General features: G+C 68.0%; 122 protein-coding genes and 1 pseudogene (2 of these 123 only partly in view). 43 read left to right on the top strand and 80 right to left on the bottom strand.

Annotation, left to right across the window (positions count from 1 at the left end):
- The 4 genes from AB0M15_RS19755 to AB0M15_RS19770 form a co-directional block, all read left to right on the top strand.
- Nucleotides 1-289, top strand: partial view of an OAM dimerization domain-containing protein gene (locus AB0M15_RS19755; RefSeq protein WP_363820582.1) — the final stretch only. Its footprint begins 470 nt before the window's first position; 289 of the gene's 759 nt are visible here — the last part of the coding sequence; its start codon lies off the left edge, out of view; its stop codon occupies nucleotides 287-289.
- Nucleotides 286-675, top strand: a complete 390-nt coding sequence (locus AB0M15_RS19760) for a hotdog domain-containing protein (RefSeq protein WP_363820586.1) — start codon at nucleotides 286-288, stop codon at nucleotides 673-675. The genes AB0M15_RS19755 and AB0M15_RS19760 overlap by 4 nt, the downstream gene beginning before the upstream one ends.
- A gap of 524 nt (nucleotides 676-1,199) precedes the next feature.
- Nucleotides 1,200-2,726: an apolipoprotein N-acyltransferase gene (gene lnt, locus AB0M15_RS19765; RefSeq protein ID WP_363820589.1), complete on the top strand. Its 1,527-nt coding sequence runs from the start codon at nucleotides 1,200-1,202 to the stop codon at nucleotides 2,724-2,726.
- 5 nt (nucleotides 2,727-2,731) lie between these two features.
- Nucleotides 2,732-3,268 carry an FxsA family protein gene (locus tag AB0M15_RS19770; protein ID WP_363820591.1) on the top strand — a complete coding sequence of 179 codons (537 nt, stop codon included), beginning with the start codon at nucleotides 2,732-2,734 and terminating at the stop codon, nucleotides 3,266-3,268.
- A gap of 1 nt (nucleotide 3,269) precedes the next feature.
- Here AB0M15_RS19770 and AB0M15_RS19775 read toward each other — a convergent pair whose 3' ends face one another.
- Complete coding sequence (locus AB0M15_RS19775) at nucleotides 3,270-4,577, bottom strand: MFS transporter (protein ID WP_363820594.1); 1,308 nt, start codon at nucleotides 4,575-4,577, stop codon at nucleotides 3,270-3,272.
- A gap of 329 nt (nucleotides 4,578-4,906) precedes the next feature.
- On the opposite strand from AB0M15_RS19775, the gene AB0M15_RS19780 reads away from it, so the two are divergent.
- Nucleotides 4,907-6,079: a cytochrome P450 gene (locus tag AB0M15_RS19780; RefSeq protein ID WP_363820597.1), complete on the top strand. Its 1,173-nt coding sequence runs from the start codon at nucleotides 4,907-4,909 to the stop codon at nucleotides 6,077-6,079.
- 89 nt (nucleotides 6,080-6,168) lie between these two features.
- On the opposite strand, the gene AB0M15_RS19785 is transcribed toward AB0M15_RS19780, so the two are convergent.
- Nucleotides 6,169-6,555, bottom strand: a complete 387-nt coding sequence (locus tag AB0M15_RS19785; RefSeq protein WP_328323489.1) for an RNA polymerase-binding protein RbpA — start codon at nucleotides 6,553-6,555, stop codon at nucleotides 6,169-6,171.
- A gap of 236 nt (nucleotides 6,556-6,791) precedes the next feature.
- Between AB0M15_RS19785 and AB0M15_RS19790 the strand changes: the two genes are divergently transcribed.
- Genes AB0M15_RS19790 through AB0M15_RS19805 form a run of 4 tightly spaced genes read left to right on the top strand, consistent with a single transcriptional unit; the run spans nucleotide 6,792 to nucleotide 10,653 of the window.
- Nucleotides 6,792-8,177, top strand: coding sequence for an HlyD family efflux transporter periplasmic adaptor subunit (locus AB0M15_RS19790; protein ID WP_363820602.1), 1,386 nt, complete (start codon nucleotides 6,792-6,794; stop codon nucleotides 8,175-8,177).
- A complete protein-coding gene (locus AB0M15_RS19795; RefSeq protein ID WP_363820605.1) occupies nucleotides 8,167-8,859 on the top strand; it encodes an ABC transporter ATP-binding protein in 693 nt (230 codons plus the stop codon). Before AB0M15_RS19790 ends, AB0M15_RS19795 begins: the two co-directional genes overlap by 11 nt.
- Entirely contained in the window at nucleotides 8,859-10,091 is a 1,233-nt protein-coding gene (locus tag AB0M15_RS19800) for an ABC transporter permease (protein WP_363820608.1), read from the top strand. The genes AB0M15_RS19795 and AB0M15_RS19800 overlap by 1 nt, the downstream gene beginning before the upstream one ends.
- Before the next feature lie 13 nt (nucleotides 10,092-10,104).
- Nucleotides 10,105-10,653 carry a hypothetical protein gene (locus AB0M15_RS19805; RefSeq protein ID WP_363820610.1) on the top strand — a complete coding sequence of 183 codons (549 nt, stop codon included), beginning with the start codon at nucleotides 10,105-10,107 and terminating at the stop codon, nucleotides 10,651-10,653.
- Here the strand turns inward: AB0M15_RS19805 and AB0M15_RS19810 are convergent.
- Complete coding sequence (locus AB0M15_RS19810; RefSeq protein WP_363820614.1) at nucleotides 10,650-11,618, bottom strand: LysR family transcriptional regulator; 969 nt, start codon at nucleotides 11,616-11,618, stop codon at nucleotides 10,650-10,652. The two genes, AB0M15_RS19805 and AB0M15_RS19810, sit on opposite strands and share 4 nt — an antisense overlap.
- A gap of 66 nt (nucleotides 11,619-11,684) precedes the next feature.
- On the opposite strand from AB0M15_RS19810, the gene AB0M15_RS19815 reads away from it, so the two are divergent.
- The 9 genes from AB0M15_RS19815 (at nucleotide 11,685) to AB0M15_RS19855 (ending at nucleotide 22,192) form a co-directional block, all read left to right on the top strand.
- The gene (locus AB0M15_RS19815; protein WP_363820616.1) at nucleotides 11,685-12,479 is read left to right on the top strand and encodes an inositol monophosphatase family protein; all 795 of its coding nucleotides are present in this window, start codon (nucleotides 11,685-11,687) and stop codon (nucleotides 12,477-12,479) included.
- Entirely contained in the window at nucleotides 12,479-13,075 is a 597-nt protein-coding gene (locus AB0M15_RS19820) for an NAD(P)-binding domain-containing protein (protein WP_363820619.1), read from the top strand. Before AB0M15_RS19815 ends, AB0M15_RS19820 begins: the two co-directional genes overlap by 1 nt.
- 914 nt (nucleotides 13,076-13,989) lie before the next feature.
- Nucleotides 13,990-15,315 (top strand): sugar ABC transporter substrate-binding protein, encoded by a 1,326-nt coding sequence (locus AB0M15_RS19825; protein WP_363820622.1) that lies wholly within the window; start codon nucleotides 13,990-13,992, stop codon nucleotides 15,313-15,315.
- Nucleotides 15,312-16,247, top strand: a complete 936-nt coding sequence (locus tag AB0M15_RS19830) for a sugar ABC transporter permease (RefSeq protein ID WP_363820624.1) — start codon at nucleotides 15,312-15,314, stop codon at nucleotides 16,245-16,247. Before AB0M15_RS19825 ends, AB0M15_RS19830 begins: the two co-directional genes overlap by 4 nt.
- On the top strand, nucleotides 16,244-17,110 hold the full coding sequence (locus tag AB0M15_RS19835) for a carbohydrate ABC transporter permease (protein ID WP_363820627.1): 867 nt from the start codon (nucleotides 16,244-16,246) through the stop codon (nucleotides 17,108-17,110). Before AB0M15_RS19830 ends, AB0M15_RS19835 begins: the two co-directional genes overlap by 4 nt.
- Before the next feature lie 6 nt (nucleotides 17,111-17,116).
- Nucleotides 17,117-18,400 carry an alpha-L-fucosidase gene (locus AB0M15_RS19840; protein ID WP_363820630.1) on the top strand — a complete coding sequence of 428 codons (1,284 nt, stop codon included), beginning with the start codon at nucleotides 17,117-17,119 and terminating at the stop codon, nucleotides 18,398-18,400.
- A complete protein-coding gene (locus tag AB0M15_RS19845; RefSeq protein ID WP_363820632.1) occupies nucleotides 18,397-19,827 on the top strand; it encodes a polysaccharide lyase 6 family protein in 1,431 nt (476 codons plus the stop codon). The genes AB0M15_RS19840 and AB0M15_RS19845 overlap by 4 nt, the downstream gene beginning before the upstream one ends.
- Before the next feature lie 20 nt (nucleotides 19,828-19,847).
- The gene (locus tag AB0M15_RS19850; RefSeq protein WP_363820634.1) at nucleotides 19,848-20,684 is read left to right on the top strand and encodes an AraC family transcriptional regulator; all 837 of its coding nucleotides are present in this window, start codon (nucleotides 19,848-19,850) and stop codon (nucleotides 20,682-20,684) included.
- A gap of 11 nt (nucleotides 20,685-20,695) precedes the next feature.
- A complete protein-coding gene (locus tag AB0M15_RS19855) occupies nucleotides 20,696-22,192 on the top strand; it encodes a polysaccharide lyase 6 family protein (RefSeq protein WP_363820636.1) in 1,497 nt (498 codons plus the stop codon).
- A 1,384-nt stretch (nucleotides 22,193-23,576) separates the two neighbouring features.
- Here AB0M15_RS19855 and AB0M15_RS19860 read toward each other — a convergent pair.
- Nucleotides 23,577-24,182, bottom strand: a complete 606-nt coding sequence (locus tag AB0M15_RS19860) for a LysE family translocator (protein WP_363820638.1) — start codon at nucleotides 24,180-24,182, stop codon at nucleotides 23,577-23,579.
- Between the two features lie 82 nt (nucleotides 24,183-24,264).
- On the opposite strand from AB0M15_RS19860, the gene AB0M15_RS19865 reads away from it, so the two are divergent.
- Nucleotides 24,265-24,717: an Lrp/AsnC family transcriptional regulator gene (locus AB0M15_RS19865; RefSeq protein ID WP_363820641.1), complete on the top strand. Its 453-nt coding sequence runs from the start codon at nucleotides 24,265-24,267 to the stop codon at nucleotides 24,715-24,717.
- Here the strand turns inward: AB0M15_RS19865 and AB0M15_RS19870 are convergent.
- Nucleotides 24,714-26,090, bottom strand: coding sequence for an MFS transporter (locus tag AB0M15_RS19870; protein ID WP_363820645.1), 1,377 nt, complete (start codon nucleotides 26,088-26,090; stop codon nucleotides 24,714-24,716). The genes AB0M15_RS19865 and AB0M15_RS19870 overlap by 4 nt on opposite strands.
- A gap of 33 nt (nucleotides 26,091-26,123) precedes the next feature.
- Between AB0M15_RS19870 and AB0M15_RS19875 the strand changes: the two genes are divergently transcribed.
- Nucleotides 26,124-26,618 (top strand): GNAT family N-acetyltransferase, encoded by a 495-nt coding sequence (locus tag AB0M15_RS19875; protein WP_363820648.1) that lies wholly within the window; start codon nucleotides 26,124-26,126, stop codon nucleotides 26,616-26,618.
- On the opposite strand, the gene AB0M15_RS19880 is transcribed toward AB0M15_RS19875, so the two are convergent.
- Complete coding sequence (locus tag AB0M15_RS19880) at nucleotides 26,608-27,366, bottom strand: glycerophosphodiester phosphodiesterase (protein WP_363820651.1); 759 nt, start codon at nucleotides 27,364-27,366, stop codon at nucleotides 26,608-26,610. The genes AB0M15_RS19875 and AB0M15_RS19880 overlap by 11 nt on opposite strands.
- 26 nt (nucleotides 27,367-27,392) lie before the next feature.
- Between AB0M15_RS19880 and AB0M15_RS19885 the strand changes: the two genes are divergently transcribed.
- Complete coding sequence (locus tag AB0M15_RS19885; RefSeq protein ID WP_363820654.1) at nucleotides 27,393-28,532, top strand: aminotransferase class V-fold PLP-dependent enzyme; 1,140 nt, start codon at nucleotides 27,393-27,395, stop codon at nucleotides 28,530-28,532.
- Between the two features lie 34 nt (nucleotides 28,533-28,566).
- Nucleotides 28,567-29,181, top strand: coding sequence for a class I SAM-dependent methyltransferase (locus tag AB0M15_RS19890; protein WP_363820656.1), 615 nt, complete (start codon nucleotides 28,567-28,569; stop codon nucleotides 29,179-29,181).
- A gap of 589 nt (nucleotides 29,182-29,770) precedes the next feature.
- On the opposite strand, the gene AB0M15_RS19895 is transcribed toward AB0M15_RS19890, so the two are convergent.
- Genes AB0M15_RS19895 through AB0M15_RS19910 form a run of 4 tightly spaced genes read right to left on the bottom strand, consistent with a single transcriptional unit; the run spans nucleotide 29,771 to nucleotide 35,662 of the window.
- Nucleotides 29,771-30,622, bottom strand: coding sequence for a carbohydrate ABC transporter permease (locus tag AB0M15_RS19895; protein ID WP_363820659.1), 852 nt, complete (start codon nucleotides 30,620-30,622; stop codon nucleotides 29,771-29,773).
- Nucleotides 30,619-31,542 (bottom strand): sugar ABC transporter permease, encoded by a 924-nt coding sequence (locus tag AB0M15_RS19900; protein WP_363820662.1) that lies wholly within the window; start codon nucleotides 31,540-31,542, stop codon nucleotides 30,619-30,621. Before AB0M15_RS19900 ends, AB0M15_RS19895 begins: the two co-directional genes overlap by 4 nt.
- 3 nt (nucleotides 31,543-31,545) lie before the next feature.
- Nucleotides 31,546-32,868: an extracellular solute-binding protein gene (locus tag AB0M15_RS19905; protein ID WP_363820665.1), complete on the bottom strand. Its 1,323-nt coding sequence runs from the start codon at nucleotides 32,866-32,868 to the stop codon at nucleotides 31,546-31,548.
- A 16-nt stretch (nucleotides 32,869-32,884) separates the two neighbouring features.
- A complete protein-coding gene (locus AB0M15_RS19910; RefSeq protein ID WP_363820668.1) occupies nucleotides 32,885-35,662 on the bottom strand; it encodes a family 78 glycoside hydrolase catalytic domain in 2,778 nt (925 codons plus the stop codon).
- 125 nt (nucleotides 35,663-35,787) lie between these two features.
- On the opposite strand from AB0M15_RS19910, the gene AB0M15_RS19915 reads away from it, so the two are divergent.
- Nucleotides 35,788-36,666: an AraC family transcriptional regulator gene (locus AB0M15_RS19915; protein WP_363820671.1), complete on the top strand. Its 879-nt coding sequence runs from the start codon at nucleotides 35,788-35,790 to the stop codon at nucleotides 36,664-36,666.
- On the opposite strand, the gene AB0M15_RS19920 is transcribed toward AB0M15_RS19915, so the two are convergent.
- Nucleotides 36,653-37,336, bottom strand: a complete 684-nt coding sequence (locus AB0M15_RS19920) for a TetR/AcrR family transcriptional regulator (protein ID WP_363820673.1) — start codon at nucleotides 37,334-37,336, stop codon at nucleotides 36,653-36,655. The genes AB0M15_RS19915 and AB0M15_RS19920 overlap by 14 nt on opposite strands.
- Nucleotides 37,337-37,434: 98 nt before the next feature.
- Between AB0M15_RS19920 and AB0M15_RS19925 the strand changes: the two genes are divergently transcribed.
- Nucleotides 37,435-38,610 (top strand): FAD-dependent monooxygenase, encoded by a 1,176-nt coding sequence (locus tag AB0M15_RS19925; RefSeq protein ID WP_363820675.1) that lies wholly within the window; start codon nucleotides 37,435-37,437, stop codon nucleotides 38,608-38,610.
- On the opposite strand, the gene AB0M15_RS19930 is transcribed toward AB0M15_RS19925, so the two are convergent.
- From AB0M15_RS19930 to AB0M15_RS19945, 4 genes are all read right to left on the bottom strand, one after another.
- Nucleotides 38,506-39,906, bottom strand: coding sequence for an MFS transporter (locus AB0M15_RS19930; protein ID WP_363820678.1), 1,401 nt, complete (start codon nucleotides 39,904-39,906; stop codon nucleotides 38,506-38,508). The two genes, AB0M15_RS19925 and AB0M15_RS19930, sit on opposite strands and share 105 nt — an antisense overlap.
- A gap of 43 nt (nucleotides 39,907-39,949) precedes the next feature.
- The gene (locus tag AB0M15_RS19935) at nucleotides 39,950-40,408 is read right to left on the bottom strand and encodes a PGPGW domain-containing protein (RefSeq protein ID WP_344836719.1); all 459 of its coding nucleotides are present in this window, start codon (nucleotides 40,406-40,408) and stop codon (nucleotides 39,950-39,952) included.
- 17 nt (nucleotides 40,409-40,425) lie between these two features.
- Nucleotides 40,426-40,893 (bottom strand): M15 family metallopeptidase, encoded by a 468-nt coding sequence (locus AB0M15_RS19940; protein ID WP_363820682.1) that lies wholly within the window; start codon nucleotides 40,891-40,893, stop codon nucleotides 40,426-40,428.
- 61 nt (nucleotides 40,894-40,954) lie between these two features.
- Nucleotides 40,955-43,081: a peptidoglycan DD-metalloendopeptidase family protein gene (locus AB0M15_RS19945; protein WP_363820684.1), complete on the bottom strand. Its 2,127-nt coding sequence runs from the start codon at nucleotides 43,079-43,081 to the stop codon at nucleotides 40,955-40,957.
- A 227-nt stretch (nucleotides 43,082-43,308) separates the two neighbouring features.
- Between AB0M15_RS19945 and lpdA the strand changes: the two genes are divergently transcribed.
- Nucleotides 43,309-44,706, top strand: coding sequence for a dihydrolipoyl dehydrogenase (gene lpdA / locus AB0M15_RS19950; protein WP_363820687.1), 1,398 nt, complete (start codon nucleotides 43,309-43,311; stop codon nucleotides 44,704-44,706).
- Between the two features lie 110 nt (nucleotides 44,707-44,816).
- Nucleotides 44,817-45,260 (top strand): group II truncated hemoglobin, encoded by a 444-nt coding sequence (locus tag AB0M15_RS19955; RefSeq protein ID WP_363820689.1) that lies wholly within the window; start codon nucleotides 44,817-44,819, stop codon nucleotides 45,258-45,260.
- On the opposite strand, the gene AB0M15_RS19960 is transcribed toward AB0M15_RS19955, so the two are convergent.
- On the bottom strand, nucleotides 45,226-45,996 hold the full coding sequence (locus AB0M15_RS19960; protein ID WP_363820692.1) for a metallophosphoesterase: 771 nt from the start codon (nucleotides 45,994-45,996) through the stop codon (nucleotides 45,226-45,228). The genes AB0M15_RS19955 and AB0M15_RS19960 overlap by 35 nt on opposite strands.
- 41 nt (nucleotides 45,997-46,037) lie before the next feature.
- Entirely contained in the window at nucleotides 46,038-46,769 is a 732-nt protein-coding gene (locus AB0M15_RS19965) for an SDR family NAD(P)-dependent oxidoreductase (RefSeq protein WP_363820695.1), read from the bottom strand.
- 92 nt (nucleotides 46,770-46,861) lie between these two features.
- On the opposite strand from AB0M15_RS19965, the gene AB0M15_RS19970 reads away from it, so the two are divergent.
- Entirely contained in the window at nucleotides 46,862-47,488 is a 627-nt protein-coding gene (locus AB0M15_RS19970; RefSeq protein ID WP_363820698.1) for a helix-turn-helix domain-containing protein, read from the top strand.
- Here the strand turns inward: AB0M15_RS19970 and AB0M15_RS19975 are convergent.
- Nucleotides 47,471-48,964, bottom strand: a complete 1,494-nt coding sequence (locus AB0M15_RS19975) for a substrate-binding domain-containing protein (protein WP_363820701.1) — start codon at nucleotides 48,962-48,964, stop codon at nucleotides 47,471-47,473. The two genes, AB0M15_RS19970 and AB0M15_RS19975, sit on opposite strands and share 18 nt — an antisense overlap.
- 124 nt (nucleotides 48,965-49,088) lie before the next feature.
- Here AB0M15_RS19975 and AB0M15_RS19980 point away from each other — a divergent pair, with 124 nt between their 5' ends.
- The 5 genes from AB0M15_RS19980 to AB0M15_RS20000 all read left to right on the top strand — a co-directional run bounded on the left by AB0M15_RS19980 (nucleotide 49,089) and on the right by AB0M15_RS20000 (nucleotide 53,898).
- A complete protein-coding gene (locus AB0M15_RS19980) occupies nucleotides 49,089-50,447 on the top strand; it encodes an NAD(P)/FAD-dependent oxidoreductase (protein ID WP_363820703.1) in 1,359 nt (452 codons plus the stop codon).
- Between the two features lie 44 nt (nucleotides 50,448-50,491).
- Entirely contained in the window at nucleotides 50,492-51,523 is a 1,032-nt protein-coding gene (locus AB0M15_RS19985) for an energy-coupling factor ABC transporter permease (RefSeq protein ID WP_363820705.1), read from the top strand.
- Nucleotides 51,524-51,652: 129 nt separating this feature from the next.
- Nucleotides 51,653-52,420 (top strand): cobalt ECF transporter T component CbiQ, encoded by a 768-nt coding sequence (gene cbiQ / locus AB0M15_RS19990; RefSeq protein ID WP_363820707.1) that lies wholly within the window; start codon nucleotides 51,653-51,655, stop codon nucleotides 52,418-52,420.
- Entirely contained in the window at nucleotides 52,417-53,187 is a 771-nt protein-coding gene (locus AB0M15_RS19995; RefSeq protein ID WP_363820709.1) for an ABC transporter ATP-binding protein, read from the top strand. Before cbiQ ends, AB0M15_RS19995 begins: the two co-directional genes overlap by 4 nt.
- A 60-nt stretch (nucleotides 53,188-53,247) precedes the next feature.
- Entirely contained in the window at nucleotides 53,248-53,898 is a 651-nt protein-coding gene (locus AB0M15_RS20000; protein ID WP_363820711.1) for a DUF998 domain-containing protein, read from the top strand.
- Here AB0M15_RS20000 and AB0M15_RS20005 read toward each other — a convergent pair.
- A complete protein-coding gene (locus AB0M15_RS20005) occupies nucleotides 53,888-55,030 on the bottom strand; it encodes an alpha/beta hydrolase (protein ID WP_363820713.1) in 1,143 nt (380 codons plus the stop codon). The genes AB0M15_RS20000 and AB0M15_RS20005 overlap by 11 nt on opposite strands.
- A 227-nt stretch (nucleotides 55,031-55,257) precedes the next feature.
- Between AB0M15_RS20005 and AB0M15_RS20010 the strand changes: the two genes are divergently transcribed.
- Both AB0M15_RS20010 and AB0M15_RS20015 read left to right on the top strand, forming a co-directional pair.
- Nucleotides 55,258-56,043, top strand: a complete 786-nt coding sequence (locus tag AB0M15_RS20010) for an SGNH/GDSL hydrolase family protein (protein WP_363820716.1) — start codon at nucleotides 55,258-55,260, stop codon at nucleotides 56,041-56,043.
- A gap of 298 nt (nucleotides 56,044-56,341) precedes the next feature.
- Nucleotides 56,342-58,654: a M4 family metallopeptidase gene (locus AB0M15_RS20015; RefSeq protein ID WP_363820718.1), complete on the top strand. Its 2,313-nt coding sequence runs from the start codon at nucleotides 56,342-56,344 to the stop codon at nucleotides 58,652-58,654.
- A gap of 51 nt (nucleotides 58,655-58,705) precedes the next feature.
- Here AB0M15_RS20015 and AB0M15_RS20020 read toward each other — a convergent pair whose 3' ends face one another.
- Entirely contained in the window at nucleotides 58,706-60,991 is a 2,286-nt protein-coding gene (locus tag AB0M15_RS20020) for an excinuclease ABC subunit UvrA (protein WP_363820720.1), read from the bottom strand.
- A 114-nt stretch (nucleotides 60,992-61,105) separates the two neighbouring features.
- Complete coding sequence (locus tag AB0M15_RS20025) at nucleotides 61,106-61,756, bottom strand: TetR/AcrR family transcriptional regulator (RefSeq protein WP_363820722.1); 651 nt, start codon at nucleotides 61,754-61,756, stop codon at nucleotides 61,106-61,108.
- Nucleotides 61,757-61,872: 116 nt separating this feature from the next.
- Here AB0M15_RS20025 and AB0M15_RS20030 point away from each other — a divergent pair, with 116 nt between their 5' ends.
- On the top strand, nucleotides 61,873-63,306 hold the full coding sequence (locus AB0M15_RS20030; protein WP_363820724.1) for an MFS transporter: 1,434 nt from the start codon (nucleotides 61,873-61,875) through the stop codon (nucleotides 63,304-63,306).
- Nucleotides 63,307-63,338: 32 nt separating this feature from the next.
- Here the strand turns inward: AB0M15_RS20030 and AB0M15_RS20035 are convergent, their stop codons facing one another.
- Entirely contained in the window at nucleotides 63,339-63,893 is a 555-nt protein-coding gene (locus AB0M15_RS20035) for a MarR family transcriptional regulator (RefSeq protein ID WP_363820726.1), read from the bottom strand.
- A gap of 171 nt (nucleotides 63,894-64,064) precedes the next feature.
- Between AB0M15_RS20035 and AB0M15_RS20040 the strand changes: the two are divergent.
- From AB0M15_RS20040 to AB0M15_RS20055, 4 genes and pseudogenes are all read left to right on the top strand, one after another.
- Nucleotides 64,065-64,175: pseudogene (locus AB0M15_RS20040) on the top strand (3-oxoacyl-ACP reductase); the annotation flags it as partial.
- A 98-nt stretch (nucleotides 64,176-64,273) separates the two neighbouring features.
- Nucleotides 64,274-64,594 (top strand): SDR family oxidoreductase, encoded by a 321-nt coding sequence (locus tag AB0M15_RS20045; protein ID WP_363822282.1) that lies wholly within the window; start codon nucleotides 64,274-64,276, stop codon nucleotides 64,592-64,594.
- A gap of 71 nt (nucleotides 64,595-64,665) precedes the next feature.
- The gene (locus AB0M15_RS20050; protein ID WP_363820728.1) at nucleotides 64,666-65,715 is read left to right on the top strand and encodes a LacI family DNA-binding transcriptional regulator; all 1,050 of its coding nucleotides are present in this window, start codon (nucleotides 64,666-64,668) and stop codon (nucleotides 65,713-65,715) included.
- Nucleotides 65,716-65,992: 277 nt separating this feature from the next.
- Nucleotides 65,993-66,304 carry a hypothetical protein gene (locus AB0M15_RS20055; protein ID WP_363820731.1) on the top strand — a complete coding sequence of 104 codons (312 nt, stop codon included), beginning with the start codon at nucleotides 65,993-65,995 and terminating at the stop codon, nucleotides 66,302-66,304.
- A gap of 128 nt (nucleotides 66,305-66,432) precedes the next feature.
- Here the strand turns inward: AB0M15_RS20055 and AB0M15_RS20060 are convergent, their stop codons facing one another.
- Together AB0M15_RS20060 and AB0M15_RS20065 are read right to left on the bottom strand one after the other, a co-directional pair.
- Nucleotides 66,433-66,783: a YciI family protein gene (locus AB0M15_RS20060; protein WP_363820733.1), complete on the bottom strand. Its 351-nt coding sequence runs from the start codon at nucleotides 66,781-66,783 to the stop codon at nucleotides 66,433-66,435.
- Nucleotides 66,780-67,472, bottom strand: a complete 693-nt coding sequence (locus AB0M15_RS20065; protein ID WP_363820736.1) for an NAD(P)H-binding protein — start codon at nucleotides 67,470-67,472, stop codon at nucleotides 66,780-66,782. The genes AB0M15_RS20060 and AB0M15_RS20065 overlap by 4 nt, the downstream gene beginning before the upstream one ends.
- A 77-nt stretch (nucleotides 67,473-67,549) precedes the next feature.
- On the opposite strand from AB0M15_RS20065, the gene AB0M15_RS20070 reads away from it, so the two are divergent.
- Complete coding sequence (locus tag AB0M15_RS20070) at nucleotides 67,550-68,146, top strand: TetR family transcriptional regulator (protein ID WP_363820739.1); 597 nt, start codon at nucleotides 67,550-67,552, stop codon at nucleotides 68,144-68,146.
- Nucleotides 68,147-68,153: 7 nt separating this feature from the next.
- Here AB0M15_RS20070 and AB0M15_RS20075 read toward each other — a convergent pair whose 3' ends face one another.
- The 3 genes from AB0M15_RS20075 to AB0M15_RS20085 are packed head-to-tail and all read right to left on the bottom strand — an operon-like array spanning nucleotide 68,154 to nucleotide 69,613.
- Nucleotides 68,154-68,612, bottom strand: a complete 459-nt coding sequence (locus tag AB0M15_RS20075; RefSeq protein WP_363820743.1) for a carboxymuconolactone decarboxylase family protein — start codon at nucleotides 68,610-68,612, stop codon at nucleotides 68,154-68,156.
- Entirely contained in the window at nucleotides 68,605-69,387 is a 783-nt protein-coding gene (locus AB0M15_RS20080) for a TIM barrel protein (protein WP_363820745.1), read from the bottom strand. The genes AB0M15_RS20075 and AB0M15_RS20080 overlap by 8 nt, the downstream gene beginning before the upstream one ends.
- 4 nt (nucleotides 69,388-69,391) lie before the next feature.
- Nucleotides 69,392-69,613, bottom strand: coding sequence for a hypothetical protein (locus AB0M15_RS20085; protein WP_363820748.1), 222 nt, complete (start codon nucleotides 69,611-69,613; stop codon nucleotides 69,392-69,394).
- A gap of 348 nt (nucleotides 69,614-69,961) precedes the next feature.
- Between AB0M15_RS20085 and AB0M15_RS20090 the strand changes: the two genes are divergently transcribed.
- Nucleotides 69,962-70,423, top strand: a complete 462-nt coding sequence (locus AB0M15_RS20090; protein WP_363820750.1) for a hypothetical protein — start codon at nucleotides 69,962-69,964, stop codon at nucleotides 70,421-70,423.
- Here the strand turns inward: AB0M15_RS20090 and AB0M15_RS20095 are convergent.
- Genes AB0M15_RS20095 through AB0M15_RS20110 form a run of 4 tightly spaced genes read right to left on the bottom strand, consistent with a single transcriptional unit; the run spans nucleotide 70,416 to nucleotide 72,401 of the window.
- Nucleotides 70,416-70,694 (bottom strand): hypothetical protein, encoded by a 279-nt coding sequence (locus AB0M15_RS20095; protein WP_363820752.1) that lies wholly within the window; start codon nucleotides 70,692-70,694, stop codon nucleotides 70,416-70,418. The two genes, AB0M15_RS20090 and AB0M15_RS20095, sit on opposite strands and share 8 nt — an antisense overlap.
- Before the next feature lie 32 nt (nucleotides 70,695-70,726).
- Entirely contained in the window at nucleotides 70,727-71,584 is an 858-nt protein-coding gene (locus AB0M15_RS20100; RefSeq protein ID WP_363820755.1) for a helix-turn-helix transcriptional regulator, read from the bottom strand.
- A gap of 11 nt (nucleotides 71,585-71,595) precedes the next feature.
- Nucleotides 71,596-72,168: a DUF6879 family protein gene (locus AB0M15_RS20105; RefSeq protein ID WP_363820758.1), complete on the bottom strand. Its 573-nt coding sequence runs from the start codon at nucleotides 72,166-72,168 to the stop codon at nucleotides 71,596-71,598.
- Complete coding sequence (locus AB0M15_RS20110; protein WP_363820761.1) at nucleotides 72,165-72,401, bottom strand: hypothetical protein; 237 nt, start codon at nucleotides 72,399-72,401, stop codon at nucleotides 72,165-72,167. The genes AB0M15_RS20105 and AB0M15_RS20110 overlap by 4 nt, the downstream gene beginning before the upstream one ends.
- Before the next feature lie 253 nt (nucleotides 72,402-72,654).
- Here AB0M15_RS20110 and AB0M15_RS20115 point away from each other — a divergent pair, with 253 nt between their 5' ends.
- Both AB0M15_RS20115 and AB0M15_RS20120 read left to right on the top strand, forming a co-directional pair.
- Nucleotides 72,655-72,843, top strand: coding sequence for a hypothetical protein (locus tag AB0M15_RS20115; RefSeq protein ID WP_363820763.1), 189 nt, complete (start codon nucleotides 72,655-72,657; stop codon nucleotides 72,841-72,843).
- Complete coding sequence (locus tag AB0M15_RS20120; protein ID WP_363820766.1) at nucleotides 72,825-73,061, top strand: hypothetical protein; 237 nt, start codon at nucleotides 72,825-72,827, stop codon at nucleotides 73,059-73,061. The genes AB0M15_RS20115 and AB0M15_RS20120 overlap by 19 nt, the downstream gene beginning before the upstream one ends.
- A gap of 66 nt (nucleotides 73,062-73,127) precedes the next feature.
- Here the strand turns inward: AB0M15_RS20120 and AB0M15_RS20125 are convergent, their stop codons facing one another.
- The 49 genes from AB0M15_RS20125 to AB0M15_RS20365 form a co-directional block, all read right to left on the bottom strand.
- Nucleotides 73,128-73,448: a hypothetical protein gene (locus tag AB0M15_RS20125; RefSeq protein WP_363820769.1), complete on the bottom strand. Its 321-nt coding sequence runs from the start codon at nucleotides 73,446-73,448 to the stop codon at nucleotides 73,128-73,130.
- Nucleotides 73,445-75,178 (bottom strand): hypothetical protein, encoded by a 1,734-nt coding sequence (locus AB0M15_RS20130; protein ID WP_363820772.1) that lies wholly within the window; start codon nucleotides 75,176-75,178, stop codon nucleotides 73,445-73,447. Before AB0M15_RS20130 ends, AB0M15_RS20125 begins: the two co-directional genes overlap by 4 nt.
- Nucleotides 75,179-75,220: 42 nt before the next feature.
- Nucleotides 75,221-75,676, bottom strand: coding sequence for a hypothetical protein (locus AB0M15_RS20135; protein ID WP_363820774.1), 456 nt, complete (start codon nucleotides 75,674-75,676; stop codon nucleotides 75,221-75,223).
- Nucleotides 75,677-75,679: 3 nt separating this feature from the next.
- The gene (locus tag AB0M15_RS20140) at nucleotides 75,680-75,934 is read right to left on the bottom strand and encodes a hypothetical protein (RefSeq protein WP_363820777.1); all 255 of its coding nucleotides are present in this window, start codon (nucleotides 75,932-75,934) and stop codon (nucleotides 75,680-75,682) included.
- Nucleotides 75,918-76,139 (bottom strand): hypothetical protein, encoded by a 222-nt coding sequence (locus tag AB0M15_RS20145; protein ID WP_363820780.1) that lies wholly within the window; start codon nucleotides 76,137-76,139, stop codon nucleotides 75,918-75,920. Before AB0M15_RS20145 ends, AB0M15_RS20140 begins: the two co-directional genes overlap by 17 nt.
- 3 nt (nucleotides 76,140-76,142) lie before the next feature.
- Nucleotides 76,143-76,571, bottom strand: coding sequence for a hypothetical protein (locus tag AB0M15_RS20150; RefSeq protein ID WP_363820783.1), 429 nt, complete (start codon nucleotides 76,569-76,571; stop codon nucleotides 76,143-76,145).
- Between the two features lie 13 nt (nucleotides 76,572-76,584).
- Entirely contained in the window at nucleotides 76,585-77,211 is a 627-nt protein-coding gene (locus AB0M15_RS20155; protein WP_363820786.1) for a hypothetical protein, read from the bottom strand.
- 17 nt (nucleotides 77,212-77,228) lie between these two features.
- A complete protein-coding gene (locus AB0M15_RS20160; RefSeq protein ID WP_363820789.1) occupies nucleotides 77,229-78,047 on the bottom strand; it encodes a peptidoglycan recognition family protein in 819 nt (272 codons plus the stop codon).
- A gap of 2 nt (nucleotides 78,048-78,049) precedes the next feature.
- Entirely contained in the window at nucleotides 78,050-78,367 is a 318-nt protein-coding gene (locus AB0M15_RS20165) for a hypothetical protein (RefSeq protein WP_363820792.1), read from the bottom strand.
- A gap of 13 nt (nucleotides 78,368-78,380) precedes the next feature.
- The gene (locus AB0M15_RS20170; RefSeq protein ID WP_363820795.1) at nucleotides 78,381-79,055 is read right to left on the bottom strand and encodes a hypothetical protein; all 675 of its coding nucleotides are present in this window, start codon (nucleotides 79,053-79,055) and stop codon (nucleotides 78,381-78,383) included.
- Between the two features lie 10 nt (nucleotides 79,056-79,065).
- Nucleotides 79,066-81,840, bottom strand: coding sequence for a hypothetical protein (locus tag AB0M15_RS20175; protein ID WP_363820798.1), 2,775 nt, complete (start codon nucleotides 81,838-81,840; stop codon nucleotides 79,066-79,068).
- Entirely contained in the window at nucleotides 81,840-84,266 is a 2,427-nt protein-coding gene (locus AB0M15_RS20180) for a phage tail tape measure protein (RefSeq protein ID WP_363820801.1), read from the bottom strand. The genes AB0M15_RS20175 and AB0M15_RS20180 overlap by 1 nt, the downstream gene beginning before the upstream one ends.
- Before the next feature lie 156 nt (nucleotides 84,267-84,422).
- Complete coding sequence (locus AB0M15_RS20185) at nucleotides 84,423-84,944, bottom strand: hypothetical protein (RefSeq protein ID WP_363820804.1); 522 nt, start codon at nucleotides 84,942-84,944, stop codon at nucleotides 84,423-84,425.
- Nucleotides 84,945-84,947: 3 nt separating this feature from the next.
- Nucleotides 84,948-85,445 (bottom strand): hypothetical protein, encoded by a 498-nt coding sequence (locus AB0M15_RS20190; RefSeq protein WP_363820806.1) that lies wholly within the window; start codon nucleotides 85,443-85,445, stop codon nucleotides 84,948-84,950.
- A gap of 9 nt (nucleotides 85,446-85,454) precedes the next feature.
- Entirely contained in the window at nucleotides 85,455-85,889 is a 435-nt protein-coding gene (locus AB0M15_RS20195; RefSeq protein WP_363820809.1) for a minor capsid protein, read from the bottom strand.
- Between the two features lies 1 nt (nucleotide 85,890).
- Complete coding sequence (locus tag AB0M15_RS20200; RefSeq protein WP_363820811.1) at nucleotides 85,891-86,229, bottom strand: hypothetical protein; 339 nt, start codon at nucleotides 86,227-86,229, stop codon at nucleotides 85,891-85,893.
- 9 nt (nucleotides 86,230-86,238) lie between these two features.
- On the bottom strand, nucleotides 86,239-86,580 hold the full coding sequence (locus tag AB0M15_RS20205; RefSeq protein ID WP_363820814.1) for a hypothetical protein: 342 nt from the start codon (nucleotides 86,578-86,580) through the stop codon (nucleotides 86,239-86,241).
- Nucleotides 86,577-86,888 carry a hypothetical protein gene (locus AB0M15_RS20210; protein ID WP_363820816.1) on the bottom strand — a complete coding sequence of 104 codons (312 nt, stop codon included), beginning with the start codon at nucleotides 86,886-86,888 and terminating at the stop codon, nucleotides 86,577-86,579. Before AB0M15_RS20210 ends, AB0M15_RS20205 begins: the two co-directional genes overlap by 4 nt.
- Entirely contained in the window at nucleotides 86,885-87,397 is a 513-nt protein-coding gene (locus tag AB0M15_RS20215; protein WP_363820818.1) for a hypothetical protein, read from the bottom strand. The genes AB0M15_RS20210 and AB0M15_RS20215 overlap by 4 nt, the downstream gene beginning before the upstream one ends.
- Nucleotides 87,398-87,409: 12 nt before the next feature.
- Nucleotides 87,410-87,973 (bottom strand): class I SAM-dependent methyltransferase, encoded by a 564-nt coding sequence (locus AB0M15_RS20220; RefSeq protein ID WP_363820821.1) that lies wholly within the window; start codon nucleotides 87,971-87,973, stop codon nucleotides 87,410-87,412.
- On the bottom strand, nucleotides 87,970-88,950 hold the full coding sequence (locus AB0M15_RS20225; protein WP_363820824.1) for a hypothetical protein: 981 nt from the start codon (nucleotides 88,948-88,950) through the stop codon (nucleotides 87,970-87,972). The genes AB0M15_RS20220 and AB0M15_RS20225 overlap by 4 nt, the downstream gene beginning before the upstream one ends.
- Complete coding sequence (locus AB0M15_RS20230) at nucleotides 88,943-89,374, bottom strand: hypothetical protein (RefSeq protein WP_363820832.1); 432 nt, start codon at nucleotides 89,372-89,374, stop codon at nucleotides 88,943-88,945. Before AB0M15_RS20230 ends, AB0M15_RS20225 begins: the two co-directional genes overlap by 8 nt.
- A gap of 92 nt (nucleotides 89,375-89,466) precedes the next feature.
- A complete protein-coding gene (locus AB0M15_RS20235; RefSeq protein WP_363820835.1) occupies nucleotides 89,467-90,987 on the bottom strand; it encodes a phage major capsid protein in 1,521 nt (506 codons plus the stop codon).
- Nucleotides 90,980-91,777: an HK97 family phage prohead protease gene (locus AB0M15_RS20240; protein WP_363820838.1), complete on the bottom strand. Its 798-nt coding sequence runs from the start codon at nucleotides 91,775-91,777 to the stop codon at nucleotides 90,980-90,982. Before AB0M15_RS20240 ends, AB0M15_RS20235 begins: the two co-directional genes overlap by 8 nt.
- 27 nt (nucleotides 91,778-91,804) lie before the next feature.
- On the bottom strand, nucleotides 91,805-93,160 hold the full coding sequence (locus tag AB0M15_RS20245) for a phage portal protein (protein ID WP_363820841.1): 1,356 nt from the start codon (nucleotides 93,158-93,160) through the stop codon (nucleotides 91,805-91,807).
- A 3-nt stretch (nucleotides 93,161-93,163) separates the two neighbouring features.
- Complete coding sequence (locus AB0M15_RS20250) at nucleotides 93,164-93,388, bottom strand: hypothetical protein (RefSeq protein WP_363820844.1); 225 nt, start codon at nucleotides 93,386-93,388, stop codon at nucleotides 93,164-93,166.
- A gap of 15 nt (nucleotides 93,389-93,403) precedes the next feature.
- Nucleotides 93,404-94,993 carry a hypothetical protein gene (locus AB0M15_RS20255; RefSeq protein WP_363820846.1) on the bottom strand — a complete coding sequence of 530 codons (1,590 nt, stop codon included), beginning with the start codon at nucleotides 94,991-94,993 and terminating at the stop codon, nucleotides 93,404-93,406.
- Nucleotides 94,990-95,412: a hypothetical protein gene (locus AB0M15_RS20260; RefSeq protein ID WP_363820849.1), complete on the bottom strand. Its 423-nt coding sequence runs from the start codon at nucleotides 95,410-95,412 to the stop codon at nucleotides 94,990-94,992. Before AB0M15_RS20260 ends, AB0M15_RS20255 begins: the two co-directional genes overlap by 4 nt.
- A gap of 603 nt (nucleotides 95,413-96,015) precedes the next feature.
- Complete coding sequence (locus AB0M15_RS20265; protein ID WP_363820852.1) at nucleotides 96,016-96,675, bottom strand: hypothetical protein; 660 nt, start codon at nucleotides 96,673-96,675, stop codon at nucleotides 96,016-96,018.
- Nucleotides 96,672-101,420: a DNA polymerase gene (locus AB0M15_RS20270; protein ID WP_363820855.1), complete on the bottom strand. Its 4,749-nt coding sequence runs from the start codon at nucleotides 101,418-101,420 to the stop codon at nucleotides 96,672-96,674. Before AB0M15_RS20270 ends, AB0M15_RS20265 begins: the two co-directional genes overlap by 4 nt.
- A complete protein-coding gene (locus tag AB0M15_RS20275) occupies nucleotides 101,420-101,590 on the bottom strand; it encodes a hypothetical protein (protein ID WP_363820857.1) in 171 nt (56 codons plus the stop codon). Before AB0M15_RS20275 ends, AB0M15_RS20270 begins: the two co-directional genes overlap by 1 nt.
- Entirely contained in the window at nucleotides 101,587-101,850 is a 264-nt protein-coding gene (locus tag AB0M15_RS20280; RefSeq protein ID WP_363820859.1) for a hypothetical protein, read from the bottom strand. The genes AB0M15_RS20275 and AB0M15_RS20280 overlap by 4 nt, the downstream gene beginning before the upstream one ends.
- Nucleotides 101,851-101,899: 49 nt before the next feature.
- Nucleotides 101,900-102,037, bottom strand: coding sequence for a hypothetical protein (locus AB0M15_RS20285; protein ID WP_363820861.1), 138 nt, complete (start codon nucleotides 102,035-102,037; stop codon nucleotides 101,900-101,902).
- The gene (locus tag AB0M15_RS20290; protein ID WP_363820864.1) at nucleotides 102,030-102,194 is read right to left on the bottom strand and encodes a hypothetical protein; all 165 of its coding nucleotides are present in this window, start codon (nucleotides 102,192-102,194) and stop codon (nucleotides 102,030-102,032) included. Before AB0M15_RS20290 ends, AB0M15_RS20285 begins: the two co-directional genes overlap by 8 nt.
- Nucleotides 102,191-102,493, bottom strand: coding sequence for a hypothetical protein (locus AB0M15_RS20295; protein ID WP_363820867.1), 303 nt, complete (start codon nucleotides 102,491-102,493; stop codon nucleotides 102,191-102,193). Before AB0M15_RS20295 ends, AB0M15_RS20290 begins: the two co-directional genes overlap by 4 nt.
- The gene (locus AB0M15_RS20300) at nucleotides 102,493-102,630 is read right to left on the bottom strand and encodes a hypothetical protein (protein ID WP_363820870.1); all 138 of its coding nucleotides are present in this window, start codon (nucleotides 102,628-102,630) and stop codon (nucleotides 102,493-102,495) included. The genes AB0M15_RS20295 and AB0M15_RS20300 overlap by 1 nt, the downstream gene beginning before the upstream one ends.
- Nucleotides 102,630-103,124 carry a hypothetical protein gene (locus AB0M15_RS20305; protein ID WP_363820873.1) on the bottom strand — a complete coding sequence of 165 codons (495 nt, stop codon included), beginning with the start codon at nucleotides 103,122-103,124 and terminating at the stop codon, nucleotides 102,630-102,632. Before AB0M15_RS20305 ends, AB0M15_RS20300 begins: the two co-directional genes overlap by 1 nt.
- The gene (locus AB0M15_RS20310) at nucleotides 103,121-103,456 is read right to left on the bottom strand and encodes a DUF3310 domain-containing protein (RefSeq protein WP_363820876.1); all 336 of its coding nucleotides are present in this window, start codon (nucleotides 103,454-103,456) and stop codon (nucleotides 103,121-103,123) included. Before AB0M15_RS20310 ends, AB0M15_RS20305 begins: the two co-directional genes overlap by 4 nt.
- Nucleotides 103,453-103,755, bottom strand: coding sequence for a hypothetical protein (locus AB0M15_RS20315; RefSeq protein WP_363820878.1), 303 nt, complete (start codon nucleotides 103,753-103,755; stop codon nucleotides 103,453-103,455). Before AB0M15_RS20315 ends, AB0M15_RS20310 begins: the two co-directional genes overlap by 4 nt.
- On the bottom strand, nucleotides 103,752-104,366 hold the full coding sequence (locus AB0M15_RS20320) for a hypothetical protein (RefSeq protein WP_363820880.1): 615 nt from the start codon (nucleotides 104,364-104,366) through the stop codon (nucleotides 103,752-103,754). The genes AB0M15_RS20315 and AB0M15_RS20320 overlap by 4 nt, the downstream gene beginning before the upstream one ends.
- Nucleotides 104,366-104,743, bottom strand: a complete 378-nt coding sequence (locus AB0M15_RS20325; RefSeq protein WP_363820883.1) for a hypothetical protein — start codon at nucleotides 104,741-104,743, stop codon at nucleotides 104,366-104,368. The genes AB0M15_RS20320 and AB0M15_RS20325 overlap by 1 nt, the downstream gene beginning before the upstream one ends.
- Nucleotides 104,740-105,333, bottom strand: coding sequence for a hypothetical protein (locus AB0M15_RS20330; protein ID WP_363820885.1), 594 nt, complete (start codon nucleotides 105,331-105,333; stop codon nucleotides 104,740-104,742). The genes AB0M15_RS20325 and AB0M15_RS20330 overlap by 4 nt, the downstream gene beginning before the upstream one ends.
- 3 nt (nucleotides 105,334-105,336) lie before the next feature.
- Entirely contained in the window at nucleotides 105,337-107,157 is a 1,821-nt protein-coding gene (locus tag AB0M15_RS20335) for a DEAD/DEAH box helicase (RefSeq protein WP_363820888.1), read from the bottom strand.
- Nucleotides 107,157-107,417 (bottom strand): hypothetical protein, encoded by a 261-nt coding sequence (locus AB0M15_RS20340; protein ID WP_363820891.1) that lies wholly within the window; start codon nucleotides 107,415-107,417, stop codon nucleotides 107,157-107,159. Before AB0M15_RS20340 ends, AB0M15_RS20335 begins: the two co-directional genes overlap by 1 nt.
- Before the next feature lie 88 nt (nucleotides 107,418-107,505).
- The gene (locus AB0M15_RS20345) at nucleotides 107,506-108,549 is read right to left on the bottom strand and encodes a hypothetical protein (RefSeq protein ID WP_363820894.1); all 1,044 of its coding nucleotides are present in this window, start codon (nucleotides 108,547-108,549) and stop codon (nucleotides 107,506-107,508) included.
- 14 nt (nucleotides 108,550-108,563) lie between these two features.
- A complete protein-coding gene (locus AB0M15_RS20350; RefSeq protein ID WP_363820897.1) occupies nucleotides 108,564-109,403 on the bottom strand; it encodes a hypothetical protein in 840 nt (279 codons plus the stop codon).
- Nucleotides 109,400-109,840 carry an NADAR family protein gene (locus AB0M15_RS20355; RefSeq protein WP_363822284.1) on the bottom strand — a complete coding sequence of 147 codons (441 nt, stop codon included), beginning with the start codon at nucleotides 109,838-109,840 and terminating at the stop codon, nucleotides 109,400-109,402. Before AB0M15_RS20355 ends, AB0M15_RS20350 begins: the two co-directional genes overlap by 4 nt.
- Nucleotides 109,840-110,085 (bottom strand): hypothetical protein, encoded by a 246-nt coding sequence (locus AB0M15_RS20360; RefSeq protein ID WP_363820900.1) that lies wholly within the window; start codon nucleotides 110,083-110,085, stop codon nucleotides 109,840-109,842. Before AB0M15_RS20360 ends, AB0M15_RS20355 begins: the two co-directional genes overlap by 1 nt.
- Nucleotides 110,082-110,171, bottom strand: the 3' end of a protein-coding gene (locus tag AB0M15_RS20365; RefSeq protein WP_363820902.1) for an HNH endonuclease signature motif containing protein. It continues 255 nt past the right edge of the window; the window shows 90 of its 345 coding nt (coding positions 256-345); its start codon lies beyond the right edge, outside the window; the stop codon is at nucleotides 110,082-110,084. Before AB0M15_RS20365 ends, AB0M15_RS20360 begins: the two co-directional genes overlap by 4 nt.

Here is a 110,171-nt window from a genome sequence, read left to right on the forward strand (position 1 = left end):
GGCCAAGGCCGAGAAGGCGGACGCGATCCTGGTGTCGCAGGTCGTCACCCAGCGGGAGGCGCACGTGCTCAACACCAAGGAGATGTCGGCCGCCTTCCGCGAGGCGTACGCCGAGGACGCCCGTCCCGTATTGGTTGCCGGTGGCCCCCGTTTCACCGAGGCGATGGCGCCGGAGCTCGGCGTCGACCGGGTGTTCGGCCGCGGTACCACTCCTGGCGAAGTGGCCAGCTATCTCGTCGATGCCCTCGTCACCCGTCGCAAGCACGCAGCCGTTCGGAGAAGTGCATGACCAAGGCAACTATCGGCCTGACCGCAACCCACCGTCGCTACGTCCCGTACAGCCACGCGCACTACGCGGGCAACCTGGTCGACGGCGCGTATGTCCTCGGCCTGTTCGGCGACGTCGCGACAGAGGTGTGCATCCAGGCCGACGGAGATGAAGGACTTTTCGCTTCCTACTCGGACGTGCAGTTCCTGCAGCCGTTGCGGGCCGGTGACATCGTGGAGGTGAAGGCAACGATCTCGCGGGTCGGCAACCGCAGTCGCGAGCTCGAGTTCGTCGCCACGGTGGTCTGCCGTGGCCGCACGGATCTGTCGGAGTCGGCGGCCGAGGTACTGGCCGAACCGCTTGTGATCACGCGCGCAACCGGCACCGTCGTCGTACCGGTCGCGTGACGATTAGTTGCCCTGGGTAACGATTACGTGGAGTGCCGAGACGGCTCTGTAACGTGACATCGGTGGCGGCTGCTCGTTTGTCCTGTCAGGGCAGCCAAATGTGTTACAACGACTTCAAGTCAGCGCCGGAAAGGTTGACAGGGCGGCGGCGAACGAGCATCGTTTTGGGAGTCGTCACCACCCGTTTCATCAACGGTTCAAAGAAGTTCGGCCACCGGATGATCCCGCGACGCTGACCAGGCCAGTGCCAGGCTTGAGTCGACGGGGGCTGAGATCGCCGGTGGTTAGCCCCCCGCGGGGCAGAGGTGGAAGAGGCTCGGCGCCCAGTAGACAACAACCGGGTGGCTCGCATCCAGCGGGTCGACGGTTGGTCCGAAGGAGCGCCGAGCCTCTTTCCTTTTGCCCTGCCACTCCGGCCGGATATATCTGCGCCTACCAGACGTTGTACGGTCGTCCGACCGGTGGTGAGGCGAAGGGGCGTGGTTGTGGAGCGGCTTAAGGCATTGGTGCGCATCTTGCCGAGGGTGGCCGTCGCGGTTGGCGCGGGCGCGCTGCTCGGGCTGGCCTATCAACCGCACGACCATCCGTGGCTGGCGATCGCCGCCGTACCGCTGCTGCTCGCGATGCTGAACGGCGTCTCGATGAAGGGCGGCTTCCTGGTCGGCGCCGGCTTCGGGATCACGTACTACGCCGTACTGGTTCCGTGGCTGACCGTGATCGGGGGCGACGCAGCGATCGCGCTGGCCATCCTCGAAGGGCTCTTCTACGGAGTCTTCGGGGCGCTGGCGAGCCAGACCCTGAAGCACAAACTCTGGATTCTCTGGGTGCCGTGCCTGTGGGTGGCCACCGAGTATGCGACCGGCTCCGTCCCGTTCGGCGGCTTCCCGTGGGGCCGGCTGGCCTGGGCTTTCGCCGACTCCCCACTGGGCAAGCTCGCCTCCCTGGTCGGGATCGCCGGCCTGAGCTTCGTCATCGCCTTGCTGGGCGTTCTCGTGTACGCCGTCCTGCGTCGCCGCAGCGCCATCGGCCTGCGCGCGGTCAGCCTGGTCGCCGGGATCGCGATCGTCGGCCTCAGCTCGCTCGTCACGCTCTCCACCGACGGCAACGGCAAGACCGTCACCGCGGCGATGATCCAGGGCAACGTGCCCGGCAAGGGGCTGGAGTTCCTCGGCCGGGCCCGGACCGTCACCAAGAACCACATGAACGCGACCCTCGACCTGGAGAAGCAGGTGGAGGCCGGCTCGCAGGTCAAGCCCGACCTGGTCATCTGGCCGGAGAACTCGACCGACATCGATCCGTACAAGGACTTCGAGACCAAGCAGGACATCGAGACGGCGGTCCAGGCGGTCAAGGTGCCGATCCTGGTCGGCGCGGTGACCGAGGGGCCCGGCCCGAACGAGCGCCAGACCACCGGCATCGTCTGGGATCCGGCGACCGGTCCCGGCCAGCGGTACGCGAAGCGCCACCCGGTGCCGTTCGGTGAGTACATCCCGTTCCGCGACCAACTGCTGCCCTACATCAAGCGGCTCGAGATGATCGGCCGGCAGACCATCCCCGGCGTCGGTCCCGGGCTGATGCCGATCAAGGGCGTCATGTACGGCGATCTGATCTGCTTCGAGCTCGCCTACGACAACGTGGTGTCGGACGTGGCCAAGGGTGGCGCGCAGATCCTGATCGTGCAGACCAACAACGCGACCTACGGCGACACCGGGCAGCCGGAGCAGCAGTTCGCGATCACCCGGATGCGCGCGATCGAGACCGGCCGGACCGTGCTGATCGCCTCGACCAGCGGCATCTCGGGCGTGATCAACCCCGACGGCAAGGTCGAGCACAAGTCGGGTCAGTTCGTCCCGGACGTGTACGTCGCCAAGGTTCCGGTCCGCGATCAGAAGACGCCGGCCACCACGCTGGGCGGCTGGCCGCAGGGGATCTTGACCGGCCTGGGCATCCTTGGAGCAGTACTGGCGTTGCTGGCCCGGCGCAAGCCACGCACCGAGGACCCTGGCAACCCGCCCGCAGCGACCCCGGATCGTGAAAAGGTTCCCGTCTAGGAATCATGAAGAAGGTGTGGAAGATGCCCTGGTTCGTCGCAGTCGCGTTGCTGGTCGTCCCGGTGGCCGAGATCTACGTCATCATCCAGGTGGGTCAGGCGATCGGTGGCTGGCCTACTGTCGCTCTGTTGCTGGTCGAGAGCGCGCTCGGCGCCTGGCTGATCAAGCGGGAGGGCCGGCGGGCCTGGAAGGCGCTGCAGCAGGCCACCGAGACCGCCCGGATGCCCACCCGGGAGCTCGCCGACGCGGCGCTCGTCCTGGTCGGTGGCACGCTGCTGCTGACGCCGGGCTTCATCACCGACATCTTCGGGTTCTTCTTCGTACTGCCGTTCACCCGGCCGCTCGCGCGCAAGGCGCTGGCCGCGTTCCTGAGCCGCCGGGTTGCCGCCCAACTGGGCGGCAACCCGATCACTGGCTTCATGCCGGGCACCTTCCGGCCGCCGACTGCCGAGGACGCCGACCGCGCGCAGCGTGAACGCGCGGCCCGCGACGACGTAGTACAGGGCGAAGTCATCGATCCGGAAAAGCCACAAGACAAGTAGGTCAGTCGGCTGGGTCGACCGCCACGCCGGTCGGCGACTCGACCACCGAGTCGGGCGTCGGGGTGTCGTCGGTTCCCGGCGCGGTCGCCCGGCGGATGCCGATCGCGCCGATCACCGTGGCGACCACCTCGATCAGCGTCATCCAGATCCAGACCCGCTGACCGATGTGCTCGAACAGCAGCACGCCGAGCACGGGGCCGACTGTCGCGCCGAGGCCGAACATGGTCTGCATCGCCCCGATGTACCGGCCGCGCAGATGCGGCGGCGCGATCATGCCCGGGTAGGCGAACATCGTCGGCACTCCGACGATCTCCGACAGCGTCCAGAACAGCGTGCCCAGGATCAGGAACACCGGCAGCATGTCGATCGCGTACATCGCATAGCCCAGCGCCACCAGTGTGAAGCCGGTCAGTTGCACCACCCGGATCGGCCAGCCCTGGACGAACTTGGTCGCGATCATCTGGCAGGTCGCGCAGATGATCGCGTTCATCGTGATCAGCGCGCCGTACCACCAGATGCTCTGCCCGGCCGCCTTGATCGCGAGGGGGAGGGCAGCCGTGTACTGGACGTAGACGACGGCCTGGAGGAAGAACGCGACCATGAACAGCGAGTACCGGTAGTCGCGGAGGACGTCCACGTACCGCCCGCGGATCGGCGGATCGGCAGCCTCAGCCTTCTCCTTGGCAGCCGCAGCGCTGCGATCCGGTTTGGGCAGCGCGACGAGTGCGATCACACCGAAGGCGAGAACGGCCAGCGCCTCGGCCCAGAACAGCAGGTTGTACGAGATCTCGGCCAGCGCGACGCCGATCAGCGGCGCGACGGTGGTGCCGAGGTTCACGCAGAGCATGTACATCGCGGTGACCATTACCAGCTTGTCCGGCGGGGTCAGCTGGGTGATCATCGACTGCGCCGCCGGCCGATAGAACTGACCGACCGCGCTGACCAGCAGGACGGCCAGCAGGATCAGCGGGTAGTACTTGATGTAGATCAGCGACGCGATCAGGACCGCGGATCCCATCATCGAGATCACCGTCGCCGACCGCGGGCTGAGCCGGTCGCTGAGCCAGCCGCCGATCGCAGTGCCGAGCACCGCGCCCGCGCCGTAGACGCCGAGCGCCCAGCCGGCCTGGCTGCCCGAGAACCCGCGATGGGTCAGGAACAGGACCAGGAAAATCTGCAAGAACGAGGCGAGCTTGCTGACGAACACACCGGCCAGCAGCGCCTTGGCCTCGCGTGGAGTCTGTCGCCAGGTCTCGAACACCCCCGGTCGAGCCTTCGTCCCCGCGTCGTCCGCTACCTCACCGCTCATCGGCGATTCACCTTTCTGTTCCCCCACACCCAGCGACTGGCGCTGCTCTGGTTACTGAGGGCGCGACGGGGCCCAGCTGATACAGATCCGGCGTACTGCCCGTTGAGGCACGGCCGAGCGGCACGCGCCCGCGTGTATCAGAACTGGCCGGTCTCGCGCCTCTTCAAGTCTGAAGGCGTTGCGGAGCGGGGGTGCCTGGAGCCCGCGCGTCCACCTAGGAGGGGAACCCGGATATGCCAGATGAGGTAACTCAAACGATTGAAGAGCTGGGCGAGGATTTTGTCCAGAGGCAAGCGCACTATCTTCGCCGGTTCCGCGGCGAGGGCCCGGTGCACGAGGTGATCTTCCCGCACGGCGCGAAGGTCTGGCTGGTGACGCGGTACGCCGACTGCAAGATGCTGGCGCTCGACCCGCGCGTCGGCAAGGACGGCCGCCGGCTGAACGAGATGTATGCCAAGCACTCCACGCTGAGCTCGCCGATGCACTCGACCAGGGACGAGGACGAAGAGGCCGAGCCCGGCTTCGACGACGAGCTGGCCGCGCACGTCCTGAACAGCGACCCGCCCAACCACACCCGGCTGCGCAAGCTGGCCATCAAGGCGGTGACGCCGGCCCGCCAGGAGGCGTTGCGCCCGAAGGTCGAGCTGGCCGTCGAGCGGTTGCTGGACAAGCTCGAGGCGGCGCCGGTCGTCGACCTGCTGGCCGAGTTCGCCTGGCCGTTGCCGCTGGGCACGATCTGCGACCTGTTCGCCATGCCGGAAGAGGACCGGGAGAACTTCCGCAAGTGGTCGGGCACGCTGACCGGTGCCGGCCAGGACCCCGAAGAGGTCGCGTCGGCGTCGAAGAACATGACCGAGTACGCGAACGCGCTGATCGACGCCCGCCGGGAGAACCCGGGCGACGACATGATCAGCGAGATGCTGAAGATGGACATCGACGGCGATCAGCTCACCCAGAGCGAGATGGTCGGGATGATCTTCATCGTCGTGACCGCGGGCCACGTCACCACGGTCCACTCGATCGGCAACGGCGTCTTCAACCTGCTCACCCACCCCGAGGAGCTGGACAAGCTGCGGGCGGATCCGTCGCTGATCCCGGCGGCGGTGGACGAGCTGATGCGCTACGACCCGGCCGCGTCGGTCGGGACCTTCCGGTTCACCAAGGCCGAGATCGAGGTCGGCGGCGTGGTCATCCCCAAGGACCAGATCCTGGCCCTGTCCTGGGGATCGGCGAACCGCGACGAGACCAAGTTCGAGGACCCGGACCGGCTCGACGTCACCCGCTGCCCGCAGGGCACCTTCTCCTTCGGGCACGGCGTGCACTACTGCATCGGGATCCCGATGGCCAAGATGCAGATCGAGATCGCGCTGGACCGGCTGCTCGCCCGCTACCCGCACCTGCGGCTGGCAGTACCGGCCGATGACGTGCGGTGGACGAGCAGTGCCCTGTTGCACGGCTTGGCGGGGCTACCGGTGTCGGTCTCGCCGCCGGATCAGGCTTGAGGTAGTTCTTGGCGGGGCCACCAACCCGCCCGGAACAGACTGAACGGGCCCGTCACCACCTTCGTGGTGACGGGCCCGTTCGGGTTTTGTCAGGCGCTGCGCTTGCCGGTCGCCCGAGGGGCGCGGTGCAGGTGCGCCGGGCCGATCTCGCCGGACCTCAGCAACGCCACGCGCTCGGCGAGCAGCTCCTCCAGCTCGGAGATGCTGCGACGCTCGCGCAGCATGTCCCAGTGCGTCCGGGCCGGCTTCTCCTGCTTCGGCTCCGGCTTCTCACCGGTCGAGCGGGCGGCCTCGCTGCCGCAGTGCGGGCACTCCCAGATCGCGGGCACCTCGGCGTCGTGCGCCATCGTGACCTCGACCACGTGCCCCCGCGGGCAGTCGTAAGTGATCATCTGGCGCGGCGCGAACTCGACGCCGCGGTCATCCTCGAAGCTGACCCCACCCAGCCCCGAACCACGCAGAACGCGATTAGACATGTCAAACCTCCGAGATTCGTCATCCGAGACAACGGTCGGCCGACCCGGATCATTCCCATTTTGGCATGCCCGAGCTCCAGGTACGCACCTGACAGCACCGTCATCACGCCCTGTCATCAGGTGTTCACGAATCACTGTGTGTCGCAGACCACAGCCATCGCGCCGCCCGATCTTCACAGCCAGTTGCCAGGAAGGCCCGATCCATTCCTCAGTTACGGGCCCTAGCGTCTGCGTCCGTGACCAAAGCCAGTCTCCTCCCACGGCACAAACTCCGTGGCCTCAGCATGCTGAACGTCGCCCTGGTGGCGATCGTTCTGGCCATTGCAACAGCCGCCTACCTGCTTTTCTTCCGCGGCGAGTCGGAAGCGGCCGGTACCACCCGCCCGACGGTGACCGTCGCGCGCGGCGACGTGACCGCGGGGGTGAGTTCGAGCGGCACCCTGCAGAGTTCGCAGACGGCATCCCCGCAGTTCGCGACGTCGGGCACGGTGACCGCGGTCCTGGTGAAGGTGGGCCAGGTGGTGGCCAAGGGCGCGGCGATCGCGCGGATCGATCCGGCGGCCGCGGAGCGCGAAGTACGGATCGCCGAGCAGAACCAGATCGCCGCGGCGAACTCGGTCACCGCCGCCCAGGAAAGCCTGGACGACGCCGAGGACGCGAAGGAAGCCGCTGACGAGGCAGCGGCCGAGCCGACGCCCACGCCGACCCCGGGGGAGCAGACCCAAACCCAGACACAGAGCCAGGGTCAGAGTCCCGAGGTCGCGGTCTCGAACGCCGAGGCGAGCCTGGCGCGTGCGAAGGCGGACAAGGAGCAGGCCGACCAGAACCTCGAGGCCGCCCAGTCCGACGTCACCAACACCACGTTGAAGGCGCCGATCGCGGGAACGATCACCGCGATCAACGGCTCGGTCGGCTCTGTCGCGGGTGGCTCGAGCGGGTCGGGTTCGACGGGCTCGACAGGTACCGGCACGACCGGGCAGGGCTCGACCGGCGGCAGCGCCACGACGAGCAGCGCGGCCGGTACCGGCTTCGTCGACATCTCCGATCTCAAGACGCTGCAGGTGGTCGCGTCCTTCCCCGAGGCGGACGCGGTCAAGATCAAGGCCAAGCAGGCCGCCACGGTCACCCTCAACGCCGAGCCGGGCAGCACGCTCACGGCGACGCTGACCTCGGTCTCGCCGACTCCCACGACGACGAACGGTGTGGTCTCGTACTCGGCGACCTTCACGCTGGCCAAGGTGCCGGCGTCGGCGCGGATCGGGCAGACCGCGAACGTGACCGTGCAGACGGCCAAGGCGACGAACGTCCTCTACGTGCCCACGACCTCGATCGTGACCAGCGGGACTGCGCACACGGTGACGATGGCCAATGGAGCCGGTAGCCGCGAGGTGCAGATCGGTGTCCAGGGCGGAAGCTTCACGCAGATCACGTCGGGGCTCGACGAGGGCGACCAGATCGAGCTGATCCAGGGTGTGATCGGTACAGGGGGCACCGGGCAGGGCGCTGGTCAGGGGCGGACCGGAGCGGGCGGCACGGGGCAGTTCCCGGGCGGCGGTACCGGGCAGTTCCCGGGTGCCGGTACCGGCGCAGGTACTGGTGCGGGGGCGAACCGTGGCCGCTGATGGCCTGATCGAGATCCGGGGCGTCACCAAGACCTACGGCATGGGCGAGACCGCTGTGCACGCGTTGCGCGGGGTGTCGCTGCGGGTGGATGCCGGCGAGTACGTCGCGGTGATGGGCTCGTCCGGATCCGGCAAATCGACCTTGATGAACATCCTCGGCTGCCTCGACGTACCGAGCCGCGGCGAGTACTGGCTGGACGGTACCGATGTGGCCCGGCTGTCGGAGGACCAGCAGGCGCTCGTGCGCGGGCGCAAGATCGGGTTCATCTTCCAGTCGTTCAACCTGATCCCGCGGACCTCGGCGCTGGCGAATGTGGAGCTGCCGCTGACTTATGCGCACCTGAAGAAGGCTGAGCGGCGCCGGCGTGCGCGTCGGGCGCTGGAGCTGGTCGGGCTCTCGGATCGCGAGGACCATCGGCCGAATCAGCTGTCCGGTGGGCAGCAGCAGCGGGTGGCGATCGCGCGGGCGCTGGCGACCGGGCCGCGGATCCTGCTCGCCGACGAGCCGACCGGCAACCTGGATGCTCATTCGACGGACGAAGTACTGGGCATGTTCGACGAGCTGAATGCCGAGGGCCGGACCGTCGTCGTGATCACCCACGAGGACGAGGTGGCCAGGCGGGCGCGGCGGCTGATCCGGGTCGCGGACGGGCGGATCGTCGCCGACGAGGTGACCGGCTGATGTCTCCTCGCGACTTGCTCGGGGCCGCTCTGCGCGGTCTCGGCGCGAACAAGCTGCGCTCGCTGCTCACTGTGCTCGGTGTCGCCATCGGCGTCGGTGCCGTCATCGTGCTGGTTGCCGTCGGCAATGGTTCTGGGAAGGCGGTGCAGGACCGGCTGGAAGCGCTCGGTACCAACCTGCTGACCGTCTCGACGACCGGGGGAGGTGGCGGCTTCGCGCGCGGCCAGGCCGGTCCGTCGGCGCAGCAGTACAGCCTGACGATGGCCGATGCCGACGCGCTCGGCGACGACCGGCTCGCTCCCGACGTCGCGGCCGTGGCGCCGGTGATGACGGCCACCGGTGGGACGGCGACCAACGGCGACGTCAGCTATTCCGTCAGCCAGTTGATCGGGACGACGCCGGAGTACCTGCCGGCGACGAACACGCCGGTCGGGGTCGGCCGGGCGTTCACCAAGCAGGACGTCGACAGCTCGCAGCGGGTCGTGCTGCTCGGGCAGACGGCGGCTACCGAGCTGTTCGGCCGGGCCAACTCGGCGGTCGGGCAGACGATCAAACTGGGCGCGGTCGAGTTCGACGTTTTGGGTGTGCTGGCGGCCAAGGACGCGGCCGGGTTCACCGATCCGAACGCGACTGTGATCGTGCCGATCACGACCCTGCGGGAGACGCAGGCCGGCTATGGCGCGCTCTCGCAGATCGTCGTCCAGGCGACCAGCAAGGAACGGGTCGACACCGCGCAGGCCGAGGTCACGCAGCTGCTGACGGCGCGGCATCAGGTGCCTGCCACGACGACGTCGCCGTTCCGGATCCAGAACTCCGCGCAGATCCTGCAGACCAGCCAGGACACGGCCGCGACGTTCACCGCGCTGCTGGCGACGGTGGCGGCGATCAGCCTGATCGTCGGCGGGATCGGCGTCACCAACATCATGCTCGTCACCGTCACCGAGCGGACCCGCGAGATCGGGATCCGCAAGGCGCTCGGTGCCCGGCGGCGGACCATCCTCGGTCAGTTCCTGATCGAGGCGACGCTGCTCAGCCTGATCGGCGGGGCCGTCGGCGTGGTCGCGGCGCTGATCGTCAGCCGGTTCCAGCTGGCCGGAGTACAGCCGGTGCTGGTGCCTTCCTCGATCGCTCTGGCCTTCGGCGTGTCCGCCGCCGTCGGCCTGTTCTTCGGCAGTATGCCCGCCCATCGGGCTGCCGGTCTCCGTCCCATCGATGCACTCCGCCACGAGTAAGAAGGACCCAGCCATGAGCACGCAACACCCCGATGACGAGTTCGCGCAGATCGGTACCGACGAAGAGGTCGGCGAAGCGCTGAAACCGAAGAAGACGCTGAACTTGCCGGCGGCAACCGCCGTACTGGCCGGTGTGGTCGTCCTGGCGATCGGCCTGGCCGGTGGCGCCGGGCTGCACGCCGCCTTCGCCAAGGACTCCACGCCGGCCGCCGCGGCTGGTACTGGTGCCGGCCGTGCGGCCGGTGGTGGCTACGGCGGCTTCCGTGGTGGTGGCCAAGGGCAACTACCTGGCGGCGGTCAGGGGAGTGCTGCGATCGGTACGGTCGTGTCCGCGAGCAGTTCGCAGCTGGTGGTGAAGACGCAGAACGGCGACGTCACGATCAAGCTCACCGGCGACACCGCGATCACGACGACCGCGCAGGGAACCGCCGCCGACCTCAAGGCCGGTCAGCAGGTCATCGTCAGCGGCGAAACCACGGACGGCACCCTGACGGCCCGCACAGTCCGCGAAGGCGAAACCGGCTTCGGCCGCAACCCAACAGCCACCCCCTCAACCCGCTAGCCGAACGGCGACTGCCCGCCGCTCGCCGCCCAGCCGACCCGTACCGGCGCCTGCGCCGCCCTCTTCTTGCTAGCTGATTGGAGGGCGGTGCGGGCTAGGTTGCGGAGCCAGGTGTGGGCTCGGTCGGTGTCGTAGCGCTGGTGCCAGGAGAGGTAGACCGCTGCCGGTGGGGTTTCGAGCGGTAGGGGGAGTAGGGCTAGGTCGAGGTCTTTGGCTGCCGTGGTTGCGGTCAGCTCGGGGACGGTGACCAGTAGGTCGGTAGTGCGGATGAAGGCGAACGCGGCGGCTTCGGTCGCTGCGGACGCCACTACTCGACGGGTGAGGCCGCGTTGCGCCAGTACGTCGTCGATGGAGTTGGCGAGGTGGCCGCGGCGGGAGACGGTGAGGTGTTCGGCTGCGGCGTACTGGGCGGCGGTGAGCGCCTTGTGCTTAGTGAGCGGGTGATCCTGGCGTACGGCGACGACGTGGTGGATGTCGCTGACGACCAGTTCGGTGTGGATGTCGGCGGCGGGGGTGTGGTTGGCGTTGGCCTCCAGGTCGACCTCGCCGCGGCGGAGTCCGGGGGTGTCGCCACTCGACTCTGCGATGAAGCGCAGCCGTACGCCGGGCGCTTGCCCGACTGCGGCGAGGAGCTTCGGCCCGGCAACGGCGACCAATGAGTCGTGCCAGCGCAGGGTGAAGGTGCGATCGAGGGTGGCGAGGTCGAGCTCGCGGCTCGGCGCCAGCACTCCCTGGACCTGCTGGAGCAGTTCGTGGACCTGCTCGCGGACGGCGATCGCGTACGGCGTCGGGGTCATCGTGCGGCCGGTGCGGACCAGGATCTGGTCCCCGGTCGTCCGCCGGATCCGGCCGAGGCTCCGGCTCATCGCGGGTGCCGTGACATGGGTGCGGTCGGCAGCGGCCTGCACGCTGCCTTCTTCGAGGAGCGCGTCGAGAGCGGCGAGCAGGTTCAAATCCAGTTGCATGGGAGTAATGCTAGCCGTGCCTAGCATGCATTTGCTGTTAATCCACGACGTACCTACCGTCGAGCTATGACCACTGATGAACTCCTGGAACACACCGTGCAGGCCGTCCGAACGGCCGGCAACGCGTTGCTCGACCGCTTCGGTCCCGTCGTCCGGTACGAGACGTTCGATCAGCTGATGAGCGCGCTCGCCACCAACGACGACGCGGCCATGTCGACCCTGCGCCCTCGCCTGACAGAGCTGCGGCCCGACGCCCGCTGGGTCGAGGAGGAGCTCGACGGCGGAGCGTTGCCGACCGGCGAATGGTGGGTCGTGGATCCGGCGGAAGGAAACATCAACCACCTGCGCGGCATCCCCGAGTGGGCCGTCACCGCGACCCTCGTCCGCGACAACCAGCCTGTGCTGACCGTCGTCCACGTCCCACTGACCGGGGACACCTACACGGCCGTCGCTGGGGCCGGCGCCCACCTCAACGGCCAGCCGCTCCAGGTATCGCAGACCTCAAACCTCGCGCTGAGCGTTGTCGCGACGAGCCAGGCGCGACCGGACGAAACCGAAGCGGTCACCCGGCGCGTCGGGGGCTCGATCACCGCGATGCTCCGCGATGCACTTGTTGTGCGTACGTCCGTACCGGCGACTCTGCATCTGGTGAACGTGGCGGCGGGGCGCGTCGACGCGTTCTGGCAGTACGCCGGTGCGCGTGCTGACTTGCTCCCCGGTGCGTTGCTCGTCACCGAAGCCGGCGGCCGGATCTCCGATGCCGAAGGCAACGACTGGACTCCCGCCAGCGGGAGCTTCCTGGCCGCCGCACCCGGCGTACAGGCCGAAGCTGTCGCGACTCTCTCAAAGGACCAACTCTGATGACCAAGATCGCGGTGCTCGGCAATGGACGCGTCGGCGGCAATCTGGCGGCCGCCCTCACCAAAGCCGGCCACGAAGTAACCACCGCCGACCGCACACCCGGCGCCGCCGCCAAGGCCGCTTCCGCTGCCGAGGTCGTCATCAACGCGACTCCAGGCTCCGGGTCGCTCGAACGCCTGACCGCCCTACGCGAGCCATTGCACGGCAAGATCCTCATCGACGTCTCGAACGCGACCATCGACGGCCCGGACGGCCTACCCGCAGATCTCCTCTACCCCGGCTCCAGCCTCGCCGAACAACTGCAGCAAGCGCTCCCCGACACCCTCATCGTGAAAACCCTCAACACCATGCTCTACCCGGTGATGACCGCGCCGACCATGCTCGCCGCAGCACCCACGGTCTTCCTGTCGGGCGACGATGCCCAAGCCAAACAATCCGTCCGCGAGCTACTCACGGACCTCGGCTGGCAGCCCGACTGGATCACCGACCTCGGCGGCATCCAGACCGCCAGAGCCACCGAAGCCGCAATCCTCTTCGTCCCCCACGTAATCCGTTCCACCGGCTTCAAACCGTTCGCAATCTCAGTCACCCACTAGCCGGCTATTCCCACGCCAGCGCCACGCTCGCTCCTGCGTCGCTCACACGGCACTGAGCTCCCACCCACCCCGCGCTACGCGACCAACCGGGCTGCGCCCCGGGGTATGCGCTCCGCGCGATCGGGCGGGGCTGCGCCTGGTGTATTCGCTTACGCGCGAGAACCGGCTGCGCCGCGGTCCGCTATGCGCGAGACGTGGGCTGCGCCCGGGGCACGCGCAACGCGCGATCGAGCGGGCTGCGCCCGAAGTGTGCGCTGCGCGCGAGCGGTGCGCTTGCGCGCGCCCACGTCGCCCGAGGCGCATCGCAGCGCAGCCGTTGGTCGAGCGGAGCGGCTACTCCCGGGCGAAGCCCGCGACCTGGGCGCAGCCCACACCTCGCGTAGCGCATACCCCGGGCGAAGCACGCGTTGCCGCCGATTCGCACGCCCAGCGCGGAGTCCCCATACCCCAGGGCGAAGCCCGCAGCATGGGCGCAGCCACGCCTCGCGCGTAGCGCACTGCGGCGCAGCCGGCTCTCGCGCGTAGCGCACGTTCCGGGCGAAGCACGCAGGTCGGCGGAGCCATCGGTCGGGCGTAGCGCACACTCGGGGCGAAGCCCGCAGGCGGGCGCAGCCGGTGCTCGAGCGGAGCGCACATCGCGGGGCGAAGCCCGCAACATCGGCGCAGCCCACACCTCGCGCGTAGCGCATCGCGGCGCAGTCGATGGTCGCGCGTAGCGCGGGGTGGGTGGGAGCTTCGCGCCGTGTGAGCGACGCAGGAGCGAGCGTGGCGCCGGCGTGGGGGAGTTGGGTGGTCGCGCTCTCACCAGCATCGCGGCGTCCGATCATTGACGTGCCAGCGTGGAAAGCGCTATCTTCCGACGAAATGAGGCGCAAAAAGTACAAATCGCCTCTTCGTCGACAGGAGAAGACGGCATGGGTAAGGCGTTGACGTGGGTTGCTCTGGGGCTGGGGGCGGTGCTGGCCGTGGGTGGTTGCGGCACCGGCGGGGCAGCTGAAGTGAAGCAGGATCCGAACGCGGCGCTGGAGTTGTGGACGCGGACTACGCCGGGTGGGGACGGTGAGAAGGGGATGAAGAAGCTCGCGGCCGCGTTCGAGGCGAAGACCGGGCGGAAGGTGACGGTGACCGCGATCTTCGACGACTTCGAGACGAAGTTGTCGCAGCGGGCCGCGCAGAAGGATCTGCCGGACATCGTGATGAACGACTCGTCGCAGCTCGGCACGATGGTCAGTCAGGGGATCGTCCGCGAGGTCGATCTGAGCAAGGTGCCGGGGACCGACCAGCTGCTCGCCTCCGCGGTGGCATCCGCGACGGCTGGTGACGGCAAGGTTTACGGCGTTCCGTACTCCGCGCAGGCGAGCGCCCTGCTGATCCGCAAGGACTGGCGGGCCAAGACCGGCCTGCCTGTCCCCAAGACCTGGGACCAGTTCACCAAGCTGGCGAAGGCGTTCACCACGCAGGACCCGGATGGCAACGGCAAGAACGACACCTACGGGCTGGCCGTTCCCGGGTCGACCAAGCGTGGGTACGCGTCCTGGTACTTCTCCAACTTCCTCTGGGCCGCCGGCGGCGACTTCATCACCAAGGAGGCCGATGGCCACTACAAGGCGACGATGTCGACGCCGGAGTCGACCGCCGCGGTGAAGTGGTTCCGCGACCTGGCGTGCACCGACCGGGTCATCCAGCCGGGTGCCGCGACGATGGACACGCCGCCGACCAACGAGACGTTCGAGGCGGGCAAGACCGGCATGTACGTCGTCGGCCCGTACCTGATGCCCCGCTTCGACAAGTCGCTCGGCAAGGACAAGTACGAGGTCGTACCGGTGCCGGCCGGCGCGAAGGACTCGACCGTGCTCGCCGAGGGCGGCAGCGTCTACCTGATGGCCGGCTCGGCCAACCAGGCGGCGCAGGACGCGTTCGCCTCCTACGTGATCTCGGCCGACGGGCAGAAGCTCGGCATGGAAGGTGAGAAAGCCTTCAGTGTGCAGCTGCCGGTCAACAAGAGCGTCGACGTCACCACGATCCGCAACGACCCGCGCTGGAAGGTGTACGCCGACGTCTACCGCGACCACGCCCGGTACGCCCCGTCGATCCCGAACTGGACGCCGATCCGGCAGGACTCGGCCGACACCATCAACGCGCTGATCGCCGACTGCGGCCTGAACCTCGAGACCGAGATGTCCACGCTCGACGGCAAGCTCGCCGCGGCCCTCAGCAAGCAAGGCATCGGCGCATCGTGAGCGTGAAGGAAGCCGCTCCACCGAGAGCAGCGCCCAGGCAGCAACAAGAAAAAGCGCGTCCGAAAGGCAGAAGAGGCCAGTGGTGGATCCCATGGCTCTTCCTAGCCCCCGCGCTGATCCTCTTCCTGTACTTCAAGTTCATCCCGATGGCCCAGGCCGTCTCGATGTCCGTGCAGGAGGTCCGGCCGTACCTGGGCAACACCTGGGTCGGCTCGGCCAACTACAACGAGATCCTGTCGTCGGACAGCTTCCGTTCGGCGCTGGGCAACACGGTGGTGCTGGCGATCGGCCAGACGTTCGGCTCGATGGTGCTCGGTTTCGGGCTGGCCCTGCTGGTGGAGGGCCAGACCCGCAAGCTCACCTTCATCCGGTCGGCAGCGTTCCTGCCGGTCGTCGTACCGATCGCCGTGGTCGCCGAGCTCTGGCGGATCATGTACCACCCAACGAGCGACGGCCTGCTCAACCAGTTGCTCGGTCTGATCGGGCTCGGTCCGTCCGGGTTCATCAATGACCCGGACACCTCGCTCGCGTCGATCGCCGTCACGGGGATCTGGCGCGGCGCACCGTACGACATGATGATCTTCCTCGCCGGGCTGGCAGGCATCGACCGCGGCCTGTACGAAGCCGCGACGGTCGACGGCGCGTCGACGAGGCAACGGATCCTGCATGTCACGCTGCCCGGTCTGCGGCCCGTGTTCGCGATCCTGTTCGTGCTCGCCGCGGTACGAGGGTTCCGCAGTTTCACCGAGGTCTTCCTGCTGACCAACGGCGGCCCGAACGGCTCGACCGAGGTCGTGATGACTCTGATCTACAAGCTGGGGCTGGAACAGAACCGGCTCGGCGTGGGCTCGGCCGGCGCCGTCCTGTTGTTCGTCGCCACGCTCGTACTGACCGTGTGCGTGCAGCTGCTCCGGAGAAGGAGAACCGCATGAGCGCCGCCACCGAGACCGCCCTCGGCCTCACCGAGAGAACCGGGCTGGTCGCCAAGGCCGTCAAGTTCGTCGTGTACGCCGGACTGTTCGTGATCTTCGCCGGCCCGCTGCTCGCGTTGCTGGTCAGCTCCTTCAACCACGTGTCGGACCCGACCCAGCTGAGCATCCTCCCGAAGAGTCCGACGCTGGACAACTTCCGGGTCGCGTTCGACCACGGCGTACTGCGCTATCTCGCGAACTCGTTCTTCGTCGTCGGCTTCGGGTTGCTGCTGCAGGTCGCGGTCTCCGTTCTTGCCGGCTACGCCCTGGCCCGCAAGAAGTTCCGTTTCATGACGCTGGTGATGGTCGCGATCCTGGCCACCATGATGCTGCCCGAGGAGATCCTCGCGCTGCCGTTGACGCTCGTGCTGGCCGATCTCCCGCTGGTGCATCTCAACCTGATGGGCACGCTCGCCGGGATGATCGTGCCGCTCGGCGCCTGGGCGTTCTCGATCCTGGTGATGACCGAGTTCATGAAGGACGTGCCGCCCGAGCTGGAGGAGGCGGCCCGGATCGACGGCGCCGGCGAGTTCCGGATCTTCGGCCAGATCATCCTGCCGCTGTGCAAGCCGGCGCTCGGCGTCATCGGCGTGTTCGGCTTCACGATGATCTGGGACCAGTACCTGCTGCCGTTGCTGGTGGCAACCAACTCGGACGCCTACACCCTGCCGCTCGCGCTCCGGACGCTGCGGATCGACCCGGTCGTCACGCCCGGCGTGGTGATGGCCGCGTCCTTGCTCGCCCTGCTTCCATCGGTGATGGTGTTCCTCTTCTTCCAGCGTTCCTTCGCTCGCGGCCTGACCGCGGGCGCCCTGAAAGGCTGATTCACGATGTCCAAGGCGTGGTTCCGGCACGACCGGTTCGGCATGTTCATCCACTGGGGCCTGTACGCGCTGCCGGCCCGGCACGAGTGGGTCAAGAACCGCGAGCGGATGACGGATGCGCAGTACGACCGGTACTTCGAACGCTTCGACCCCGACCTGTACGACCCGCGCGAGTGGGCGAGGTCGGCGAAGCGCACGGGGATGCGGTACGTCGTACTGACCACCAAGCACCACGACGGGTTCTGCCTCTGGGACAGCGCCCTGACCGAGTACAAGGTCACGAACACCCCGTACGGCCGGGATCTGCTGCAGCCGTTCGTCGAGGCGTGCCGGGCCGAGGGGCTCAAGGTCGGCTTCTACCACTCGCTGATCGACTGGCATCACCCGTCGTTCCCGATCGACGGGGTGCACCCGCAGCGCGATGACGAGGAGGCGAAGAAGCAGCCGCGCGACATCGCGGAGTACCGGACGTATCTGCACGGTCAGGTCCGGGAACTGCTCACCGGCTTCGGGCAGATCGACTACCTCTTCTTCGACTTCTCATACGCCGGCCGCTCGGACCAGTGGTGGGGTGGCAAGGGCGCCGAGGACTGGGGCTCCGAGGAGCTGCTCGCGATGGTCCGCGAGTTGCAGCCGGACATCCTGGTCAACGACCGGACCGGACTGCCCGGCGATTTCGTGACGCCCGAGCAGTACCAGCCGGCCGGCCCGATGGAGGGTCCGGACGGGCCGATCGCGTGGGAGGCGTGCCAGACCCTCAACGGGAGCTGGGGCTACGACCGGGACAACTTCGACTACAAGAGTCCCGACCTGCTCGTCCGGATGTTGATCGACGGTGTCTCGAAGGACGGCAACCTGCTGCTCAACGTCGGCCCGACCGGCCGAGGGCTGATCGATCCGATCGCCGAGAGCACCCTCCAGGCGATCGGCGACTGGATGCGGCTGCACGAGCGCTCGATCCGGGGCGCGGGCGCTTCGCAGTACGTCGCTCCGCCCGACGCCCGCTACACCCAGAATGGCGACCGGCTCTACCTGCACCTGTTCAGCTGGCCCTTCAAGCACGTCCACCTGCCTGACCTGGCCGGCCAAGTCAGCTACGCCCAGCTGCTCTCGGACGCGTCGGAGATCCACCTGATCGAACCTGACCCGAGTCGGGTCGCGGAGAACACCCAGCCTGGCGCCCAGCCGCCCGGGACGCTGACTCTCCAACTCCCGGTACGCCGCCCCGAGGTCGCCGTACCGGTGATCGAACTGTTCCTCTCACCAACCGCCTCTGGAGAGAACCCATGAACCGCCGTACCTTTCTCGCCGCCGGCACAGCCGCCGGATTGGCAGGTGTCACCATGACCGCCACGTTGCCCGCCGTCGCCCACCGCCGCGATCGCCGGTACGTCCGTACGCTCGACGAACTGCGCCGCGCGCTCGCCACCGCAGTACCGGGCACCGTCATCACCGTTGCTGACGGCCACTATCCCGTACCGGCCGGGGCGCCGATCGCGATCACCGGCAAGCGCGGTGCGCCCGGCGTGCCGATCACGATCCGGGCCGAGTCGCCGGGTGGAGTGGTGCTGACCGGCGAGCAGAGCTTCGTGCTGACCGGGTCGTCGGACATCACACTCAGCGGCTTCGGGTTCCGGCAGAGCACCACCCTGGACCTCCCGCCGGACTGCCGTCGGATCCGGCTCACCCGCAACGACTTCCAGCTGGCCGACATCGAGGGCCTGCACTGGGTGATGGTCCGCGCCGACCACTCGACGATCGATCACAACGCGTTCCACGGCAAGACGACGCTGGGCATCTTCCTCGGCATCGAGGGCGCCGGGACCGACGAGATGGCGACCGGCGTCCACATCTACCGCAACCACTTCAGCGACCACAGCTTCCCCGGCGACAACGGCGGTGAGCCGATCCGGCTCGGGGTCAGCCCACGGGCGTTGTCGAAGGCCGGCGCGGTGGTCGAGTTCAACCTGTTCGAGCGCGCCAACGGCGATCCGGAAGCGATCTCGGTGAAGTCGACCGGCAACATCATCCGGCACAACACGATCCGCGACAGCCTCGGCGGGATCGTGCTGCGGCACGGCAACGCGAACTGGGTCGAGGGCAACTACCTGCTCTCGGGCAAGAACGGGATCCGGATCTACGGCAACGACCACTACATCGTGAACAACTATCTCGAGCGGATCGCGGGCTCGGGCATCGTGCTCGGCAGTGGGAGCGTGCGCGACCACCTACCGGGAGAGACGCCGGCGTCGCGGCGCGGGAACGATGCGCCGGACGGCGTGCTGATCGCGTTGAACACCGTGCTGGACAGCACGACCGCGATCAGTGGGGAGAGCCACCGGACCTTGCCGCCGCTCGGTTGCATCATCACCGACAATCTCTTGGTGGCTGACAACGGGCAACACGTGAACATGCCGTTCCAGGAGGGCATCTCCTGGGCCGGGAACCTCCATTGGGGCGCGGCGACGGACGGGAACGCTCCGGCGGGCAGCTTCTTCCGGGCGGACCCGAAGCTTGCGGCGGGAGTGGACGGGATCCGCCGGCTCACGGCGGGCAGCCCGGCGATCAACGCTGCGAGCCGGTCGTACCGCGATGTCGACTTCGATCTGGACGGCGATCGGCGTACCGGCCGGGTCGATGTCGGGGCCGACGAGTACTCGCGGCGGCGTCCGGTACTGCGCCCGCTCACCGCCGCCGAGGTCGGGCCGAACGCGTGATGAAGACCCAGGAGCTTGGCGTGAGCACCCGGCGGGAGGACGAGTTGATCCGGACGCATCTGGACCGGCTGCGGCTGGATCTCGTCGTCGCCGCCAGGATCACCAAGGTGCACCGCGAGTGGTCGCGTCCGTTGCAGCCCGATCCGTTCTCGCGGCTGTACCTAATCCTCGAAGGTGAGGGCCGGCTGGTCGTGGGGGAGCAGGAGCTCTACCCGAAGCCGGGGGAGCTCTGCTATCTGCCGGCCGACGTACCGGTGTCGTACGAGACGATCAGCGACAACGTCTTCCGCAAGCACTGGCTGCACTTCTCCGCGCTGATCGGTGATCGGGACATCGGCGAGCTGCTGTCCTTGCCGTACATCGTGCCGAGCAAGGCGCCGGAAGAAGCGGCGACGCTGTTCGAGCAGGTCGGCGCGGCTGACCGTGATCCGCCGAGTCTGGCGACGCCGTTGCGGCTGCGGTCCGCGTTGACCGCGCTGTTTGCGCACTACCTGGACAGTGCGCCGGCCGGGTCGGTGCGGCTGGCGCAGCAGCAGACGGAGGAGACCAGCGTCGTCCAGTACATCCAGCAGAACCTTGGCACCGCGTTGTCGGTCGAGGAGCTGGCAGCGCACTTCGGGCAGGACCTGGCGACGTTCGTCCGGCGCTTCCGCACGGAGTTCGGGCTGTCGCCGAAGCAGTACATCAAACGCGTCCGGATCGAGTGGGCGCAGCGCGAGCTCGCCTCGACGACCCGGCCGATGGAGGAGATCGCGGCCGAGGTCGGGATGGACCAGTCGTACTTCTCCAAGGTGTTCCGTCAAGTCAGCTCGGTGACGCCGAGCGAATACCGCAAGCTGTACCGCCCCAACGGTTGAGGAGACTTGCCATGGATCGTCGTGCCTTCCTGCTCGGCGGCGTAGGTGTTGCCGCCGTCGCCGCTCTGCAGTTACCCAGACCCGGATCGGTCGCCGCTCAGACGACCGCTCTGGTCACCTCGCTGTCCCAGCTCCAGTCCGCTATCAACTCCGCGACCGCCGGTACGACGATCACGCTGGCCAACGGCTCGTACGCGGTGAACTCGGCGATCACGATCAGCGGGCGGAACGGGACCAGCGCCGCGCCGATCGTCATCCAGGCCGAGACGCGGGGTGGGGTGACGCTGACCGGGTCGCAGACCTTCGTGTTCTCGAACTCGTCCTACGTCACGATCAGCGGCCTCAACTTCCGGCAGAGCGTCACGCTGGACCTGGCGGCCAACTCGTCGCGGCTGCGGCTGACGCGTAACGACTTCCAGCTGGCCTCGTCGGTCGGCCACTCGGTTGTTGTCCGGGGCAATGATGTGAAGGTCGACCGGAACGTGTTCCACGACAAGTCGACGGCCGGCTGCTACCTGGTGGTCGACGGCCCGTCGGGTGACGATGTGATCGCGCAGCGGACGTACATCCTGCGCAACCACTTCCGGGACCACTCGTTCACCGGCGACAACGGCGGTGAGCCGATCCGGCTCGGGGTCAGCAGCCGGGCGCTGGCCGACGCCGACGCGACGGTCGAGTACAACCTGTTCGAGCGGGTGAACGGCGACCCCGAGGCGATCTCGGTGAAGTCGTCGGGCAGCAAGATCCGGTACAACACGGTGCGCTCGTCCAAGGGCGGCATCGTCCTGCGGCACGGGAACGCGAACCGGGTGGAGAGCAACTATCTGCTCTCCGGCGAGAACGGGATCCGGATCTACGGCAACGACCACCTGATCGTCAACAACTACGTCGGCGATGTCGGGAGTGCCGGCATCGTCTTGGGCAGCGGCTCGGAACGCGACCACACCCCCGGTGAGTCGGACACCTCTCGCAAGGGCAACGACGCTCCGGACCGGGTGACCATCACTCTCAACACGCTGCGCAACAACAACGGCGCGATCGCCGGCGAAAGCCAACGCACCGTGCCGCCGCTGTCCTGCAAGATCACCGACAACCTCCTGGTCGGCTCGTCCGGCTCTCTCACCGACATGCCGTACCAGCAAGGCATCACCTGGTCCGGCAACATCCTCTGGGGCGCAGCCTCCAACGGCAACATCCCCACCTCCGGCTACACCCGAGCCGACCCAAAGCTGACCCCCGGCACCGACGGCATCCACCGCCTCAGCTCTACCAGCCCCGCCATCAACGCGGCGACCATCAACCACGCCAGCGAGGTAACCGACGACCTCGACGGCCAGCCCCGCACCGCCCCGTACGACGTAGGCGCCGACGAATACTCCACCGCCCAACCAGTACGCCGCCCCCTAACCCCAGCCGACGTAGGCCCCAACGCCACCCAACCTCCACCCGCGGCACGGCCTAACCTCCACCCGCGGCACGGCCTAACATCAGCCCGCGGCACGGCCTAACGTCAACCCGAGCACGGCCTAACCTCAGCCCGGGCGCAACCCGACGTCGGCCAGGCACCACCCGACGTCAGCGCCAACGCCGCCTCCCGCCGGCCCACGACGACCGGCGGGACGGCCTGCCCCGCGTACGCTGCCCACCCGCCGCCACCCGCTGCCCGCTGCCGTCCGGGGTGCTCGCGGTAAGGGTGCTGCGGTTGCGTGGGGCTGGGCACCGGGGACTGTTGTGTGCGGGCTCCCGCTGCGGGAGTGTCCTAGTCGGGGCAGTGCGCGTCAAGAGCGCTTCGCGTCCCTTCGGGATCGAACAAGTTCGACTCTTGACCCACACTGCCTCGACCAGGGAAGGACGCAGCTGTCGGGATCCCGCGGAGGGGTCTGAGCCCAGAGGGTCCGCTGACCAGGCGGCTCGTGCCGCGGAGTACCGATCGCAAGGTGGGTCGGGTTGCGGGGGTGCCGACGGCAAGGCGGGTCCGATGGCCGGGCTGGCCGGTTTTGGCGTCTTTGTGCTTGACGTGAGCAGATCCGTCGGCGGGGAATGCTCAGGTGGGGCACAAGGTGCCTCAGGCAACTGATTTGCGGGGGCGGCAGGCGGGTCCGGCCGGTGGGACAGGCGCTTGGGGCGGGTTGGTGCTGTTGCGCGGAGTCGGTGGGCTGATCTGGGCCACGTCGGGTCGTCGGTGCATGCACAACTCGCTGGGAAGGCGGTTACCTGCGGCGTGGCGTGGCGTGGCGGGGTGGTTGGTGGGGGTTGTGCGTGCGTGGCGGTCCGGGTGGTGCGATCGGTCGCGGCGTGACAGGTCTGTGGGTGGGTTTGGTGCTGTCGTGTGGCGACGGGTCGGCGAGATCGGCCCCGACGGGGGGTTGGGCGGGGCGGGTGGCGGGTTGTTCGGCTGCTGGCGGCTTGCAGGGTGGTGGTGGGAGAAGGAACGGGGTTCGGTGGCGGGTTTTGTTGCCGGTGGGGTGATGCTTCACGGCAGCGGTACGAGAACCTGCCATTGGCCGACTCGGCGGGAGGGCGCGCTGGCTCAGTCGCACTCCGTGGAGCCGGCTGTGCTCGTCGCGGGCCGCAACGCGGTCGGCCGGGCCTTGGTGGTGGCCCACTCAACGGGGCCGGCCATGCTCGTCCCGGGCCGCAAGACGGGTCCGCCGGGCGTTGGTGGTGGACCTGTCGATTGTTGCCGGTCTTGTCAGCGGCTCCGGGATAGCTGCGTCTTTCCCTGGTCGTGGTGGTGGGTGTCAAGGGTCGAACTTGTTCGATCCTGAAGGGACGCGAAGCGCCCTTGATACCCACCGCCTCGACTAGGACACTCGAGCAGCCCGGCGACGCGATCCAGAGTCCCTTGCCGACAGCAACCACCCATCCACAGCCCCCGACCGTTGAGGCGGGTTAGTGGAGGCGTTCGAGCAGTAGGCCCGCGGCTATCAGGATCATGGTGATGCCGGAGCCGCGGGCTACTTGGTGGGCGATGGTGGGGCGGGTTCGGAGGAGTGCTCGGGCGGTTGTTGCGACGCCTGAGTAGACGACGCCGCAGATGATGATGTGGATCAGGCCCAGGGCGCCGATCTGGGCGGCGATCGGCCAGTTGCCGCGGAGGAATTGAGGCATCAGGGCCAGGAAGAGCAGCATGCCCTTGGGGTTGAGGCCGCTGATGCCGGCGCCCTTGAAGAACACCCGGCCGGACGAGCGCTCCACGCTGTCGGCTGAGGCGGGCTGGGTGGGGTGCAGCGCAGTACCGACGCCCAGCCAGAGCAGGTAGGCGGCGCCGGCGACTGTCAACGCGGTCAGCAGTTCGGGGCGCGCAGCGATCAACGCGGCCAGGCCGGCGGCCACGACGCAGGTCAGCGCGACATAGCCGAGCATCAGCCCGCTGACGGCTGGGACAACGGATCGCTGTCGCAGGCCGGCTGCGATCGCGTAGGCCCAGTCGGCGCCGGGGACTAGTACGAGAAGTACCGAGACGGTCGCGAAGGCGGCCAGTGAGCTGATCTCCATGGCTGGAAGATTAGGAAAGATCCGCCCAAAAGTGCTCCCTACTTCTACCCCTCAGCAGTCGATGTGAGGGAGAATCTTCTCCATGGATGCGATCGACCGGCAGATCCTTGCGGAGCTTCAGCTCGACGGCCGGCTGACGGTTACCGATCTGGCGGCGAAGGTGCGGCTCAGCCTGTCACCGTGTCATCGGCGGCTGCGGGATCTGGAGAAGGCGGGGGCCATTCGCGGATACCGCGCGGTGGTGGATCCGGTGGCGCTCGGCTTGAGGTTCGAGGCGTTGGTCTTCATCACCATGCGCCAGGAGGACCGCGAGACCGTGGCCGACTTCGAGGCGGCGGTGGCTAGGTTGCCGCAGGTTGTTCAGGCGCAGCGGCTGTTCGGCGACCCGGACTACCTGCTCCGGGTGGTGACGGCGGATCTCGAGGCCTATCAGCAGTTGTACGACGAACACCTGGCGGCGCTGCCCGGGGTGCAGCGGGTGAGCTCGACGCTGGTGATGAAGCAGGTCGTCGACGCCCGGCCGCTGCCCACCTAGACCAAGACGGTCGGCTGGGTGTTGCCGGCCTCGTCGATGCCGCGGCGCATGTCGACGCGCGAGAGCAGCACCAGACCGACCACGAAGAAGAGCCCGAGGGCGACGATGGCCGGCCGGTAGGAGCCGGTGATCTGGTGCACCAGACCGAAGACCAGCGTGCCCAGCCACGACGTACCGCGCTCGCCGGCTTGGTACAGGCTGAAGTACTCGGCTTCCCGCCCGCGCGGGATCAGCTGGCTGAACGCCGACCGTGACAGCGCCTGCGTACCGCCGAGCACGATCCCGATCGCCGCGCCCATCGCCAGGAATGGCGCGATCTGGTGGGCCGGCAGCAGGAAGCCCGCGATCACGATCACCATCCAGACCACCAGCCCGCCCATGATCGTGTTCTTGGTCCCGTACTTGCGCGCGAACCGCCCGAACGCCAGTGCCCCGAAGAACGCGATGAACTGGACCAGCAGAATCGTCATGATCAGGATCTGCGTCTCGAACCCGAGCTGCTTCTCGCCGTACGTCGAGGAGACCGAGATGACGGTCTGGATCCCGTCGTTGAAGAACAGGTACGCGACCAGGAACAGCAACGTCATCGGATAGGTCCGCACGTGCTTCAGCGTCGCGAACAGCTGCCCGAAGCTCTGCCGGATCAGGTTTCCGCCACCGACCGGTACGACGTTCGCCGGCGGCCGGTTCTTCAGCTTCCGGTACGGGATGAACGTGAACAGCCCCCACCAGAGCCCGGCGCTGAGCAGGCTCAGCCGGACCGCGGTCGCCTTGTCCATCCCGAGCGCGTCATGCGCGGTGACGACGCCGAGGTTGAGCGCCAGCAGGATGAACCCGCCGAGATACCCGAAGGCCCAGGCGCGCGACGACACATCGTCGCGGTCGTCAGGCCCGGCGATGTCGATCAGGATCGAGTCGTAGACCACCAGCGACGACCCGAGACACAGGTTGCCGAGGAACAGCAGCAACGCGCCGAGCGCCCACCGCCCGTCGGTGACGAACACCATGCAGCAGGCCGCGAGCGCGCCGGCCCAGGCGAAGCCGCACATCAGCAGCTTCTTGCGCGGCGACCGGTCCGCGATCGCGCCGACGATCGGCAGGATGAGCGCCGAGAGCAACGTCGCGACCGTGACGACGTAGAACGCGAGCGAGCCGGGCGAGATACCTAGCCCGAGCACGTGCAGGTTCGTGGTGCAGGGGTCCTCGGTGGTGCCGACCCGGCCGCAGGCGGCGGTTTCGGCGACCGAGGTCAGGTACGGCGCGAAGAGCACCGTGCCGACCGTCGTGACGTAGCCGGAGTTGGCCCAGTCGTACAGGCTGAAGCCCCAGTACTCACGTTTGTCGACACTCGCCGGGGCCGAGAGAATTCCCATGCGGAGGAGTGTGGCAGGTGTGAGGATGACGCGGTGCCTTCTTCGATAACACTTCAGCCGATAACCGCTGAACATCACCCGCTGATCGAGCGGCTGTGGCAGTTGTACCGGCACGACCTGTCGGAGTACCGGTACAACTACCCGGGCGCGGACGGGCTCTACCCGACCGAACGGCTGCGGACCTTCTTCACCGACGCGGACCGGTGTGGCTACCTCGTCAAGCAAGGCGACCAGGTGGCCGGGTTCGTCCTGGTCCGCGGGCTGGTGAGCGGGCTGCGGGTGATGGGGGAGTTCTTCGTACTCCGGGCCGCCCGGCGCCAGCAGGTCGGCTGGCAGGCCGCTCTCGCCGTACTACGCCGACACCCCGGCGACTGGGAGATCGCGTTCCAGGAGAACAACCCTGGGGCGGCCAGGTTCTGGCGCCGGATCGCGGGCGAGCTGGCCGTCGACGGCTACAAGGACGAGCAGCGGCCGGTGCCCGGCAAGCCCAACATCGAGCCGGATACCTGGCTGTCCTTCACGGTGTGACCCACTCACCCCGCTCGATCAGCACGTCGCGCAGTAGATCGGTCCGGTCGGTGATCAGTCCGTCGACACCGGCGTCGAGCAGCCGGTGCATCGCGGCGGGGTCGTCCACGGTCCATACGTGCACCTGCTTGCCGAGGGCATGTGCTCGCCGGAGCAGGCCGGGGGTGAGTACGCGGAGGCGTCCGTAGTACTCGGGGATCTGCAGGCAGGCTCCCCGCGACACCATCCGGTACGGCGCAAAGCGGAGCCTGGCGATCTCGCGCTGACCGAAACCGGTGGCCAGGCGTTCGCCGAGCTCGCGGCGGATCAGGTCGACGCGCGCCTGGGAGAAGGAGGAGACGCAGACCCGGTCGATCGCGTCGTGCTCGCGTAGCACCCGGGCCGCGGGCTGGACGCCGTTGTCGGCCTTGATGTCCAGGTTGAAGCGGATCTTGGGGAAGCGCTCGAGAACGTCAGACAGCAGCGGGATCGGCTCATGCCCGTTGATCTTCGCCTTTCGCACCTCTGACCAAGGCAGCTCGGCGATCACGCCGGTACGGTCGGTGACGCGGTCGAGCCGGTGGTCGTGGAAGGCGACCACGACGCCGTCGCTGGTCGCGTGCAGATCCGTCTCGACGTAGGAGTAGCCGAGCCCGACCGCCTGCTCGAAGGCGTGCATCGAGTTCTCGTAGCCGACGTTGTCCGGGTGCAATGCGCCGCCGCGGTGGGCCATCGCGATCGGCCCCTCGTGGTCGAGGTAGGGATACACGCCGAGAAGTATGTACCGTTGAGCCGGTGACGGTACTCAGCCCCCGCCCCGACCTGTGGACCCTCGACCCCGACGTCCTGCACCTGAATCACGGCTCGTTCGGCGCCGTCCCGCGGCGTACGCAGGAACTGCTCGCCTTGCTGCGCGCCGAGACCGAGGCGAACCCGATGCGCTGGTTCCGCTCGGTCCCGGAGCGCCTGACGGCGAGCCGGCTGGAGCTGGCGGCCTTCCTGCAGACGGACCCGGCGGGCTTCGCGCTGGTCGCCAACGCCAGCGCCGGCGTGACGGCCGCGCTCAGCACGATCCCGATCCCTGCGGGCAGCAAGCTGGTGCTGACCAATCATGCGTACGGCGCGGTCCGGTACGCCGCCGAGCGCTTCGCCAAGGCCAACCAGGCTGAGGTCGTCATCGTCGACGTGCCCCTGGAGGCCGACGACGAGGCCGTGGTCGCGGCCATCGAGGCGGTGCTGGACGAGCGGACCGCGGCGCTGATCGTCGACCAGATCAGCTCGGCGACCGCGATGGTGTTCCCGATCCGTCGTCTGGCTGCGCTGTGCCGATCCCTCGGCATCCCGTCGATCGTCGACGGGGCGCACGCGCCGGCCCTGCTCGACGCACCCGCCGAGGACGGTGCCGACTTCTGGACCGGCAACTTCCACAAGTGGCCGGCCGCCCCGCGCGCGACGGCCGGGCTCGTGGTGGCAGAGCAATGGCGGACGGCGACCCGCCCGCTGATCGTGAGCTGGTCGGAGTACGACGAACGCCTCCCCGAGCGCTTCGACCAGCAAGGCACCGCCGACTACGCCGCGTGGATCGCCGCCCCCGAGTCCTTGCGAGTCCTGGAAGACCTCGAATGGCCCCGCCGCCGCAGCAAGTTGTCGACCCTGGTCGACGAAGGCGCCCGAATCCTCGCCAAGTCGCTCGGCACCTCGGTGGCCGACGTCGCCCACCCCGCCGCGACCATGCGCCTCGTCGAGCTGCCGTTCCCCGGTGAGCGCTCGCCGGACGCAGGGGAGGCGTTCAAGGAGAAGGCCTCGCGCGAGCTGAAGGCCGAGATCACCCTGACCGGCTTCGACACCCGCGTCTTCATCCGGTTGTCGGCCCACGCCTACAACAGCCTCCACGACTACCACCGCCTGGCCGAGTGGCTGCCCGCGCTGCTCTGAATTCTGTCGGCGGCCTTCGCTAACGTCCTCGACCATGACCTCTGACATCCGGGCGTCCTACGACGTCGCCGCCGCCGACTACGCGAAACAGCTGGACCACTTCCTCGCGGAGAACCCGTACGACCGGGCGATGCTCGACCTGTTCGCCGAGCTCGTCACCGGCCGGGTCGGCGACCTCGGCTGCGGTCCCGGCCGGATCACGCCGTACCTGGCCTCGCGCGGGCTGGACGCCTTCGGCCTCGACCTCTCACCGGGGATGGTCGAGGTCGCCCGCAAGGCCTACCCGGAGCTGCGGTTCGACGTCGGCGACCTGCTCGACTTGGACCTGCCCGATGGCGAGCTCGGCGGTGCGCTCGCGTGGTACTCGCTCGTTCACACCCCGCCGGAGGAGTTGCCGAAGGTCTTCGCCGAGATCCATCGCGTGCTGGCGCCCGGTGGCCTACTGCTGCACGCCTGGAAGATCGGCACCGAGGGCTACCACCTCGACCAGGCCTACGGTCATCCGCTGTCGCTGGACGTCTTCCAGTACCAGGTCGCCGACGTGCAGCAAGCACTCACCGCCGCCGGCTTCACCGAACTGGCCACCTTCACGCACCCACCGCTGGACTTCGAGAAGCAGCCCCAGGGGTACCTCCTTTACCGCAGCTGAGAAGCGGAGAGCTCCGGTAGGTCGGGCAGCGAGCGTCTGCCCAGTTCAAGGGACTGTGGTTCGCGTCGCCGGGCTGCTTGAGTGTCCTGGTCGGAAGGACGCAGCTGTTCCGGAGCCGCTGGGAAGACCGGCAACAATCGGCAGGGTCACTACCAGGCCCGGCCGACCCGTGTTGCGGCCCGGGATGGGTAGGGCGGGGCCTGTGGGGTGGGCGACCGGCTGCCGGGCGCCGGGCGGGGTCGGAACACCTTATTTGCTCGACCGCTGGCAGGTTTTGGGGCCGATGACGTCAAGTTTCACGCCAGCGGTAACAAAACCCGCCAGCCGACCCGCCAGCGGCCGATCAACTCGCCAGCCGAGCCCGGATCGGGCCCTTCGGCGGCGCGCGACAGGAGCATGCCCGCCAAGGCACCTGTCGCGCCGCGATGGCGGGCCTCGGGCGGGCCGCCGCGCATGCACAACCCTCGCGGACCGGCCCGACACGCCGGGGTAAGCGTTTGTCTGATGAGTTGTGCGTGCGGGGCGATCCGGTCATTGCTGCTGGCAACCAAGGCCGGCCGTTATGGCGAGGGTTGGTGGTTGGCGAGGGTCAGCCTTTGATGGCGCCGGCCGTCATACCGGCGACGATCTGACGGTTGAAGAACAGGAACATCACCAGCGGTGGGATGGTGATCAGCAGGATGTTCATGAACAGCAGGTTGTACTGGGTGGTGAACTGACTGGAGAAGTTGTAGAGGGTGAGCTGGACGGTCGCGTTCTTGTCGCCGGGCAGGAAGTACAGCGGGTTGACGAAGTCGTTGAAGACGACCACCGACTGGACCACCACGACCGTCACGATGACGGAGCGCAGCAGCGGGAAGATCACCTGGAAGAACAACCGGAGCGGTCCGGCGCCGTCGATGATCGCCGCTTCGTCCAGCTCACGCGGGATGGTCGCCACGAAGGCGCGGAACAGCAGTACGCAGAACGACAGGCCAAAGGCGATCTCGACCAGAATCAGGCCGGGCATCGTGCGGAAGAGGCCGATCCGCTGCAGTACCCAGATCGTCGGGACCACCGCCGGCGGGATGATCAGCCCGGCCAGTACCAGGAAGTTGATCAGGCCGTTCCAGCGGCTCGCCTTGCGTTGCAGGACGAACGCGGCCATCGCGGCCAGGACGACCATCCCGGCCACGCTGGCGACGGTCAGGATCGAGCTGTTGATGAACGCGATGATCAGCATGTAGTCGCGGGCCTTGACCACGTCGACGAAGTTCTGGACGAAGTGGAACTGGTGCGGCCAGGAGAAGTCCAGCAGGGAGGCCTGCTGGCGGTCCTTGACCGCGGTCAGCACGATGAACGCGAACGGCACCAGGAAGACGACGATCGAGACCACGATCGCCACCACGCTGAGCAGATAGTTCCGGTGCGGGCGGGAGCCACTGACGACGGCTGTGCTCACAGCTCCACCTCCTTACGGTTGAGGAACCGCGACAACGGCAGCACGATCGCTGTCACCACGACGAACAGGACCACGTTGCCCGCGGTCGACAAGCCGTAGAACCCGGCCTGGTACTGCTTGTAGATCACCGACGCGATCACATCTGACGTGAAGCCCGGACCGCCACGCGTCATCGCCCAGATCAGGTCGAACGATCGCAACCCGCCGATCAGCGACAAGATGATCACCGTCACGGTGGCCGGCCGGGCGAGCGGCAGGATGATCCGCCGGAAGCTCTGCCACGCGGTCGCGCCGTCGACCTTCGCCGCTTCCAGGTACTCCGCCGGAATCGAGACGATCCCCGCGATGTAGATCAGCGTCGCCAACCCGACGCCCTTCCACACGTCGACCAGTGCCACCGACAACAGCGCGTACTTCGGATCGGTGAGCCACCCCGGCCCGTCGATCCCGAGCACCGACAGCCCGCTGTTGATCAGCCCGCGCTCGGGGTTCATCAAGACGGTGAAGGTCAGGCCGACGCCGATCGTGGAGACCAGCACGGGGAAGAACACCACCGACCGGAGGTAGCCGCGGGCGACGATCTGCGAGGTGAGCAGGACCGCCAGCAACAACCCGAGGACGACCTTCGTACCGGACGTGACGACCGCGTAGATCAGCGTGTTGGTGAAGCCCTTCACCAGGGCGGGCTCCTGGAAGAACGTGGTGAAGTTTCCGAACCCGATGAACCTGGACTCGAAGATGCTCCAGCGGGTCAGGCTGAAGTAGAACGACGCGAAGGTCGGGATCGCGAACAGCACCCCGTAGACGACGGCCGCCGGGAGGTAGAACCAGGTCGAGTACGGGCTGCGCAGCCGGCCATGGTCACGTCCGGCGACGGCCGTGCGGGTCTTGGCGGACGTGTGGATCGACGTCGTGGCCACGGCTCACCAGCCCGCCAGGCCGAGCTGCTGGGCCTGCTTCTTGACGTCCTCGTCGTAGAGCGAGGCACCGGCGGCGGCCTTGCGGATGCCGGAGCCGACCTCGACGGTGATCTGCTCGAGCGAGGGGCCCTTCACCGGCGACAGGAACTCCAGCGCGAGGCTCGACGAGCCCTCCTTGTCGATGTAGGGCTGCATGTCCTGGACGACCTGCGGTACGTCGGCGGGCAGCTTGCAGTCCTTCACCGCGAACGGTCCGGTCACGGCACCGGCCTTGGCCTGCGAGTCGCAGCCCTCCTTGCTGGCGATGAAGCCGAGGAACTTCTTGGCGGCGTCGAGTTTGGCGCCCGTCGTACTGGTCGGGACGTAGACGCCGGCCGGTGCCCAGACAGTCAGGCCGTTCTTCGCGGCGTCGTCACCGGGGATGGCGAACAGGCCGACATCCTTCGTCGACGCCGGGTAGGTGGCCGCCAGGTCGCTGACCACCGCCGACAGGATCGGGTAGTGCGCACCCTTGCCCTGGGCAAGCAACTTCAGGCCGTCCGGCAGCTTGGCCGAGGCGAAGTCCTTGTTCTCGTAGCCGAGGTCGTGCACCTGCTGGAGGTGCTCGAATCCCTTCCGGGCAGTCGCCGAGGTGCCGTACTTCGCTTGGTTCTTCGTGTACTTGTCGGCGAAGTCCGGTTCGGCCGCCGCGACGTTGTGGAAGTCGCCGAGCACGAACAGCTGTGACGTCCAGGTCTCGCCGTAGGTCTGGATCACCGGGGTGATGCCGGCCGCCTTGATCTTGGCGTTGTTGGCCATGAACTCGGCCCATGTCTTCGGGACCTGCAGTCCGAGTCGCGCGTAGACCGGCTTGTTGTAGAGGATCGCGCCACCCATGAAGCCGCCGTACGGCGCGCCGTAGATCTGGCCGTCGGCGGTGACGGTGCTCTTGAAGTTGTCGTCCAGCCCGGCACCCCACGGCTGGTCGCCCATCGGGACGAGGTTCTTCTGCGGCGCGATCGCCTGGAACAGCGAGCCCGAGTTGTACATGAAGACATCGGTCATGTCGCCGGTCGAGAGCCGGGTCTTGACGATGTTGTCGCCCTCGCTGCCGGCCGGGCGGGTCTCGACCTTGACCGTGACGCCGGGAGTCTTGGCGGCGAAGTCCTTGCCGAGCTGCTCCGCCGTCTTCACCGTCTGCTCGCCGTTGTCGACGAGGAAGTTGAGCGTGACGGCGTCGCCGCCACCACCTGAGTCGCTGGAGCCGAGGCTGCCCGCGCTGCAGGCGGTCAGCGCGAGCGCGGCGACAGCCAGGGTGGCCAGTGCGGTCGTACGTGAGCGGATCATGTCGATGACCTCCGGTTCACTGCGGGTTGAGCAAGGAGTCGAGACGTTCCCGGACGGCCTCGGCCGCGGGCGAGAAGTTGCCGCCGGCAAGATCGACGAGCTTGGTCGCCGGGGCGTCGAGATAGCGCTCCAGCCGGCCGGCGAGCTGGGCCTCGTCGCTGGCGACACCAGCGTCCACCGTGGTGCTCACGATCGACCGCCAGCTCGGCTCGTGGTCGATGAGCTGCCGGATGGTCGCATCGGACCCGAGCGGCGGTACGTCGGAGTACGGGTCGGCGACAGTCCATTCGTGCTTGCCGTGCCGTACTTCGACAGCGCTGCTGCCGTCGGGCAGGTGAACGGTCGCGGTCGCGCCGACCGGGATGACGGCCGTGAGGTGGAAGTGGCCGTCGCTGCGGGTCCACTCGACGCTTGCCTCGCCGTACGGCGTCAGGTGGCGGGCGGCGGCTCGGGTGAGCTGTGCGGCAGGCAATGGGTGGACGACGATCTCGCGGAAGCCGGGTGAGCCGGCAGCGAGGCCGGCCACTCGTCGGTGCATCCAGTCGGCGACCGCTCCGAGGGCGTAGTGGTTGAACGACGTCATCTCGCCGGGGTTGATGCTCCCGTCGGGAAGCATGCTGTCGTACCGCTCCCAGACGGTGGTGGCCCCCATGGTCACCGCATAGAGCCAGGACGGGCAATCGGTCTGCAGCAGCAGTCTGTACGCCAGGTCGGACTCGCCCGCGTCGGACAGCGCGTCCGTCATCAACGGCGTACCGACGAAGCCAGTACTGATCCTGAACCCGGCAATGCGGACCAGGTCGGCCAGTCGCTGACCAGCGCGCTTCCGCTGGTCGTCCGTAGGCAGCAGCGCCCACTGCAGAGCCATCGCGTACGCCGTGGTCGAGTCGCTGAGCACCCGGCCGCCCTCGGTCGTGTACTCCGCTGCGAACGCCGTGCGCACCTTCGCCGCGAGGTCGGTGTACTGGCGGGCCAGGTCGGCGTCACCTGCCAGCTCGGCCGCCCAGCCGACGATCTCCGCCGAGCGGGCGAGGTGCGCGGTGGCAAGGACATCCGGGTCGACCTTGGCTCGGAACGGGTTCTCCGGGGGAGCGGTCGGGTCCAGCCAGTCGCCGAACTGGAAGCCACCCGACCAGAGCAGGTCCTCACCGGCCAGGTCGGTCATCCGGTCGACCCAGGCCCGCATGCTCGGCAGTTGCCGAACCAGGAGGTCCCGGTCGCCGGTGCGCTGGTAGAGCACCCAGGGGACGACCGTTGCCGCGTCACCCCAGGCAGCGGTCGATGGGCCGGCGTCGCGGAGTACGTCGGGGATGACGAAGGGGACCGAGCCGTCCTTGTGCTGCTCGGCGGCCAGGTCGGCCAGCCAACTGGTGAGGAAGCCGGCACTGTCGTAGAGGAAGGAAGCGGTGGGGGAGAAGACCTGGATGTCGCCGGTCCAGCCGAGTCGCTCGTCGCGCTGCGGGCAGTCGGTGGGGACGTCGAGGAAGTTGCCGCGCATCCCCCAGACGACGTTCTCGTGGAAGCGGTTGAGCAACTCGTTCGACGACTCGAACCAGCCTGTCCGCTGGAGGTCGGAGCCGAGGACGACTGCTTCGAGATCCTCCTCGGCGAGGTGGTCGACGCCGGTGATCTCGGCGTAGCGGAAGCCGTGGAAGGTGAGGGGCGACTCGAGGGTTCGCTCCTCGGGGCCGGCGAGTACGTACGTGTCGGTGGCCTTGGCGGTGCGGAGTGGGCGGACGCCGAGTTCGTCGTTCTCGAGTACTTCGGCGTGGCGTAGTACGACCTCGTCGCCACTGTTTCCGCCGCGGACCCGGAGGCGGACCCGGCCGACCAGGTTCTGGCCGAAGTCGACGAGCGTCTTGCCAGTGGGTGAGGTGGTGATCTCGACGACAGGCAATACGTCGGTGATCCGAACCGGTGGGCCGTCCGGGGCGACCAGCAGGCCGAGGTCCGCGTCCAATACGTCTACCGGCGTTGGGTCAGCCGCTGTGTAGGTGAAGTCGGAGCGCTGGCCGTCATAGAGGTCGTCGGCGAGGATCTGGCTTTCACGGGCGGTCCAGCAGTCGTCGCTGGCGAACACGTGGGTCTCGCCGTCGGCGGTGGTGACCTCCAGTTGCGCCAGGACGGCCAGGCGATCGCCGTACAGGGCCTGCTGGTTCTGGAAGCCGAGACGGCCGCGGTACCAGCCGTTGCCCAGCAGGAAGTCCAGGGTGTTCTCGCCGGGTCGTACCAGGTCGGTGACGTCGTAGGACTGGTAGCGCAGTCGGTATTGGTACGCCGTCCAGCCAGGCGCCAGTTCCTCGTCGCCGACCCGGTTGCCGTTGAGCGAGGGCAGATAGACGCCGTGGGCGGTCGCGTAGAGGCGGGCGCTGACTATGCCGTCGGGCAGCGTGGTGGAGCCGCTGACGATCGGTGCGGGCCGGCCATGCGCGCCGATGTCGCGTGGGCTGACGAAGCGTGCTGTCCAGTCGTCAGGACTGAGCAGGCCGGCCTCGACGACTGCTGGTTCGCTCCAGTCGCTCCAGTCGACCCCGTCGCTGACTCTGACTCGGACGGCGGTTCGCTGGCGGGAAGTCAACGGCGTACCGGGCCAGGGGACCAGTACCTGTTCTGCTGACTGGACGGTGTGGACCTCGCCTGAAGCCAGTTCTATCTCGTAGGCGGCCTGGTGGTAGTCGTCGGCCGCGGCCGGTACCTGCCAGGAGAGCCGGGGCGATGCAACACCGAGGCCTAGGGCCGGGCTGGCGCGGTGTTCGAAGCGGATGGACACGGGTGCGGCAGCAGGACGGGTCATTGTGCTCCCAACGCGTGAAACGATTCATTCGATGTTTCATCGATCCTGCGACGCGCACTGGGCAGCCGATAGTCCGGAGTGCACCGGAGGTAGCACGAAATGCACCTCGGCTCGTATGTTGGACTATGACCGAGCCGCCGATCGAGAACGCCGGAACGCTGCTGTACTTCATCGACGGCGCCTACGCCTACTCGGGCCACTTCGTGCACGAGGGCACCCATCCCGTGCACACCCACAGCTTCTTCGAGGTGGCCGTCGTGACGGGTGGCACCGGAGTGCACCACAGCCCGGCCGGGTATCAGGAGCTGAGTGTCGGCGACGTGTTGCTGCTGCGTCCGGGCGTGTGGCACGGGTACGACGGCTGCGACGGCCTGGACATGTTCAACTGCTGCTTCTCCGCCGACCTGCTGCAGCACGAGCTGGCCTGGACCCGCGAGGACGCATTGCTCGGCTACCTGCTCTGGACCGGTCCGAACTCGGCCCGCCGGCGCGGAGTGCTGACGGGACACCTCGACGAGATTCCGATGGAGGAGTGCATCAGCCAGCTGGAGCATCTGGAGGATCTGCGCGCCCGGCCGCTCGACCTGCATCGCGGTGACGTCGTAGGTCGGCTGTCGCTGTTCCTGAGCTGCCTGGCTCGTGCGCTGGCCGGTGAACTCGTCGGCTCGACCAGGCCAGCGCATCCGGCCGTACTGACGGCGATGAGGTTGATGGAGGCCGATCCGGCCCACCACTGGACGCTGACCGAACTGGCCGCTGAGTTACATCTGGTGCCCGGCTATCTGGTCCGTCTGTTCAAGTCATCGACAGGGCTCCCACCGATGGCCTACCTGTCCCGGCATCGCGTCGAGTTGGCGGCGGACCGGCTGCTGCACACGGACGAGCCCATCAACCGGATCGGCGAGGCTGTCGGCTGGCCCGACCAGAACTACTTCGCCCGCCGTTTCAAGTCCCACTACGGATTGAGCGCAACCATGTACCGCGCCCGCTTCACCCGCGCTTGATCAGTACTTCGAGTCCGTCCAGGATCCGATTGAGGCCGAAGTCGAGGCCCTGGTTCTCACTGCCCGCCACCGACTGCATAGCGGCTGCCAGGCCCGGGAAGCGGTCGGGCTGAGTCGCCAGGATCTCGGCTAGCGCCGAGGTGATGTTTTCTTCCGAGATACCGATCGTGCCGCCCGGCAGGGTGAGGCTCTGATGGGCGATCGTCCGGACCTGCCCGGCAATGGTCAGCAGCGCGTCCATCTGCTCACCGCCGGTCAGCCCGGTCTCCATCAGGGCCCGTACGCCGAAGTCCATCCAGGTGAGTTCGTTCGGCCCGAGGGCGCGCCGGCCGACCGTGGAGAGCAGCAGCCAAGGGTGCCGCTCGAAGGTGGCGTACAGGTCCATCGCCCAGTCCATCAGCGCCTGGCGCCACGGCCGCGGCGGGTGGTGGGGTGGCAGGCCCATCGCGCGGTCGGTCATCAGGGACACCAGCTCGGCCTTGCCGCCGACATAGCGGTAGAGCGCCATCTTCGTGAACGACAAGTCGGCCGCGACGCGCTGCATCGAGACGGCGTCGAGACCGTCGGTGTCGGCGATCGCGATCGCCGCCTTGGTGATGCCCTCCACGGTCATCGCCGGCTTGGGGCCGCGGGTGGGCGGCGGCGGGTCACCCCAGAGCAGGTTGATCATCGCGGCGACTCCTGGCTTGTGGTGGCGATTGAACTGTGTCTACCATACACATTATCGAAACAGTGTCCGATGGACACAGTGCAATCGGAGGGTGTGGGATGAAGGTTCTGATCTCGGGGGCGAGTGTCGCCGGTCCGGCGTTGGCGTACTGGCTGGGGCGATACGGCCATCAGGTGACAGTGGTCGAGTTGGCGCCGGCGCTGCGCAAGGGTGGCTATGCAGTCGACTTCCGGGGGAGTGCGAACAAGGTCGTGCTTGAGCGGATGGGAGTGCTCGACGAGCTGCGCGACCGGCAGACGGGTGGCACGGCGATGCGGTTCGTCGACGAGGACGGCCGGCAGGTGCTGCGGCTGCCGCCGGAGTTCGCCGGGGGAGAGCTCGAGGTGCTGCGGTCCGACCTGTCGCAGGTGCTGTACGAGCACAGTCGCTCGTCGGCGGAGTACAGGTTCGGTGACTCGATCGCGTCGATGGAGCAGCATGGCGGTGGGGTGGACGTGACGTTCGAGAGCGGTATGGCTTCGACGTACGACCTGGTGTTCGGGGCTGATGGGATGCACTCTGTCGTGCGCCGGCTGGTGTTCGGTCGCGATCACGTCAGGCATCTGGGGTACTACATCGCCGGGTGGGATCTGCAGAACTCGTTCGGGATCGAGCGGGACGGGCTGATGTACAACGTGCCGGGCCGGCTGGCGAGTGTCGGGATGGATCACCGGGATCCGGCCAAGGCAGGCGCGATGTTCGTCTTCGCCTCGCCGGAGCTGACCTACGATCGCCGGAATCCTCAACAGCAGAAGGAGATCCTACGGTCCGCCTACTCAGATATCGGCTGGAAGGTGCCCGCGATCCTCGACGGCCTGGACGACTGCACCGAGCTGTACTTCGACTCGATCAGCCGGGTCGACGTCGATCGCTGGTCGGACGGCCGGATCGCGTTGGTCGGCGATGCGGGCTACGGCGCGACAGTGGGTGGCATGGGGACCGGTACTGCGATCGTCGCCGCCTACATCCTCGCTGGTGAGCTGGCTGCAGCTGACGGCAACCATGTGGCGGCGTTCGCCGCGTACGAGAGGCAGCTGCGCAAACCCGTCCGGGCATGCCAGAGCGGCGGGAACCGGACGGGGAAGTTCCTGGCGCCGAGGACCCGCTTCGGGATCGCTGCCCGCAACCGCCTACTCGGCACACCGTTCCTGCTCGACCAGATGCTTCGGGTTGGCCAGAAGGTCAGTAGCGACTTCGTCATCCGCGACTACGAGGTAGCGACGCAACGCCAGTAGCGCGCCTGCGGCCGCGGCCGCAGTGGTCAGCAGGAAGGCGGTCCGGAACTCTGCCGGTCCGGGGGAGTCGGTGAGCACTAGCGTCAGTACAGCGATGGTCAGTGCTCCTGCGAGGTACTGCGAGGTCGTCAGCAGCGCACCCGCAGTGCCTTGCTGCTCCTGCGCTACGTCGTGGGTGCCGATGATGAACATGCAGGTGTAGATGACGCCGTGGCCGAAGCCGCTGAGCAGTAGGCTGGGCAGCAGGCTGCCGGCGTACGAGCCGTCCAGTGCGAGGGCTAGCCAGAGCAGCCCGGCAGCGGCGATCGCGAATCCCGCTGCGAGGACGGCGGCTGGGCCATACCGGCGTACGGAGCGCTCGGCGGCGGTGTTGCCGATGGTGACGAGTATTGCGAGAGGCAGGAACGCCAAGCCCGCTTGGAGAGGCGTGTAGCCCTTCTGCGATTGCAGTAGCAACGTGAGGACGTAGAACTCCGAGCCGACGCTGGCCATGTAGAGCGCCGTGGCCGCAGCCCCTGCCTTCAACGAGCCGGTACTACGCAGCGCCCGCTCGATCAACGCATTGCGAGACCTGCCTTCGTTGCGGACGAAGGTCATGAGGAAGACGACTGCAAGGGCAAGGCTGACCGCTGCGGCGGTCGGGTGGTCGGTGCCGAGCGTCAGGCCGATCACCAGCGCCAGGACTGTCGCAGTGCCGAGCGCGGAGGCGATGAGAGGGACACGTGAGGCGAGCCGGCTTGATGGAGTGTGGATCCATGTGACGGCGCCCAGCGCTGCCAGCAGGGTGAGTGGGACGTTCACCAGGAAGGTGAGTCGCCAGGACGCGCTGGTGAGGACGCCGCCGAGGATTGCCCCGGCGGCCAGTCCCGATGCGCCGACCGAGCCCCACACGGCCAGTGCGCGGCTCCGGGCGGGGCCGGCGGCGAACGTATTACCGATCAAACCGATGACCGCCGGTTGGAGCAGTGCCGCGAAGAGTCCTTGGGCACCGCGGGCAGCTAGCAGCACCGTGCCGTCCTGGGCGATGCCGCCGACCGCGCTGGCCAAGCCGAAGCCGATGATCGCCGCGACGAACAACCGCTTGGCGCCCAGCCGGTCCGTGAGTCGCCCGCCGACCACGAGGAAGCCGGCGAACAGGACGGCGTACGCGCTGATCACCCACTGCGCGAGGGCCGGCTCGAGGCTCAGGTCGGTCGCGATGCTCGGCAGTGCGATGTAGATGATCGAGTAGTCGAGCGCGATCAGGAACTGGGCGACGGACAGCACAGCCAAGGTGGCGGACTTCGAGCGGGTCATGCCGCCATTCTCAAACCCTCACACTGATGTGAAGGCAAGCGTGTTACTCGAGCAGCGGCAGCTTGTGCAGGAACGACTCCCACGAGTCCGGCAGCCAGCCCGGTACGCCGAGCACCGCCAGGTAGAGCCAGATCGCGACGAGCACGCAGACGAACAGCGCGACCGTACCGAGCGCCTTCAGCCAGGCCGGCTGCTTGCCGGTCCAGGTGGTGAGCGCCTTGACCCAGTCCTTGACCCGGTAGAGCAGTCGCTGCGCCCACTCGAACTCACTGGCCAGCACGGCCAGACCCGCGATGAACAACGGGATCCCGCCCGGCCCGGGCAGCCACCCGGTCAGCGGAGCCGCGATGATCAGGATGCCGCCCAGCACGCCGATCCCGATCCGGTAGATCAGGAGCTTGCGCGGGTTCGCACGGATCTTCCGCCGCCACTCCCAGCGGTCGTCCTGGGCGTCCAGCGTGATGTTGTCGTCCGTGCGGTCGGGACTGGTCTGCTCGGCCACAACCCCAGCCTACGTGGTCATCGGACCGAATCCCCGGCGAATTCCCAATGCCACGGCTCTTGCCGCGAGCCCCCTTCGCGAGCCCACTCCGGATGCACCCATCCGTAGGCGGCCGCGTGGGCGGTCATCCACTCGTACTGCGGAGTCCCGAAGTCGTTGATGCCGTCACACAGGTCGACGGCCAACCCCCACCCGTGGTTCGAAGTACCGGGGAAGGCGGCCAGCGTCGGCTTGCGGCGCAGCAGATCGATCTGCGACCGGTATGGCCGATAGGAGTCGGTGATGCACAGCTCGGTGTGGAAGTCAGCCTTGTAGGCCGCGGCAAGCTCCCCGTACGCCGCTGCCGCATCGCAGCGCAGCTTGTGGCCGGGCGCGACGCGGCAGAGCTGGTCGGCGGGCATCTTGCCGTTGCCGTAGCCCCGCCAACCGTCGGCTGTGCCGAAGGCGGACAGGTACGGCGTTGCTATGACTCCGAGGATCGCCACCAGCAGTAAGGAGCAGGCAGCGGTCGACCAGCGGTGTTTCCGGAGCCAGGGGAGGAGACGACTACGCACTGCGCGGTTTGCCGAACTCCCAGTGCCAAGGCTCTTCGCGGTTGCCGCCCTGGCGCGCCCAGTCGGGGTGGACCCAGCCGTATGCGGGTGCGTGGGCAGTCATCCACTCGTACTGCGCAGTGCCGAACTTGTCGATGCCGCCGCAGAGGTCGACGGCCACACCCCAGCCGTGGTTCGACGTGCCGGGCAGGGCTGCCAGGGACGGCTTGCGGCCGTACAGGTCGACCTGTGCCGAGTACGAGCGGTAGGAGTCGGTGATGCAGAGGTTCTTGCCGAACGCCTGCCGGAACGCGCTGGACAGCTGCTGGTACGCCGCTGCTGCATCGCAACGCAGCATGTGCGCGCCACCGATGCCGCAGAGCTGCGACTGCGGGATCAGACCGTTGCTGTAGCCACCCCAGCCAGTGCTCGTGCCACCAGTCGCGAGGAACGGCATCGGGTTCACCGCGTCACCGCCGAGCCGTACTTCGAAGTGCAGGTGCGGCCCGGTGGAGTTGCCTTCGGTGCCCACGGCACCGATCTGCTGTCCGGCCGACACATGTGTGCCGTCAGCGACGTCGATGCGGCTCAGGTGCGCGTAGAGCGTCTCGAGCCCGTTGCCGTGGTCGATGCGGACCAGGTTGCCGGCCCAGGCCGGGTGTTCGATCCGCACGGTACCGGCGGTGACCGCCCGGACATTCGTCCCGACCGGTGCCACGAAGTCCTGGCCGGTGTGGAAGCCGCTGGACCACAGCGCACCTGCCTGGCCGAACGGCGTACCGATCTCGTAGGTGCCCTCGGCCAGCGGCCAGGTCCAGCCGCCGGTGCCGACGTCAACCGTGGTCGCCGTGTTGCCACAGCGGAAGGTCGCTGCGGCCGGTGTGGTGGCAGGGGCGACCTGGGCCTTCAGCGGCTTGCCGAGAGTCGGGCGCAGCGCGGCGTACATACTGTCGGGGATCGAGCTGACGGCTACCGAGCCCTTGGCCTCGTCGGCAGCGATCATCTCGGCGTTGTCGAGGGCGATACCGACGTGGAAGAGGCCCACGGACCGGCTGCCCATCAGGAGGATGTCGCCGGGCTGGATCTGGCTGACCGGCACCTTCTGGTAGTTCGCGTAGACGCTGGTCGCGAGCCCGGCGAGGGTCGTGTACGGCTGCCAGGCGGCTCGTGCAGCGCCGAGACATCCGTACTTGTCCGGGCCGGTACCGCCGACGCCGTACGGCTTGCCCATCAGTGAGAAGGCCTGGTTGACCGCGCGGATCGTCTCGGCCGACAGGACGCGCAGCGGGCGCCCACTGCTGACGACAGCCGCCACACCGGGCACGGGCGCCTTGGCGACCTTGTACTGCAGCAGGCCATGCGGTAGGTCGAACGGGCTCCTGATGGCGGCAGCGGCCGGCGCCTTCACCTTCGCTGCGGTCAACTCGGCCAGGTACGTCTGCCAGTTGGCGAGGGCCTGCTGGTTGCGAGTGGTCTGCAGTTGCTTGGACAGCTCGGTAGCACCGGCCAGGTCGGCGAGTTGGCCTTCCATGGCCATCGCTGCGCTGGCGGCCTTCTCCCGGACGGTCTTGCCGAGCTCGGTGGCCTTCTTGTTGGCCTCGTCGGCTGCAGCACGCTTGGTTGCCGCGTCAGCGGCCGCAGTACCGGCTGTGGACTCTGCTGCCGTGGCTGCGTTGTACTGCGCGACCTGGGTGCTGCCGAGTTGCCGGATGGCGGTCTGGCGGTCGGCGATTTCCTGCAGGTTCTCCGCGACCGGCGCGAGGGACCAGAGCATCGACTCGGTGCCCAGGACGGTCGGGATGCCGAGCTGGTACGCCTGGGCGGTCAGCAGGCCGAGGCGGCGGCGCTCGTCCTGCGACTTGTTCTTGGTGTTGTTCGCGAACGCCTCGGCCTTCTTGGCCGCGGCCTCGGCGGTCTGCGCGGTCTTGAGCGCGTTCGTGTAGGCGACAGTGGCCTTGGCGACGTCGAGCTGGATCTCGGCAGCCTCGGCTTGGAGCTGCTCCAGCGACCGGTTCACATCCGTCACGGAGGCCGGTGGAGGTGGGGTCTGGTCGGCGAACGCGGCATACGTCGGCAGCGCTACGACTGCCATCACCGCGCCGAGTGCGGCGAGCCGCAGTCTCCGGCCGTTGCCCAGCATCGAGCCCCCAGTCCTCGTATTCCGTATCCCTGCCACAGGGCGCCTCACGCGCGCACGGAAGGAGGACATCCCCCATGCGTGCCCCAGCGTAGGCGTCGGACGGTCCTGACGGAACCCCAGCTCACCGTCCGTGACGATGAGGCAGGACACACTGCCCGATGGTGACCGTCGTCACCCACCCCGGCCCGAGGCGGGATCCGCTGGTGCCAGCGACTAGGATTTCAGTCATGGCCTCGCACTTTGACGTTGTTGTCCTCGGCGCCGGACCGGGTGGGTATGTCGCGGCGATCCGCGCCGCCCAGCTCGGGCTCAAAACCGCCATCATCGAGAAGAAGTACTGGGGCGGTGTCTGCCTGAACGTGGGCTGCATCCCGTCCAAGGCGCTGCTGCGCAACGCCGAGCTGGCGCACATCTTCCGCAAGGAGGCGAAGACCTTCGGCATCAGCGGCGAGGTGAGCTTCGACTTCCCGACGGCCGTGCAGCGCAGCCGGAAGGTGGCCGACGGCCGCGTCAAGGGCGTGCACTTCCTGATGAAGAAGAACAACATCACCGAGTTCGACGGGTGGGGCTCGTTCGTCGACGCGAACACCCTCGACGTGGCGCTGAACGACGGCAGCTCCGAAACCGTCACCTTCGACAACTGCATCATCGCCACCGGCGCCACCACCAAGCTGCTGCCGGGCACCCAGCTGAGCGAGCGGGTCGTCACGTACGAGGAGCAGATCCTCACCGAGGAGCTGCCGGGCAGCATCGTGATCGCCGGCGCCGGCGCGATCGGTGTCGAGTTCGCCTACGTGCTGGCCAACTACGGCGTGAAGGTGACGATCGTCGAGTTCCTCGACCGGATGGTCCCGCTGGAGGACATCGAGGTCTCCAAGGAGCTCGCCAAGGCGTACAAGAAGCTCGGTGTCGACGTGCTCACCGGCACCCGGGTCGACTCGATCGACGACTCCGGCGACAAGGTGAAGGTCACCGTCACCGGCAAGGACGGCGCGCAGCAGACACTGGAGGCCGACAAGGTGCTGCAGGCGATCGGCTTCCAGCCGCGCGTCGACGGCTACGGCCTGGACAAGATCGGGGTCGCGCTGACCGGGCGCGGTGCGATCGGCGTCGACGGCTTCCTGCGGACGAACGTGCCGAACATCTTCGCGATCGGCGACGTGAACGCGAAGCTGATGCTGGCGCACGCGGCCGAGGCGCAGGCCGTGATCGCGGCCGAGACCATCGCCGGGGTCGAGACGATGGAGCTCGACTACGTGATGATCCCGCGGGCGACCTTCTGCCAGCCGCAGATCGCCAGCTTCGGCTGGACCGAGGAGCAGGCCCGGCTGGAGGGCTTCGAGGTCAAGGTCGCGAAGTTCCCCTTCACCGCCAACGGCAAGGCGCACGGCCTCGGCGACCCGAACGGTTTCGTCAAGGTGATCGCCGACGCGAAGTACGGCGAACTGCTCGGCGCCCACCTGATCGGCCCCGAGGTCACCGAGCTCCTCCCCGAGCTGACCCTGGCTCAGAAGTGGGACCTGACCACCAAGGAACTGGCCCGCAACGTCCACGCCCACCCAACCCTCAGCGAGGCGCTCCAAGAGGCCTTCCACGGCCTTGAAGGCCACATGATCAACTTCTGATCCCGCTGCGACGAGGGGGCCCCGGACCACTGGTCCGGGGCCCCCTCGTGTTGCTCACCGTTCGTCGAGCGAGGGTTGCTGGTGGTGGAGGTCGGTGCCAGGCTCGGGGGATGGAGAGTGTGTATGAGGCTGCGGGTGGGGATGAAGGGCTGCTTCGGCTGGCGGCTGCCTGGCATGAGCGGGTGTTGGCTGATGAGGTTGTGAGTCACGCGTTCAGTCATGGGTTTCATCCGCAGCACACAGAGCGCCTTGCTGCCTACTGGGTCGAGGCGCTCGGCGGTCCGCCCGCGTTCACCAGCGCGGGCTACGGGACCGAGAGCTCGGTCGTGCACATGCACAGCGGTAATGGTGAGCACCTGGAGATGGATCGGCGGGCGATCGTCTGCTTTGGGCAGGCGCTGGATGACGTCGGGTTGACCGACCCTGTGCGCCAGGTGCTTTACGACTACTTCGCGTGGGCGACGAGCGTCAGCATGGCTCGGTACCACGGGTCCAAGGATTCGGTGCCACGCGATCTGACTATTCCGCAGTGGTCGTGGGACGGGCTGGTATGACGCGATAGACGGTGACTAGAGGTTGAGCGTCGGCGACGATGTGGAGGGCCAGGCCGGGTGGGGCCTCGACGTCGACCAGGCCGTTGGCGGCGGCCGGCTCGAAGGGGAGGGGTGCGGTCGATCGGATGCCGGGGGCAACCAATAGCGGGTGCCCGGCGAAGGTCGTCGAGACGCCGTTGTGGACGTGGCCGGTGAGGATCGCGGTGATCGGCTTGCCGCGGAGTACGGCGGCGAACGGTTCGGCGTCCTGGAGGACCCACTGGTCCAGTACCGGATGCTGGAGTTTGTTCGGCGGGTGGTGGAACGCGACGAACAACGGACCGTCCACCGGCTCAGCCAGTACTCCCGTCAGCCACTCAAGTGATTCCGCACTGAGCAACCCGTGGTCCTCACCCGGCACCGACGTGTCGAGCAGCACGAAACGGGCCGCGCCTACGTCTTGCACCTGATGAACCGGATGCCCCTCGCCAGCCGACTCGACCGGCAACCCGGCACGCAACGGCGCACTCACATCGTGATTGCCCGGCAACATCAGCACCGGTACGTCGAGATCCAGCTCGGCCGCGACCTCGGCGTACTCCGCGGGCAGCCCGTGATCGGCCAGATCCCCGGTCACCAAGACGACGTCGACCGGTCGCGAGAACGCGCGCAGGTAGCCGGTAACGCTGCGCAGCCGGTCGCGTGCGGTGGCGGTGCCGTCGAGGTGCGGGTCACTGAGGTGTGCAATCACGTACATTCGGGCCTCCATCGATCTAATGAGAGAGGCCCAATCTAGCGTTAGCGATCCTGGTCTGTCGGCCGAATTAGCAGCTGGTTCACCGACACGTGGTCGGGCTGGCCGAGCGCGTAGACGACCGCGTTGGCGATGTCCTCGGGCTGCAATGTGCGCATCGACGCGGCCATCTGCTGAGCCATCGCCTGGATCGCGGGGTCGGTGATGTGACTGGCCAGCTCGGTCGAGACGAATCCAGGCTCGACGACGACCACCCGCACGCCCTGCGTGGTGACCTCCTGCCGCAACGACTCGATGAAGCCGGTGATGCCGAACTTGGTGGCCGAGTAGGCGGCCCCGGCCGCCGACGCGATCCGGCCCGAGGTCGACGACACCTGAACGACGGTCCCCTTCGACTCGAGTAGGTGCGGCAACGCGGCGTGCACGGCGTACATCGAGCCGAGCAGGTTGGTGTCGACCATCCGCGACCATTCGGTGGTGTCCGCGCCCAGGATCATCCCGCTGAGCATGATGCCGGCGTTGTTCACCAAAGCATCCAGCCGGCCGAAGTGCGCGACCGTCGCCGCGACCGCGTCCTGGATCGACTGCTGGTCGGTGACGTCCAGATCGAGGGCGAGGATCTCGCCCGGTGCGTCCTCAGCGAGGAGCTTGAGCCGGTCGGCCCGGCGGGCTCCGACGGCTACCTTGGCGCCTGCCTTCGACAGTGCGAGGGCGGTCGCCTGGCCGATGCCCGACGAGGCTCCGGTGACGAGGACGATCTTGCCTTCGAGGTTCATGGGACTCCTTCGACTAGAAAGTGACCGGATGGTCATTTTCAGTCTAGGCACAACCTGACCGGGCGGTCATGTTAGGTGGTAGAGTTCACACCATGAGGGCGGACATGGTGCGCAACCGCGGCCTGCTGGTCGACGCGGCCCGTTCGGCGTTCGCGGAGTCGGGCGTCGAGGTGTCGATCGGGGAGATCGCTCAGCGGGCGGGGGTCGCCAAGGGCACGGTCTTCCGGCACTTCGCCAGCAAGGACGACCTGCTCGCGGCGATCATGCTCGAACTCCTCGACCGGCTGATCGAGACCGCGGACAGCCTGCGCGATGCCGACGACGCGGGTCAGGCGCTGTGGGAGCTGATGACGGCCGGCGTCGAGGCGCTCGCCGGAGATCAGGCCTTCTGCGAGGTGGTCGGCAAGCCCTCCTTGCAGAATGCCGAGGTCAGGGCCGCGATCGAGCGTTTCGCCGGGCTGGTGGAGGTACTGACCGCTCGGGCCCGGGAGCAAGGTGCCATTCGCGACGATGTGACCGGCACGGACATCGTGCTGTTGCTCGGCGGCATCCAGCAGACCGCCGCGCCCGTGCTCGGTGCGCACCCGGACGCCTGGCGCCGCTACCTCGCGCTGGCCTTCGACGGTCTCGCGCCCGTCCACCCGACGAAGCTGCCACACCCGCTGCCGGGCAGCCTGCAGTCGGCACTCGCTCCAGCAGGGTCAGCCGCAGAAGGATGACGGCAGGTCTGGGCAGGGGACCAGGCCGTCGCGCTCCAGTACCGGTTTGGCCGGCGTCGAGGTCAGGTAGGTGAGGAAGGCGGCCTGCAGCGAGTCTGCCGCGGGAGACTTGTACGTGTAGGCGTACTCGACCTCCCAGAACTTGTACGACGAGTCCGCCACCTTCGCCGCCTCCGGTACGACGCCGTCGATCGCGAGCGCCGTGATGCCGGGGAACTTGCGCGAGCTGCCCAGTTCGGCGTACCCGATCGCGCCCTCGATGTCGTTGACGCGCGCGAGCAGTTCTTCGGTCGTACCGACCTCGCAGCGGTGATGCTTGGCGACCGGATCGTCCTTGGTGCGGCAGTCGTCGGACGAGATGCCCAGTTCCTGATCGCCGGCCAGCACCTTGTCGCGGAAGGTCCGTCGCGAACCCGAGTCCGGCCCGACCCGAGAGACCATCCGGATCGGCAGGTCGCGCCCGCCGAGCTGCTTCCAGTTGGTCACCTTGCCCGCGTAGATGGAGCGCAGTTGCGCCGCGGACAGCGCCGCGACGTCGGTCGACCGGTTCACCACGACGGCGAACACGACGATGGCGACGGCCTTGCCCTGCAGGTCCGGCGCCTCCTCGGCCCGCCCGTCCGACATCGCGATCAGCTTCTCCGCGGCGGCCGCGTCCTTGGCGCCGGTCTCGTCGAGCTCGCGCGTCCCGCTGCGGCTGCCGTTGGCGGCGATCGTGATGTCGGCGCTCGTGCACTCGGCGGCGTACGCGCTGCGCAGCTCCCGGATCGTCGGCTCCACGGCGGTCGACCCGATCACCCGCAGCTGCCCGGCCGAGCAGTTGTCCGGCGGCTGCAACACATCGACCACGAACAACGCGACCAGCGCCCCGACGAGCACCAGCGACAACGCCCCGAACATCAACGTACGCCGGCCAGGCCCCCGCGGCCGTGGCTCGTGGTAGACGCCGCCACCGGCCGACCCACCGGCCAGATATCCCGAGTGGGTAACCCCGTCGCCGCGCCCGCTCAGGACGAGCAGGAACTTGAAGCTGTCGCCCCGGTTGATCGCCGTCCGCGGCAGGATCAGCTTGCTCGTCTCGATGAAGTTCTCCGAGTCGAGCTGGCGCTGCAGCATCTCGCCGAGCGCCTCGGGCTTGGCCTCGGTCACCTCGAGCCCGACGATCTTGCGGTCGGGGAACGCGAACGACACCTTCTCGTGCATGTGGTGCGGCTCGATGTCCATGCCGCCGGCGTTGTCCACGCGCAGCAGCACGATGCTCGGATCGGGCACGACGGCACCCTGGTACCGGACCTCGACGTCGACCATGTGCGAGCTGGGGAAGACGCCGATCGGGGCATCCACCTGGACCCGGTAGACGAGCCGTTTGCGGCGCAGGAAGTACCGGTCGACCAGCCAGACGATCACCGTGCCGATCAGTGCGACGGCCGCGATCACGGTCTCCAGATTGATGTCCCCGAGACCGGAAAAGTCCACAACTGAAAGTTAGTCAGCGCTGGTGAACAGCATCTGAATCCCGGATAGCGATCAGCCACTTACCGTCCGATGACACGCAGCTACAGGGCTTGGCGAGGGCGGCGCCGTCTGCGAGATTGGCGGCATGGCTGAACAGGTGGACGTTGTCGTGATCGGGCTGGGCGTCGGTGGCGAGGAGGCCTCCGGCCGGCTGGCGCAGGCGGGGCTGAACGTGGTCGGGATCGAGCCGCGGCTGGTCGGCGGCGAGTGCCCGTACTTCGGTTGCATCCCGAGCAAGATGATGATCCGGGCCGGCGACCTGATCGCCGAGACCCGCCGGGTCGACGGGATGGCCGGTACCGCGACCGTCACGCCCGACTGGGCCCCGGTCGCCAGGCGGATCCGCGACGAGGCGACCGACAACTGGAACGACAAGGTCGCCGTCGACCGGCTGGTCGGCAAGGGTGTCACCTTCGTCCGCGGCCGTGGCACCATCACCGGCCCCGGCCGGGTGGTCTCCGGCGACCGCGAGTTCGAGGCGAGCCGCGGCATCATCGTCGCCACCGGCACGGTCCCGGTCGTCCCGCCGATCGAAGGACTCGCCGGTACGCCGTTCTGGACGAACCAGGACGCGATCAGGCTCGAGACGCTGCCGGCGTCGTTGCTGGTGCTCGGCGGTGGCGCGATCGGGATGGAGCTGACGCAGGTCTTCGCACGGTTCGGCGTACAGGTGACGGTGATCGAGGGCGCGGACCGGGTGCTGGCGATGGAGGAGCCCGAGTCGAGCGAGCTGGCCAGGTTCGCCCTGGAGCGCGACGGCGTGACCTTCCGGACCGGTCAACACGCCAAATCGGTCAGCCACAGCGGTGACGCGTTCACGGTGACGCTCGAGGACGGCAGCACGGTCACCGGTGAGAAGTTGCTGGTGGCAACGGGTCGCCGGGTGGACATCAGGGAGCTCGGCCTCGACCAGGTCGGGCTGGACCCGGCCGCGCGCCGGATCGAGGTCGACGAGCATGTCCGCGCGGGTGACGGCGTGTGGGCGATCGGTGACGTCACCGGGGTCGGGGTGTTCACGCACAACGCCATGTACCAGGCCAACGTCGCCGTCCTGGACATCCTCGGTGCCGAGGACGCGCCCAAGGCCAGCTATCACGCGATGCCGCGGGTGACCTTCCTCGATCCGGAGATCGGCGCGGTCGGGCTGACCGAGAAGCAGGCTCGCGACCAGGGTCTCGACGTACGGACAGGTATCACCCAGGTGCCGGCCTCCACGCGAGGATGGATCCACAAGGCGGACAACGAGGGATTCATCAAGCTGATCATGGACAATGAGCAGGGTGTCCTGGTCGGCGCGACGAGTGCTGGGCCGACCGGTGGTGAGGTGCTCGGCACGCTCGCGCTGGCGGTGCATGCCCGGGTTCCCGTTCACACTCTGCGACAGATGATCTACGCATACCCGACGATCCACCGCGCGATCGAGTCCGCACTCGCCGATCTGTAGGTCTCTTCTTGCGATTGGGTCGCAAGTAGATCAAGAATGTGCTCATGCATGTTCCTGACGGGTTCTTCGACGCGCCCACCTCGATCGCCACCGGCCTGATCGCCGCGGGTGCGGTCGGCTTCAGCCTCCAGCGCGCCAACCGGGAGATCCGTGAGACGGGTCCGGCGCTGGCCGGGCTGACCGCCGCGTTCGTCTTCGCCGTCCAGATGGTGAACTTCCCGGTCGGCGCCGGGACCAGCGGGCACCTGCTCGGCGGTGCGCTCGCCGCGGCGCTGGTCGGGCCGTGGTCGGCCGTCCTGGTGATGTCGACCGTGCTGCTCGTGCAGGGACTGCTCTTCGCCGACGGCGGCCTGACCGCACTCGGCACCAACATCACCCTGATGGGCCTGGTCACCGTTCTCGTCGGGTACTTCGTGACGCGGGCACTCCTCAAGGCTCTGCCCAAGCGCGTCGGCAGCGTCGTACCGGCCACGACCGTCGGCGCCCTCATCTCGGTGCCGGTCGCGGCCCTGTGCTTCACCGGCCTCTACGCGAGCGGCGGGGCGGTCGACATCCCGCTCGGCAAGCTCGCGACGGCGATGGTCGGCTGGCACATCCTGGTCGGGCTCGGTGAGGCGGTGATCACCGCCGCCGTGCTCAGCGCGGTGGTCGCGACCCGGCCGGACCTCGTCTATGCCGCTCGGCACCTGCAGGCCGACCTCGTCCTGGTCGATGCCGATGGCAACAGTTCGACCGTCTCGCCGGACCGGCCGGTCGCGGCCCGGCCTGCCGGTCGGTCGTACGGGGTCGGCATCGCGGCCACCCTGCTGGTCGCGGGGGTGGTCAGCCTGTTCGCGAGCGCACATCCTGACGGCCTCGAGTTCGTCGGCGCCAAGCTCGGCTTCGAGAGCGCGGCGAAGAGCTCCGCGGTGGCGAGCAGCCCGCTGGCCGACTACGGCGTGAGCGGGATCGGCAACTCGCAGGTCTCCGGAGCGCTGGCCGGCATCATCGGCGTCCTGGTGACGATCGTCGTCGGCCTCGCGATCGCGAAGATCGCGTCGCTGCGGTCGTCCGCCCGCGCGGACAAGGCCGCCTGATGCGCTCCGACGACCAGACCTTCCTCGCCGCCGAGTGGACCGACTGGACCGGCTGGGCCACCTGGCCGGCAGCCCGATGAGCGGCTCGGTCGAGGCGGTGCCGCCGGACGGCTTGGTCGGGGGCGCGCGGTGAGTGGGGCGGCAGGGGACGGGTTGCTGGTCGCGGTCGACAGCCGGATCCACCGGCTGCCCGCACAGGTGAAGATCGTCGCGCTGTTCGTCTTCGTCCTGGCCGTCGTCTCCACCCCGGCCGGTGTCTTCTGGGCTTTCGCCCTGTACGCCGCGCTGCTGGCCGGCGCGGTCGCCCTGGCGAAGTTGCCGGTGACAACGGTGATGAGGCGGCTGGCGGTGGAGACCCCGTTCATCGTCTTCGCCCTGGTCCTCCCGTTCGTCGCCACCGGCCCGCAAGTCGACGTCCTGGGGGTGTCGGTCTCCGAGCCGGGCGTACTCGGCTCCTGGAATGTTCTCGCCAAGGGCACCCTCGGCGTGATCGCGGCGATCGTGTTGTCGGCCTCGACCGCTCCACGCGAGCTGCTCGCCGGCCTCGAGCGGTTGCGGTTGCCGTCGACGCTCGTCGCGATCCTGTCGTTCATGGTCCGCTACTTGAGCGTCGTCTCGGACGACCTGCACCGGATGCGGATCGCTCGCGAGTCCCGCGGGTACGCCGGTGGCCGCGTCGGTCATCTGAAAGCGGTCGCCGGGGGAGTAGGGGCGCTGTTCGTGCGCAGCTTCGAGCGCGGCGAACGGGTCCACCTGGCGATGCAGTCGCGCGGCTACACCGGCCGGATGCCGCAGTTGGCCGCCTCCGGTGCCGCGCGCAACCAGTGGGCCGAGGGGCTCGCGATCTCCCTGCTCGCGGTGCTCATCGCGGTGACAGCTAGGGTTGCTGGCTTGTGAGCGGTCCGTCGATCCACGTCGAGCGTCTGGTCTTCGCCTACCCCGATGGGCGGCAGGCCCTGTACGGCGTCGACTTCACCATCCAGCGCGGCGAGCGAGTGGCTCTGCTCGGTCCCAACGGCGCGGGCAAGACGACCCTGGTGCTGCACCTCAACGGCATCCTCGGTTCGGTGGCGGGTGGCAGTGGCAGCGGGCGGATCCAGATCGGTGGGACGGATCTACATCGGGAACACCTGCCCGAAGTACGGCGGAAGGTCGGTCTGGTCTTCCAGGATCCTGACGACCAGTTGTTCATGCCAACGGTCCGCGACGACGTCGCGTTCGGTCCGGCGAACCTCGGGCTGCGTGGGCCGGAGTTGGAGGATCGCGTGCAGGAGGCGCTGGTCCAGGTCGGCATGCAGGACCACGCGAACATCGCTCCACACCACTTGTCCTACGGTCAGCGGCGCCGGGTCGCGGTGGCCACGGTGCTGGCGATGCGTCCCGAAGTACTGGTCCTGGACGAGCCGTCGAGCAATCTCGACCCGGCCAGTCGCCGCGAACTCGCCGACATCCTCTCGGGCCTCGACGTCACCTTGCTGATGATCACCCACGATCTGCCGTACGCCTTGCAGCTCTGCGAACGCAGCCTGCTGATGGACGGCGGCCGGATCGTCGCCGACGGCAAGACCCGCGAGCTGCTGGGCGACGCCGAGCTGATGACGGCCCATCGTCTGGAGCTGCCCTACGGCTTCGACCCGCTGTCGGTTCCCGGTCCGGAGCACTAGCTGTCGATTTGGTGAGGTCCCGTACGACGCGTTGGCAAGACCAACCGAAGGGACAATGCCATGACCGCCATCGCCACCACCTACACCAGCACGACTTCGCCGACCCGCCGGCTCCTGACGGCGGGCATCGTCGCCGGCCCGTTCTTCAGCCTGGTCGTCGCCGCGCAGGCGCTGACCCGCGACGGCTTCGACATCCGCAAGCACGCCGCGAGCATGCTGGCCGTCGGCGAGCTGGGCTGGATCCAGTCCGCCAACTTCGTCATCACCGGCGTGCTCCTGATCGCCGGCGCCGTGGGGCTGCTGCGGGTCTCCGGCAGCCGGTGGGCGCCTCGACTGCTCGGCCTGTACGGCGTGGGCACGGTCGCCGCGGGCCTGTTCGTGCCCGACCCGTCGATGGGCTTTCCGGCAGGTGCTCCGGACGGTCAGGCTGCCTCGATGAGTTGGCACGCGAGCCTGCATTTCGCGGCCGGTGGCATCGGGTTCCTGGGTTTCGTCATCGCCTGCTTCGTTGTCGCCCGACGGTTCGCGCGTGGTGGGGAGCGGGGCTGGTCGGCGTACTCGATCGTCACCGGTGTCTCCTTCCTGGCGGCCTTCGCGGGGATCGCATCGGGGTCGACGGGTGGACCGGTGCTCGCCTTCTACGCGGCCGTCGCGCTCGGCTGGAGCTGGATCTCGCTGGTACTGCGCAAGTTCCAGCGGGTCAGCGTTTGAGGGTGCGGTCGAAGAACGACCGGACCGTGCGGCGGATCAGCGGGACCGAGATCGCCGGGTTGACCGCACCGACTTGGTCGGTGCGGTCTTCGGCTGTCATCAGTCCGGCGGCCTGCAGTTGAGGTGCCATCGCGCCGAGGTCGGTGAAGACCCAGTGGTTGGCGTGGGCGATTTCGGTACGTCGTACCGGGCCGTGGTGAGCGAGTAGCGCCGACCAGGAGCTGTCGAAGCGTGCGTCGCGGAAACCGTCGGTGCCGGCCAGGAGCAGCGGCCGGTCGCTGCCGTGCTGGGCGATGGGGTAGAGCTCGTCGGGTTCGCCTGGCGGGAGTGGCAGGTAGTCGAGGTAGCCCTCGAGGTTGATGGCCGACTTGAGTTCGCGGTTCTCGTACAGCGCCTGGGCCGCGGTCGAGCCGCCGGCCGAGTGGCCGTAGATGCCGATCCGGCGCAGGTCGAGGGGCAGACCGAGGGTGCTGAGCCGCGAGAGGACGAAGCGGACGTCGGCGAAGCGCGTCGACATCATCAGCCGGGAGAGGACCGGATCCGTCGGGGTGGTCGGCGGGATCTGGATCGTGCGCAGCTCGCCGTCGGGGATGTCGACCTCACTGGTCTCACCCGGATGGTCGATGGTGACGACCACGTAGCCGTGACTGGCGAGGTCTTCGGCGAGGCCGGTGCCGAGGGTTCGCGGGTCGGTTCCGCCGGGGGAGTAGAGGAGGACCGGGCGGCGTCCCGGTGCGGGAGGCGCGTCGGCGTACGAGTGCGTGAGGGTCGCCGACCAGTCCACACCTGCGGGCAGGTGGTGGTAGTAGGCGGCGAAGCCCTTGAAGTTCCCGGCGGCTCTTGCTGTCATCTGCGGCGCCCGATGACAGCCGCGGGTGGTGCGGGCCGGGTAGAAGACGGTGAGCACCAGCTCGCGATCGGGACTTCCGTTCCACGGATCGACTCTGCCCCTGTCGGTGAGGTGCAGGGTTCTCACGCCGAGCCGATGAGGTCCGGCCGGGGCCGGCAACCTCAGGGTGAGGTCGGCGGCGGGTGAGGGTGAAGTAGAGGTCGAGGCGGCTCGCGCCGGCAGCGCTCCAGCCAGGCTCGTCAGGGCGATGGTCGAGGTCAGGAAGCTTCGTCGGGTCCACATGCCTTCACCGTGGCAGCCAGTTGGCCGCCCGGGCCGGGATCGAGGTGCATCTCCATCCGAGCGGCGCCGAAGTTCCACCGAGGGGTGGACGGGCAAACAGTGGTTACCGCATTCAGCACACTCCGGTGAATTTCTTACCGAAGTATTGCGCGTTACTCACTGGTAGAGGATGGTGACTCTGAGTTCACCCTGCCTCGGTTCCCCCCACACCAGAAGGCGGTCCGCCCATGAAGAAACTCGCCGCACTCGTCGGAGCCGCAGTAGTCGCTACTGCGCTGCTCACCCCCACCGCCGCGCACGCCGCGGCCCCCGTCTACGTCGCCCTCGGCGACTCGTACGCCTCCGGCGTCGGCACCCGCACCTACATCGCCGACAGCGGTTCTTGCCAGCGCTCGACCAAGGCCTATCCGTACCTCGACGCCGCCCGCGTCGGCGCCGCGCTGACCTTCGTCGCCTGCTCAGGAGCCCGGGTCGCCGACGTCACCGCCAACCAACTCGGACCACTCAACAGCGGCGTCCGCTGGGTCACCCTGCAGGTCGGCGGCAACGACGCCGGCTTCTCGTCGGTGATCACCGAGTGCGCCAAGCCGTCCTGGCTCGGCGACTGCAACGGCGCGATCGCCACCGCCCAGGCGACCATCAACAACACCATCCCCGGCCGGCTCAACACCCTGTACGCGACGGTTCGCAGCCGGGCGACCACGGCGAAGGTGATCATCGTCGGCTACCCGCGACTGTTCAACGGCACCGACTGCAACGCCGGTACCTTCTTCAGCGGCGACGAGATGACCAAGCTGAACGCGACCGCCGATCTGCTGAACTCGAAGATCGCGGCCGCGGCGAGCGCGGCCGGCTACAGCTTCGTGAACCCGACCTCGGCGTTCATCGGGCACACCGTCTGCGGCAGCCCGGAGTGGATCAACGGACTGTCGAACCCGATCAGCGAGTCGTACCACCCGAACACCACCGGCCACACCGGGTACGCGAACCTGGTCGACGACCAGCTCACCTGAGACACCTTCCGGCCTGTTCGACGACCCCTTCGCCGGGGCTGTCGAGCAGGCCGGAAACTCCCGTCATCCGGCCAGATTTCGCCTTCTACCGTTGGCCTCCTGGTGCCGCGACGCACCTGTGCCAGCACTCTGCGTAGGGTCCGCTGAGCGGACGTTCCAACGCTGTAGTGACCGTCCGTGAGAGCCCGAAACGGTTGGGTGTGAGATGGATCACGTGCGGTCGCGCAGGGGATTGGGCGGATGACAGATTGCAGCCCTCACGCCCGCTCAGCGTGAGAACTGCAAGGGGAGGAACATCTTGAAAGCTCGTACCTGGCTCGCCGGCCTCGCGGTCGGCGCAGTCTCCATCAGCCTGACGGCACCGGGGCTGGCCAACAGCGCCCCCGTCCCGTCGTCCGACACCACGGCCGCCCAGAGCCCGGAGATGCGCATCATCGCTTCTCCGAAGGCCGGCGGCAGCGGACTGGTCTCCAAGCGCGACGAGACCGGCCGTGCCCACTCGATCCGGCCCACGACCCCGCTGAAGGCCCCGGCCTCGGTCGGCGCCAAGGCCGGCAAGTCCGCCTCCAGCAAGCCTGACGCGGTCGCGGTCGCCAAGGCGCAGGTCGCCTCGGTCGCGCCGTACTTCGGTGCCCGCCCGGCCGACCTGGTGGCGCAGTCGAGTTCGCTCAGCGCGTTCGGCTCGCAGGTCAAGTTCCAGCAGACCATCGACGGCGTCCAGGTCTACGGCGGCGAGATCGTCACCAACCTGGACAAGACCGGCGCGCTGGAGTCCGCCAACGGTGAGGTCTCGCTCGCGACGTACGGGGCGTTCCCGGCCGCCGGCGCGGTCGACGCCGCGAAGGCCAAGGCGCAGGACACCGCGGTCCAGTCGGTGGCCACCCGCGCCAAGGTCGACGGCTCGACGCTGACCGCCAAGCTGGTCGGCCCGCGCTGGTTCGACATGAGCCTGGTCACCCGTCAGCCCGGCTCTGTCGCCATCCCGGTCTACCTGTACGAGGTGACCGGTCAGGGTGACGTCCGCTGGCAGGCGATGGTGCACGCGTCGGCAGGCAAGGCGCTGATCGCCTGGGACCTGGCCGAGCACATCAACCGCGTCGTCTGCGATGCGAACCACACCAACATCGTCACCGGCAACGAGGACGCCCGCTGTGGCGGCGGCGTCTTCGCACCGACCCGGGTCGAGGGCGGCCCGGTCTCCTCGGTCGGCGACGTCAACCAGGTCTTCGACTTCTTCGGTGACACCTCGAACCTGTACGCCGGGCTCGGTACCGACCTGACGAACCTGATCGGCGCCGACTACGGCGACGGACTCGGCAAGGCCATCCGTGGCACCGTCCGGGTCTGCGTCAGCGGCTCCTGCCCGTTCGCCAACGCGTTCTGGAACGGCGAGCAGATGGCCTTCGGTGAAGGCGTCAGCACCGACGACATCACCGGTCACGAGCTGACCCACGGTGTCACCCAGCACACGGCCGGCCTGGCCTACCTGTGGGAGTCCGGCGCGATCAACGAGTCGCTGTCCGACATCATGGGCGAGTTCACCGACCTGACCAACGGGTCCGCGGACGACACCCCGGCCAACCGCTGGCTGATGGGTGAGGGCTCGAGCCTCGGCGCGATCCGCTCGATGAAGAACCCGCCGCAGTTCGGCGACCCGGACAAGATGTCCAGCCCGAACTTCTTCGACGACGAGTTCTTCCAGGACAACGGCGGCGTGCACTTCAACTCCGGCGTCGGCAACAAGACCGCGTTCCTGATCGCCGACGGCGGTTCGTTCAACGGCCAGAGCCCGGTAGGCATCGGCCTGCCGAAGTCCGAGTCGCTGTGGCACGAGACCCAGAAGGTGCTGACCAGCGGAGCTGACTACAGCGACCTGGCCGAGGCCCTTCGCTCCACCTGCAACGTGCTGCAGAAGCACCACGTGAAGAACATGACCAACGCGGACTGCGCCGAGGTCAACAAGGCGATCCTGGCCACCGAGCTGGACAAGGCGCCGGGCATCGGCAAGCCGGCCAAGGCTCCGGTCTGCGACACCTCGGCGGAGAAGGTCAAGAACCTGATCACCACCTCCTTCAAGGAAGACCCGGACGGCGTCGTCACGCACACCCCGGGCTGGGTGCTCGGCAAGCAGCAGGGTGACCCGACCGCCCAGGTCGACACCTCGTACTCGAACGACGGCGACGACTCGCTCTACGGCCAGATCACCGACCCGACGTCGTCGATCACCGTGCAGACCAAGAGCGCGATGAAGATCAAGAACGAGAAGACGTACCTGCGCTTCACCCACGCGTACAACTTCTACAACGTGTTCTTCATCTTCGCGGTCCGGACCGGTACGGCGACGCTGGACTACTCCGACGACAACGGCACCACCTGGCACGACAGCTCGGCGCTGCCGTGGACGAACGGGCCGACCGTCGACCCGAACTTCCCCGACGAGCCGGCCAACTGGCACGGCAACTCGGGCGGCTGGGAGACCAGCCGGGTGGACGTGTCGCAGTTCAGCGGCAAGCTGCTGAAGTTCCGCTGGAACGGGAACGGGGCGGACTTCTCCGACCTGATCCCGGCCAACTGGTGGCTCGACAACGCCACCATCTACACCTGCAGCTAGTCAGCTGCTGAAGGAGGCCCGGCGGATTCGTCCGCCGGGCCTTCTTCGCGTCTAGACGTCGACGGTCGCCGGCGCACCGACGTACTGGCGCAGGTGTTCCGCGGTGAGGGAGGCGCTGCTCTCGATCAGGTCGGCCGGTATGCCTGTGAAGACGATCTGGCCGCCGTCGTGGCCGGCGCCCGGGCCCAGGTCGATGAGCCAGTCGGCGTGGGCCATCACTGCTTGGTGGTGTTCGATGACGATGACTGTGTTGCCTTCGTCAACCAGTTGGTCGAGCAAGGTGAGCAGCTGGTCGACATCTGCCAGGTGCAGGCCGGTGGTCGGTTCGTCGAGGATGTACGTCGTGCCGTTGCGGCCCATGTGGATCGCCAGCTTCAGCCGTTGGCGTTCGCCGCCGGAGAGGGTGGTAAGTGGTTGCCCTAGGCCCAAATAGCCGAGGCCAACTGCTACGAGACGGTCGAGGATCGCGCGGGCCGGACCCTTCTCGAAGAAGGAACGCGCCTCGGTCGCCGACATGTTCAGGACCTGGCTGATGTTCTTGCCGCGCAACAGATAGCCGAGTACCTCCGGGGTGAACCGGGCGCCGTTGCAGTCCTCGCACAACGAGGCGACCTCGGCCATCATCGCGAGGTCGGTATAGACCACCCCGAGTCCCTTGCAGGTAGGGCAGGCGCCGACCGAGTTGGCGCTGAACAGCCCCGGCTTCACCTTGTTCGCCTTCGCGAACTCCGCCCGGATGGGATCCAGCAGACCCGTGTACGTCGCCGGGTTGCTCCGCCGCGACCCCCTGATCGGATCCTGCCCGGCAACGATCACCCCATCGCGCCCTCCCAGCGACCCGTGGATCAGCGAGCTCTTCCCAGATCCCGCCACCCCGGTGACCACGGTCAGTACTCCGAGCGGGATGTCGACGCTGACGTCCTGCAGGTTGTGCAGCGTCGCGCCCTCGATCCGCAGTTGCCCGGTCGGCTGGCGGACCTGATCGCGCAATCCGACCCGGTGATCGAGGTACCGCCCGGTCAGCGTCCCCGACTTCTTCAACCCCTTCAGGTCACCGGCGTAGCAAAGCCGTCCGCCGGCCTGCCCCGCACCCGGACCGAGATCGACCACGTAGTCGGCGATCTGGATCGTCTCCGGCTTGTGCTCGACGACCAGCACGGTGTTGCCCTTGCCGCGCAACTGCAGCAGCAACTCGTTCATCCGCTGGATGTCGTGCGGGTGCAGCCCGACCGTCGGCTCGTCGAAGACGTAGGTGACATCGGTGAGCGACGAACCCAGATGCCGGACCAGCTTCACCCGCTGCGCCTCGCCACCCGACAGCGTCGACGACTCCCGGTCCAGGCTGAGGTAGCCCAGCCCGATGTCGACCATCGACTCCAGCGTCGCGTGCAGCCCTTCGAGCATCGGCCCGACCGACGGGTCCTTGATCCCGCCGATGAACTGCGACAGCTCGCTGATCTGCATCCGCGAGCACTCGGCGATCCCGGCCCCGTCGATCCGCACCGCAAGTGCTGCTTCGTTCAGCCGCGCACCGTCGCAGGACGGGCATCGGACCAGCTTCACCGCCCGGTCCGCGAACACCCGGACGTGGTTCTGCATCGACTCGCGGTCCTTCGCGAGCAGGTTGCGCTTCACCTTGCTGACCAGGCCTTCGAAGGTCAGGTTGCTCGTCCCGACCTTCACCTTCGTGGCCGGCTGGTACAGGAACTGGTCCCACACCTCGGCCGGATAGTCCTTCAGCGGTAGGTCCGGATCGAACAGCCCGGACTTCGCCATCAACTGCCAGTACCAGGTGTCGACGCCGAATCCGGGCACCTTCACCGCGCCCTGGTTCAGGCTCAGCGACCGGTCGACGAACTCGTCCAGGTCGATCTCGGACGCCTTGCCGAGTCCTTCGCAGGTGGGGCACATCCCTTCGGCCCGGTTGAAGCTGAACGCCGACGGCGGTCCGGCGTACGGCGTACCGAGGCGGCTGAACAGGATCCGCAGCATGGTGTGCGCGTCGGTCGCCGTTCCGACCGTCGAGCGCGCGTTGGCGCCGATCCGTTCCTGGTCGACGATGATGGCGGCGCTCAGGTTGCGCAGCGAGTCGACGTCGGGGCGGGCCAGGCTCGGCATGAAGTTCTGCACGAAGGCCGTGTAGGTCTCGTTGATCAGCCGCTGGGACTCGGCGGCGATGGTGTCGAAGACGAGGGAGGACTTGCCGGAGCCGGAGACTCCGGTGAAGACGGTCAGCCGGCGCTTGGGGATGTCGACGGAGACCCCGCCGAGGTTGTTCTCCCGCGCTCCGCGGACCTGGATGACGTCGTGACTGTCGGCTGAAATCGTGGCAGGCATGCAGTCCAGTCTCTCATTGAGCCGCCTGTAGAGACTTTTCCTGTACTGCGCTCCGCCGCGAACCGTGGCCCGCCGTCCAACCTCCTATCGGCGGTTGAAGGTCTTGGTGCCGGGTCAGGCCGTCATGGGCGCGGTCCACAGGCCGACCAGGGCATCGATCAACCCGGTAGCCGTGTCCTGCCAGGTGGCCCGCGCGACCGGCGTACCGGCGTCGAGATCGCGTTCGTACTCGGCCAGCAGGTGCACCATCAGCAGCCGGGCCATGTCGCCGCGCTCGCGCCGCACCGGGGGAGGGAGGTCGGGCAGGGCGCCCTTGAGCCCGTCGATGATCTGCTGCAGCGCTGGTGAGGTCAGCGACTCCTCGAGCATGATCTGGCGCAGGCCGGGATCCGTCATGAGTTGCGCGCTGAACCGGGCGAACCAGGTCGGCGGCCCGATCTCGGCCAGGTGCTCGGCCTGTGGGCGGATCAGCACGCCGAGCCAGTCGCGGACGTCCGGCTCGGGACCGAGCTCGGCCAGCATCCGCACGCGGAGCTGCTCGATCTGGTCGGTGTGCCGGCGCACGATCGCGCGGACCAGGTCGGTCTTGGTGCCGAAGTGGTAGCCGACGGCGGCATTGTTGCCCTGCCCGGCGGCCTCGCTGATCTGCCGGTTGGAGACGCCGAACACACCGTGCTCGGCGAACAGCCGCTCGGCGGTCGCCAGGATCACGTCCCGGGTGGCGCCGGCCCGGTCGGCCCGCGCGGTCTTCTCGGCCGCCGTCATGGATGCACCTCTCGTCTCGTCCTGCGGTCCAGTCTGTCAGCTCACTTGCGTAAGTCAACTGACTGACTTAATGTCGTCGGCGTTGTCTTCATCGTTTCGCCCAACCGGAGGCTCTCGTGCCCACTGCCCGCTCGCCGAAGCCCACCGCCGTCGTGGCGGTCCTCGCCTTCGGCGGCATCGTGGTCTCGCTGATGCAGACCCTCGTCATCCCGCTGATCCCCGAACTCCCCATGCTGCTGCACGCCAAGGCGTCCGGAACGGCGTGGGTCATCACCGCAACGCTGCTCGCCGCGGCGGTCGCAGTACCGGTGGTCGGCCGCCTGGGCGACATGTACGGCAAGCGCCGGATGCTGCTCGTCAGCCTCGGGTTGCTCATCACCGGCTCGGTCATCGCGGCGCTGAGCGACTCGCTCACGCCGATGCTCGTCGGGCGGATCCTGCAAGGGATGGCCTCGGCGGTGATCCCGCTCGGCATCAGCATCATGCGCGACGAACTGCCATCCGAGCGGCTCGGCTCCGCGACGGCCCAGATGAGCGCCTCACTCGGAGTCGGTGGCGCGCTCGGTCTGCCGGCCGCGGCCTTCCTGGCCGATCGGGCGGACTGGCATGTGCTCTTCTGGACGTCGGCCGCGCTCGGCGTCATCGTGCTCGCGCTGGTACTGACGTTCGTCCCCGAGTCGGCGGTCCGCACCGGCGGCCGGTTCGACCTGATTGGCGCTGCCGGGCTCTCAGCCGGGCTGATCTGCTTGCTGCTCGCGATCTCCAAGGGTGCTGACTGGGGTTGGGGTTCTGCCTCGACACTGGGCCTGCTCGGTGCGGCCGTCGTAGTGTTCCTGGTCTGGGGCTGGTTCGAGCTGCGGTCGTCGCAGCCGCTCGTCGATCTCCGGACGACCGCCCGCCCGCAGGTGCTGCTGACAAACATCGCCTCGGCGGTGTTCGGTTTCGCGATGTTCGCGATGTCGCTCGTCCTGCCGACCCTCCTGCAGTTGCCCAAGGCAACCGGCTACGGCCTCGGCCAGTCGATGCTGACTGCCGGTCTGGTGATGGGACCGTCCGGTCTGGTGATGATGGCGACGGCACCGATCTCGGCGTCGATCTCGAAGGCCCGCGGACCGAAGACGACCCTGATGATCGGTGCCCTGATAGTCGCGGCCGGCTACGCGCTCGGCATCGTCGCGATGGGCGCGGTCTGGCACCTGATCATCGTGTCGGCCGTGATCGGCGCCGGTATCGGTTTCGCGTACGGCGCGATGCCGGCCCTCATCATGGGCGCCGTCCCGGTCTCGGAAACGGCGGCCGCGAACAGCCTCAACACGCTGAGCCGCTCGATCGGTACCTCGATCTCGAGCGCGGTCGCCGGCGTCATCCTCGCCCACCTGACGATCAGCCTCGGCCCGGTCAGCGTCCCCTCCAAGGACGGCTTCCGGGTCATCCTCGCCATCGGTTCGGCCGCAGCCCTGGTCGCCTTCTTCATCGCCGCCTTCATCCCCACCCGCCGCACCGACACGGCCCCTGAGCTCGCCACCACGGAAGCCGCCACCGTCGGCTGACCGCACTCCACGAGAGCCGACTGCCCGCGCCGTCAGCGGGCGGTCGGCGTCTGGTTCGGCTCTGCGCGGACTCGCCGGCTTACGTCGTCGAGCAGCGACTGGAGCTTGCCCGCCAGGAGCTCTCGCTCGGCGGCGGTGAGGGACGAGATCAGGTCCGACTCACGGGAGAGGACCTGTTCCACGGTCCGTTCGACCAAGGCATGGCCAGCGTCGGTGAGGGAGACGACGACCGCCCGGGAGCCATCGGTCTCGGTGCGGCGTTCCACGAGTCCCGCCTGTCCGGCGCGGTTGACGCGCTGGGAGATCGCGCCGGCTGTCACCAGCGTGCGCTCGGTGAGCTGGCGGGTGGTGAGTTCGTACGGCCTACCGGCGCGGCGCAGCACGCTGAGGAGGTCGAGGGTGGCGCCGTCGACGCCGAGGTCGGCCAGCAGGCGGCGTCGGTCGTCAGCGAAGAGTTTGGCCAGCCGCCACAGGGGAGTGACGATCCCGATCGAATCGGTCGGGGTGCCCGGCCGCTCGCGCTGCCAGGCTTCGGCGATGGCGGCCGGCGGGTACGGGCTCGGCGTATCGAGAGGGTAGGCATCCACGGAGCCATGCTACGTTTAGAGCTAAACATTTAGACCTAAACGACGGAGTGTGGCGTGTCCAGGACGATTGTGGTGACCGGCGGTGGGACGGGAATCGGCAAGGCGGCGGCGGAGCTCGGCGCGCAGGCGTTCGTCTGCGACGGGACCGATCCGGAGCAGGTACGCCGCTTTGTGCTCGAACTGCCGGGGGAGGTGGATGTGCTCGTGAACAACGCCGGCGGCAACACCGACTTCGGTGCGCCCGACGACGAGCAGGACCTCGCACTGCTCAAGAGCAACTGGATCGCCAACTTCGACGCCAACGTGCTGACCGCCGTGCTGATGACGACCGCCCTCGCGCCCGGCTCGCCGACGGGGGAGCGGTCGTCCACATCGGCTCGATCGCCGGCACCCGCGGCGCGGGCTCGTACGGCGCGGCCAAGTCGGCCCTGGCGACCTGGAACCAGGACATCGCCGCCGAGTTGGGTCCGCGCGGCATCACCTCGAACGTGGTGGCGCCGGGCTTCACCGCGGGGACCGAGTTCTTCCAGGACCGGCTCACCCCCGAGCGGCGCGAACGGTTGCTGTCGGCAACCATGGTCAAGCGCCACGGCGAAGTGAGTGACATCGCGGCCGCCATCCATTTCCTCGCCTCGCCGGCCGCGCGCTACATCAGCGGCCAGACCCTGCACAGCAACGGCGGCGCGCTCACGACGCGCTGAGCCGCGCCACCCCGGAGTACTGACAACGAAGGCATCGCGCGGAATCGCGGGACGTCGGTGACAATGGGGCCATGCGTGCCACGGTCAAGGATGTCGCCAAGCTGGCCGGGGTCTCACCCAAGACGGTGTCGAACGTGATCAACGGCGTCGTGTTCGTCCGGCCGGAGACGCGCGAGCGGGTCGAGCAGGCGCTGGTCGAGCTCGACTACGTGCCCAACATGAGCGCCCGTGGCTTGCGGAACGGCCGGTCCGGGATGATCGGGCTCGCGTTGCCCGACCTGCTCCGGCCGTACTCCGCGGAGATCACCCATCTGGTCGTCGAGCTGGCTCACCGGCGTGGATGGGGTGTGCAGATCGAGCAGACGGCCGCCGAGCCGAAGCGCGAGTTCGAACTGCTCTCCAAGGCACGTGCGCATCTGGTCGACGGACTGATCCTCAACCCGGTCAACCTCGACGACAGCGCCGTGATGACGGCCGGCCCGTTGCCGGCGGTCGTGCTGATCGGTGACGTAGATCAGGACATGGTCAGCCAGGTTGCGATCGACAACGTTGCTGCCGCGCGCGACATGACCCAGCATCTGCTCGACCAGGGCTTCCGGCGCATCGCGGCGGTTGGCACCCCGGAGATCCCGAGCGGTTCCAGCGGTACCGGCCGGATCGGCGGCTCGACCGATGCTCCCGGGACGGCGGCGGCGCGGCTGCGGACGCAGGGCTATCGCGAAATTCTCGCCGAAGCGGGCATCGGGCCCGATCCCGAGCTCGAGATCGGCCTCGACCGGTGGAGCCCGGAAGGTGCCGCGGCGGTCGTCGGGCGCTACATCGACACCCACGAATTACCCGACGCGTTCTTCTGCTTCACCGACACGATCGCCTTCGGTGCATTGTCAGCACTATGGCAGTCCGGCGTCGCGGTACCGGGTGACTGCGGGGTCGCCGGATTCGACAACATCGGAGAAAGTCAGTACACCGTTCCGCCCCTCACGACGGTCGATTTCGACCGCCGGCTGTTCGTTGAATCGGCGCTGGACCTGCTCGGTGAACGGATGGCGGACAAGGACGCAACCCCCCGGCGGGTGATGATTCCGCACCGGATCATCACCCGTGCGAGTACGGCCCGCTGACTCCCTTTCCCCTTTTTACCAAGGCGGATCGGCGTTGGAATCGTTGTCAGGGGTTTCAGTGGGCAGTCGTTGGCTGGACAACAGTTCCGGCAGGCGGGATTCGCTGCGCCATCCCTTGAAAAGACCGTCACTGTGAGCAAGGCTGCCGGGATCACTTCCGTGCCCCGTCAGGTCCGGAATTGTGGCAACTGCTGCTCCGTTCCAAGCGGCAGAAACCGTAGGACTGCAGTTGTCCCGTCAACAACTGTTCCTCGGGGGAACAATGAGAGGGGGATGTGTGCCAGCGTTGAAAAAGCTCGCCGAGCAGTGCCGTGGTGTGAGGAGTCACGGTACTTCGCAACTCGGCCGGGCTGCTGTTCAACCGGCGGTCTGTACCGGCGTCCACGAGGTGAACTCGTCGATCCCGTCCGGGCAACCGCGCCGCGTGGCGGTACTGAGGCTCAGTAACGGCCTCACCACCACACTGCGTCTCGACGACGGTGCTCCGGCACCCGAGCGGGGCGCGACACTGTTCGTCCGGGGTGGCCGGGGGATGGGTGATCAGCCCGCCTCAGGTGGGGTCACCCTCGCGCCGAGCTACCCCAGCTGAACGAGCTGGGCTGACCAGACCGGATGAACACCCTAGCCTGCGGCTGGGGGTCACCGGCCGAATCAGTGGCTCGCCGGTCTCAGGTCAACGCCGAGCTGAGACCGGCAAGCCCCTGGAACGCCGGGCGGCTATTCCTTGATCGGTTCCGTCAGTGCGCGGACCTCGATCGGGGAGTAGCGGGCCTCGGGCAGCCTCGCCGCGAGTTCCGTCGCGCGCTCCAGCGTGCACTCGAGCAGGTAGTAGCCGGCCAGCACTTCCTTCGCCTCCGTGAACGGCCCGTCGGTGACAGCCGCCACGCCATCCGTGACCCGGACCACCCGCGCGTGCTCGCTGGTCAGCCCATCGGAGGCCAGCAGCTCACCGCTGGCCCGCGTCTCGGCCAGGATCTCGCGATGCATGTCGTACACCGCCTCGATCCCGTCCGCGTCGAGGGCATCCCACGTCTGCGTGTTCCCGTAGATCAACAGCATGTACTTCATGACGACATGATGGCCTCTCGCCAGATCAGTTTGGCGATGTTCGGCTTCACCGCGGTGGTGATGACGGCCATCGCGCGGCCCACGTACGCGTCGGTGTCCAGCTGAGCGAGCAGGCTCGCGGCAAGGTCCTCACGCGCGGTGAACACTCCATCAGCCTGATCTTCGCGTACTTCGTACGCCGTCACCGCGCCGTTGCTGAACAACCCCGACGGCCTCGCGATCGTCCAGTCCAGCCCGCTGTCGCGAACGATCCGCTCCATCCGCCGCATGTCGTCGTGCGTCGTCCGCGCCACCACGCGATTCACCAGCGGGTCGAGAACATTGTTGAAGAAGAAGGCATTGCTCGGCCGCCACCCCGGCTCGAGAACCACCGTGCTGATCACGAACAGCCGCTTCACCCCGGTCTCGTGCATCCCGGCGACGATGTTCGTGGCCGCCGTCGAATACAGCTCCACCGGCTTCCGCGACGGCTTGCCGCCAACCACCGAGTAGACGGCGTCAGCCCCGGCGATCGCAGTACGAACCGACGCCGCGTCCATCACATCAGCCTGTACTACGCTCAGCCCGGCCCGCGGAGCGACCGCTTCCGGCCGTCTGACCGCGGCGACGACTTCATGGCCGGCCTCCAGTGCCTGCTCGACCAGCACCCGGCCGGTGGCTCCGGCTGCCCCGAAAACGACGATGCGCATGCTGCTCCCTCACTGTCGCCGGGCGATCCGGTGACGTGCTTGACAGTGCGCTTCCCGGGCAGGGATATTCAACGTTGATGAATAAATCGCGAGGGCGTCCGCGGGGCAACCCGGCCACGAAGGACCGGATCAGCGCCGTTGCCTACGACCTGTTCCTAGAGCACGGCTACCGCGGTACGACGGTCCGCAAGGTGGCTGCGGCGGCCGAGGTCGACTCGGCGCTGATCAGCTATCACTTCGGTTCGAAACAAGGGCTGTTCGGCGAGGCGATGCAGTTCCGCTGTGGGAAGTCCGCCGCGATGGTACGTGCGCTCGAAGGCGACCAGCCGGGCTTCGCCGACCGGTTGCTGGAGGCGGTGCTGGAGATGTGGGCCGACGCCGAGCCACTGGCCGAGCTGACCCGGATGGCGCCGCAGGACGCCGACGTGATGCAGGTCCTGCAGGAATTTCTCGAACGGGAGATCCACGGCCGGATTGCTGAATTTCTCCGCGGCCCCGACGCGACCGATCGTGCCACGGCCGCCGTCGCGGTGATCGGCGGCCTGATCTTCACCCGCTACCTCAATCCGCTCCGTCCGGCGGCGACCATGTCGGACGCCGACGTCCGCCGGATCATCGCCCCCGCCCTGCGGGCCGCATTGCAGCCGGCCCGCAGGTCCAGGGCACTCGTGTAGGGAGCCGTCAGGCCCAGGTGGCGCCCGCGGTGGCGCGGACCGTGGTGTTGAGTCGGTTGAACAGGTTGGTCAGGCTGATCATCAACACGATCGCGGCGAGCTGCGTCTCGTCGAAATGGCTGGCTGCCTCGGCCCAGATCTCGTCCGTCACCGCGTCCGGCCGGTCGGCCAGCCGGGTCGCCGCCTCGGCCATCGCCAGCGCCGCCCGCTCGGCGTCGGTGAACAGCTCCGACTCACGCCAGGCGACGACCTGGTGCAACCGCTCGTCGGTCTCACCGTTCTTCTTCGCGCTGTGGATTCCGCCGTAGATGCAGGCGGAGCACCCGTTGATCTGGCTGGCCCGCAGGTGGACGAGTTCGAGGATGGTGGCAGGGACACCGCCCTTGTACATCGCCTTGTAGATGTTCTGGATCCCGGTCATCGCGTCCGGCAGGATCATCGCCGGGTTCTTCATCCGTTCAGTCATACTCCCCTGACGGAGCGGCCGACGAGGATGTGACAGCGGTGCGCAGATCGCTTCTCAAGCGCTCTTCCACCGGCACGGATGGATCGGAGTACTGACCGGTGAGGCAGATTGGGCCGGTGTAGTCGTGGAGGTTCGCGAAGACGGCGGACCAGTCGGACAGGCCTTCATCGGCTTGGCCGAACCAGGTCTTCCAGCCTTCGTCGGTGCGGAGGTACTTGGCGTTCTTCAGGTTGACGATGCCGAGTCTGTCCTTCACCAGTTCGAGGGTGACGGCGGGGTCGTCGCCGGCGAGGGCGTCGTGGGCGGCATCCCAGACGACCTTGAACTCATCCGGGAGACCTTCCAGCAGGTGGAGAACGCCAAGGGACGAGGTGACGAACCTGCCGTGATGTGGCTGCACACCGACCTGTACGCCGTACCGCGTCACGAGCGTGATGGCGTCCTCCAGTTCCTGACGGATCCGGCGTACGGAGGCCGCATAGCCGTCGGGGCCGATGGGCGCCATGATGCGGATCATCGGGACGCCCGCCTTGGCTGCCGCTGAGAACGCGCTCTCCGAGAGGTCGCCGGCGATGCTGATCGGTTCGACGCCCTCGGCACGGAGCTGCTCGACGAAGGGTGGCAGGTCGGACCCGGCGGTGGCCGGGGTGACGAAGGCGGTGTCGCGGACGGGGATCTCGGCGCCGGTGAAGCCGAGGCCGGCGACGAGCTTGCCCAGCTCGTCGCCGGGCAGGCCGGACCAGGGTTTGGTGAAGACGGACCAGGTATAGGTCATGTTTTCAGCGGCCTCCGAGCCCGCTCATGGTGATGCCTCTGACGAACCAGCGTTGAGTGAGGAAGAAGAGCACGATCAACGGGACGGTCGTGATGGTTGCCGCCATCAACAGCAGGTTCCACTGCGTCCCGTTGGTGTCCTGGAAGACCTGCAGCCCGACGGCCGCGGTGCGGGTGGAGTCGCTGTTCGAGATGACGAGCGGCCAGAGAAGGTTGCTGTTCCTCATGATGACACCAACACCACATACAGATAAGCCGTACGCGGGGCAGGGGAAGACCGCGTGCGAGTGGAGGCAGAAGCGGTGCCACACCGCCAGCGAGAGCAAGCCGAGGACCGGAGCACCGTGCCCATGCCGCGCCGGACGGAGCCGAGGGTAGCTGGCCGTGCCGCCTAGTGCCAGTCTTCGATCGCTGGTTCGGCGCTCGATCAGGCGGGCATGGGTCAACGCCTGAGCGTTGTGGTTGCGGTCGACCTCACCAGCGGACGGGAACAACGAACCAACCGGCCGCGTGCACCACATATGCGCAGTACCGACGCCTAGGCGTCAACCCAACTCAGCGTTACCTTGTTCGTGATGACGAAGACACTCGCCGCACTCACCGCGGCTTTCCTGCTGCTGACCATCGCAGCCTGCAGTAGCAACAACGAACCGGCCGCCTCGACCAGCCAGTCGACGACCATCGCCTCAACGACGCCGACCGCGGCGCCCACGACGACCGCCTCCGAGATCGACGGGCACAACGTGCTGTCCGCCGTGAACGTCCTCCAGGCGTTCCAGGCGGCCGGCCTGCCGGTGCGCAACGAGCGCTATAACGACGAGGCCTGCGATACCCAGCAACTCGGATGCATGGAGCTCCTGACCACCGATGACATCAGCATCTATACCTGGGCGGACGAGGCCGCCCAGGCGAATTTCGCCACGACGTACGGCGACGCGGCGTACAGCTCCGGCAACGTGGTCTTGTCCTACCTGGCGCAGCGGACGCCGGCCAAGCTGCGGCCCAAGTATCAGGCGGTCCTCGACAAGCTCAAGTAGCCCGCCACACGTCGGCCGGCGCGAGCCAGACCAGCCCTGTCGCCAGCCTGCGATCACCGATACGAACGCAGACGTGCTGCTGGGTCCAGCGCACCGCCACACCGGCCAGCTGCTGCTCGCCGTCATCCTTGTAGACCACGCGCGCTACCACCGGGATCTGCCGATCGCTGGGCACGTCACGCAGCGACCGTGCGACGGCGGCCGGCGGCCAGTGCTCGTTCAGCACCGCCTGCCAGAAGTCCTGTGGGCTCGAATCGGGGTGGCGCGCCATACCGCCACGATAGAACAGGTGTTCGAGTCCGGCTAGCCGACCTGCTGCCGGTCCAACGCGTCGGCCAGCAGCGACCGGGCTTCGGCGCCGTACACGGCAGCGTCCGCCAGGTGCCCGAAGACGCGCTCGTAGGCGCCGATCTCGCCGGGCTGGCTGACGTTGAGGACGGCCGTGAACAGCTCGACCAGGACGAGCGTGCTGTCGTACAGGTAGAAGCCGTGCAGAGGCCCGACCGCCATGTCGGCGCTGAACGGCACGATCCCGACGTGGATCGTCGGCACGGTGGTCATCGAGATCAGGTAGCCGAGCTGGCCGGCCATCACGTCGGGCGGGCAGACCCGGTACTTGAGGACTGCCTCGGTCATGACGAAGTGAAATTTGGTGTCGCCGCGGTGCAGCGCCCGGGCCCTGTCCATCCGGGCGGCGATCGCCTCGTCGACCTCGGCCTCGCTCGTCGGCACGCCGCGCTCGGTGTCCCCGGCGTCGCCTTCGATGAACCGGAACCGGGCGTACTCGGCGGTCTGCAGGAGGCCCGGCACGAAGCAGGGCTCGAAGTTCCTGACGGTCTCGGTGCTGGCCTCGATGTCACCGATCGTCCGCTGCCGCGCCGGCAGGCCGGTTCGGGACATCCGGCGGAACTCGACATACTGCTGCTCGAGCGAGCGCAGCGTCGCCTTCAGCTCCGGGACCACACCGCTCTGGCCGCAAGCCGCGGCCCACTGCTCGATGTCACGGTCCGATGGCGTCTGCCGGCCGCTCTCGATCTTCGAAATCTTCGGTGGGGCGAAGCCGGTCTCGGACGACAAGGCCCGGCCGGTGAGGTGGGCGTCCAGCCTCATCTCGCGCAGGCGGTTGCCTAGCGCTTCACGTGCTCTCTGGAAACTGGACACCCACGCTCGCTCTACTTGTCGATGTTGGTCTTGCTGAGGTACTCGTTGCCGAACTGCGCCAGGTAGGCGGCCCTCGGGAGGGCGTACCGCTGGGCGATGTCACGGTAGCGGGCGTGCTCGACGACGACCGCGGGGTCGGTCACGATGTCGGCGCCCAGGAGGACGTCCTGGTCGTCGTGACGGAGGATGCACATCTTGGACGAGTCGAGCAGCCAGTAGTCGTACTCCGGCAAACCGAGCCCGTCGGCGTGATCGCGGGACAGGTACCGGATGTCCTCTCCGGCCGCGACATTGAGCCGCGACAGGTTCAGGCCGAACCGCGTGTAGTCAGACCACGGCTCGGTGACGATCCGGACCCGGTGGATCCGCTGGCCTGCCAGCGTGCGCCGCAGGATCAGGCCCAGCCAATCGTCCATCCATGACTCGTCGAGCGGCTCCCGGGCGAGGAAGCGCTTGATGTCCGGCACCTCGTCCGGGTCGACGTAGTTGTCTCGCACCTCCTGCCGGTACGCCGTGTGCTGGTAGCTGCGGGCGAAGCGGATGAACTCGGCTCCGGCGGCAGCGAAGGTGCTGGTCTCGGTCACGCCGGCGTCTGCTTGTGGTGGGCGACGATGAGGTCGACGAGACCCTTGGTGACGATCACCGCGTCCTCGCCTTCAGGGAAGTTCACCAGCTGGCCGCGCGCATCGGCGCTCGTGAGCTGGTAGCCCTGCACGATGTACCTGCCGTCGCCGGTCTCGTAGAACGACGGGCAGCCGTCCCGGCCGGTGTCGGGGTCGGTGGCGATGTGCTTGAGCTGTACGGGCTGATCGACCATGGCAGTTCTCCTGTACGTGAGTGTAGGTGGAGTTGCGTTGTCAGGGTGCTGCCTGGCCGGACAAGAGTCAACGGCTCAAAAGAAACTTAAAGAAACTTTCTTCCCCCAGTTTCACCCAAGTCATAGCGTTTGGTTCGCCGCACCGGTCGGGGTGGCGCCGGATCTCCTGCCTCGCCGCCCCGACCGTTCCACAGGCGGTCCCTCGAAGAGCGGTCGGGGGGCCGCCGCCGCCCACGAACGGGAGACAGGACCGATGGCGCAGAACGTGAGTGACCGGGTGCAAACCGGCCCGGAGGTTGACCTGAACGAGCAGGGCTGGCCTGTCCTGCATGCGGCGGATGCCTGTGACGGTCGCTCGGCCGTTGGGCAGCCCTGTGTACTCGGCTACCACAAAGGCCACCACCGTGACGCGCTCGGCGTCGAATGGCTGAGCGAAGACTGACCCAGACGCCGGTCGCCGCAGATCCGCCACCGTTGCGGGGTACGGACTACGGCGACTGGTACTGGGAGTTCGCGATCTGCCGCGACCGGGGGCGGTGCGGGCGACCGGCCGGCACCCAGCACAAGATGCATGTCCAGTACGACGTCGGCGGACAGATCCTCGGCACTTGGCGGAGCAACGAGTACTACGAGAGTCACCCGATCGCGTTCGTCGAGTAGGCGGACATGTAGAAGCGGCCCACCCTCCCGGACGGGGGAGAGTGGGCCGCTTCGGCATTGGGTGGGTCAGTCGTAGCTGGGTTCGATCCGCAAGGTCGCGTGGCCTTCACCCGGGAAGGTCTGCTCGCGGCCGCCGGGCCACACGGCGACGACCTCAGCGCGCAGGGTGCCGTCGTTGGCCGTCTCGCCGGACACCCAGCTGTGGGTGATAGCAGCCTTGTAGGTGTGGGTGGTGTCGACCACGACGTCCGGGTCGGTGTCGGTGAAGACGACTACGTTGTTGAGCGAGGCGACGAACCGCCAGTCCTGCACGGTGTTGAGGTCGGCTTGGGCGCCAGCGTCGCTGATGTCCACGATCCACGGCGGCTCGAGATCCCCAGTTTTCACGCTTCGTCCTCCCGTGTGGTGGCCGCGCCGTTCAGGTCGCGGGTTACGGCTGTGCTGCCGAGTTGGCGGGTGGCCGCGGTTCCTCGGGTGTTCCGTGTCGATGCGATGGCGTCGAGAGCGGGCGTGAAGGCGGGGGGCGGTCCGCCGGCGGTGACCAGCGGGAACGCGTAGATCAGCACGGTGGTCGCTGGTGAGATGACCGCGGCCGCCGTCCGGGACGAGTTCGGTACCGCGGCCGCGGCCTGGACGACGCCGGGAGTCGCGACGTCGTCGATCGTGGGTGACGCCAGGGGCGCGGACAGCGTGGTGACGATCCTGGCTGGTGTGACGGTTGCTCCTGCGGATCGTGCGGCGAGTGGGATCGAGACAAGGGCAACGATCGACGCCGGCGTCACAGTGGTGTTGCCGCCTGCCAACACCGTCGCCTGGGGCAGCGTTGCGGTGGCGACGACTGCAGCCGGTCCGGCGACCACCGACACCGCTGGACGCTGCAGGCCTGCGACCGCCACTGTGGTGGCCGGCTGAGCCGCGGCCCCGGCCACCACAGTGGCCTGGGGGAGCGCCACGGTGGAGACCGTCACCGCCGGGGAAGTCGCGGCCGACCCGGACGGGGATGTCTGGGGCGCTGCCACGGCAGCGGTGACGGTCGCTGGGGTTGCAGTTGCGCTACCACCCGCGAGCGGCGTCGCCTGAGGCGCGCTGAGCACAGCTGGCAGTACCGCGGGGCCGGCGCCGACGGAGCGCCCGCTGGCCGGGGCTGCGACGACCGCGCCGACGACGCCGGGCGTCACGGTGCCGTCGCCTCGCGGAGTAGCTACTGGCAGCGCGACGACGGCTGTAACGACAGTTGGCGTCGCAGTACCGCCGCCGGACGGAGCTGCCACCGGGAGCGCTACTACTGTGACGGCCTGCGCCGGAGCGACCGTCTTGGGCAGCGACGGTACGGCGGAAGGGAGCGCCACCACCGCGCTGACAGCGGCTGGGCTCTGGGTGGCGCCGGCCGAGGGCGTGGCCTGCGGAGCAGCGACGGTGCTGACGACCGCGGCCGGGGTGGCGGTGGCGTCGCTGGAGGCCGCACCCTCGGTCAGCATCACGAAGGCTGTGATGCCCTGCGACGGCGTGCCGAGGGTGGTGAACGTTTGCGTGATCGTCCCGACCGCCCCGGTCGTAACGGGGTAGTGCCCGGCTTCCTCGAGCATGTTGGTGCCGGAACCGAAGTAGGCCGTGTTCGCGCCGAAGGTTGCCCCGGACTGTGAGATCCCGCGGCCCGACCTGGTGGTCGTGTTGTCGAAGGCGACGTCGTACGCCATCAGCCCGCCGGAGACCGTGGTGAACGCCGCCTGCGAGGCCGCGCTGTACGCGGCACCCGTCGTACTGTCCACACCGTAGTCGGTGGATCCCCGGATGATCACGTTGCCGCCGGTTGTGGGCCGGAAGCGGATCACAGTCGCCATGATGTACGTCGCGCCTGACGCGGCGATCGTACCGACCGATCCGGTCTCGCCTCCGGCGGCCACCTTGATATAAAGCGACTTGAAGATGTTGCCGCCAGCAAGCGTCAGTACCTTGCTGCCCCAGCCGCTCAGGGTGTCGTTGTTGCTCGCGGCGCCTTCGTAGTTCACCCACAGCATCAGGTAGTCACCGGCGAGGACGGTCGCCGGGTAGTTGGGTCCGATCAGCGACGCGCCGGCGATCGCCGAGGGGCCGACCTGGTCGATCTTGGTGACCACCGGATCGCCTCTCTCAGCGCTGTCGTCGCCGGCGGATCGTGACTAGGGCGTGTAGTCGACGGTGAAGATGCCGGCGGCGTTCCACTGGACCGTGAATGTGCCGGAGCTCGAGCTCGCGGCGGTCACGAAGTCGGACAGGAACACGAGCTCGTCCGCCGACGACGCGCCGCCGCGGCCGAAGTAGCCGATCGCAGCCATCGCGTTGGCGATCGTCGACGAAGACCAGGAGGCGTCGTTGGCGTCATACGTGAGCACGCCGCCGGCCAGGGTGAGTTCGGTGCCGGTGATGACGACACCGCCGGCCGTGTAGCCGGTGCCGGTGACCTCCGCGGTGACGTCGTTGCGGAAGTCGTGGGTGTCGAAGTTCGGCACCTCGGAGTCCGTGACCATCAGCACCTTGACGGCGGTCTCGGACTCCAGGCCGTTGGTCGGGAGCGCCGTCGCGTTCATCTGCTTTTCGAGGGTGAGGCCGTACAGGCCGGATGCGGTGACAGCCATCGGTCAGCCCTCCTGCTCGGTCAGCCAGCGCGCGTACAGCTGCGCGACGGCCCGGTTTGTGTGTGCACCGTCCTCGGCCGCCAGAGCGGCTTCCTCGTCGGCGGGTCCGCCACGCTGCACCCAGCGGGCGTAGCGCAGTTCGTGCTTCAGCTCGGCGGTGACGGACTCGTCGTCCTTGGCCGCGAGCAGCTCGTCCTCGAGCTCAGCGACCCTGGCTGCTGACTCAGCCGCCGCGCGGATGTCATCGGCTCTCGACATTGCCCCGCCCCTTCCTGATCTGGATCCGGACTGTGCGGGGCCGGACGACGACGTCGAGGCGCTCCGGCGTCTCGGTGTGCTCGACGGTCCCGGAGTCGTCGAGGGTGACGAGCGCCCTTGTGCCGTCCGGCAGGGTGACCGTCTTGCTGGTGGCGTGGTGCTTGAGTAGGCCGACCCCTGTGGGCGGCCTCCAGAGGTCGGCCATCGGTCAGGCTTCCCGCGGCGAGCGCCAGCCGGCGTCGCTGACGGCGCCGGTCGATCCAGCGACCTCGAGCAGCTGTCCGGGATCCTCTTCGTGCAGCCCTGGCTTCTCGGCCGGCTCGGTCTGCGTCCAGTTGAAGAAGCCCAGGAGGACGACCGCAGCGCCGATGATGGCGGTCGTCTGGTTGTCGGTCAGCAAGAGTCCGTACCCGGCCAGCAAGGCGATCGTGGACTTCACGAGTCCGATCGCGAGGGCGAATCCGGTGCGCTTGGTGAGGATCGCGGTGACCACGCCGAGCAGCCCGGAGGCGACCGCCATGATCAGCGGGAGCTTGTCCTCGGTGAGTCCGAACCAGCCCCACGAGATCGCGAGGATGAGGAACGCCTCGAGGGCGGTCACGTAGGCGGCGGGATCCCGCCGGAAAAAGTTGGGCATTTCATTGCTCCGATCAGTTCGCGGTGAGCGTGTACTCGTTGAGCCGGAACGTCTGTTCGCCGCCGGCGGTGTTCGCGATCTCGACGCCGTACTCGATCGCCGCGACCTTGTCGGTGCCCTTGAGCCAGCCCATCTGGACGAGCCAGCGGAAGACCTTCAGCAGGTCGACCGAGCCGCTGGACTTCCTGGGGTTCATGGCCAGCGCGATGTAGCGGCCACCGTTGCCGTTGCGGCGCCACCAGGCGTTGAAGTACTGGCCGTCGATGACGACGGTGCTGGACATCTCGGCGTTGGGTGGTGGGATCACGCCGTTGTAGCGGTGGTCGGTCCAGACCATGACCTCGGCCGTGGACTTGCTACCGATCCCGCCGATCCAGACATCGAAGGCGGCGTTCCACTCGCCGGCCGGCGGGTTGGTCATCGAGTACTCGGCCACGATCTGCGTGAACGAGTCGATCGTCCGGTCGGCGAAGTTCCGCTGCGTATCCGGGTAGGACTTGATCGCACCGGGCGGTACGCCAGGCTTCGAATGGTTCGCGACCACGTACCAGGAGCCGGGACCGTAGACGTACATCGTCTGCTCGCCGGCCAGGTCGGGTTTGTGGACGTTGTTGTTGATCAGGTAGCCGTCGACCGCCAATTGCCCCAGCCGGTCGGTCAGGCTTTTGGGGGCGCGGGCACCTCAGCGGCGATCGCTGCCTTGAGTTCGGCGACGGCAGCGCTGAGCGCGGCGTCGTCGGCCTTGTCCTCGGCGGTGAGCTGCGCGCCGATCGCGACGAGACCGTTGCCGAGGGCCTCGACCTTCTTGATCAGCGCGGTGCCGGTGCCAGTCGGGTCGGTCCAGAACCGCTTGGCGTACTTCTCCTGCTCCTCGCGGTTGATCTTGCGTAGCTCGTCTTCGGTCCAGTTCGCCATGTTGTCCTCCGGCGTTGTCGGGGTGGGGGTTGAAGGACGAGGGAAGAACTCGCCCCGCTTGAGTGCCGCCTTGGCCGCCGGGCCGGGGCAGTCGGTTCCGCCGTGGGGGCGGATGTCTCCGTGTCCGACGACGTGGGCCCAGTTCGGGTACAGCCGGTCGTAGTCGGCCATCACTTCGCGAACCGTGGCCTTCATCGCCTCGGTCGGCTCCTCGCCCTGCACGAGGACCAGGAGCACCGCGCCGTACGTCTCGTTGACACTGTTGTCGCCGTTAGCACCGGACTGGGTGCGGAGCCCGCGGAGTGTCCACGCGCGACCCCACTGGTCGACGGCGACCTGGTAGGCGATGTCCGACCAGCCGCGGCCGCCCGGTTCGGGGTCCATGTGGTACGCCTGCCAGCCCCGCAACGCGGACGCCACGCCCGTCTTGCTGATCGGCTTGCTGGACTCGGTGCCGGGCCAGTGGACCGCGGTACCGACGACGCGGGACAGCGTGAGGTCGCCGGGGCCGGACTTCGCGGCGCGGGCGCCCCAGGCGGAACGGGGTAGATAGTCGACCATGGTCAGGTGCCTTCCGGCTCGTTGCCGAGGGCCCGCTCGATGCGGACAACCCGGTCGCCCAGGCGCGTGGTGTTGCCGCCGTTCGGGGTGACCTGTTTCTCTACTGCGGCCAGGCCGGCCTCGACGGTGGCCATGCGCTCAGGCATGGATGGGGTGGATTGCCGACCGGGCCGGCCGGGGGTGCCGTTCCAGTCCTCGAGGAAGGCGTCGACGCGCTTCCAGATCTTTACGAGAGGGTGGCCGACGAAGCGGACAAAGCCAGCGATGCTGATGAGCGCGCCGCAGAGGGCGCTCAAGGCGATGATCCAGTCGGTATGCATATGGGCTCCCGAGTCAGAAGTAGGTGGTGACGATTACGACGCCTGCTGATCCGGCGCCGCCCGTGGTGACGGTCGCGGCGCCGAAGCCACCGCCCCCACCACCGCCGTACGCCGCGCCGGCGTTGCCCGTGCCAGCGGCAGTTCTGGACTGTGCGCCACCGCCGAACCCGAGGCCAGAAGTTCCGCCGGACCCGGTCAGTACGGCGATGCCGTTAAGCGTCCGGCCCTTCAATCCGGGCGACCCGTTGACGTTGAAATCTCCGCTGACGCCGACACCTCCAGCGCCTCCGTTCGCGACGCTGTTGCTGCCGGCTGCGACGTTCGCCACGACCGCGCCTCCACCGCCGCCTGTGGCGGATACCGAGTCGAAGACGCTGGTTCCACCGGCGTTGCCCGCGGCCCCGCTGGCACCGGTTCCGCCGGCGCCGACGGTGACGGTCTCCGTCGCGGACAGTTCGCTTGCCTGGAACAACTTCCGGGCGTACCCGCCGCCCCCGCCGTACCCGCCTTCGCCCTGGGTGCTGGCTGTGACGCCGGTGGTTCCGCCGCCTGCGCCGCCACCGCCGACGACCTCGACCATGACCGCGCGCAGTCCGTCAGGCTTGGTCCAGGTGCCGTTGCTGGTGAAGACCTGGACGTTCGGTAGCCCGGGGGCGACAACGCGGTCGCCGGCCTGCGCGTAGACCATTCAAGCCTCCTCAGAGTGCGTAGCGGGGGGTGCGGAACAGCCGGACGTCAGCGTCGGTGAGGTGGCTCTTGACGACACCGTTGACGCTGCGGATGACTGGTGAGAACGTCTGCGGCGAGCTAGTGCCTGTGATGTTCTGCACCGTGATCCGCTCGCCGCCGACCTGTATGTCGAACGGGAACGCCGACGCGTCGGTGGTCCACAACGTGCCGCCCGTGTCCTTTACGGACAGAGATGTGGCGGTCGAGTTGACGCCGGCGGCGAGCGCGGACCCGTTGGTGTCGTAATGGTCGGTACCCACGGTGGGCGAGGTGCCGTAGACAGCTACGGCGTACGCCGCTTCAGGCATGCATTTGAATCGGATCTTGTGCTCGTGTGGCCCGATGGTCTCGGTGTAGCCGAGCACGATGAGGGAGATGTCGTCGTAGATGTTGAGGAAGCTGGCATTGGACAGCAGGATTCGGTCGCCGTAGTCGAGCGCCAGGATGGCCGCCTCGAGGCCGGCGTCGACGATGCTGCTCTTGGCCAGGTCGACTGTGATCGACGGGTAGCGGGCCTGGTCGAGGGTTCCAGCGTTCATCAGCCACGAAGCGAACCCGGGCAGCTGCGCGTCGGTTTGGACGTTGACGGTGACCTCGTCCTTGTACCGGCCCACGCCGTTTGGCGGGTCGGAGATCGACAGCTTCCCGACGGTCTGGATGATCCGGTAGCTGTCGCCTTCCCTGCGTACCGCGGTGACGTCATTGCGGGTGTAGGTGTCGTCGTCTGTCGGCTCGAACGGCGCGGACACCTGACCGGCGGACATGTCGAGGGTGACCTTCGGTGCCTGGGCGTACATCGAAGCCCTGGTCCGGTACGTGAGAGCGAGTTGGTCGCGTGGCTCGGCGAGGATCCCGAGGTCGGTCGACTCGACGTCCCGTAGCTGGGTGAGCTTGGACTCGCTGTACTGCGGCCCCATGACGGTCGTATCAGCCGGGTCTCCGACGATGGTGAGCGGAATGGCTCCAACGCTGGAGATCCGGAGCAACCTGTCGCCGGCGGTCTCGCCGGCGTAACCCTTCGCGGCCGCGGTGAGGGCTGCGGCGGACGGTATGACGGCCGGGTTGTTCTCGGACCACACGGTGATGTGGGCGATGTTCATGACGGTCTGGTTGACGTACCGCGTGTAGTAGAGGCGGAAGACCGAGGTGCCCAGCCACTTGTACCCGGCCATTGTCCCGGTCTTCACGGAGACCCCGTCGATGTACAGCGTGTAGTTGGTGTCCGCTCCGACGACGATCACCTGCAACCGGCAGTGGTGGACGTCGGTGTTCTGGAGCTCCGGCAGGAACGCTGTTGCGGCGAACCCGATCGGGCCTACGTTGGGGTCGATGAACGAGACCTGCGCGGTGCAGTCGTCGCTCGAGGTGTTGAGGGTGACGGACCACCGGTTGAGGTTGTAGTCCTGGATCTCGGCGGTGAGGACGCCCATGGCTGGGCTTTGCCACACGAAGTCGAACGCCGCGCCGGAGGGCTCGCCGGTGCCGACCTGCCCGAACATGTACGAGGTGTTGCCGGTGGCGTTGAGTTCCATTCCTGTGCCGAGGTAGGAGCCCATGTCGACGCCGTACGTGAACACCGGGCCAGGGCCGGGGTCCTTGACGCCGGAGAACCTCGTCGATCCCTTCCAGGTCGAGCCGAGGTTGATGCTCTCTTTGGTGCCCTCGGCACCGGACAACGGGTAGTACGAGGTGAGGCTCTGCGGCTGGGACAGGATGTAGTCGCGGAGCCCGGTCTGCGCCGGGTCGGTACCCTGACCGAGGCGTCGGAGCAGGCCGGCTGATTCGATCGGGATCGATGGATCCGTTCCGGTGTCGTTCCAGCGGGGCGGCAGCGCCGGGATCTCGGTGGTCGACCGGTAGTAGACGGTGCGGATGGCGACCGTCATGATTCCCCAGTGCGCCGAAGCTGCGTTCCAGCCGATTGCGTAGTTTCCGGCTGGCAGAACGGCGGATCGCTCAACACTGACAGTCTCGGTGCCGATGTCGTGCTCGCCCAGCTCGACGTAGCCGGTGCCGGCGCTGATCGTTGAGCCGTCATCGAGTTCGCTGAACATGGAACCAAAAAGCCGGGTCCGCTTAAATGTCAGCAGCGCCATGCCTGGGTTGGCTGATGCTGAGCCGCCGCTGTTCGCGAAGCCCGAGTTGTCCATCTCGGCGTTGCTGCCACCGGTCACGGACACTGCGCTCGCCTGCCGCAGGATGGTCGCGGTCGTGTCGACGACGATGGTCTGGGGGCCGTCCGGGATGTTGGTGTTCAGCCAGTAGCAGTAGCCGACCATGTTGGTGGCGCCGAGCGCGAACAGCCCGAATATCTTCCGCTCCATCGTGACGCCGCCGTAAGTGACGGAAGCGACCTGGCCTGACGCGGTGTTGTACTGCCAGATGAACACGCACACGCCGGTGGGGTTGCCGACGGGGGTGTGCGTCCAGGACAAGTCGCCGGTTCCGGACGCGTTGCTGTAGGCGTCGTACACGGGGTCTGTCTGGAGGGAGACCCTGACCTGGGTGTTGCGCCCGATCTTGCCGTAGAGCGTGCTGAGCGGATTCCGCAAGGAATACTTTCCGCCCGTGTTGTCCACGCTGAACCTGCAGAACGAGGGGGCGGCCTCGGCGCCTTCGTCGTTGCGGCCCCGGGTGATCTCGATCAGATCGCGGGTGTAGACGTCGGCAGTGATATCGGTCCACGTGGTGGGGCCGATCTTCATCTCGACCAGGACGTCGCGGTCGTCCGCCGGGAACGCCATCAGCGCGGCGGACCCAACACGGTCTGCACGTTGCCGCCGCGGATCCGAATCGCGTCGCGCAGCTCGTCAAGGAGCAGCTGGTCGCGGCGGCTGGTCGCGTGCAGTTCGAGGCGGACCTCGACAACCGAGCCGCTGGCGCCGGCGTACGGCGAGCCACCTCCACCGTTAGGCGATGGGACACGCGGCAGGATGTTGCCGTCCTCGTCGGGGACGAACAGCTCCGGGTTCTTCTCGCCGACTATGTACGGCGTGCCCTTCTCCACCGGGCCACCGCCTGCCCTTCGGCCGACGCTCGACGGCGCGGTCAGGTTGACGCCGGTGGAGGTGTACTGCATGACGACCTTGACAGTCTTGCCCTTGAGCGCGTTGATCGCATCCTGGGCACGCTTCTTCTTGGCCAGTAGGTCCCGGATGTCCGCCTTGATCGCAGCGGTCTTCGTGGCGGTCAGGTGGGGGGCCTTGAGCGCCTTCTTGGCGTCGGCGATCTTCTGGTCGAGTGTCCGGATGTCCGCGGTCAGCTTGGCCGTCTTGGTGGCGATCAGCTTCGGGTCGGCGAGCCCGGTGGTGCCGAGTGCCTTGGCCTTCTGCGCCATAAGGTTTTTGATCTCGGCGGTCAGCTCAGCCTTGCGGGTCTTGGTGAGGTCGGGGTTCTTGAGTTCCTTCTGGGCGGTGGCGATCTTCGCGTCGAGCTCGGCGATGTCCGCCTGGAACTTGACCTTGAGGTTCGTCTTGTCCAGCTGGCTCTTCCAGCCCTGCAGCTCGGTTCGCGCGCCGCCCAAGCCGTCCTTGGCCTCGTCGGCCCATTTACCTACGGCGTCGGCCTGCTTGAGCATGTTGATCGCCATGCCGGGGTTGAACACGGCAACGGATCCGGCGGCCGCGATCAGCGCGATCTTGGCGTACTTGGACAGGCCGCCGAGCATCGACTGCAGACCGGCGAGCATCTTGTCCGAGAAGTCGAGGAAGGCCGAGGCAGCGTCGAGCGCCCAGGACACCAGGACGAACTTGCCGGGCCCGTTGAACCAGCCGGCGAACTCCTTCAGCTTGGGCAGCGCATACTTGCCGATGGCATCGACAATCGACAGTTTGATCGTGCGGCCGACGCTCGCGAGCCCGGACGAGGTGGTGTCGTTGAGGGTGTCGCCGGCGTCCTTGGCGGCGCCGGCCACCTGGCCGAGCGAAGCCGCGGCGGTGTCGAGGTCGGCCTTGCCGATCGAGGCGCCGAGGTCCTCCCACTTGGTGCCGAAAAGCTCGACGCCGATCCGGTTCCGCTCAACCGGGTCTTTGATCGCGTTCAGCTGGTCGAGGATGTCACCGAACGCCTTCTTGGCCGCAGGACCGCCCTCGCCGAAGGCCTTCGTGGTCGCCTTGACGTTCAGGTGCAGGGACTTGTAGGCGTCGACGGTGGTCTTGCTGCCGTCGATCGCCCGGATGCTGAATTCCTTGATGGCGTCGGCGGCTGTGTCCGCGTCGCGTGCGCCGCCCTGGAGCATCTGGTTGATCAGACCCAGGGAGTCCTTGCCGTCGAGACCGAGCTTGCGGAACTGGGTGCCGTACTCGTTCAGAGTGTCGAGCAGGTCCTCGGACTTGTTGATCCCGAGCTGCTGGCCACGCGTCAGAATGTCGAAGGCCTCAGTGGCGTTCTTCGCGAGCCCGGTCTTGAGCATCTGCGCCACGGCGCGGGTGACCGGTAGTGCATCCTCCTTGGAGATCTTGGAGAAGTTCATCACCTGCGTGGTGACGCCCTTGATCGCGTCCTCGGAGTCGCCGATCTTGGCCAGGCCGTTCTGGAAGACGGTCTCCAGTACCTGGTTGACGTCGGCGACGGAATCCCCGAAGGCGCTCTTGTAGAGGTCGCCGGCGATCTGGCCGGACTTCGCCGCCTGCTTCTCGTTGAGGCCCAGCTGCGCGGCGAGTAGGTGGTTGGCGTCCTCGATGTCCATGGCTTCCATGAACCCGGCGATCACCGCCGCACCGAGCGCCGAGCCGGCCGCCAGCGCGGGCAGCGCCTTGAGCCCGCTGAGCCCGTCGCCGATCCCGGAAGTCAGGGACTTGCCGGCTTCGCCGCCGCCCTTCGCGGCGCCCTTGTTCAGGTCGTCGTTGAACTTCTTGGCCTTGTCGCGGGCTTTATCGAGCCCGTGGTCAACGCCGTCGGCGAGCTCGTCGCCGGCGGTCTCGCCAGCTTTGGCGGCGTCACGGCCCAGGCTCTTCGCAAACTCTTGACCGAGCTTGTTGCCGGCCCGGCCCATACCCTTGTCGAGCCCGTCGCTGAGTGCGGTACCCGCTGTGCCGCCAGACTTCTCGGCCTCCTGGGCGAGAGTCTTGGCGAAGCGGTTGAAACGGTCCTTCGATCCGTCGAGACCCTTGTCGAACTTGGAGTCGTCGAGGATGACGTCCGCTTCTAGCTCACCGACCTTCAGCGACACTGGCGCCCCTCTCCGGGGTCAGCCCGCGGGCCAACCGGGTGTTCGGGTCGTACATGAGCCCCTCGATGCGCAGACGTAGCCAGCGCCAGCTACGTGCGGCGACCAGCGCCTGGTCTTCGAGGTCGATGCCGTAGTACTGCTGGAAGTCCGGCTCGATCAGGTGCCAGAGGGCGAGGATCTGGGCCCACGTGGCGCCGCCGCTTTCTTTGCGGGCGCTCGGCGGCGGGTCGACGTACCGGTGGAGGCCGTGCTCGTTTTGCTCGCCGTAGCCTTGCGGGGCAACCGGTCCGCCGGCTTCTTGGCCGGCTTCTTCGCCGGCGTCGTTTTTCCCAGGCGCAACCAGAAGTTCTCGGCACGCTCACGGTCGTAGACGACGTCCATCATCGCCGTCATCGCGGCGTGCTTGAGCGCCGGCCACGGGACGTTGTCCTCGAGCATCTCGTCGTAAACCGGACCCAGGACCTGCTTGAACAGGTTCTCCTCGTCTTCGTCGCTGAGCAGCTCCTGGTTGACGGCGCCAGGGGCGCGTCCACGGGCGAGGTCGGCGCCGAGCTCGAAGAGTGCAACGATCCGCAGGCCCAGCTTCGCGCCGATCGGCGGCAGGATGTAGGTCTTGCCGCCGATCGGGAGCTTCAGCCCAACCAGCTCGGCCCAGTTGCCGAGGTCCTCGAACGGCATCGGTTACGGCGCCGGGTGCGTCGTCGGGGTCAGCTTGCCCTGACCGTCGAGCTTGACGGAGACCATGTCGAGGGCATCCATCGCCCCACCGTCCGGCGACCAGGACACGGCCGCGTTGCCGCGGTACGACTCGATCCGGGGGCCGTTCGGCTCCATCTCGTAGTACCGGATGTCCACCGAGTTGGCCGGCCCGAACTGGCCGATCGCCTTCAGACGCAGGAACTCCTGGCCCGGGTCGTATGCCGTGCTCGCGGCGGCGGTGACCTTTCGGGCCACCTTGAACTCGCAGCCCCAGGCCTCGGCGGTCTTGGTGACCGACTTGTAGCCACCACCGTCGAAGTCGCTGTCGTCCTGGGTGGTCGGGTCGATGGCCGGCTTGAACTCGGTCATGCCGAAGACGCCGACCCAGGTCGGGCTGGCGAAGGTGCCGGTGTTGACGTCGAGGTACCACTTGCGCACGGTCGTCGACGCGCCGAGCGGCACCTTTGTGGTTGCGGGCATGTCACTCTCCTATTCGCGATGCGCCGACGGCCGATGGACCGTCAGTTCGTAGTTGTCTGTCCGCTCCTGGCGGCCGTTGCCGTCGATGCCGAGCGGGAAGGTCGAGTTGCGCTTGGCGAAGACGACCCGGATCCCGTTCGGCAAGTTGCCGGTGAACCCCTGCAGGTCGTCGAACACGGCGTCGGCCAGGTCATCGGCCCCGACTGGATCGGCGTTCTGCCCGCGGAAACGGACCTGGACCATCGGGGTGGAGTCGGACAGCGTGGCGTCGTCGCCGTTGTTATAGACCGCGAGGGCGATCTGCGCAGCCGGGTTCTGCCCTGGTACGCCGAGAACGATGGCGATGTCGTTGGCCGCGTAGGCACCGGTCGCCTGGTACACCGCGATCCCTGCGTTGTGCCACCGGGTGGCCAGACCGGTGAGCAGGTCGGTGGTGAACCCCACGTCAGTCGGCTACTGCGGCGATCGTGACGGTGGTGACGGACGAGCAGACCAGCTTCGCGCGGTACGAGTTGGCCGGGTCCGCGTTCAAGGCGTAGTACAGCGGGATCGCCTTGAGCTTGCCCGCAGCAACGGTCACCACCCGGTCGGGGGTGACCAGGCCGTAGATGCTCTTGTACGAGGACACCGTGACCGTGATCGGGGCGCCGCTGCCGTTGTTGACGAGCGCCTTCGTGCGGTCGTCGGTGATCGGGATGGTGTCGCCGGTGGTGACGGTCGCCGCCACGAAGTCGATCTGGGTGCCGGCGGCATCGTTGATGTTGACCACTGCAAGCAGTGCCATTGGGGTCTCCTATCTGAGCTTCCGGCGGATGCCGTCTGCGATCGCTTGGAACACACGCTGGGCCGACGCCACTACAGGCACTTCGAGGTACTTGGCCGTACCGGTGTGGTGTTGGAGGTCCAACTTTTCGTGGACGATGACGGCGCGCTGGTCGGGCAGGCCTGCGCCGTACGAGATGGTGGCCCGCTTGCCTTTGACGAGGACCTTGCCGGACTGCTTCAGCTGAGCGGTGTCGACAGGCACCTCGTTCTGCGAGGCCTCGAACGCGAGCTGCGCTCCTGCAGCCAGGCCCTTCTCGCCGCCTTGCCGGACTGCTTCCTTCGCCTTGCTGGTGTTCCAGGACACCTTCACGCGAGGAAGACCTCTTTGTGTTCCAGGCGGGATCGGCCGGCGGTGTCGAACGTCGCCACCGTCAGCACCGAGGTGACGCGGCCGTTGACGGTGACGCGGGACTCGACGGGGATGACGACGTCGAGGTCGCAGAACACCATCGACGAGGACACCGCCTCCTCGCCGGTGTCGGAGCGGACCAGCTGGACCTTCTCCTCGACGCGGCAGGTGACCGGCACCGCAGTACCGAAGACCGGCCCGCGTGCGCCCGTGCCCTGGTACGGCTCGACCTGGATAGTGTGCGTGCGCAGCCGGGCCGGCAGAGTCACGCGAACCTCGGGATCGCGTAGCTGTCGGCCGTTTCCTTCTGCTCGGCCGTGAGCGAATCGCGCAACGTCGTGGACCAGGCGCCCAACGACTCCTGCGCCACGTCCGAGTCGTCAGCCATCAGCTTGCAGATGGCCGCGATGACCGGGAACAGGTCGGGCGGCGTCTCGTCGTAGCCGTGGGTGATGTCCGCGGCAACCACCTGGAACCCCCGAGGCCAACCAGCGGCACGGCGCAGCATCCCCGCCCGTGCGGCGCTCCAGTTGTGCAGAACGACCGGCGCGGACCCAGACACGTCACGGACCTCCGACACCGCGGTCAGCTGCAGTGTCGGTAGGACGACCAGCCGGGTGTCGCTGCCGTCCACGGTGACGGTCTCGTTCTTCGAGGGAGCGATGTGCCAGCCAGCGCGCCGGCGCAGTGCCCACACGGCACCGTCGACCGCTTGCTGCGTGAATGGAGCGCCGGGGTAGCTGGTGAGCTCCGAAGGGTCGACCAGGTCGTTGGACACGATCAGCCCCCTTCAGAGGACCTCGGCGAAGGTGACGCCGCGGGGTGTGGGTAGCTGGATGGGCCGGATGCCGGGAATGCTGGCGATCATGGGGCCGAAGGCACCGAACTGTGGTCCGGTGTCATGGAAGCCGACGACGGTGCCGGCCTGCATGTGCTCGCGGTACTGGAGGAACTCCGGCAGCCGCAGATCGAGCAGAGAGTCGAACCAGGCAAAGCCGATCGTCTCGGTCGGAGCGAACTCCAGCGAGCTGCACTGGATCACCTCTACCGGTAGGCCCCCGCAGCGATTGCGGGAGTACTCGATCTTCTCTGCGTCAATCTCCAGCGAGATCAGCCGACCGTGACGGTTGGCGCGTAGCGCCTGGCCGATGAGCTCGGCAGTCTGACCCCAGCAGGTACCTGTCTCGACCACGTAGTCCGGTTGCAGGGCCCGGACGAACGCGGCAACGAGCTCGGACACCTCGATCTCGGTGGAATGCGCGTCCGTCGAGGTCCAGTACTCCGGGTGCGGGCAGTCCGGCCGCGGTGGGGTCCACCGCGACTCGGGGGCCGGCGGCGTGGGCTTGTTGGTCATACCGCCACCGGCGTCTCGCGCACTGCTGCTCCGTCAGGGTTGCAGCGATGGCAGGCCAGCAAGCCGATGTAGTCGCCATTGCGGTTGAGCCGCCCGCGCTGCTCTTCGGGGTACTCCGGTGACCAGTTCTCATCCTTGATCCATCGCGCGCCATCGCACGACGGGCACTTCGACGGGTCTGCAGCGATGATCGCGTCATCGACCGCATCCCTGCCGGCGTCGGGGTCGACGTCCTTGATCTGGGTGACGAGGTACTGATCGAGGTAGTCGGCCTCGGACAGCCAGACGCTCTTCAGGTGGGTGGTCTTCACTCCGGTGTGGACATAGACCGGCAGCTCGAGGGTGCCGGCGCGGAGGCAGAACGAGAGGTCCTCGCCCATCATCCGCTGGATGCCCTCGGCATCTTTCTCCGGCTCGGGAGCCCGGTTGTACCAGACTGGCCCGTAGGCGTCGCGGATCTGTTCGAACACCGAGCGGTGGATCAGGATGGCCGCGGATCCGGTGCCGCTGCAGCGGGTGAGCGTGTTCGGCTCGTACGTCTGCCGGGCCAGGAAGCCCTGCTTGTCGCCGGCCTTCGCCCAGTCGTACATCGTCGGGGCTGCCTTCACGCGGTAGCCGGAGTTGCCATCGGGCGCCATCTCCCGCTGGGCGAAGCACAGCGCCCCGACGATCGGCCGCTCAACCGGATCCGCGGCTTGCAGCAGCCGCTCAACCGTATCGGGCGCGAACCCCATGTCGGTGTCGATCCAGAACAGCCACTCCGCGGTCGTGGTGTTGAGGAACTGCAGCACGGCCTCGTTGCGGGCGGCCGGCAGTCCGTCGGTGCCACAGCGCATCGCGAGCCAGCCGCCGGCGATGACGCGGCCGCTGTTGGCCATGTCGTAGCCGATGAGCTCGAGCAGGGACATGTGCCAGGAGTGCGCGACCTCGTTGCTGTGGACGTAGGCGATCGTGACCGCGCTGGGCTGATCAGCCACGCCGCGTGGTCCGCTTCTCGCCGGGAGCCTTCGTGGCCTGCTCGACCGGGGCTTGCGTCGTCGGCTGACTGGCACTGGCATCACCTCCGGTCTTGACCTCGTCGGCGGCCGCCTGGCCAGCGGTCTGGTTGGCCGCCTCAGCCAGCGCGGCGGCGGTCTCCGGCGTCAGGCCTGCGGCCTTGAACGACGCGACCAGGCCCAGCCACTCGGACTCGATCACAGGCTCGGGTGCGGCGCTGTCGTCGTCTTCGGGGAGCGTCACGGAGCTGCACAAGCCATGCCGGCCGTCCGTCGTGAACAGACTGGGGTGCGCTTTCACGAGCGGGTCGCCGGCCCACCAGTGCTCGCCCTCGTGGACAACCGTGTGGCTGCCCGGACCGTTCGAGACGGTGGTGGTCGTGGTGGCGAAGACGATCTTCAGCATTGCGGTACTCCAAAGCTTCGGGGTTGGGGTGGATGGTGAGGCGGGCCCTTGTCCACCCCGGTCAAGGACCCGCCTCAGTACTGCGGTGGGAGTTACGCCTGCAGGAGGCGGAACGCCAGGTCGTTCACCGAGTTGCCGCCGATCCGGGCGTACCCGAACCAGCCGCGCTGGCCGGTGGGCCGGCCGAACCCGGTGCCCGCCGTGGTCTGCTGGAACAGCTGCGGGATGTACTCCACCGACATGCCGCCCTGGCGGGCGATCACGTAGTTGGAGAAGTCACCCACGACCAGCAGGTTCGAGGTGGTGGTGGTGGACAGGGCGAAGTCCGGGAAGTACGGCGACTCGTAGACCTGCTTGGTCATGAGGACGTCGGCCGCCTCGGCCTTCAGGTCCACTGTGCTGGCGTGGAAGTTGTTCGCCGTGCCCAGCTGCCGGATCTGGTTGTTGACGTCGACGGACATCATCCAGCTGGCCTTGCGGCGGTACTTCTGCGGCAGGGACTTCCACACCTTGTAGACGTCGACCGCGCCGAATGCGCCGTCGGTGGTGACGGCGACCTCGACGTTGGTGTTGGCGTCGAGGGCGGTCAGCAGGCCCATCGGCTCGAGGGAGCCGTGGCCGGCGCCGACCGAGAACTTCTGCACCAGCAGCTCGTCGTACCCGGCGCCGAGCAGCGTGCTCATCTCGTCGGCGAACGCCGGGTAGTCCATCCCGACCTCGATCGAGTACGGGATGAAGCCGCGGGCCATCTCGACGTCGACCACCGGCTGCGCCAGCGTCGGGGAGTCGTCCGAGACCTGGCTGCCTTCGGCGTCGAACGACCAGGAGACGCCGGCCGAGCTGACGCCCTTCCACCGGTTGGTGGTGACCGTCTTCTGCGTGCACAGCTGCAGGAACGGGTTCCCGCTCTCCTGGGCGGTCAGGATGATCGACGGGTCGATGAACACTGGCACGCCGAAGCCACCGGCGGTGGTGGTGCCCTCCGACATGGCGCGGTACTCCTCGTACGCCTCCATCGCCCGCTGCTCCTCCTGGGAGAGGAACGGGTGGGTGCGCGTGACGAGCTTCATCCACGCCTCGCGGTAGTGCTCGTTCTCCGTGACGAGGATCCGGCGGGCGATGTCCGTGTCGCGACGGATCGTCCGCTCGACCTGGACCTTCTCCGCGTCGGACATGTGTCCGGTGGCGTCCCGGTCGTCCAGCTTCCGCAGCGCGCGGTCGCGGGCTTCCTTCGTGTTGAGCCGACGGACGTCGCCGAACGGGTCGTCGGAGTTGCCCCAGCTGCGGGTCATCGCGACCTCGACAGCCTTCGGCCGGCGGCGGAACACGTCCGCGATCGCGCGGTGCTCCTCGAGCTTCTTGATGGCGTGCTCGCGCACGACCATGCCGTAGTCGAAGGCGCTCTGCTCGGCGGACGTCAGGTCCCGCAGCTCGCCCTCGTCGCTCTGGTGGATCGAGCGCAGGTGCGCGTCGAGCACCTCGATGAACTGGTCGAGCTCGTCGGGCGTCAGCCCGCGGAGAACCTCCGGGGTCTCACCCTCGGTCAGGTCGGTCACCGACTTGCCGCGGAGCTCTTCCAGCTTGGTGGACATGGTGTCCGGCTTGTCAGCCATGGTGCTGTCCCTTCATGCGTCGCTGGGCCCAACGCAGGGCCCGGTCTCGGTTGGCTTGCGTGAGTGACGTGTCGCCGCCCTGCGGCTCGACGTCGGTGCCACCGCCACCTGTGCTCCGCGCACCAGGTCGCCCGGTGAAATCTGGTCGGGAGCGGCCGATCGCGCGGAGCGCGGCGTCGTACGCCTGCGGCTCACGCGGCATCAGCCGCTCGTAGTACGCGTCCGTCAGGCTTCGCATCGAAGCCGTGCTCTCCGGGTTGGCCGGGAACGTCACCGGGCCGAACTCGAACAGGCGGACCTTCGTGATCGTGCGCTCCGGCAGACCGCGCGGATTCCAGGCCGAGACGCCGGGCTCGTCGTCCCAGGTCTCGCCGGTCACCCTCATCCGGAACGAGCTGCCATACACGCCGGCCTCCAGGCCGGGGAGCAGTTCACGGTTGTACTGGGTGTCGAACAGCGGCACCTCACCGACCGGGGAGTCGGGATCTTCGCGCAGGTCGTCGATCGGACCGAGGACCTTGTTGCCGATCTGGTAGTCGAATCCGTGGTCGTACAGCACTTTGATCGCGTCACGGTCCTGCACGATGGTCTCGGCGAACGCGCCCTTGACGGTGCGCTCGAGGAACTCGCCCTCCCACCAGGAGTCGATCTCGTACCAGGTGTTGAAAGTCGAGAACCGGACCTCCATGACGTGATCGAAGGTGTTGTCGGCGGCAGCGGTGTCGTCGACCGCGCGCAGCACCGTCTTCGGCGCGTAGGCGCGGACGACCTCGATCTGCGGGGTCTCCATGGTTACTCCTCTGCCGCTGGTGCGGGCTCAGGTTTCGGTGCGGGGCTTCGGCGGTGCCGCTGCGGCACCGAGGGGCTGCAGCTGGACGGAGTACATGCCGGAGTGAACGAGCAGGCCCCAGTCGTTGGCCTTGAGCGCGACGATCACCGAGTCGGGCTTGTAGCCGGCCGTCACAAGCGAGTTGATGGTGGTGGCCTGTGTGGACTGGATCTCGGCGGCGTCCTTGCCGTCCTCCCGCAGCAGCGGGATGTCATCGGCCGTGAACCAGAGCTCGGAGTCGCTGGGCACGGTCACCATCGGCGTCATCGCCGCGGCGAGGTCCTGCAACGTCGGATAGACCCAGGTGTCGGCGAACATCCGCCTGGCCGACGGGAAGCCGCCCGAGCTGAGCGCGCTCCCGGCCAGGCCTTCGCTGATACCGAGCAGAGCGGCCGGTACGCGGGACAGCACGCTGATCCGGGTCTCGCCGCTGCCCTGGATCGCCTTCATGTCGATCTTGGACAGATCGGATCCGACGATGGTGACGTCGGCGCCGGCGGTCAGGTAGAGGGTCTTGTAGGCGTTGTGCACGCCTGCGTGGTTCTCCTCCATCATCTCGACGATGCGGTCGAACTGAGCCTTGTTCTTCGCGGGGATCCCGGAGACCACCAGGTTCGGGGTGGCGCCGTTGGCGAAGAACTGGAGCTTGTGCTGAGTCGCGGCCCGGTCGACCTGCATCTCCCTGATGGCCGGCGTCACCCAGGACATTCCAAGGCCGGGAGACAGCGGGTCAGGGATCGGCGACCAATGCGAGACATCCCCGGGCGAGAGGATCTCCAGCTCGCCGTAGCCGCTGTGGATGCCGCCCTGGCGGTAGACGTAGCCGAGGAGTTCGCCGTCGAGGGCGTGCATCGGGTTGTCCGGCTCCAGCTGGGAGCCGTACATGATGCCGACCCAGTCGGGACGCAACACGCGCAGCCGGCTGCTGCGGCGGTGGGCGTACGCGTTGCCGGCCAGACCGGCGTGCCATTCCATCCGGCTGATGAGCTCACCGGTGGTTGCGTTCGGCCACGGTCGCTCGAGCGGTGCCAGCGCGGTGCTGGACCAGATCCGGCGTGGGGTCTTCGTCCAAGATCGGTTGCGGAATGCGAATCGAGCCCCCGAGAGCACCAACCCGCGCACCAACTGCGCACCGAAGGCCGGCGGGCATCGTTGGAGCGCGGCCATGTAGGCGGGGAGCTCTTGACGGATCTCCTCGATCGACTGCCGTGGGTAGGTCTGGTTCAGGCCCAGCCCGCTGACGCCGCCGTAGCCGAGCTGGTCCATCCAGTCCTGGGCCCACTCGTCGACGGAGTACCGCTGCTCGACGCCACGGGCAGCGCTGATCCGCGCGAGAAGGTCCACGGATCAGTCGACCCGGGGAAGCTTCGGCTTGCGGGCGTCCATCCAGCCGACCTTGACCGCAGTACCGGTCCAGGCCGCGGCCAGCCAGATCACACCGAAGGCCTTCGCCACCAGCCAGCCCAGCCCGTACAGCAGGCCGGCCAGCGCGAGCAGGATCGTCCTGCCCGGCCGCACCGCCTTCGCCTCGACCGTGATCCGGTCCAGCGGCACTCGTTCCAGCACTGCCATGTCAGTGGCCCTCTCTCATCGCCAGCCACCGCCGAAGAACGAGTCGCGCCCGTGCTTCACGTAGCCGTTAGCGGCCAAGGTCACCGCGATCAGCGGTGCCAGGTTGGTCAGGTCCTTGCGGTCCCACAGCTGAAGGCCGTCGCCGACGTCGCGGAGCCTGGCCGCCTTCAGTGCGTTGTTGACCTCGAGCTGGTCCAGGTGGCCGAGCAGCTTCTGCCCAGTGGGCCGCTTGAAGTCGTCGAGCGGTTCCTTGATCAGGTCGACGAACGCACCAGTGGCCTGCGCGGCCTCCTGCGTCGAGATCGTCCGGAGCTCGAGCTCGCTGCCCTCGAGTTCGTCCTCGATCGCCGCGACGAGCGTCCCGGCCGGGCCGCCGGCGTGCAGGGAGACGTCGGCGACGTCGTACGCCTCGCACAGCTCGGCCACCTTCTTGGCCGCCTTCGACGTACCGACAAGCTCGGTGACCATGACCCAGATCCGGTCGTCGACTTCCCACGCCACGGCTATCGATGTGGTGGAGTGATCGGGCGGTACGTCGACCGCCAGGGTCACGGTTTCGGTCGGGGCAGGCACCAGGGGGTCCGCGAGTTCACTCCAACGGACCAGGTCGACCGCGGGATCCTCTTCTTCAGCGTTCGGCGGATCTTCCCACCAGCCATTGCGCTCGCGGCCGAACTCGATCGGGTCCAGCGTGCGCCGCTCAGCCCGCACGTAGTCGTAGGTGATGCCGGTGCCGTTGGGGCGGACTCGGCCGAGTGAGTGGTTGGCGCGCTTCCAGTACTCCTCGTTGTCGAGCGAGCAACCCTCGACGCCGTACAGGTGCGAGCATTCGATGCCGTCACGGCACGTCGGGTAGTAGCACCCCGGGGTCTCGCCGTGGACGCACTCATCGCGCGCCGCACACGGCGTCGTTCCCCACCCGCCTGGGGCGCAGTACTCGATGTAGACCAGGGACGGGTCACCGCCGGCGCGGCCGCGGTTGCGAACCCTGCGCAGGTGATCGGAGCCGAGCTTGCCGGCCGAGGAACCGTAGGTGATCTGCGGGTCCGCCCGGGCGGACAAGGTCGGCATCAGGGCGCCCATTGAGGTGCTGGACAGGATGAGCGCCTCGTCCGCGACGAACCGCTTGCCGCCGAGGCCTCGGCCGCCGCCCATCGACCGGGCGAGGAACTCGAGCAGTGCCCCGGTGGTGAGCTCGATCGACTCCTCGCCGTGGGAGTAGCTGATCCTCTTCACCCGGCGGGACAGCTCCGAGCTCGTCTCGATCGCCGTGATGAAGTCGTTGAACGCGTCGCGGGCGGTCTTGAACAGATGGGCGGTCCACACGATGCGGTCCGGCGGCAGCATCCACAGGTCGAAGATCGTGACGGTCTGCAGGACGCCCTTGGTCTTGCCGTTCTGCCGGGCCTCGATGATCGCCTGCTCGAGCGTGAGCCATCGGCCGCCGGCCTTGTACGACAGCATCGCGTCGACGTCGTGCTTCTGCTCGGCGTCCAGGGTGACGCCGGCGACCTGCGCCAGGTCGATGGCCTCGTCGCCGTACGAACCGCGGCGCTCCGGCCGCCAGAAGTACGCCGGCGCGACCCGCTCGAGCGTGGCGGTCACGCCGAGGCGGCCTTGCGCGCCAGGCGCTCACTGAACTCGTCGAGCAAGTCACCTTGCTTCGGCGCGGTCCCGGCGAGCGCTTCGGCCATCAGCACCCGCAGTTCCTTGCTCAGCGTGGCCACGCTGGAAGCGGTTGTGCCCGGCGAGCCGATCCGGACGGCCAGAGCGAGCGCCAGCTGACCCGGCAGGGTCTCGAGGCGCTCCCCGAGCTCGAGGTCGCGCTTGACGACGTCCGCCAGGGTCATGTCGACGGGCGGGGTGTCCGCCTGGGCCGGGATGGTCGGCACCGCGGCCGGGTTGGCCTTGCGCGCCGCGTGCGCCTTGTTGCGGCAGTTGGCGTCGCAGTAGAGGCGCGCCCGCTTGCCCGGCGTCTGGGGGACAGTCTTGGCGCAGTTGGGTGCGTTACAGACCGTAGTCATTTTCGCCCCCAATACGTAAAGACGGTTACTCAGGGAGAGAAGGCACCGGGAGGAGGTCCTGCCGGAGGCTCGCCCCCATCACGTTCAGTGACCGCCCCCCTCCCCTTGAAGAAGTCAAGGGCCGGTCGGCGTGTCGCGAACTTCACCGTGATTTCGGCTACCAGGGCGGGGGTGAGTACCCGCTTGCCTCGATATCTGTTGCAGCGGCCGTGGCTCGGACGCAGGTTCGACAGCACCATGCGCAGCTCGGGGTAGTCGTCGTAGCTGAGCACGTGGTCTGCTTCGTACTTGAGCGGGTGTCCTCGCGGTAGCTGGTGACGTGGGATGGGCTGGCCGCACAGGTGACAGTCCCAGCCGTAGCGTGCCTTGCATCGCTCGATGAGCAGCTGCCACGCACGGCCAGCCCGTTGGTCCCCGGGTGCCGTCATCAGATGCCCAGGGGTGCTGGCGTGGGGGTGTTCGCCACGTCGACCTCCGGGTGGGGGGGTACAGCGAAGCCCCCAGGTCGGGGGGCCTGGGGGCTTCGGGCGATCTGGCTCTAGAGACAGCTCTGCTATCGGGGCTAGTGTGCGGCCCAATTTGGGCTCATGTCAAACATCGACGTCACGATGCCTGCTCCTCGCCTTCGTGGTTCTCGGCTCGGATGTGGTCGGCCAGCAGGCCGATGGTGGTTTCGTCCCAGGTCTCGCGGCACTCGTCCTCGGCGCAGACGGCAAGGCGATCCACCACCCGCACCCGCAGGCTGCCTCTCGTACCGCACAGCGGACAGGTGTTGTCAGGTGTCCAGGGTGGCAGGTCCCATCTGGTGACCACTCGTGCCCAGCTCCACCAGCGGCGGACATCGACCTCGATCTGGTGGTATCTGCAGCAGGTCACCCACTTGGTGTGTTCGTCACGCTGCGGCTTGGACCTGGCGCAGCGGTTCTGCGGAGCCAGGGCGGCCAGACTGACCACGCACTGGATGACGTTGCCCGGGTCGTCCTCGCCAAGCGAGCGCAGCCAGGCGGCGGCGTCACGGTCGATCCGCATCAGGGCGTCGATCGCCTCGATCGCGGCCGATGGCTTGCTGCCGGCTGGCCGCAGTGTGCCGGCTTCGACGCTTGCTTTCGGTGTCGAGGCAGCGGCCAGCTGGACGAGCAGTGGTGGGTTGACGGTGACGTGGTGCTTGGCCTTGAGCTTGCGCATGTAGAACTCGTAGTGCTTCGTCTCCTCGCAGAGCTCGCGGACCAGGTCGTGCAGGTCGAGCCTGCGCGGGCCGGTCATGCCGCGTCCTGCCAGGCGAAGGACGGCGTACTGGGATCGGCAACGATCGGTACGCCGTACAGCTCGCTGGCCATGCAGCCGGAGAGCGCTGCGGTGGCGTCATCTGCCTCATTCTCGGGGACCATAGCCACCACCTCGTCGTGGACGGGGAACATGATGCTGCGGCCCCACGGTGTGGAGTCCCAGCGGATCTGGCCGTCGACCAGGAGTTCGCGCGCCGTGCCTTGGATCTCGTAGTTGGGCGCCGCGTGAGGGGCGCTGACGGGCAGGTGAATGACGCGGCCGGAGTACGCCTCGTAGGTTATGTGGCCGAACTCCAGGCCGGCTTTAACCCCCTCGGACCAGGCGGTGACGCCAGGCAGCAGGTGGTTGAGGGTGTCGATGAGTTGCTGGGCCACGTGGATCGGGACGCCCATCTGCTTGGCCAGCGTCGGAGCGCGCCCGCCGTAGAGCCAGCCGAAGTTCCCCCGCTTAACGTTGTACCGATCGCCCTTCGTGGCCTCAGGCCCATAGACCTGCTGGGCGGCGACCGTGTGCATGTCCACGCCTTCGAGCAGCATGCGAATCAGGTTCGGGTCCTGTGACAGTGCGGCCGCCACCCGGAACTCGACTCCGCTGAAGTCGGCGCTGATGAGCTTGTGTCCGGGATCGGCGGTGATGCACGCGCGGATCCCGCCCACGCGGCTGAGCTGCTGGAGGTTGAACCGTACGGATGACATGCGACCGGTGTCGGTGCCGAGGGTGTAGATCGTCGAACGGATCCGTCCGTCTCCACGGTGCACCAGGTTGTGGAACGTCTCCAGGAACAGCGAGAGCGCGGTGGCGTGGTGCCGGTAGTCCAGGACGGTTGTGATGAGCTCGAAGGCCTCCGTTCGCAGACCTGGCTGGTTCTTGATCTGCTCCAGGACGCCTGCTGCCACGGATGGCTGGCCCTCGGGGTACTTCTTGCTCGGCTTGGTCTTGGGCAGGCCAACGCCCATCTCGGTGAGCTTTTCGACGATCTGCTTGGCGCTGCCGGGGTTGTCGATCGTGTAGTGGTCGCGTAGCTGGGTGCTGAGCTCCCCCTTGGCCTGGGTGTGCTCGGCGTGCTTGGTGTCGACGTGGTCGGCGTCCAGAGGAAGGCCGTCGAGCGCGATCCGGGCCGTCATGCGCTGGGCCAGCCGCTCCCGGGCCAGGATGTTGTCCGGGATCGGCGGGAGGCGCCGGGCGATCGCGGCGGTGTCGAGGACGTCGGCGCCGGCGTAGCGCTGCATGGTGGTGCAGCGCGAGTCCACCTGCGCCCAGCCGGACCGTTCCAGCGGGGTGGTTGGCTCGGTGTCCATCAGCCATTTGCCGGCGGTGAAGAGCCGTTTGCGTCCCTCGAGGGCGGCGGTCGAGACGGCTTCGGTCCCCAGCACGGCGGCCGAGATCTCCTTGAGCCCCGGGTCAGAGCCGGTGAGTTGTGGATCCGCGAGCTTGGCCGGAATGACGGTGTCGTGCATGCGGTCCCAGAACGAGTCCCAGTCCACGAGGCCGGCCACAGTGAGTGGTACGCCGTCCGCGGTCGAAGAGTGTGCGTGCAGCCAGGTGGCGGCCGCCAGATGCTTGCGGATACAGGCGTCTTGCTCGGGGTCGGTGGGGTCGAAGTTGACGCTGAACGCTTCGTCGCCCAACTGGACGGTGCGTAGGCCGTAGTGCTGATGTCCGACCGGGTAACCGGTGTTCTCGATGTCCACGGTGAGCGGCGCGTCGGTGGCCGTGATGGTGTCGAGCAGCAGGTCGGCGTCAGCCAGGCCCACCGCTACGACCCCGGCGGTGCCACCGGGGCCACGAGTCACGAGCGTGGGAAACTCGACCAAGTCGCCGGCCGCCTCGTCGAGGATCCGGGCGCGTTCCGCGGCCTTCGCCAGGCGGGTGAACTCGTCCTTCGTCGAAGGCTTCGCGGCGGCCGGTTCGAGGCCCGGAAGCGCCTCCTGACGGGTTGAGGCCCCCTGTGACGGGTTCGGATCCGGGTGTTTCCGCAGGTCAGAGCCGCTATTCGGCTCCTCGGTGACGGGTTGACGGGTTGATTCTGCTTCGTCGCTCACGTGCGTGTGTGCGGGCGCGGGCGCCTGCGCGTGAGGGGCTAAAAGGGCTGTTGAACCCGTCAACCCGTCACTTTCTGCACGAAATGTGGGCCTGACCTGCGCGTTTATCGGTGACGGGTTGGTCTGCGAACCCGTCACCAACCCGTCATAACCCGTCACTGCGGACTGCTGAGGGCTGGGTTGCGGGCTGGGTGCCCACATCGACCGAGGACGCAGTGACCGGCGCTTGCCCTGGTTGGTGTGGACGCTCGGGTAGCCGAGACGGGTGAGCTCGCGGCCCCACTTCGTCTCCGAAGGTGTCAGATCGGCGCGCATGCCGGAGCGCTGGCAGGACGCGCGGAACAGCTGGTAGAGCTCTCGCGAGCCGGTGCCTGTGTCCCACGGTTCCATCTCGTCCTCGACCCACACACGGATCGGGTCCTGCTCGGCGCCCACGGTCTCGGCCAGCCAGCGGATGCTCTCCGGCGCGGCCGCGGTCATGGCGCTGTGCCGGTCGCTCAGCCAGCCGGCGGCCTCGGCCATCAGCAGGGCCAGTACGCCGGGCGCCTCCTGCTGCCAGGCGCGGCTGTTGACGTGACCGATCGCGGCCCGGGTCGCGCCCACCGCCTCGGGGTCCCCGTCGCAGGGGATGAGCCGCACGCGGTCCCGGATCGCGGGGTCGGTGAGGATCGGCTCGTCGTTGGCGGTCAGGACGAGAGTGTGGGTGGGCCGGAAGGTGATGGCGTCCTGGCGCATCTGGTTGGCAGTGAGCTCGCCGCCGCCGGTGAGCTGCTTGAGCCGCTCCTGGCCGAGCCGGCCTTCCCGGGGCCCTTCGTCGATGAACGACAGCCGGCGGCCGCGCAGGTCGAAGATGATCGTGTCGTGGCTGTCGGTGGCTCCCAGCAGTTTCGGGTTGGCGGCGTGGGCGTAGCTGCCAAGCACGCTCATCACGAGGTTGACGACCTGGGTCTTGCCGCGGCCTTTCTCGCCGAGCAGGATCGGCAGCGCCCGGTCCGAGTACCCGGTCAGCGTGATGGACAGCACCCGCATCGCCCACGCCCGGATCTCCGGGTCGGGCCAGACCGAGGCGAGGAACGCGTCCCACAGCGGCGTGGGGCGGCGCTCCGGAGCGACGGCGGTCGTGTGCAGATGCGGGGTCGACGGATCGATCCGGGCCAGCTGAGGGGCCTCGTGGCTGGCGCGCAGGTCGTACGGCAGCCCGCCGGCCCACATGACGTCCGGTTCGGTGTCCAGGTCGCCCAGGCGGATCGCGGACGGGTGCGCGCCGCTGGCGACGAGCACCTTGATCTTCGAGGCGATCGCCGAGGCGCCCTTGTGGCTGAGCAAGCGGGCGCGCCGGCTGGCTCGTGACTTCTCCTCGTTGGAGGCTTCCTTGTCGGCGTCGCCTTGCGGCATCAGCCAGCCGAGCTCGGCGACGGCCCAGCCGGACAGGTCGCCGTGCAGCTCCCAGCGGTCCGGGAGGCGCAGCAGCCAGTTGCTCGTGTCGTAGGCGTAGCGGAGCTCCGGCAGCATGCGGTCCAGCACCGCCTGGCCGAGCGTCTGGTCGAGATCTGAGCTGGGGTCGAACGCGGCCGCGCCGATCACCTCGCGGATGCTCCACCAGCGCGGAGCGCGCATCGGCTCGGTGAGGACCTCGTTGTCGGGGTCGTCGGGCCGGTTGTCGACCGGCATCGGCGGGGGCACGCTGAAGCCGCGGTCCAGCACGCACGGATCGCGGGGCACCTGGTTGGCGCCGACGAGCGTGACCGCCTTGCGGGCGCTGGTGCGCAGCATCTGGCCGAACTCCGGGCCGCGGTCCTCGCCGGCCGTCTGGTGGAGCCACAGGGCGTGCAGATCGGCGATCGCCGCGGCCACGCCGGTGTGGCCGTGTGCGGCGAGCTGGACCAGGTGGTGGATCCGCGCGGTCATGGTGTCGTGGCGGCTGCCGGCGTCGGCGCGGCCGGCCAGCTCGAGGGCGAGCAGCCGGGCGTTGGTGATCTCGGCGCACTCGTCGCGGTCGTCGACCACCAGCTGGTCCAGCAGATGCTGGCCGGCCATCGGGTCCGAGGCAGCCGGCCCCTGGTCTGTGGCGTTCTCGAGCAGCCCGGTCACCCAGCCGGCCGGGAGCTCCGGGAGCTCGATCGGCTTCGGGGGCTGCTCGCTGACCAGGCCGGCCGGGTCGTACCAGCGGTACTGCGCGCCGGCGTGGGTGTTGGTCGACGGCGCGACGACGGCGTACCGGTGGTGGCGCTGGATGATCTCGACGTCGCCGTCCAGCTTGGTGCCGTAGCGCTGTGGCGGGACGCGGTAGAACAGGATCCGGCTCGGCCCGGGGCCCTCCGTGGTGCCACGGGCCGTCGAGGACCAGGTGGGCGGCAGCGCGCCCCACTTCGCCTCGTACGCGGCCAGGGTGTCGGCGCCGCGTTTGCTCACGGTCTTGGTGCTGCCGTCGGGCTGCTCGACCGCCTTGTCGTAGTGGTCGACGTCGATGCCGATGACGCCGTCCGGCATCCGCAGCGCGATCGAGTAGCCGGCGTGGGTGGTGGCGAACTCGACGAGTTGCAGCGGGTCGGTGTCGCGCCCGGCGGCGCCCGTGTAGCCGACGGGCGGCGGGAACTTGTCGAGGGGCGGTACCGGGATGATGCACGGCCAGCCGGCCTGCGCGTACCCGACGACGCCTTCGGCGTACACGCCCGTCATCAGCGCACCGCCTTCACGGACCGGCGAGCGGCGAAGCCGACCGGGTGGATCTGCAGCGGGTACGACGTACCGACGGGCGTGAGGGTGGATTCGGCGACAGCCGCGGGCTTCTGCTTCCCCCAGGTCAAGCGGAGGTTGATCCGCTTCGAGGTGATGGTCAGGTCGATCACGCCTCACCCGCCTTGGTGACCCGGATCAGCTCCTCGACAGCCTGCATGCGGGCCGCCTCGTCGATCGTGGTTCCGTCGAACGTGAACGGGCTGCCGTCCGGCGATGCGACCAAGGACCAGCCGATCACGCCGCCGGTGGTGCCCAGATGCAGCGCCAACGCGACGCCACGTGGATGGAACACGGCGCGGTTGACCAGCCACAGCACGCCGGTGTCGCGCAGCGCCTCGAAGGTGAACGGGATGTGTTGCAGAGTCGCCACGGGTGGCTCCCTTGTTCGCAGGGGTGGTGGGGTGAAGCGGGTACTGCGGCTACTCGTCCAGCAGGTCCGGGTGGCAGTCCTCGTGCACCAGCTCGTTGTCGGCGTAGGCGACCTGTTCGCCGGGCTCGATGCCTTCGCCGCACTCGTGGCAGCGGCCCCAGTAGCGGGCCTCGAACGTCCTAGCCATCGGATTCCAGAGCTCCCGACCAGCCGTACTGCGGGCAGTTGACCTGGCCGGCCTTCTTGTCCGGCACGGCCTCGTCGCCGACGGCATCGAGCTCGTTCAGCGGCACCTTGCAGCAGGCCGTGTGACCGGGCAGCGCGTTGTCGAGCAGGTGGATCACAGGGTTACTCCGATCGCGAGGACCTCGGTGATGCCACCGATCTGCGGGGTCACATAGACCCCGTTCGTCGGGTCTTCGGGGCTGGTCCACGCGCTGGGCAGCTGACAGAGCACCCACAGCGTGAAGCCCTGTACGCCGCCGTCTGTCCGGACGACCGCGCCGACCTTGTTGGGCACAGGGATGGGCCGCTGGCTCTTCAGCGCGCGAACCAGCTCTTTCTCCTGGTCTGTGCTGTTGCGGTTGTCGAACCGATGGATCACGTGGTCGACCAGGCGGTCGCTGAGCTCGTAGGCAGTCATCAGTACGACTCCGGTAGCTCGAGGTCGTCGTCGTCGAGCGGGTGTGGCGCGTCGGTGTCCAGGTCGAACAGTGCGCATGGGCACACCCGGCCGTCACCCGACCAGTTCGGGCACTCCTCCTGCCGGCAACGGGCCATCAGGTTCTCGCTCTCTTGCTCAGTGGGTCGGGGATCTTGCCGTCGTGAACGGCGGCGAACAGGGCGTGCCGGGCTCCGTCGCGCGCGTGGCCCATACCTTTCGTGCTGTCGAGCAGGCCGATCGCGTCGAGGCGTTCGTCGGTGGCCCAGGCCTTCACCTGCACGGCGGCCCGGACGAACCAGCGCCCGCCGAGCCGCCCGTCCTTGGTGCTGTCGTGCTCGTCCCAGATCTCGCGCATGCTGCCGATCAGGTCCCGGGTGACCTCGCCGTGCCGGCCGGAACGCATCGACTTGCGCCCGATGACGAACCGCTCGATGCCGACGATCGTGGGCGTCGTCGGGTCGATCCGGAGCAGCGCCTCGAACAGGGCCGGCGCGACGCCGTGGTTGCACTGCACGACGTGGCTGATCCCGAACGGGCCGTCGTTGAAGCGCAGCAGCACCATGCCGGTGGTGGGCCCGGGGTCGACGCCGATGACGCGTACGGCAGTCATGACACACCTGCGCAGTACCGAAGCGGGAGCGTGCAGTTGGCCGGGCACTTGCCGTCGACAACCTTGGCGATGCCACCGACCCAGCCGCAGTTGTCGCAGGCCGCGACCTGGCCGGCCTCCAGGCGCTCGATCTCGTGCTGGAGGTACCACGCGGCCTTGCGCAGATCCTCGATCCGCCTGCCCTTGGCACCGGCCCGGCAGATGTACTTGACGGCGTTGCCGAGCGTGAAGCCAAGGCCCCAGGCCTCGATGACCTTGATCGCCTCGTACGTGGTGTCGCCGCCGTAGTGCGCCGGGTGATTGACGGCCTCGTTCGGATCGGTGGGGCTCATCTTGGCCTCCCTGTCAGGACGACCACCGGGTAGCGCAGTGTGGTCTCGTCAAACCGCTTGGTGGCCTGCCCGCAGTCATCGCAGTACTCAACCTGGTCACGCTCGATGTCTTCGGGATCGCAGCAGACGACGCGGACGCCACCGGCGTACGGCCCGGTCAGGGCGGCCAGGAACGGCTCGCCCATGAAGTCGACTCCGACGCAGCGGTCGTCGGTGCCGGCGTCGTTGAGGGTGTCGAGGTGGCCGCGCAGCTCGTCGGCGTTCTTCAGCAGTGCGACGCCTACCGGGTCTTCGGTCACAGCAGACCTCCCAGCACGCCCATGACGATGGCGCGCCAGTGCGCGGTGCCGTCCCCGTACGGCTGCGGTTGCGGGCCGACGCGGGGGTGCACGCCGTCGGTCTCCAGGTACATGCCGAGACGGGCGGGTGCCTTCGCGAACGTCCGCGACCAGCCGGCTACACGGTCCGGGGTTATGGCGTCGCGGATGAAGCCGTTGACGTAGCCGGTGTTGCGCTGGTCCGCGATCTGCCGGGTGACGGTGCCGGGCCGGCACACCTGCACGTCAACCCACATCAGGTCGTGGCCGGCGAACAGCGCCAGCGCCATGGACAGCTGGTCGGTGAGCAGCGGCGGCTGGAAGATGTCGTTGGCGCCCGTGGCCATGATGATGACTTGCGGCAGCGTCGGGTAGTTCGCCGTGCGGTCCAGGGCGTTCTCGGTGGTGCATCCGCCCTGGTTGTCGGTGGCAAGTGTCTTGCCGAGGCCAGCGAGCCAGTTGGTGAGCTCCGGCGTGCCCCGCTGGGCGATCGAGTCGCCGAACAGGCCGACGTCCGCGGTGGCCATGTCACCGGTGGTGGTGTGTGCGCCGAGCGCCCCGAGCACGCCGGATCCGTACTCGACGGCTGTCATCAGACCTCCCCGAACACGTGGCGGTCCGGGCTGGACGGGTGAGCGGTGCGGGTGCAGCGCCACGCTCGGCCGAACGCCAACTGCCGGTTGACCTCGCACTTGGGCAGGGCGGCGCGCACCTTGCCGATCAGGCAGAAACAGACGGTGTCGTCCGGGTTGACGTAGCACTCATCGCTGTGGGCCGCGTTGTCGAGCAGCTCGTCGAGGAACGTGAGCAGGTCGTCCTGACTGGTGGGCGCCAGCTCCGACGTGGCCTCGAGCTCGGCTAGCAGGTTGTCGACGGTCTGCGGTACAGGACGCGGTGCGTTCTGGCACCCGGGGTGATGGCCGTAGCCATCCTGAACCGAGGCGCAGCACGCTTCGTCGAGGGCGGTCATGCTGCGGCTTCTGCTCTGTAGTTCTTGGCTGGGACGGTCTGTACGACGCGCAGACCGTGCTTGTCCTGCAGCAGCACCGACAGCTCGCCACGGAACGGCAGATACGGCACCACCCACACCGACTTGGGCCAGTAGCCCAGCGACCACACCTGGCCCGTTCGCTCGACCCATTCCGTGACGGGATAGCGGCGTTCGGGAACGAACTGGCCTGTGCGCTCATCCGACCACTTCGGTTCGACGCGCACCGCGCCGGTCTCGACGAGCTCTTTCCAGGTGACATCCGCGCCGGGCTCCATCGGCTTGGGCTCGAAGGTCTTCGAGTTCTTGACGGCGCGGTACTTCCACGGCTTTGCGGCGTCACGTACCCAGCCCGGGGTCGCAGCGGCGAACTTGCCGCCCGTCCGGCTGTCGTGGTCGACCCAGACGTGGCCGAGTTTGCGGTTGTGCACCTCGAGCATGTGGGTGTCGAACAGCGCGGGGTCGGTGGTCTCGAACGGCACGCCCTGGGGGGCGCAGTCCGAGAGCACCCGGTTGGATGGCTGGCCGTTCCTCACTACTAGCCGGCACGTTGCCGTGAACGTTTTGCGCATGACTCAGCTCGCTTTCTGCAGCCCGAGGATCTCGGCCGCCTGCTTGGCGACGCGGACTTGGGCGGGGGTGGAGCCGCCGAGGATCTCGGCGACGATGCGTGGGTCCTGGACGAGCTCGGCGAGCTGCCCGGCTTTCTCACGCAGTACTGCGCGGATGCGCGTGTCGACGGTGTTGGCCGCGACGACGTCGATCACCTCGATCGACTCGTGCACCTCCGAGCCGATCCGGTGGGCTCTGTCCTCGGCCTGGATGGAGTCGACGAGCGACCAGGGGCGTTGCAGGAACACCACGGTGCTGGCGGCGGTCAGCGTGATGCCGACACCGCCGGCCTGGGTGGTGGCGCAGATCAGATCCAGCTGCCCGGCCTGGAAGGCGTCGATGACCGCGGTGCGAGCCTTCGGTGTCTGGCCTCCGACGATGTGGCCGACCCGCAGGCCTGCTTTCGCCGCGGCCGCGCCCGCCAGCATCATCAGCTGTCTGCTCGGGGCGAACGCCAGCACCGGCTGACCGGGCCGCTCGGCCAGGATCTCCAGCAGCGCCTCGACCTTCCAGCTGGGCCCCTTGAGCTCGAGGTGCACGTGCTGCTTCAGCTGGCCGTACTCGTCGATCTCCGGGCCTTCGGTGTACTCGACGTCGGCCGGGGCACTCGCCAGCGCGGACAGGTGCGCGAGCTGGGACAGCATGCTCATCACTGACAGCTCTTCGCCGTCGGGCAGCTCGGCGAGCATCTTCTCTTCGAAGTCGTCGTAGACCTTGCGCCACACGGTGGGCAGCTCGACAGTGCGGACGCTGTACACCTTCGGCGGCAGGTGCTTCAGCACGTCGGTCTTCGCTACCCGGCGGGTCTGGCCGAGCAGGCACAGCCGGAACTCCGGCTCGGTGTACGGCGACAAGCCCAGTACGGTCTCGTCGTAGTCGCCGGGCACGGTCAGCAGGTAGCGCTCGGCGTACCGGCCTTTCGCGGGCCAGGCGAGCGGCTCCATCGCTTCGAGTGCTGGCCACAGGTCGCCGGAGTGGTGCGTGATCGGCGTGCCGGACAGGTTGACCACACAGGTCGCCTTGCGGGCGAGACGGCGTACCGCCTTCGATTGCTGGGCGTCGTGGTTCTTGATCAGGTGACACTCGTCGATGACGACGGACTGCGGCTTCAGCCGCTCGAGCGGACCGGGACGGTTCCCGCCCTTGGCGTCGACCCGCGCGGTTCCGTACGACGTCACGTAGACGTCGGCCTGGCCCATCAGGGCCTCGCGCTGCCGGGGTGCTCCGCGCCAGGCGGCGGTGCGCCAGAACGGTGCCCACAGCCGGAACGCGGCGACCCAGGCGTCCACGACGGACGCCGGGCAGACCACGAGGATCGGTTCGGGGGCGTTGTCGATCTCGTTGTTGAAGTAGCGCGCCAGCCGCTCGACGAGACCGAGGATCGCGGTGATGGTCTTGCCGGTGCCGGGCTCGTCGGTGATGAGCGCCTTTCCGGTGGCCGCGATCATCGCGGCACCCTCGAGCTGCCACGGGTACGGCGTAAGGCCTTCGGGCAGCTTGTACTGGTTGGCGTACGGCGTGGTGCGCGCGAGCATCTGCTGCGTGGCCCAGGCCTGCAGCGCGGGCTGGGGACGCCAACGGTCGCCGAAGATGTGTGCCAGCTGGATGACGGCCGGCCAGGTCGCGGCCAGGGTGAGGCCCCCCGGCGGGTCGGACTTCGACACCAGCGGGGTGAGCTGCTGCAGCAGTTTGGCCGCGTACGCGACGTCTTCCGCAGGCCCACCACCGGCGACCAGGACGATGTCCCGGCCGTCGGCAGCGAGCTCACCGTAGATGGGGACCATCAGCGGGACGGCAGCGATCGCTTGCCGACGGTGTCGCGGTCGCCGCCGGTCTTCGGCTCGACTGGTACGACGGGGTCCTTGGTCGCGGCGTTGACCAGCCGCGGCGCGTCGAACGTCTCGGTCTTGATCTCGCCGTCCTTGAACGACTCCAGGACTATGCGCTCGCACCCGTGCTCGTAGTAGTGCACGGACACGGCGCGGCCGCTGTAGCCGGTGTGCTGGTCGACGTAATCGGCGCCCAGGGTTACTGCGTGGTTCACGGGTGAACTCCTTGCTGGGGGTGGATGGTGCGGAGTGGCGGCCCGGCCACCGAGAGGGGCAGCCGGGCCGTCACGTGCTGCAGATTGGTTATCCGGCCTGCGTCGCGACCTGCTGACCCGTGATTCGGGCGAGGAGCTCCCGCTGGTCGGCGGGCATGTCGGCCGGTGGCTGCAACGGCTGTCCGGGCGCCGGGGAAGTGGCGCCCGGTCCGGCCTGTGCCGGGACCTGCTGCGGTGCTGCCTGCTGAGGGGCCGGCTGCTGGTACTGGCCGGGCGCCTGACCCAGGTTCGGGTTCACCTGCGGCTGACCTTGGTAGGCCGGCTGCTGGGTCCCGTAACCCTGGGGCGCCTGCTGGTACTGCTGGGCCGGTGCAGGCTGCTGGTACTGCTGCTGGGCAGGAGGTTGCGTGTAGTTGGCGGGAGGCAGTTGCTGCTGAGCCGCGGGCGCAGGAGCCTGCTGCTCGGCGGGTGCGGCCGCGGGCGTAGATCCGTGGGTGCCCTCCGGCCGCCAGTACTGGACGGCGAAGACGTGCGCCGGGTTCATGCCCGGACCACTCGGCCGGGTGCCGGTAAGCGTCACGCGGATGACCGCGCCCATCTCGGGCGGACCTTCCGGTGCGCCGGCCTCAGCCATGGCCCGGACCAGGTCATCGCGGGCAGCGCCCTTGACGTACCACTTGGCCAGGCCCTCGGGGTGGTTCGGGTTCGGCTCCAGCAGCTCGACCGGGACGATCATGACGAACTTCGCCCGGCCGTCCTTGAAGAACAGCGGCTTGTTCTGGTTGTCCGTCTGCTGCTGGATGTCCCCGTTGTTCACAGGTCGGGTGACCCGGATCAGGTAGGACTGGTTGATCAGCGGCTGGTTGTTGGGGCCAGTGAACTTGAGCCCGCCGCCGCCCCCGGTGCTGGGCTGGCTGTAGTAGTCGTCCAGCGAACCCTGTGCGAGCGGGACCGGCGGAGCGGCCGGAGGCTGCGGTGCGTAGCCCTGCTGCGGCGGGTACTGAGGGGCGTACTGCGGTGCGGGGTACCCACCCTGCTGCGGCGGGTAGGTCTGCGGGTAGCCCTGCGCGGGCGGCTGCTGGTACTGCTGCTGCGGTGCCTGCGGGGGATAGCCCTGGTACGGAACGGTCATGCGGGTGGTCCTTGTCAGTTGGTTGGGGAAGTGGGTGTTGCTCCGACAGCGGCTGGTACGGCCTTGTCGGGCCCGGGGCAGCCGTACTGGCCGTCCCGGGCTGCTTGTGGGCGGTAGAACGGGCAGAAAAAACATTCGTCGCTGTCCGCTGCGGCCGGCACCTGCATGAGGTCCATGCGCCCGGCAACGATCTGCTCGGCGTACTGCCGGCGATGTGCGGTCTGGTCGAACACGACCTGGAGCAGCTCGTCGTCGGCGGGCGTGTACTGCCTCTCCCAGACGTAGAGCCCGTCGAGGCTCGCCGCCGTGCGCGGGTACGCCGCGAGGGCGACGCGGTTCACGGGCAGTCCGAGGTTGCGGTAGCCCTGCCCGTACAGCAGCAGCTGCACGACGTACTTGCGCGGCGGGTTCTTCCGGATCTTCGCCATGCTCGACTCGCCGAGGAACTTGTGGTCGACAACCGCCTTCTCGTGCGCGTCATACAGGTCCGCCGTACCGGGGTGGTCCGGGTGCGGCGTGACACGGTGCTCGGTGACCCACCGCAGTACGCCGCGCCGCAGGTTTTCCGCGTCGAAGGCCTCGGCCGCCCAGGCGTGGCAGGCGGTACCGACGATCGACGGCCACGGGTCGGAGACATGATTGGTGGCGGGCAGCGCCGCGAACTTCCCGGCGACCTGGCGGTCGCATTCGACGCCGAGCTCGGACGGGCCGAGATGCTGCTGCAGCGTGCGCGGCGCGCGAGCCGCGTGGTCGAGGAAGACGCGGCGCAGTTCACCGGCGTACCGGCTCGCCCAGGGCGAGCTGCCGTTGAGCGGCGCGGGGGCGGCGGCCATGAAGTCCGCGGGCGTACTCACGCGCCACAGCCCGCCAGGTAGTACCGCAACCACTGCAACGAGACGCCGAGCAGGTTCTGACCTGGCAGCTCGATGTGTTGGTCGCAGACGCAGCTGCCCCAGATCTGGTCATGCCAGGTGTTTGTCTCGACCAGATCCAGGTTGCCGGTGGCAACAAGGCGCTCCGCTAGACCAAGGTTGCTGGAGAATTTGGAAGCCAGGAGTTGACGCATCAGCGGCAGCTTGATCTGCTCCCAATCGCGACGGAGCTCGATCGAACGACCGATCCGCTTTGCCTCCCGCGGCGAGCAGTGGGTGAACCCGTGCATCGCCCTCTCGGTCGGGTTCGAGACCTTGGCCGCCTGGAAGGCGTTCTCAACCGTCAGGTAGATCAGACCGTCAAGAGTGCAGTAGTGCTTGCTGAAGTTGCTGAGGTACTCGAGCTCGCCGGAGACCATCACGCCCGCACCTCGCTGACCAGCTCGGTGAGCCGGTAGAAGGTGACGCGCTCGATGTACCAGGACGTCGGCGACGGGGCGTTACGCCCGGCGATCTCGGCCTGGCGCTCAGCGAGCCGCTTCTCGGCTTCCTCGAGGGTCAGGCCGCCGGGCCAGTGCTGGCCGCCGCCCAGCTGGGTGCGGTAGCCGACCCGGAACGCCTCCTCCGGCGGGATCTTCTCGTGCAGCGGGTACATGACGGTCACTTCGACCCCCAGCGGACCTGGTTGCCGGTGATGCTGTTGCAGGAGCCGCAGGCCGGCCGGATGTTGTTACGCCGGTACGTGCCGCC

This window comes from Kribbella sp. NPDC051718, assembly GCF_040681515.1.
Classification (GTDB): domain Bacteria; phylum Actinomycetota; class Actinomycetes; order Propionibacteriales; family Kribbellaceae; genus Kribbella.

Coding starts and splice junctions, on each gene's coding strand:
- AB0M15_RS20140 (WP_363820777.1), bottom strand. CDS start 75,934: ATGTCGAGAGCCGATGACATCCGCGCGGCGGCTGAGTCAGCAGCCAGG.
- AB0M15_RS19835 (WP_363820627.1), top strand. CDS start 16,244: ATGAGCGCCGCCACCGAGACCGCCCTCGGCCTCACCGAGAGAACCGGG.
- AB0M15_RS20165 (WP_363820792.1), bottom strand. CDS start 78,367: ATGCATACCGACTGGATCATCGCCTTGAGCGCCCTCTGCGGCGCGCTC.
- AB0M15_RS19775 (WP_363820594.1), bottom strand. CDS start 4,577: ATGAGCGGTGAGGTAGCGGACGACGCGGGGACGAAGGCTCGACCGGGG.
- AB0M15_RS20185 (WP_363820804.1), bottom strand. CDS start 84,944: ATGCCGTTCGAGGACCTCGGCAACTGGGCCGAGCTGGTTGGGCTGAAG.
- AB0M15_RS20330 (WP_363820885.1), bottom strand. CDS start 105,333: ATGCGCAAAACGTTCACGGCAACGTGCCGGCTAGTAGTGAGGAACGGC.
- AB0M15_RS19840 (WP_363820630.1), top strand. CDS start 17,117: ATGTCCAAGGCGTGGTTCCGGCACGACCGGTTCGGCATGTTCATCCAC.
- AB0M15_RS20135 (WP_363820774.1), bottom strand. CDS start 75,676: ATGGCTGTCACCGCATCCGGCCTGTACGGCCTCACCCTCGAAAAGCAG.
- AB0M15_RS20320 (WP_363820880.1), bottom strand. CDS start 104,366: ATGACAGCCGTCGAGTACGGATCCGGCGTGCTCGGGGCGCTCGGCGCA.
- AB0M15_RS20300 (WP_363820870.1), bottom strand. CDS start 102,630: ATGGCCCGTTGCCGGCAGGAGGAGTGCCCGAACTGGTCGGGTGACGGC.
- AB0M15_RS19970 (WP_363820698.1), top strand. CDS start 46,862: ATGAGGGCGGACATGGTGCGCAACCGCGGCCTGCTGGTCGACGCGGCC.
- AB0M15_RS20305 (WP_363820873.1), bottom strand. CDS start 103,124: ATGACTGCCGTACGCGTCATCGGCGTCGACCCCGGGCCCACCACCGGC.
- AB0M15_RS19800 (WP_363820608.1), top strand. CDS start 8,859: ATGTCTCCTCGCGACTTGCTCGGGGCCGCTCTGCGCGGTCTCGGCGCG.
- AB0M15_RS20070 (WP_363820739.1), top strand. CDS start 67,550: ATGAATAAATCGCGAGGGCGTCCGCGGGGCAACCCGGCCACGAAGGAC.
- AB0M15_RS19820 (WP_363820619.1), top strand. CDS start 12,479: ATGACCAAGATCGCGGTGCTCGGCAATGGACGCGTCGGCGGCAATCTG.
- AB0M15_RS20075 (WP_363820743.1), bottom strand. CDS start 68,612: ATGACTGAACGGATGAAGAACCCGGCGATGATCCTGCCGGACGCGATG.
- AB0M15_RS19945 (WP_363820684.1), bottom strand. CDS start 43,081: ATGCTGGGCAACGGCCGGAGACTGCGGCTCGCCGCACTCGGCGCGGTG.
- AB0M15_RS19980 (WP_363820703.1), top strand. CDS start 49,089: ATGGCTGAACAGGTGGACGTTGTCGTGATCGGGCTGGGCGTCGGTGGC.
- AB0M15_RS19760 (WP_363820586.1), top strand. CDS start 286: ATGACCAAGGCAACTATCGGCCTGACCGCAACCCACCGTCGCTACGTC.
- AB0M15_RS20170 (WP_363820795.1), bottom strand. CDS start 79,055: ATGGTCTACGCGCAGGCCGGCGACCGCGTTGTCGCCCCCGGGCTACCG.
- AB0M15_RS20020 (WP_363820720.1), bottom strand. CDS start 60,991: ATGCCTGCCACGATTTCAGCCGACAGTCACGACGTCATCCAGGTCCGC.
- AB0M15_RS19930 (WP_363820678.1), bottom strand. CDS start 39,906: ATGACCCGCTCGAAGTCCGCCACCTTGGCTGTGCTGTCCGTCGCCCAG.
- AB0M15_RS20150 (WP_363820783.1), bottom strand. CDS start 76,571: ATGCCCAACTTTTTCCGGCGGGATCCCGCCGCCTACGTGACCGCCCTC.
- AB0M15_RS20335 (WP_363820888.1), bottom strand. CDS start 107,157: ATGGTCCCCATCTACGGTGAGCTCGCTGCCGACGGCCGGGACATCGTC.
- AB0M15_RS20310 (WP_363820876.1), bottom strand. CDS start 103,456: ATGAGCCCCACCGATCCGAACGAGGCCGTCAATCACCCGGCGCACTAC.
- AB0M15_RS20115 (WP_363820763.1), top strand. CDS start 72,655: ATGGCGCAGAACGTGAGTGACCGGGTGCAAACCGGCCCGGAGGTTGAC.
- AB0M15_RS20065 (WP_363820736.1), bottom strand. CDS start 67,472: ATGCGCATCGTCGTTTTCGGGGCAGCCGGAGCCACCGGCCGGGTGCTG.
- AB0M15_RS20095 (WP_363820752.1), bottom strand. CDS start 70,694: ATGGCGCGCCACCCCGATTCGAGCCCACAGGACTTCTGGCAGGCGGTG.
- AB0M15_RS20145 (WP_363820780.1), bottom strand. CDS start 76,139: ATGGCCGACCTCTGGAGGCCGCCCACAGGGGTCGGCCTACTCAAGCAC.
- AB0M15_RS20355 (WP_363822284.1), bottom strand. CDS start 109,840: ATGGTCTCCGGCGAGCTCGAGTACCTCAGCAACTTCAGCAAGCACTAC.
- AB0M15_RS20120 (WP_363820766.1), top strand. CDS start 72,825: ATGGCTGAGCGAAGACTGACCCAGACGCCGGTCGCCGCAGATCCGCCA.
- AB0M15_RS20110 (WP_363820761.1), bottom strand. CDS start 72,401: ATGGTCGATCAGCCCGTACAGCTCAAGCACATCGCCACCGACCCCGAC.
- AB0M15_RS19955 (WP_363820689.1), top strand. CDS start 44,817: ATGGAGAGTGTGTATGAGGCTGCGGGTGGGGATGAAGGGCTGCTTCGG.
- AB0M15_RS20025 (WP_363820722.1), bottom strand. CDS start 61,756: ATGACGGCGGCCGAGAAGACCGCGCGGGCCGACCGGGCCGGCGCCACC.
- AB0M15_RS20345 (WP_363820894.1), bottom strand. CDS start 108,549: ATGACCGTTCCGTACCAGGGCTATCCCCCGCAGGCACCGCAGCAGCAG.
- AB0M15_RS19815 (WP_363820616.1), top strand. CDS start 11,685: ATGACCACTGATGAACTCCTGGAACACACCGTGCAGGCCGTCCGAACG.
- AB0M15_RS19985 (WP_363820705.1), top strand. CDS start 50,492: ATGCATGTTCCTGACGGGTTCTTCGACGCGCCCACCTCGATCGCCACC.
- AB0M15_RS19920 (WP_363820673.1), bottom strand. CDS start 37,336: ATGATCAACCTGCTCTGGGGTGACCCGCCGCCGCCCACCCGCGGCCCC.
- AB0M15_RS19865 (WP_363820641.1), top strand. CDS start 24,265: ATGGATGCGATCGACCGGCAGATCCTTGCGGAGCTTCAGCTCGACGGC.
- AB0M15_RS20200 (WP_363820811.1), bottom strand. CDS start 86,229: ATGGCACTGCTTGCAGTGGTCAACATCAACGATGCCGCCGGCACCCAG.
- AB0M15_RS20260 (WP_363820849.1), bottom strand. CDS start 95,412: ATGACTACGGTCTGTAACGCACCCAACTGCGCCAAGACTGTCCCCCAG.
- AB0M15_RS20270 (WP_363820855.1), bottom strand. CDS start 101,420: ATGACGGGCGTGTACGCCGAAGGCGTCGTCGGGTACGCGCAGGCCGGC.
- AB0M15_RS20090 (WP_363820750.1), top strand. CDS start 69,962: ATGACGAAGACACTCGCCGCACTCACCGCGGCTTTCCTGCTGCTGACC.
- AB0M15_RS20010 (WP_363820716.1), top strand. CDS start 55,258: ATGAAGAAACTCGCCGCACTCGTCGGAGCCGCAGTAGTCGCTACTGCG.
- AB0M15_RS20240 (WP_363820838.1), bottom strand. CDS start 91,777: ATGGAGACCCCGCAGATCGAGGTCGTCCGCGCCTACGCGCCGAAGACG.
- AB0M15_RS20175 (WP_363820798.1), bottom strand. CDS start 81,840: ATGGCGTTCCCGGCGGACGACCGCGACGTCCTGGTCGAGATGAAGATC.
- AB0M15_RS19845 (WP_363820632.1), top strand. CDS start 18,397: ATGAACCGCCGTACCTTTCTCGCCGCCGGCACAGCCGCCGGATTGGCA.
- AB0M15_RS20160 (WP_363820789.1), bottom strand. CDS start 78,047: ATGGTCGACTATCTACCCCGTTCCGCCTGGGGCGCCCGCGCCGCGAAG.
- AB0M15_RS20295 (WP_363820867.1), bottom strand. CDS start 102,493: ATGACTGCCTACGAGCTCAGCGACCGCCTGGTCGACCACGTGATCCAT.
- AB0M15_RS19860 (WP_363820638.1), bottom strand. CDS start 24,182: ATGGAGATCAGCTCACTGGCCGCCTTCGCGACCGTCTCGGTACTTCTC.
- AB0M15_RS20265 (WP_363820852.1), bottom strand. CDS start 96,675: ATGACCGGCCCGCGCAGGCTCGACCTGCACGACCTGGTCCGCGAGCTC.
- AB0M15_RS19915 (WP_363820671.1), top strand. CDS start 35,788: ATGACCGAGCCGCCGATCGAGAACGCCGGAACGCTGCTGTACTTCATC.
- AB0M15_RS20005 (WP_363820713.1), bottom strand. CDS start 55,030: ATGTGGACCCGACGAAGCTTCCTGACCTCGACCATCGCCCTGACGAGC.
- AB0M15_RS20060 (WP_363820733.1), bottom strand. CDS start 66,783: ATGAAGTACATGCTGTTGATCTACGGGAACACGCAGACGTGGGATGCC.
- AB0M15_RS20250 (WP_363820844.1), bottom strand. CDS start 93,388: ATGGCAGTGCTGGAACGAGTGCCGCTGGACCGGATCACGGTCGAGGCG.
- AB0M15_RS19805 (WP_363820610.1), top strand. CDS start 10,105: ATGAGCACGCAACACCCCGATGACGAGTTCGCGCAGATCGGTACCGAC.
- AB0M15_RS20000 (WP_363820711.1), top strand. CDS start 53,248: ATGACCGCCATCGCCACCACCTACACCAGCACGACTTCGCCGACCCGC.
- AB0M15_RS19965 (WP_363820695.1), bottom strand. CDS start 46,769: ATGAACCTCGAAGGCAAGATCGTCCTCGTCACCGGAGCCTCGTCGGGC.
- AB0M15_RS19890 (WP_363820656.1), top strand. CDS start 28,567: ATGACCTCTGACATCCGGGCGTCCTACGACGTCGCCGCCGCCGACTAC.
- AB0M15_RS19925 (WP_363820675.1), top strand. CDS start 37,435: ATGAAGGTTCTGATCTCGGGGGCGAGTGTCGCCGGTCCGGCGTTGGCG.
- AB0M15_RS19825 (WP_363820622.1), top strand. CDS start 13,990: ATGGGTAAGGCGTTGACGTGGGTTGCTCTGGGGCTGGGGGCGGTGCTG.
- lpdA (WP_363820687.1), top strand. CDS start 43,309: ATGGCCTCGCACTTTGACGTTGTTGTCCTCGGCGCCGGACCGGGTGGG.
- AB0M15_RS19905 (WP_363820665.1), bottom strand. CDS start 32,868: ATGATCCGCTCACGTACGACCGCACTGGCCACCCTGGCTGTCGCCGCG.
- AB0M15_RS19855 (WP_363820636.1), top strand. CDS start 20,696: ATGGATCGTCGTGCCTTCCTGCTCGGCGGCGTAGGTGTTGCCGCCGTC.
- AB0M15_RS19810 (WP_363820614.1), bottom strand. CDS start 11,618: ATGCAACTGGATTTGAACCTGCTCGCCGCTCTCGACGCGCTCCTCGAA.
- AB0M15_RS20325 (WP_363820883.1), bottom strand. CDS start 104,743: ATGACCGCCCTCGACGAAGCGTGCTGCGCCTCGGTTCAGGATGGCTAC.
- AB0M15_RS19910 (WP_363820668.1), bottom strand. CDS start 35,662: ATGACCCGTCCTGCTGCCGCACCCGTGTCCATCCGCTTCGAACACCGC.
- AB0M15_RS19960 (WP_363820692.1), bottom strand. CDS start 45,996: ATGTACGTGATTGCACACCTCAGTGACCCGCACCTCGACGGCACCGCC.
- AB0M15_RS20085 (WP_363820748.1), bottom strand. CDS start 69,613: ATGAGGAACAGCAACCTTCTCTGGCCGCTCGTCATCTCGAACAGCGAC.
- AB0M15_RS19770 (WP_363820591.1), top strand. CDS start 2,732: ATGAAGAAGGTGTGGAAGATGCCCTGGTTCGTCGCAGTCGCGTTGCTG.
- AB0M15_RS19870 (WP_363820645.1), bottom strand. CDS start 26,090: ATGGGAATTCTCTCGGCCCCGGCGAGTGTCGACAAACGTGAGTACTGG.
- AB0M15_RS20220 (WP_363820821.1), bottom strand. CDS start 87,973: ATGACCAACAAGCCCACGCCGCCGGCCCCCGAGTCGCGGTGGACCCCA.
- AB0M15_RS20230 (WP_363820832.1), bottom strand. CDS start 89,374: ATGCTGAAGATCGTCTTCGCCACCACGACCACCACCGTCTCGAACGGT.
- AB0M15_RS20285 (WP_363820861.1), bottom strand. CDS start 102,037: ATGGCTAGGACGTTCGAGGCCCGCTACTGGGGCCGCTGCCACGAGTGC.
- AB0M15_RS20080 (WP_363820745.1), bottom strand. CDS start 69,387: ATGACCTATACCTGGTCCGTCTTCACCAAACCCTGGTCCGGCCTGCCC.
- AB0M15_RS20190 (WP_363820806.1), bottom strand. CDS start 85,445: ATGCCCGCAACCACAAAGGTGCCGCTCGGCGCGTCGACGACCGTGCGC.
- AB0M15_RS20235 (WP_363820835.1), bottom strand. CDS start 90,987: ATGGCTGACAAGCCGGACACCATGTCCACCAAGCTGGAAGAGCTCCGC.
- AB0M15_RS19785 (WP_328323489.1), bottom strand. CDS start 6,555: ATGTCTAATCGCGTTCTGCGTGGTTCGGGGCTGGGTGGGGTCAGCTTC.
- AB0M15_RS20050 (WP_363820728.1), top strand. CDS start 64,666: ATGCGTGCCACGGTCAAGGATGTCGCCAAGCTGGCCGGGGTCTCACCC.